Consider the following 112,464-nt stretch of genomic DNA (forward strand, 5'->3'; position numbering starts at 1 on the left):
ACAACGAAGAACTCGGTCTTGGTCGCCATGATGCCATCCATGATGGACGCGGTCAACCCCTTCTTATCAGGATCCCGTTCTATGACAATGATATCATGACGCATTCCGAACTCTCGGGCCTTCTGGACAGTACCGTCCTTGGAATTATCATCGACCACGATAATGGATGCCTTTGGGTAAAGACCCACCAGTGCTTCCAACATAGGAACAATATTGTCCACTTCGTTCAAGGTCGGCAAGATGACCGTGAACGGATTTTCTGAGGCCCATCCGGTTTCCATGTCCCTAGGTCAAGAATTTGCCAAACTATTTATAGCTTTGTCGAAAGGCTGACCATTCAGGACGCCCTCATCATTTGATCCAATTATCTGGTCACATCTGTTCTTGCTTCCGGTCCTGCAAAGAATATAATCCCATCGTGTCATTTGCATAAGGTCTGAACATGAAGGTGTCCGTGGGGATATGCGCCTATAATGAGGCCAGGAACATTGCCAGGTCCATCAGGTCGGTCCTTGGCCAGAACCTTGAGGGAGCAGAACTCATTGAGGTGTTGGTGATCTCGAGCGGAAGCACAGACGGCACTGACGAGATCGTACAACAGATCTCGAAAGAAGATGTCCGGGTGAGGTTGATAAGACAGGAAAGGCGAGAGGGAAAGAACTCGGCCGTCAATGAGTTCATGAGGTCGGCGAAGGGGGATATCTTGGCGCTCGTAAATGCGGATAATATCGTCGAAGAAGGGTCTCTCGATGCGCTGGTCAGACCATTCTCAGATCCAAGCGTAGGGGTCGCAGGGGGGCATCCCATTCCAGTGAACCCAAAGAAAAAGGTGGTAGGGTTCGCCGTTCACATGCTGTGGGACATGCACCATAGGCTCTCCCTGATCTACCCGAAGGTCGGAGAGATGATGGCATTCAGGAATCTGCGTATCCAGATACCAACTGGCATGCAGTCTGATGAAGACCTTATCAGGATGGAGCTAGAGAAGAGAGGGCTCAGGACGGTATATGTCGCGGAGGCCACGGTGATAAATAAAGGCCCTGAGACGGTCCATGATTACCTCAAGCAGCGGACCCGCGTCAACATCGGCGAGAGATATATGAAAAAATGGTACGACTATGACATTCCAACGTGGAACAAGAACTTTCTTTTTTCCGCTATCCAGGGGTTCATCAGGGAGAATCGGAAAGATGTGTGGAAAATGTTCTTTGCAATAGGTCTGGAGCTTTTCGCGAGATATTTTGCGTCCCTCCATGTCGCGCTCGACCGTGGGGACAGACCCGTATGGAACATGGTCGAGACGACGAAACAGGTAGAGAGGTAAGCTCTAATCCTGACCATCAAGGATCTCATCGACCGCCTTCGAGAAACCGTCAGGGCCGTCAACTTTCAGACTTCGGATGTTGAACCTCCTTCCCAGCTCCACATCATGCTCACTATCACCAATGATGAATGATCTCGAAAGATCGATCTGGAAATCATCGATGGCCCGCTCGATCATCCCCGTGGCCGGTTTGCGACAGCCACATCCCTGGTCCGGATGGTGTGGACAATAGTATATCCCATCAAATCTTCCACCGTCCTTGCCCACCTCCTCTACCAGGCGGTCGTGTATCTTATTCAAAGTCTCCTCTGTGAAATATCCTCTTGCGACCCCGGACTGGTTCGTGACCATGATGACCAGATATCCCGCATCGTTCAGGCGTTTTATCGCCTTTCCCACACCCGGAAATAGAACAAGGTCCTCAGGCCTGCTGCAATAGGGGACGTCCTTCACGATAGTATCGTCCCTGTCAATGAACACCGCGCCTCTCGCGAACATCCTTTTTTCGACGAGCCCACATATGATGTGACCAGCGACCATATATCCCTCTTGTATCCTCGGGGTCCTCTTCGAAGGTATCTTCAATGCGATGTCCACCATGTCTCCTATGGTCCCACCCGATCCAGTGAACGCGATCGTCGTGGCCCCCAGCTCCTTTGCCTTCTTCAACGCCTTGATGACGTTCTTTGAGCTCCCAGAGGTACTGATGCCGATGACAACATCACCGCCCTGGACCAACCCTTCAACGTTCCTCACGAACACCTCCTCGAAGTTGTAGTCGTTCCCGATCGCGGTTATAGCTGAAAGGTTGGTGAACGCCATGGCCCTCAGCGGAGGCCGGTCCATTGAGTACTTGCCAGTGAGCTCGGCCGCTAGGTGTTGGGCATCTGCTGCGCTTCCACCGTTACCAAAGAAGAACACCGTTTTCCCGGACCTCAAGGAGGCGACGATCGCATCGACTATCTCTAGGACCTTTTGAACTTCTATCGAAGAGATGACCGATGCAGACTCCTCCAGCTCTCTTGATATCTCACGGCTCATCTCATGAACCTCCAGGTCTGAAGCCCATGCTTATCGAAGTTGAAGTGCGTCATCTCGACACCGAGCTTTGCCAGCTCTTTAGCGACGACGTGCTTTCTCTCATAGTCGCAGATAAAGAACATGAAACCACCGCCGCCCGCCCCTGAGATCTTTCCTCCAAGGGCACCGTTTGCCATGGCGGTCGAGTATATCGCATCTACCCTATCGTTGGTGATCTTCTTTGTGAACCTTTTTTTCTGCTCCCAGGACTCGTTAAGAAGCACGCCTATCCTTTTGATGTCCCCCACCATCAGAGCATCCTTCGTCTCCTTGGCCAGCTTTTTTGCGTTATCGAGGGCCTGGACCACATCCTCTTTTTTATCTATGTAGCCCTTTGTCTGCTCGTCGATGATATTGGCCGAGTCCCTGGTCTTCCCCGTATAGCACAATAGCAAAAGATAATGAAGCTCGTTCAAAACGTCCCCCTTTATCCTGAGAGGCGTGACTATGGTATCGTTCCCTTTGAACTCGATATAGTTGAAACCTCCAAAGACCGCCGCATATTGGTCCTGACGACCTCCCTTGAAACCCAGCTCCTCCCGCTCCAATGAATAGGCCAGCTTGGCCATCTCATACTGCGACATCGGCTCGTTCATCCATTCAGTGATCGCGCCCAATATGGACACTATCACCGTGGAAGAGCCCCCCAGGCCGCTTCCAGGTGGGGCATCGCAATGTAAAAACATATCGAAACCCTGCTTGACGTCAAAATGGTTCAAGACGGCCTTGATGAGGTCCAGATTCCCGTCATAAGTGAACAGGCCATTGGCCGTCCATCTCTCCTCTCGCCCATAGTCAAGCGATCTGATGGAGATCTGCCTGTCATTCCTTGGAACGATGCTGCAATATGCATACATGTCAATGGTGGCAGATAGCACGGCCCCGCCCCTCTCATCACAATATGGCGAAACATCTGTTCCTCCCCCAGCAAAACTGATCCTGAGCGGTGCCTTGCTCCTTATCAGGACTCCTTTATCTGACATCTAGACCACCCTATCGCCTACGGTGGATTTATGAGATTCCCTGACCAGGTTAAAAAAGGCAAGGTTGGATAGGATCCTTAATGGCGTCTGATCAACACATACCCTGCAAGCGAAAGGACCGCAATGGCCCCGATCAACGCCATCCCCCATTCCAACATCCCATGCTCATCTTCCTTAACATATGATGGAACGATCGATATATCATGGGATGAGAAGGAAGGAATGTAGATCAATATCTGGACCACACCATCAGCGTCCGCAAGTGCAGACACGGCATCGTCCTCGGATGCTATTGCAGAAGGGACCACTCCATCGATCGCGACTACCTCGACGTCACTACCATCAACCTTTACTGAGATGTCACCGGTTCCAGAAACAATCTTTTTATCCATATTGACCAGGATGACCCTTCCGCTATGCACGTCCGATGAGACCTCGATCACGACCTTCTCATGCTCGGCCTCTTCGACCTTCACCCTTATTGACGCGTCATAGTTCAGATCCTCATAATCGACACCATCCTCATCAGAGGATATAGAGAGTTCAGCTCCAAGGACCCCGCCCATCAGTCCTTGGAACACAGCATTCTCCATTTCTCCATTCCTCTCCCCTATCATCGGATGGAACCTGATCATCAGGTTGTCGTTGGGGGCGGCGGTCATATTGATATACACACCTTGATCGGTATCCTCAATGTCCACGCTCCCATTTTGATTGATAATTGACCCTCTTATCCCAATCCCAGTGATCAGTATTATTGTCTGGTTACCTTCGTTATCGATTTTGGAAGCGTTTATCCCTTCAGCCAAGAGAATTTTGATCCTCCTCTCTTCTCCTTGGTTTTTTATTTGTACCATCCCAGTGGGGTTATCGTGCATCTTGATCGATAACGCAGCTTTTCCTATTTTTAGAATTGAACCGGTAACCTTGACATCGTTCTTATTGAGCTCATAACCTTCAATGGCCAAAAAATCAAAAAGCTGTATCATCTCAACGTTCGACCTCAACTTAAAATCAGAGATGTTGACATTTTCCTCATCTATCATGAAGGTGACAAACTTCCCTGAAGCAACCCCGTCGTTCAGGTTGAATTTTCCAAAAAGGCCAAGCGCGATGGCTCTCTCGTTCTCCTCTGGATCATCATCTTGAGAATCAATATCCTTTGTGGTTGGTTCTGCGGACATAAAACTTGGCAAGCAACACAATATCAAAGAGGCGCACAAAAGCCATGCTATCGATTTTGGACCGATTCTCAAATTCACCACGTCTTTCATATATCTGTAAAAGTTTGAAGCAATTTTCGGTTCAATCATCGAAGTGATCCTACATCGCTAAGGTTAGTTCATCGGATCATTTACCGACGATCATTGCACATCCTTTAAATGTTCATAGTACAAATTGTTCATCATGTCCCCATTAGAACTGTTCCTGGGAATGGTGTTCGCAGGGATGTCCCTGATGGTCTTATCGATATCGCTCATGGCATTAAGGAGACATAAGGAAATTAAAATGTATCTTGTGTCGCTCGCCTTCGTCCTCTACTCGCTCATGGCGGTATTGAACCTTTTGGCCGACGTCATTGAATGGGGCGTCTGGCATATGAGCATTGAAGTTCTGTCCTTCAATATTGGGATCATATTATCGATCTACATGGCCATCGTCAAAGGTTGATGGGCGATGAAAGATCCATTAGCACTTGAGAATCGAAGGCGGATCTTCGAGCACATCGGTAAAAAGCCGGGGACGCATATCAGGGAAATGGAGAGGGAGCTCGGGCTCTCGATAGGGGTCCTTACGTACCATCTTGACCAGCTTGAGATGTCAGGGCTCATAAGGTCAGAGGGCGAAAATCGTAAGAGCTACTTCCGCACCAAGGACTTCACCAAAGCGGATAGACAATTGATAGCGAACCTCCGTTCCAAGAGGGCAGAGCAGATTGCCCTTGCCCTATTGGAAAAGGATGGGTTGTCCTTCAGGGAGATAAGAGAAAAATTGAGGGTATCAAATTCTACCCTGTCTTATCATATGGGTCGCCTTGAAAGGATGGAGATAGTAACAACATCAAAAGTGGAACGGGAAAAGGTGTACCATCTTAAGGACAGGGAAGCGGTTCATCTTGCCCTCATGACCATCGAAAAGACAGAGGACCCAGTGGCTATCTTTATTCGAATATGGGACGCATTAAGCAAGAAAGAATAGGAGCTTACCCGGAGTCGTTCTCATTGATATATTTTTTGTAATGGTAGGTGTTAGAAAAAGTAAATTTTATGATATCATTTTCTATCTTTCGAATATCGTAAATTTATTGCATATTGCGTATGCATGGCCAGATAGTGGCCAGCATGCGAAAATAGTTTTAAGATAGAGTATCACATAACGCACGAAATATGTCAGAATCTACGGGCATACGGGCAACAGCCCATCGCCACCTTTGAAGAAAAAAGGAATGAAACCTATTATGCTCGTTGCGATCGCCATCGTCCTCATTGTGGCGTTGGTGTCCGTCGTTGTTCTAGGAGGGTTCCTGGACAACGATGATGAGAATGCACTCGAGAGGATCCAGAGAAAGGGCAAGATCGTCGTGGGGACCCAGGTCCCGTATCCGCCGTTCGAGAATCTGAACCTAACCACAAACGAGCTGGAGGGGATCGATATCGAGATCATGTATTACATTGCGGACAAACTTGGCGTCCAGATCGAATGGAAGATGATGGACTTCGACCCGTTGTTCGCAGCGGTCCAGACCGGACAGCTCGATTGCGCAATATCCTCGATCACAATAACCGAAGAACGTGACGAGGTCAACGACTTCACAATACCCTATTACGTGGCCAACCAAGCGGTTCTGGTCAGGGAGGAGAGCACCATCGCGAGTATCGAGGACCTATACGGGAAGAAGATCATCACCCAGCTCGGTACCACAGGTCAGTATTGGGTCGATGCCAACCTCGTTGATACGAACAAGATCGATGCGGATGACCACACCAAGTTTGCCGATGTACCTGCAGCCGTACTAACGGTCGAGAACAATCAACAGGACGCCTTCGTTGTAGACACCCCAGTAGCTTGGAAGTATGCCAACGACACCGCCTACAACCTGAAGGTCGGGTTCATCATCTATACCATGGAGCAATATGGGATTCTTATACCTCAAGGTGAGCCTGAGCTGAAGAAGGCCATGGACGATGCTATCGCCGAAATGATCGCTGATGGCACGCTCGAAGAGATCATGCTGAGATGGCTGATCTAAAAACCCCTTTCACTATAATTTTTTTACATATCTTAATAAAGATCGAGCAGAGGTCTCAATATGGCGGTCGAGATCAGATGGGGAATAATCCCGGAGAACATTGATTCCTTTTTAGATGGCCTAGAGGTAACGCTCAAGATAGCGGTGATATCCGTCCTTCTGGGCTTCATCGGAGGGATAATAATCGGGATGGGGAGGATATCCCGGAATCCTGTGACATATGGGCTCTCGACCGTATATGTTGAGGCCTTCAGAGGTACCCCTTTGCTGATACAGATATTTCTTGTCTATCTAGGTCTTCCTCAACTGGGGATCTACATAGATAGTCCGTTCATCGCCGGACTGATAGCATTGTCATTAAACAGTGCCGCTTATCAAGCCGAGATATTCAGAGGAGGGGTACAATCCATATCAAAAGGTCAGATGGAGGCTGCACGGTCACTGGGCCTAAGCTATAATCAGGCCATGATGAAGGTCATCATCCCACAGGCCATCCGGAACGCCCTCCCTCCATACACGAACGAGTTCATTACCATGATCAAGGACTCATCGCTTGTCATAACAATAGGTGTTATGGAACTTACGATGACCGGAAAACTGATAAGCTCCAGCTCAGGACAGTCGATCCCCGTTCTGCTGTTCGTCGCATTTCTCTATTTCATTCTGACGTTCAGCACTGCCAGGATAATGAGGTTCGTGGAGAAGCGTTTTGCCATCCCAGGGATGATGGGGTGTGAATGAACATGAACGGCCCTATTATCGAGACCGTAGGATTGAGAAAATCGTTCGAGGGCAATGAGGTGCTCAAGGGGATTTCCATGAAGATCATGCCTAACGAGGTCGTGGCGATCATTGGTCCTAGCGGGAGTGGCAAGAGCACCCTCCTCCGTTGCTTGAACCTCCTGAACGAACCTACTGCCGGTAAGATTTTTTTCGAAGGTTATGACATCACAGACAAGAACGTAGACATCAACATCGTACGCTCACAGATGACCATGGTCTTCCAGAATTTCAACCTCTTCATGCATCTGACGGCCAGAAAGAATGTATCGCTGGCGTTGACCAAGGTCAAAAAAATGGATAAAGAAGAGGCTGACAGATTGGCGATGGAGGCCTTACGACAGGTAGGACTTGCAGACAAGGCAGATTCGTATCCAGGCCAGCTCTCAGGTGGTCAACAGCAGCGTGTGGCGATCGCAAGATGCATAGCGATGCAACCAAAGGTCATATTGTTCGATGAGCCGACCTCGGCCCTTGACCCGGAGCTCATCGGAGAAGTGCTGGATGTGATCAAGAAGCTGGCATTGACCACGGGCATGACGATGGTCGTTGTGACCCATGAGATGGGCTTTGCAAGGGAGATAGCCGATAGGGTCGTCTTCATGGACAATGGCATTATTGCCGAGGAGGGACCACCAGAGGAGATATTTGTCAATCCAAAGAACGAAAGGACCAAAGTATTCCTCAGGCGCGTTCTAAAGGAGATAGACGAGCTAGACCCATTGAAGCCAAAATACGACGCCCCGGTCATCACGAACGACAATGGAGGCGTCGAGCAGACATCGGACAATGTCCCGGCCCAAAGCGAAGATGAAAGGAAACGGTGGTTCAATTTCGGTAAGGGCCTGAAAGGGCAGAGGACCAAGGACAAGGACCGAGGTTGGTGGCGTTGAGCACATCTCACAAAAATAGGTCATCAGGGAAGCCAACGCCTAAAAATCAAAACCATGTCAATAAATGACAATCATTAAATAGCCACGTCATAATACAATCGGCCACAATGAGCTTCGCTGCCCTTAGGTCCATAATTATTGTCATGGTCAGCGGAAAGCTTATTGTCTGAAGGAGGAGGTGGCTCGGAGGGCCGTCTCCTTTTTGTTCGAGAAAATGAGGTAGTGGATGCTAATGTTGGTCGAATGGTGCATGTCGATGTGCCTAGTATCGGGCAAGGGGGGAAGAAGACCGAAGAGGGTCATGCAGGACAATGAAGGCTCTTCTCAGTTCCAGTTCGCCTGGAATTCGACCCCCAAGTATCCTAAACATTTGGACAATGGAAGGGATGATGAAGGCTATTATGCCCCGATCAAGAAGTTGCACACGATGAAGAATTATGAGGAGACCAGCAAAGGCAGGAAGAAAAAATAGGCGATCGTGGAGGTGTAAATCATGGAAGTCGTGTCGATGGTCGTAAACGACGAGTTCGGCGTAATGCAGAGGATCGTAGGGGAGTTCACCAGAAGGAAGATCAACATCGAGACGATCGTCGTTGGTAAATGCGAGATCCCAGGAAAGGCGAGGGTCGTGCTGAGCGTCAAGGACAGGGCCCAGGCAGAGTCCGTGGTGAGCGCCCTCAAGCAGAGGGTCCATGATATCATTTCGATAGAGATCGTTGATGCCACAAGACATGAGGCCTATGCGTTGACGAGCAACTCGGGCGGTAAGGCAAGACTGATAGGGTCCACGCAGGAAGTGGACTCGATGATCGAGGCGTCCAGGCCAGACAAGTTCGTCAAGGCGATAAACGCCATCTGAGGTGTTCGCATGGCAAACAGCTCGAAGATCTGGATGGACGGCAGGTTGGTAGATTTTGATAAGGCCCAGGTGCATGTTCTGGCACATGGGCTCCACTACGGAAGCGGCGTCTTTGAGGGCATAAGGATATATCAGACCGAGAAAGGAAGGGCCATCTTCCGTCTAAGGGACCACATGGTACGGTTCCTCAACTCGGCCAAGGTGATCTCGTTGAACATACCTTACACCCTGAATGAGCTTTGCCAGGCATGTAGGGAGGTCATGAGGAGCGCCCCCCCGGAAGGTGATTATTTGAGGCCTTTGGCATTCTATGGGATGAACCCGGCTGGAAACATCGGTCTGAATCCTATGAAGATGCCTACCAACGTCATCATCGCCTGCACGCATATGGGAGCATACGTCGGAGCAGAGCAGTTAGAGCATGGGGCCAAGTTGATAACGTCAAGCTGGGAAAAACCCTCCAACAGGGCGGCGATGTTGAACGCCAAGATCACCGGCAACTATATCAACTCGGTCGTGGCGAGGATCGAGGCCATAAAACGCGGGGCGGACGAGGCGTTGATGCTGAACGCCGATGGGACGGTCGCCGAAGGGACCGGGGAGAACATCTTCATGGTCAAGAACGGCCAACTTTACACCCCGCCGCTCGCATCGGGCATCCTGGAAGGCATAACCAGGGACAGCATAATGACGATCGCAAGGGACCTTGGATACCAAGTGGAGGAGAAGGAGATCACAAGGTCGGAGCTCTATCTTGCGGACGAGGCCTTCATGACCGGGACCGCGGCCGAGGTGACCCCTATAGGCAGCATTGATGATGTCCAGATAGGCGAGGGAAAAGCTGGGAAGGTCACAAAGCATATCCAATCGACCTTCGCTCAGGCCGTCAAGGGAAAGGTCCCCAAGTATACATCCTGGCTCGATATGGCCTGAACGGCCCTCTCATGATCTCAAATGACCGTAAGGTTTATGTTGGCAAGGCTCAAATCTTACGACAGTTGAGAATGGGGTCAGTATTATGAGCAAGACCGTTGAAGATCTAAAGAGCGCCTTCGCTGGCGAGTCGCAGGCCAATAGGAAATATCTCGCATTCGCCGTCAAGGCCGAGGAGGAAGGGTTCCCAGAGGTCGCAAAGCTGTTCAGGGCTGCAGCCGAGTCCGAAACGATACATGCAATGTACCACCTGAGAGCGATGGGCGGCGTGGGCACGACCGCAGATAACCTGAGAGAGGCGATCGGGGGCGAGAACTACGAACATACCACAATGTACCCAGCGATGATACTGCATGCAAAGGCCGAAGGGAACAAGGTCGCCGAGACCGGATTTACTTGGGCCAATACGGTGGAAAAGACGCATGAGGGTCTATATGAAAAGGCGTTGGGGGCGGTCAAGGAAAAGAAAGACCTCCCTAAGAGGAAGCTATGGGTCTGCCAGGTATGCGGGCACGTTCATGAAGGAGATGAACCTCCTGAGAAATGTCCTGTCTGTAACAACCCAAAAAAGAAGTTCAAGGAGGCCGTTTGAAGGCCCCGGTCAAATCATTTCCTGCATATCAGTTCCTACCATCATGATTTTATATTTTCTCCTGGCCTATTCAGAATGGTGTTAATGTGTACGAGGTACGTTTCCATGGGAGGGGCGGGCAGGGGGCCGTGATGGCCGCGCAGACCCTGGCCGAGGCAGCTATATTATTGGGCCATCATGCACAGGCCTTCCCTTATTTCGGGGCTGAACGGAGAGGAGCCCCGGTCAGGGCATTTGCCCGCATCGATGATAAGAGGATATCGATCAAATCACAGATCTACGAGCCCGATATGGTCGTGATCCTTGACGAGTCTCTTCTGGAGATAGACCCGGTCGTGGACGGTCTCACAGAGGAAGGTATGGCGGTCGTGAACACCACCAAGTCCCCAGATGAGCTAGACCTTGGTATATCTGTCAGATGCGCGACGGTCGATGCAAGCTCGATAGCAATGGAGGCCATCAAGGCCCCGGCGGTCAACACCGCGATGTTAGGGGCCGTGGCAAGGATGTCGGACCTGGTCACATTGGAGACGGTCAAGAGGGCGATCGAGGACAGGTTCGGTGAGAAGCTAGGTCCGAGGGCGGCAGAGGCCAACATATTGGCGGCAGAGCTGGCATTCGAAAAGACAAGGACGGGCATCTGCAAAGCTGATAGAACGATCTTTCAAAAGAAGGTCTGGCTCCCGACATGGGAGGAGCTGCCGACCGGAACAACGGTCTATCCTGAGCATATAGATGGCGTGGCCGTGGGCCCAGGCGGTTCGATGCAGAACCTGACCGGTACATGGAGGAACGCGACGCCAAGGTATCTGAAGGACAAATGTATCAGATGCCTTAGATGCTGGTTCTGCTGTCCTGAGGGGTGCATAAAAAGGTCAGAGGACGACCATGTGAGCTGGGATTATAGGTATTGCAAAGGGTGCGGCATCTGTTCCAACGTCTGCCCTGTCAACGCGATCGAGATGACAAGGGGGGTGACAGAGTGGTGATGAAAGTGCTCAGCGCAGACCATGCGGTCGCCTGGGCCGTCAGAAGGGCGAAAGCTGAGGTGATACCAGCTTTCCCGATCACCCCGCAGACCTTGATAATGGAGCTCTTGGCGGAGTTCATCGCTGATGGGGAGATGGATGCCGACCTTATAACCGCGGAGAGCGAGCACAGCGTCATGAGCATCGCGGTAGGGGCCTCGGCGGGAGGAGTAAGGACGTTCACGGCCACGGCATCCCAGGGACTGGCATTGATGCATGAGATGCTCTATGCCGCGCCGCAGAACAGGTTGCCCGTGGTGATGGTCAATGTCAACAGGAGCCTTGGCGCGGCGGCCGGGATATGGGTCGAGCACAACGACTCGATGCCCGAACGAGAGTCAGGGTGGTTGCAGGTCTATGTGGAGGATGGGCAGGAGGCCCTAGATATGGTGCTCCAGGCCTACCGCATCGCTGAGGACGAGAGGGTCCTCCTGCCAATAATGGTCTGTCTTGACGGGTTCATCCTCTCGCACACGGTGGAGAGGGTGGAGGTCCCAGAGCAGGAAGATGTCGACGCATTCCTTCCGAGGTTCAAGCCCGCCTTCGCGTTGGACCCTGAGGACCCTTCGACGATAAACGCGATAGTCCCGCCCGAATATGCTATGGAAATGCGGTATCAGCTGGACCGCACGGTCGAGAGGTCCAAGATGGTCATAAAGGAAGTGGATGAGGAGTTCAAGGAGAGGTTCGGTCGAGGTCACGGAGGTCTGATCGACACCTACAAGATGGATGACGCCGACCACGCCCTGATCTGTCTGGGCACTGCCACCAGCACGGCACGCGCGATCGTGGACGAGCTCAGGTCACAGGGCAGGAAGGCCGGTCTGATCAAGCTGCGCTTCATGAGGCCATTCCCGCATGAAGAGCTTAGGGAGGTGTGCTCGGGATTGAGGGCGGTAGGGGTGTTCGACCGGTCCATCGGCTTCAACAGGTATGGTCCAGTGTTCACCGAGGTCTCGAGCTCGCTCAGCGGCCAGGGCCTGAAGGTCACTGACCACATAGGGGGCCTTGGAGGGAGGGACATCACGCTCCGGGACATGAGGGATATCTATGCGATCATCGGATCTGACGCCGAGGGAAAGGAGGTCAAGCGAGTCAACTGGCATGGGCTGAGGGGGGTGCAGACTTGAGCGAGGATGATATATCGACCATCAAGCAAATGCCCAGGAACGACTACTTCCTGAGCGGGCATGGGGCGTGTCCCGGATGCGGCGTGGCCATCGCCGTGAAGAACATCATGAGGGTCCTCGGGAGCGAAACTACCGTTTACGTACCTGCGTCCTGTCTCATCGTCTTCAGCGCCCTCTATCCCACCTCTGCTTTCAAGGTCCCGTTCTTCTTCACGGCGTTCGAGAACACTGGAGCGGTCATCACGGGCATCAAGGCCGCGCATAGAAGGAGAGGGGTCCAAGGGAACGTGGTAGGGTTTGCCGGTGATGGAGGTACCTTTGACATAGGGCTCCAGGCCCTCTCAGGGGCGGCGGACAGGGGAGAGGACGTCCTATATGTCTGTGTTGACAATGAGGCCTATATGAACACCGGCATCCAAAGGTCCGGGGCCACGCCTTTCGGGGCTTGGACCACCACATCCCCCATTGGAAAAAGGATACAGGGGAACAGACGGATGAAGAAGGACATAATGGATGTGGTGATAGCCCACAACCCATCATATGCTGCCACCTTGTCGATCGCACACTTCAATGACTTCATAAAGAAGGTGGACAAGGCAAAGAAGAAGAAAGGTTTCAGATTTCTTCACGTGCTCACGCCCTGCGTGCCCGGTTGGAAGATCGAATCGTCAAGGACAGTGGAGATAGCGAGATTGGCAGTAGAGACCGGAATGTGGACGCTCTATGAATACGAGGATGGGGAGGCAAGGTCGACCTATAGGCCGCAGGAGATGAGGCCCGTGACAGAATATCTGCAGCTTCAGGGCAGGTTCCGACATATGAACAACGAGGACCTAAACAACCTTCAAAGATATCTGTGCAACAAATGGTACTATCATTACGGGCACGACATCGAGCAGCCGGTCTGCAGGATCTACAAAGGTGAGAAGGAGCTTCATTTCGATGGGGACCCCCTTCACGGGGTATGACAGGCCACCGAGGAAAATTAGACGGAGACCGAACCGTGCAGGAGGTCAATGAGGCAGATGGGCATCTGGACAGACCCTCCGAAGACATCTTGAGAAGCTACAAATCCTTTTATATGACCACTCCTTTGTGTCGTCCTGCTCTTTTGAGCCAATGAATAATGAGGATGTTCAACAACATCGGAAGGAGGTAAAAGAATGGCAAAGCCAATCTTCGTTAAGTTCGAGATGCCGAAGGAACTGCAGGACAAGGCCTACGAGGTCGTCGAGCTAGCTCGCGACTCTGGTAAAATAAAGAAAGGGACCAATGAGGTCACCAAGCTCATCGAGCGCGGCGAGGCCGTGCTTGTCGTCATGGCCGAGGATGTCCAGCCCCCAGAGATCCTGGCCCATATGCCCTTCCTTGCGGACGAGCGGAACGTTCCATATGTCTATGTGCCTAGCAAGGCGGAGCTGGGGAACGCCTGTGGGCTCGAGAAGCCGACCGCTTCAATAGCGGTCCTGGATGCGGGCAAGGGAAAGCCAGTCCTTGACAATCTGGTCGAGCAGGTCAAGAAGCTCAAGAAGTAAGAAAAGGTGTGAGAAATGGCAGAGGAAGAGGGAACGAGCATCCCTTCAGAGGTCGTGGAGATAATCGGGCGCACAGGTATGACCGGCGAGGCGACGCAGGTCAAGGTCCGTGTGCTGGAAGGACGCGACAAGGGCCGTATCATCACCCGCAACATCATGGGTCCAGTCCGCATGGGCGACATCCTGATGCTCCGTGAGACTTCCAGGGAAGCAAGGAAGCTCTCCATCCGTTAATAAAATGGAGGAAGAAAGATGGTCGAGCAAAAGCTATGCTCCTTCTGCGGAGCGAACATCGAGCCCGGGACAGGCAAGATGTACGTCAAGAAGGATGGCACGGTGTACATGTTCTGCACCAACAAGTGCAAGAAGAACATGATAGAGTTGGGCCGAGTCCCGCGCACCACCGAGTGGACCCGCGCATATGCGCAGACCAAGGCGGCCACGAAGGCCGAGAAGCACCTCGGTACGAAGGCCGAAGAGAAGGCGTGAGCGGATGATCGAGCGCACGTTCGTCATGTTAAAGCCAGACGCAGTCCAGCGCGGTCTCATCGGCGAGATCGTCTCCCGGTTCGAGGCCAAGGGCTACAAACCTGTCGCAATGAAGCTCATGCGCATCCCGCGCGAGCTCGCCGAGAGGCACTATGCCGAGCATAAGGGCAAGGGCTTCTTCAACGGTCTGATCGACTACATCACTTCAGGACCCGTCCTGGCGATGGTGTGGGAGGGAGAGAACATCGTGGCCGACATGAGGGTCATGATGGGGAAGACCAATCCGAAGGACGCGGCGCCTGGAACGATACGCGGGGATTTCGCGCAACAGACCGGAAGGAACATAGTGCACGGTTCCGACTCGGTCGAGTCGGCAAAGCGCGAGATAGACCTGTTCTTCAACGACTATGAGCTCCAGTCATGGAGCCGCAGCGTTGACAAATGGCTCTATGAGTGAGGGCTACAAACCCTTTTCATTTTCTCGGCCCATCCATCCCAGCGTCGGAGACGGGCCTATGTTTCTAAGGAAAATACATATAGAGAATGCCTAATCCGACAATTATGAGCATCAGGCAGCCGATAGTGAGCGTTCTGGGCCATGTCGACCACGGCAAGACCAGTCTACTTGACTACATCCGTGGCACGACCGTCTCCTCGAGGGAGGCCGGCTTCATCACGCAGCACATCGGCGCGACCGAGGTGCCATTGGAGCACATAAACAAGGTCTGCGCACAGCTCATGGGGTCCAAGAGGTTCACCGTGCCCGGACTTCTTTTCATCGACACTCCTGGCCACCAGTCCTTTGTTTCTTTGAGGGCCAGGGGAGGTTCCCTCGCTGACATAGCCGTCCTGGTCATCGATGTGAACGAAGGTCTGAAACCTCAGACGATAGAATCTATCAGCATCCTTCGCCGCTTCAAGACCCCGTTCGTCATAGCGATGAACAAGATAGACCTCGTTGATGGATGGATATCGAACCCTAAGATGCCCTTCATATTGTCCGAGAGGAAGCAGCCTGAGGAGGTCAAGGACCGCCTGAACAACAGGATGTACGAGATCATCGGGAGGCTGAGCATGGAAGGGCTCTCCTCTGACCGTTATGATAGGATCGAGGATTTTACAAGGAACATCGCGCTCATCCCTGTATCTGCAAAGACGGGGGAAGGGATACCTGACCTCCTTCTGGTGCTCATCGGTCTGGCCCAAAAGTTCCTCGAGGGGGAGCTGAGGACAGAGGAAGGGCCCGCAAAAGGGACGATCCTTGAGGTCAAGGAAGAGAAAGGACTAGGCCAGACGCTTGACGTAATAATCTATAGCGGCACGCTCAGGAGAGGGGACACCGTGGCATTGGGGACCAAGAGCGGAAGACCCCTGGTGACCAAGGTGAAGGCCGTGCTAAAACCGAAACCTCTTGATGAGATAAGGGACCCGAGGGACAGGTTCGATTCCGTCAGGGAGATATCAGCGGCCGCCGGGGTCAAGGTCAGTTGCCAGACGCTTGAAGGGGTCGTTGCCGGAGCCCCTCTGAGGGTCATAACCGGCACCAACCAGAGAGAGGTGATGGACGAGATCGCCCAAGAGGCCAAGGTCACCATCAAGACCCAGGAGGCAGGCGTCATGATAAAGGCCGATGCGATAGGGTCGTTGGAGGCGCTTGCCTTTGAGGCCGAGAAGGCATCCATACCCATCCGTAAGTATGAGGTCGGTGACATCTCGCGCAGGGACATCATAGAGGTGTCGGCGTACACGGAGCCTTTGCACAAGGTCATCCTAGCGTTCAACGTCTCTCTCCTTCCTGACGCGAAGGACGCCCTGCCCAATTATGATACGAAGGTCTTCATCAACAACGTGGTATATGGCCTGATCGAAGATTATCAGAAATATGTCATCGAGGAACAGCGCAGGGCCGAGGAGGCGAAAAGGGCCCTAACATCCTTCCCTGGTAAGTTCAAGATCCTTCCCAACTGTGTCTTCAGGGTCAGCAAACCGGCCATCGTCGGCGTCAGGGTCCTTGCTGGCCGTATACGTAATGGTCAGAACGTCATCGACAAGGATGGAAAGGAGATCGGTAAGATCAGGTCGATAAGGTCCGGGGAGGAAACGCTGAAAGAGGCGATCGCAGGTCAGGAGGTCGCTGTAGCGATCGAAGGACCGACCGTCGGACGTCAGATCATGGTCGAGGACATACTTTACATCGACATCTATGAATCAGACTTCAAGAACCTCTGGGATTATAATCTCAACTCGGACGAGAAGATGGTCCTGGAGGAGGTCGGTCAGATCAAGCGCAGGCAGGAGCCCTTCTGGGGGATGTGACCGCACTCCTCACATAAGCTAGACGACAATCAATAATATCACCTCTACCAATCGGAACATCATGTGGGGAAGAACAATCTGTCCCCGTTGCAGGAGATATGTATCGAAGGAGCAGCTCTATTGTCCCCATTGTGGCACCAATCTTCACTCGGCCTATAGGCCCACGCTGCAGACGGTGACAGATAAGAGGATGGGGCAGAGCTATGAGGCCAAGGTCTCCCACATCGGCGGGAGCATCGAGGTGCTCGTCAAGTTCATTTTGGCCCTGACGGTGGTCTTCGGCCTGCTCTTCCTGCTTTTCTTCGCTTACCTTTTATACAGCACATCCCCCTGACCCGACAAGCTCATCATCGAACGTCATGACGCTCAACTTGTGCTTCCGCTCAACCTGGAACGATAAATAGAGAGCTCTTACTCACAAAACGAGGTCCAGCAAAACCAAGGTTCATATATCGAGACCCTCTTGTCCAGTCCAACCCCCTAATGAAAAATTATTTAAGGGGAACTACATTAGGGCGGATACTCTTAGGTGATTATATGGTCGAATTCAGAGCTGTCATCAATGATGGGAAATCTGGTAGGTCATACCAGGTCAACGTCACAGGCCACCACGCCAACTCCCTGATCGGAAAGAAGATCGGGGATGTGGTGGATGGCATATTCGTGGGCCTTCCTGGCTACAAGCTACAGGTCACCGGCGGGAGCGACAAGGATGGTTTCCCGATGCGCAAGGACCTCCCAGGCCCCCGAAGGAAGAAGCTGCTCGTGGCCGCAGGCCATGGCTTCAACACGTCCGAGGAAGGCCTCAGGAAGAAGAAGTCCTTCCGTGGCAACACCATCGCGCCCGACACTGTACAGTTGAACATGAAGATCACGGCGGTCGGCGCAAAGCCCATCGAGGACCTCATCAAGAAGGAAGAGGCCCCGAAGCAGTGAGGCAAAAGTGATGAGAACAGTCCGCCAGCCCGAAGTGAATATTGGTATGATCGGTCATGTCGACCATGGAAAGACCACGCTGACCAAGGCGCTCAGCGGCGTCTGGACAGACCGGCACTCAGAGGAGGTCAAGAGAGGGATCTCCATCAGGCTCGGCTATGCGGACGTGACATTCTACAAATGTCCTGACTGCGGTTCCTATACCTCAAAGTCCACCTGCCTGTGCGGTGGGAAGGCAGAGGTGCTCCGCTCCGTGTCATTCGTGGACGCGCCAGGACATGAGACGTTGATGGCAACGATGTTATCTGGAGCAGCGATGATGAACGGCGCGCTGCTGCTTGTCGCGGCCAACGAGAAATGCCCTCAACCTCAGACCAAAGAGCACCTGATGGCGCTCAGCATCATCGGGGTAGAGAAGATAATCATCGTTCAGAACAAGATCGACATAGTCACCAAGGAAGAGGCCCTTGAGAATTACAACCAGATAAAGGCATTTGTCAAGGGGACCATCGCGGAGAACGCCCCTATCATACCGGTCTCCGCCCATCATGATGTTAACATCGACAAGCTCATAGAGGCTATCGAGAAATATATCCCTACCCCGAAACACGATGAGAAGAAGCCAGCAAGGATGTATGTGGCGAGGAGCTTCGACATCAACACGCCAGGCACCGAGCCTAAGGACCTGAAGGGAGGCGTCCTCGGCGGATCCATCACCCAAGGAAGGCTCGAGGTGGGGGATGAGATAGAGGTACAGCCGGGCCGGAAGGTCGATCTGCCTGGGGGCAAGACCTCCTGGGAGAAGATAACCACCAAGATCGTCTCATTGCACGTGGGCGCGACCGAGATACAAAAGGCCAAGCCTGGCGGGCTTATCGCGATCGGCACCCAATTGGACCCTTCATTGACCAAGTCGGACGGCCTCACCGGCCGTGTCGTCGGTAAGCCTGGAACTCTCCCGCCGGTGGTCCAAAGATTGACAATGACCACAAAGCTTTTGGAACGTGTGGTTGGGACCGCAGAGGACCTCGTCGTCGAGAACATCAAGACCAACGAACCGCTGATGCTGAGCGTTGGGACCGCGACAACCGTCGGCGTTGTGACGAGCGCAAGGTCCGAGAGCATCGATGTGCAGCTCAAGCTGCCGGTATGTGCGGAAAAGTCACAGCGCGTTGCGATATCAAGGAAGATATCGAACAAGTGGCGTCTGATCGGATATGGGATCATACAGTGAGGTCGCATGCACCGTGTTGTGCTCGACACCAACGCCCTCCTCATGCCTTTCGAGTTCAACTTCAACTTGGATCTGGGGCTTAGGGAACTGCTGGGAGAATGCGAGGTCTATGTCCCTGGTCCGGTGTTAGGGGAGCTTAAAAGGTCCAAGAACAAGCATGCGAAGGCAGCACTGTCCTTGGCAAGCAAATACAAGGTCTACGAGATGGGGACGCAAGGGGATGCCGGTGTGCTCCAGGCGGCCAAAGAGCTCGGGGCCTATGTGCTGACGAACGATTTCCCTTTGCAGAAAAAACTTAGGAAGGAGGGGATCAAGGTCATCTATCTCCGCTCGAAGAACCATCTTACCATTGATGAAATCTAGACGCATGGCCTCGGCGGGTCCTCTGGACCTTCGACCGGCTGAGCTTTGATCTGTTCCAGCCTCGCCCTCACCAGTTCCTTTCCGATGTCTGTGACAGCATACACAGGGACCTTGTTCCCGACCTTTATCACGTCGTGACGGGCTGCCTCCTCCCTTACCGCCCTGGATGCGCAAGCAGTGACCACGTCACAATGTTCGAAGAGGGACCTGGCATCCTCTCCGGACATCGACGTCGTGTGGACCGCGAAAATGACGGCACTTGGGCCAAGCTCATTTCGTATCCTCTCTGCGTCGAGGGCCGAGGCGACGGTCACCCCTATCCTACGATAGCCCATCGCCTGGGCCTTGAGGGCGCCCAAGAACATGTCGATCTTTCCATTGAGGGGGTCCAAGACCCTTTCCGCCCCGACAGCATTGACGATCTCGGGGATGATGGACGTCTCAACGATCCCCGATATCCTGCCCCCTATCCCCTGGATCATCTCAGGGTCATCAATGATCACAGTCCCTGCTCCATCGCAGGCTATGACCGCGCAGTCCAACATCCCTTGCGATACGGCCATCCCGAGGAGCTCGGAGACCCCGAACGAGAGAAAGTCCCTCATCCTCATCTTGCGATGGGGGGCGCACATCCCAAAGTCCCTGATCCTGAACTCGATGTTGCTGCGCACGACCTCTGGTGTGATCTCCTTGATGCCCCTATGTTTATGGAAGAGCGGGCAATACTTGATCAAAGGCTCCCCGACCTCTACGACCTTCCCGTCGACGATGACGACCCTTGTCTTGCCCATGGCCTCTATCACGTGCCTTCCCATGATATCAGGCTTTTTAAACGCTCAGGAGATAGATAAACATTGTAACCAGCCCATCAACCTGAATGAAGCGGATAAACAATGACGTTCAACGAGAGGTCCAGGCTGTTTGCGGTATTGAACGGCCACGAGGTCGACAGGCCACCATGTGCATCCCCCCTACAGACGGGCACGGTCGAACTGATGCGGTCGGCAGATGCCTATTGGCCGAGGGCGCACAACGACCCCAAGGCCATGGCCAGACTGTCAAAGGCAGCCCATGGATGCGCAGGCATCGAGAGCGTCAGGGTACCTTTTGACGTGACGGTGGACGCATCTGCGTTCGGGGCCGAGATAGGCATGGCGACCGTGGACCGCCAGCCAGCGGTCCTAAATGCTAGATTTCCCATCTTGGAAGGGCTCCTGACCGTTGAGATCCCGTCCCCTAGAGCTTCAGGCAGAGCCCCTGTAATGGCCCGCTCGGTCAGGATATTGGCCTCAGACCGCTCCCTCAAGGACGTCCCTCGGATATGCGGGGTCACCGGTCCTTTCATGTTGGTGTGCCAGCTTCATGGCGTCGAGAAGACCATCATGGAGGTCTTGAAAGATCCAGACGGTCTCCGCAATGCCGTGATGAGGGTGACAGAGTGGACCGAGACGTTCATCGAGGAGCTCGTGTCGTCCGGCGCGGAGATCATCACGCTGATCGATGCTACCACCAGTGGCGACCTCCTATCTCCAGAGCAGTATCGCTCCATCGCAATGGAATGCCACAGGTCCATAGCTCAGAAGACCGGTTCATTGGGGGCATACCCCATCCTGCATGTATGCGGGGATATTTCTGCGAGCCTTGACCTCATGTCCTCATGCGGTTTCAATGGGATCAGCGTGGACCAGTGCATGAGCATATCTTCCGTCAAGAGAATTCTCAGGGGAAGAGCTGCATGTATAGGCAATATAGGGCCTGTATCGCCCCTCCTGATGAACGGGCCGCCCGAGGTCGCAGCAAGAACGATCGAAGCGATCGAGAATGGGACTGATGTGGTCGCACCAGGCTGCGGCTTTGCTCCAAGGACCCCCTTGTCTAACATGCTGGCCATGGTCCATGCCACGATCAGGTCAGCACATCCTTCCTCGCCAATGTGACCAATTAGGCCACCAGGGAAAGGTCAGCAAAGGATTAAATCAGGCCTTTTTTATAGGGCCACCGCTCACTAATAGGTGAGTAAATACCCAATGAGGCGTTACTCATGTCCGATGTCGCGCAGTCAGAGGGCGATGAGAAGTTCATCCTGGCCCTTAGGCGAATAGCGTTGATGGGAGGGATGCATGACTATGTCGTCATATCCTCGAGGGAACTCGGCGAGATGCTCAAGATGAGCCAACAGTCAGCGTCAAAGAGGATATTGGAGCTCCTCGACGCCGGCCTCATAAGCAGGGACCTGGGCGCAAGGCGTCAAAGGATAAAGCTCACCCAGAATGGAGTGGACCTACTGAGGAAGGAATACAGCGAATATCAGCGTATCTTCGAGATGAGGGACGAGATAGCGATAAAGGGGATCGTCATCACAGGCATGGGCGAGGGTCAGTACTATGTCACCCAGCCTGGTTATATCGAGCAGTTCACTGAGAAACTGGGCTTCACGCCCTATGAGGGGACTTTGAACGTCAAGGTCCCCGCCAGCGAACTTCATAAGGTCCAGACCGTGAAAAAGGCGAAGCCAATAATCGTAAAAGGGTTCGAGCGCAACGGCCGTACCTTCGGTGATGTCGAATGCCATAAGGCCACCATACAGAATGTCGAATGTGCGGTCGTCATGCCGTCAAGGTCGCACTACGATGACGTCCTGGAGATACTATGTAAATACCATCTCAGGAGGACGTTGGGCCTCAATGATGGAAGCGAGGTCGAGGTAAGGGTCAGCCTGGTATGATCAACCTCTCTTCTTTATGGCCTCGACCACCGACTCGAAGACCGCCCTGCCGTCACCAGCACCATTAGGGTTCTCTCCGGTCCTCATGAAATCGGGATGGGTGTATCTGAACATGACCCTCTCTGGGTGAGGCATCATGCCCATGACGTTCCCGATAGGGTTGCATATCCCTGCTATGTTCGACAGGGAACCGTTCGGGCACCAAGGATATCCAGCATATCGTCCTTCCTCGTCAACATATCGGAACACGACCTGATCGTTCTCCTCGAGCCTTTCAAGCGACCTCCGCTCTTTCTCTTTGGAGAACATGAGCTTGCCCTCGCCATGTGCGCAAGGGACCATCATAATCTTTCCTTTTCCAATACCGTGACTGAATATGCACTTCCCTCTGTTCTCATGCTTGAGCATGGTAGGCATGCATTCGAACCTTCCAGATGAGTTGGTGTAGAGCGCCGCCTCAGGTCGCTCAGACATCACCCCATCGAACGCCGGAAGGAGCCCCAGTTCGACCAATATCTGGAAGCCGTTGCATACACCTAGTACGGGCCTCTCTTTCTCCACGAACGTCCTGAGCTCATTTGCCAGCTCGCTCTTCATCCTCGCCGCGAAGATAGCCCCGGCACGGACGTAATCGCCAGCGGAGAAGCCGCCCGGAAGGGCCAGCAGATGGTAGTCCTCCAGAGTCCTCCCCATATTACGAGGGCACCTTCCGATGAGCTGTTTCAGGTGGACCTTCTCAGGCGAGGTGCCGAGCTCTTTGAACGCCTGGTACATCTCCTCTTCACAATTGGTCCCCTCGATCCTGAGCACACAGACCTTGATCTCCTCGTTCTTCATCCAGGCACCCCCTATCCTAGAAGCTCCCAGAGAGGGCTGTTCCATCTCTCCCTCAACACGTCGACCCCCTGCTCCAGCACCTCGACCTCGTTGAAGACCCTCAGGCTATTGCCCGATACATGCCCGATCTTCACTGCTGGGATCTTCATCTTGTCAATGAACTCGAGCTCCCGTCCCTTGTCCACCTCGACCACCCACCGGGAGTTAGATTCCGAGAACAGGGAGACGATGTTGGGCAGTTGCATGGCCGATAGGTCTATCTCGGCACCCAGGTCACCCCCGATGCACATCTCGGCCAATGTGACCGCCAGACCTCCATCTGAAACATCGTGACAGGCCCTGACAATCTCTGCGTCCATGGCGGACCTGAGGGATTCCAGCGACGCAGCAAGGACCTTCAGGTCCACGTCAGGCACCTCGCCTCCCTTTCCACCGAAGACACGGAAAAGGGCGGAGCCCCCGAACTGGGGCTTGGTGGTGCCGACCAGATAGAGAGGGTCCCCCTCCTTTTTCAGGTCGGTCGTGACGACCTTCCTGATATCCTCAACGATCCCGACGCCCATGACGGTGACCGTCGGAAGACATGATCCCGTCGATGCCTCGTTATAGAGCGACACATTCCCAGATGGCACGGCCAGGTTCAGCGCTCTGCACGCATCCCCCATCCCTGCGACCGCCTCTCTCAGTTCCCCCAGCCTCTCCGGTTTTTCGGGGTTACCGAAATTCAGACAATTGGTTATCGCATGTGGTCTTCCCCCGACGGCGGCTATGTTGCGGCAGGCCTCGTCGATGGAGGTGGCTCCGCCCCTGTAGGGGTCCAATGATGTGAACCAAGGGTTCACGCCGACCGCTACCGCCAGCCCACGGAACGAATTCGGCAAGGGCTTAAGGACGGTCGCGTCAGAGGGCCCCCTCAGGTTCATCCTTCCAGCCAGGGGCTTGACGATAGTGCTGCCGCGGACCTCGTGGTCGTACTGCCTCACGGCCCACTCCTTGGACGCGATGTTCGGGTCGGACAGCAACCTCAACAAGATATCATCGAACTCGCTTGGCAGTTTGGGGAAGACCTCGCTCCTCTTGGACCGAGGGGATACGACCTTCGACGGCCTGCAATACTCAGGCCCCTTCGTCAAGAATTCGAGGTCGAGATGGAAGACCCGCTCTCCCTTGAACCTGAGCTCGACATGCTTCCCAGGGACCACCCTACCGATAACAGAGGCGTTCACATCCCATAGGTCGAATACCTCGAGGATCCTTTTCACGTTCTCCTTTGGTGCCGCGATCATCATCCTTTCTTGCGACTCGGAAACCCAGATCTCCCATGGGGCTAGCCCCTCTTCCTTGAGCGGAACCTTGTCCAGGTCGACCTCCGCCCCGCATCCGCCCGATAATGCCATCTCACCTACGACGCAGGAAAGCCCTCCCCCGCCGAGGTCCTTCATACCATGTATCAGACCTAAGGAATTCACCTCAAGGCACGCATGTATCAGAGGCTCCTTCGTTATCGGGTCGCCGAGCTGAACCGCCCCGCGCGACTCCTCCTCTGAGCTTGCCTTGAGCTCGGCTGAAGCGAAGGTGACCCCATGGATGCCGTCCCTTCCTGTCCTACCTCCAACCAGGATAAGCACATCACCCGCGCCCTTGACGGCGTTCGTGACGAGCTCTTTCCTCTTGACGATGCCTAAACATCCTACGTTGACGAGGCAGTTGCCTACATAAGACTCGTCGAACCAGATCCCGCCCGCTATTGTCGGTATCCCGATCCTGTTGCCATAGTCCCTTATCCCTGCCACCACCCCTCCTACGAGGTATTTCGGGGACTTCATCCCGTTAGGGACCTTGACGTTCCTGTCGATCGGCCCGAAGAAGAGCGGGTCTACAAGACCTATGGGCTGCGCGCCCATGCAGAGCACGTCCCTGACTATGCCCCCTATCCCAGTCGCTGCACCACCATAGGGCTCAATGGCGGATGGATGGTTGTGCGATTCTATCCTTAAGGCATAGCCATGCTCATCATCGAACACCATGACACCGGCATCGCCCTTAGACAGCACATCATCGTTCGATATGTTGAAAACATGCTCCCTAAGGAAGACCTTCGAGCTCTTGTAACAACAGTGCTCGCTCCATGCCTGGGCGATCGATTGGACCTCGACATCGGTCGGAAGCCTCCCCATCCCGCGGAAGTGCTCCTGGACCCTTTTCATCTCCTCGATGCTCAGGTTGAGGCCCATGCTCATACTGAGCTCCTTGAGCTCATTGTCTGTCGCCGAGAAAAGGTCCACATCGTATAGCTCGAAGGGCACCTTTCTTTTTATGAGAAGATGGTCGATCGTCATGCCGATCACTTGATCTTGACCGAGTACTTCTGTATCACTGGGTTGGCCAGGAGCTTTCTGCACATATCCTCGCAGGCGGTCCTCGCCTCCGAGGCCTCCAGTTCAAGCTCGATCTCGAAGAGCTTGATGGACCTGACGTTCTTGATGCCCTTGAAGCCCAACATCTCAAGCGCCTTCCTTGTGTTCTGACCTTCAGGGTCAGCCACCCCCTGCTTGAGCTCGATCCTGATCTCGGCGATGACCATTTCCAATGCACCGCTTCGAGAATCATCGGCCCACTAAATAACTTGTCGTTCCTACAGGGCCAAAGGCGATACATGCCAGAACTCTTCCACCGCCTGGAAGGACCCTGAGAGGACGAACTCTATGGCGATGGCAGCGAGAAGAAGGCCCATGATCCTCGAAAAAGCGGCTGCACCGCTCTTGCCCATCCTTGCAAAGATCGCGTCCGAGTACTTCAGGAGGAAGTAGCTGATCACCACTGTCAGGAATATCCCTAGGAAGACGGCAAAAATATCGAAGGCGGCGTCAGAGCTGTCCAGCGCATAAGAGATATAGATCATGACCGTCGTGATCGCCCCTGGTCCTGCAAAAAGGGGGATTCCGAGCGGTACTACCCCGACCTCTTCCTTGGAGGCGGCCTCGTCATGCTCTGCAGGTGTGATCTTCGTATTTGACAATTGACCTCTGACCATCGAGTATGATATCGAAAAAAGCAACAGACCCCCTGCTATCTTGAAGGCCGGGATGGTGATGCCATATATGTCGAAGATGTAATTGCCAAGGATGGCGAACACGAAAAGAACACCACCTGAGACGATGCAGACCTTGTTACGCACCCTCCTCTTCTGCTCAGGGGTATAACCTTCAGTGATGGCCACATACACGGGGATGTTCCCGATGGGGTTGAGGATGGCGAATATCGATGCAAAAGCCGTCAATGCGAACTCGAGGCCCATCAGGACGGTTACCGTCAGGGTAGATATTATTCTTTGCCCGAGGCACCCCTACAGGCAAGCCTTCCGAAAGCTAGATAACCTGTATGGCCAAGCATCTCGTAGGAGGGACGCACGCCCATATCATGCACTTCCATCATGCGCTGTATGTTCTCCAATGCCCTAACCTCTACAAAGCCTGAAGACCTCATCTTCTTGACCACGAGCTCCAGTTGGTTCGTGTTCGGTACATATGCGCAGATCCTCCCTCCGCATCTCAGGTAGCGTTTGACATTATCGACGGCCTCCCACGGGTCTGGCATGTCCAGCACGACAGCGTCCGCCTTGATGCCGACATCTATGGTCCTGATGTCGCCGATGACCAGCTCCCAAAGGTCCTTGGCCCCGCTCCTTGTGACATTCTTCCTTCCTTTTTCGCCAAAATCATCTCTTATCTCGACCGACACGACCTTCCCAGAAGGGCTGACAGCGTTCAGGAGCGCCGTGGTCAGGGAACCCGACCCAAGGCCTGCCTCCATCACCACATCCCCGTCCTTGAGGTCAAGTTCGAAAACTATCGTGGCGGCGTCCTTTGGTCCTATGACCTGTGCCCCCCTCTCCACCGAAGCCATCAGATCTGACACGCCTGGTGACAAAAGGATGAACTTCCTTCCAGCAAGGACGACCTCGCCACCGTCCCCCGCATCCAATAGCCTTGCCCCATCTACCACTCCAAGGGACTGCACCTTGATCATACCTCTTTCCAGTCTGACCCAATGCTTTTTCCCCTTATCATCTAGCAGGAATGCGAGGCGACCTTCCTTGATACCATTCATAGGAAGCTCATCTCCAAAGGCTCACTTCAACTTGGCGCCACAGTCACTGCAGACAGCATCAAATGAGGAAACCGCGGCATTGCACCTTGGGCATCTTGGTATCCCCTCGATCCTTTCCCTCTTTACTGGTGCATCCTCTTTCCATTCTGCCCTTGCTTGTACCGGCGGGGGCTCGGGAAGGACCACTTCCTCGTCCTTCTTGTCCTCATCCTTTATAGGCCCAGGTTGTGATGAAGGTGCGTCCAACCTCTTTTCCTCTACAGTATCTGGAACCTTCTCGACCTTCGGTTCTTCCTTGAAAACATATTCAGGTTTACCGTAATCTGGCTTTGGTGGGAGCTCCCTCCCAGTGCTCTGGATCTTGTTCCTGAATACAAGATACAATCCGAGCCCCAGGACGCTCAGGGGTATGCAGAGAAGGGCCCAGGTCCCTTGTACCTTTTTTCGCCGGTCCATGTCCCAGTAGACAAGCATCGATGATGCGATCCCAAGGATCAACCAGACGATCAACATAATTTTCCAATCAAAGCTCATCCCTATCCCAAATACCAGAACGCGGTATGGATATTTAATTTTTTTATTTAATATTCAATATATATTACAACCTTTCAAAATACCAGCGCTTTTATTGCACTCGAATTAGAGCTGTACGGATTATAAATATTACCAGAACCAATGAGATAAACATGCTCGGAAGGCGGGGCCTGATATTCCTTGGAGCAATGGTCTCAGTGTTGATGCTCGCGCTCTCCTCCCTCCCCGCCACTGGGCATTCACCAGCGTTTCCCAGCAGCAACACTTCGATAGAAACGGCCTGGGAGGTTCATGACCCTTCCAAATCATGGGCGATATACACGACCTTGCCGGAAGGAAAAGCGCATTATTACAAGATGGACCTCCAAAAGGGGGACAGGATCCTGATCAACCTGATAATCCCCGTGAAGGAGCACGAAAGGGGGTTTCTTCCGGTGATGACCTTGATAGGTCCAGGCCTCACGGCGGGTCAGGCCCTGCCCTCCCTCATAGAGGTCCCTGATGGTCTCGGTCATGTCTACGTTCCCAGCGACCATGATGGTGACCCTGAGTTCGAACCGTTCTCGCCAGGCACATACGTGAAGGTCTCCTCGTTGGACATGGATGCCCCAGAAGGTGGTACATATTATGTTGCCGTCTGGGAACATCCATCCAGCCCTGGGAAGGGGGGTAATTATGCCTTCCCTGTCGGGTTCAAGGAGTCGTTCACCTTTGAGGAGATCGTGCTCATCCCTTTCTCTCTGCTCAAGGTCTACGTCTGGGAAGGACAGGAGCAATCGCTCACGATGCTCCCCATGGTGGTCATGCTCATCTTAGGTTTCTTTGTGTTCCTTTGGAAAAGATATGAGCTGATTCCGCGGATGCGGATGTTGCATTATTCGGCATACTTCGCAGGTCTTCTCATCGCTGGGAGCGGTCTGGTCACGACCGTGCAGCTCATCAGGTCGGTCATGGAGGTCCCTATTGATGGCATGGTGCTCGTGACCTTGTCGATCATCTTCGTCCAGATCGGCATCGGGGTATATCTGGTCAGGTCTGGTTACACGGGCAAGAAGATGACCACGGCCGCCAGGGCCGTCATGTTCCTTATGGGCATCGTAGCCTTGTTGGCCTGGGCAGGTTACATCATAGGCCCAGCCATGGCGATGATAGGTTCCCTGTTGCCCGCTGAGAGGAGGGGCGGATGAGACCGCGAAATATGACCAGGTGTTCCCTAGCTCATAAGCTATTAATATGCTCTCAACATTTTGCGGCACGATGGTAAAGCTCAAGCTGAACGTCCTGACGATATTCTCCCTATTGCTGATAGTGGCAGCAGTGGTGTTCTACATCCTTTGGGGGATATATTACGAAGGGTGGAACATGTTTGCGAAGGAGTATATCGGCGTCTATGCCATCACCATGGTGCTTCTTCTCTTTGGCATATTCGGGCTTCTGCTCGTCAAGAAAAAAGAGGAGCAGTCCTCAAGCAAGAAATGAGCCATCCCTTATTTCCTGAACATTTTTGAAATTATGGATGAAACGTCGAGGACGACCAATCTTCGGCTCACATCGCCCTGGCAGCATAGGCCACGGTTGACGTTTCCTTGCCACAATGGATGCATCTGCCATGGAACTCCTCCCTGATGTAAGGAGTGCCCAGCAACTTCAGGTCGGTCTTTTCCTCAAAGGCGTGCCCGCATTCCGCGCCTCCACACCATCCGAACCTTACGACCTTGCTGGGTATGGAGTCCATGTTCTCAATGGTCTGGATCCTCGCGAACATCTTCTCCCTTGCGCCGGAGTCCATCTGCTCGCTGATGCCCCCTAGCATCATAAGGACCTGTCCGGCCACATCCTTCCGGTCGAACACCCCCTTCTTACCGTCCAGACGGACAGTGTAAGAGACCTTTCCAGATTCTATGTCCCTCATGCCCAGCTCTAATCTCAAGGGGACCCCTTTGATCTCCCATTTGTAGAATTTGCTGCCGGGCCTTTCATCACTGTCGTCCATGATGACCCTTGCACCGGCCGCTGCGAGCTCCTCTTTGAGCTTCCGGGCCTCGGCCATGACCTCTTCGACCTTGCCCTTTGCAAGGATCGGGACGATCACGACCTGGAACGGCGCTATGTCAGGAGGGAGGACAAGCCCTCTGTCGTCACCATGGACCCCTACGACCGCCCCAAGCAGCCTCTCGCTCATCCCGAAGGTGGTCTGATGACAATATCTCATGCTCCCATCGACCGCCTCGTAATGTATATCATACGGTCTCGAGAAGTTCTCTTTATAATGATGGATGGAACCGAGCTGGAGGCTCTTTCCCTCCGGCATCAGCGTGTCGACCCCGACAGTATAGAACGCCCCAGGGAACTTGTCCCAGTCAGTGCGTTTCAGAAGGAGATATGGTAGACAGAGCCTCCTCATGACGTTCTTCAAGATCAGGAAATCCTCCTCGATCTGACGCTGTGCGTCATCGTAGTCAACGTGGCATGTATGGGATTCGAAGAAGTGGATCTCCCTAACCCTTATGAACGCCCTGGTCATCTTTGTCTCATACCTGAAGGTGTTTACTATCTGGTACACCTTCAAAGGAAGGTCTGAGTGAGAACGTATCCAGAGCGCGAAGATCGGGTACATGGCGGTCTCGGACGTCGGTCTTAGCAAAAGGCGGACATCAAGCTCATTGAGGCCCGCATGGGTGACCCAATAGACCTCGGCATCGAACCCCTTGATATGTTCCTTCTCCTTTTGAAACTCGGTCTCTGGGATAAGAAGTGGGAAATTGACCTCGTCGTGCCCCGTCGCGTCACATTCCTGCCTGATGTAGGTGTCGATATGGCGCATGATCTTCCAGCCATAGGGCGTCCAGACGTTCATGCCTTTGATGGGATATCGCTTGTCTGTCAGGTTCGCCAGGTCAACGATCTCATTGTACCATTCGCTGAAGTCTTCCTCTTTCTTCATCTCGGGCACCTATCGGTCAGGTTCGGAACGGTATTTTCAATTTAAAGGTTTTTAATGACCTCCCCCAGCCATCCCTTCGTGCATGAAAGATTACAACAGATAAGAATTTATGACCAGCTTTTGCAAATGACGGCTCAAAACGAACCGCCATCAGCACCGTCGTGGCACTCAGGCGACCAAGTTTTTCCCAAGGGGGCATACATGGTCTTTTTAACGGTATCCAGTCTCAAATGGCCTTTGCGATCTCAGGCGCAACGGATACGACAGACACCTCGCTCTCCAGGGTATTGGCGCACACTATCACATCGCAATACTTTCTCAGTCTGTCGAGGCCGCCGCCGATGAAGAGACCATGTGTGCACGCAGCGAACACAGACCTCGCGCCCGCCTTCTTCAGTTCCTCTGTGGCGGCAGCGATGGTGCCTCCAGTGGATATGATGTCGTCGACGATCAGGACCTTCTTGTTCTTTGCATCGATGTTCTTAGGGCTCATATGGACCTGGGTGCCGCTCAATCTGGTCTTGATGAGATAGTCCCATTCACATCCCAATACCTCGGCCACCATCCCCGCCCTCTTGAGAGCCCCCTCGTCAGGAGCGAGTACCAGGTCGATCCCCGACTCCTTGAAATAACGGCCGATGGCAGGTGCTGCGTACACATTTGCGACCTCGGCCTCGTCGAACCAGTCCATTATGTTGATGTTGTGGATATCAACGAGGATGACCTTGTCGGAATTCAGCTGGATATGGTCGACCATGACCTTGGCGCTCAACGGTTCTCCCTTGTTGAACCTCTCATCCTGCCGGGCATAGCCGAAGTATGGGATGACGTTTGTGACCTTCTTTGCCCCCAACGATATCGCGGCGTCCTGCAAGAGGAAAAGCTCCACCAGGTTCGTGTCGGGGTAGGAGTTCTGAACGATCACCACCTCATCATCGATGGACTCTTTGTTCAATCGGAGATAGCATTCCCCATCTGGAAAGCGCTTGACCCCGGCCGGGACATACTCAGCGTTCAAAACCTGTGCCAGATCCTGAGCGAGCCTGCTAGATGCAGAGCCACCGATGACCAACATGTCATTCCAGATGACGATTAATACTTTTAATGGATTCGTTCTCGATGCACCCCATCGAGCGAGCACGGATATTCAAGCCGTGCCCGACGTCCTGACCAGGAAACTATTTTATTGTCCCCCATTTATATAGGGCCGGGATCGGGATGCAAACCAATTCGGATTTCATCGGTTCGGGCAGTCGGAGCGAGGACAAGGAACTGGAGGAGGACGCGCTCGTGAACGAGCCGGAGATGGATGATGCAGGGGATGATGACCCCGTCGAGGCCGAGCCAACGGTCCACCCCTCTGAGCTCGCGATGCCCAAGCCCAAGGCCAGGTCCGACCATGTCATTCATGACGAGAAATATGGGGACCTGGAAGGCGTCGGCATCATATATGGCACTGTCGGAACCGCGGATTTCCATTGCCGCCTCATCGGTGACATCGAGAAGATGGAATATGTGATGGTGAAGCATCAACATGATGGATGGACGTTAGGCCAGATAGTCGACATAGAGAGAAAGACAGACCTCACGGTGGAGAAGGCCAAGAAACTGTCCGATGGGTGTGCAGTCGATATCGATGAGATCGTGATCGCAAAGGTGGATGTCGTCGGGTTCAGGGACGACAGGAACATCCTCCAGGTCCCTAGGACACCTTTCAAGGCAGGGGACATGGTGTTCCGTGCAAAGGACCAGCTCATCAAAGAGGTCATAGGGCTCAAGGAGCACACGGAGACCGGCGCCTATCTCGGCCTTCTGTTCGGCCATGATATCCGTGTGGAGGTCGACATCAATTCGATGGTACAGAAGCACGTCTGCATCCTTGCTAAGACGGGGGGAGGCAAGAGCTTCCTCTGCGGGGACCTCATCGAGGAGCTGATGAAGCATGACGTCACAGTGCTGGTCATCGACCCCCATGGTGAATACGGGTCCATGAGGGAGCCTGGGACAAGGCCTAAAGGGGCAAGGGACTTCAAAATAGAGCCGCGCGGTTTCGATGATAAGATAATAGAGTTCGCAACGGACATCACGGCGAACCCTAAGGCAAAGCCTCTGAAGTTCACACTTGCCAATATCGAGGCCAGGGACCTGCTCGCCCTGACCCAGATCAAGAACGGCAAGACCTTCCTTACCGCTCTCAGGAAGGCCATAGACTCGGTCAAATCAGTAAAAAAGGACTATGGCCTGAAGGACATAATAGCAATGCTGGAGGCGGACGAGGACGCCAACAACAATTCGCTCATAGCGGAGCTGGAATATCTCAATGAGGTCAACATCTTCGCACCTCAGGGAACCAGGATAGACGAGCTGGTACAGAAGGGGAAGATGACCATCATCAATCTGAGGGGCACCCCGCCAGACATAGCTGAGCTCATAGTGAACCGCCTCGCCACCGCTCTGTTCGAGCTCCGAAAGCTCGGGAAGGTGCCTCCGATGATGCTCGTGTGCGAGGAGGCCCACAATTGGTGCCCTCAACAGGGGCTGTCGGCCTCCAGCAAGATCCTCAGGACGATAGCCGCGGAGGGCCGCAAGTTCGGGCTTGGCCTCACCATCATCAGCCAAAGGGCGGCCAAGATCGATAAGAACGTTTTAAGCCAGTGCAATACGCAGATGATATTGAAGGTCACGAACCCTAACGACCTGAAGGCGATAACGAACTCGCTCGAGGGGATAGCCGAGGGCATGGACGAGGAGATCCAACGTCTTCCGATCGGGGTCGCATTGATCGTAGGGGGGAATATCCAGAACCCTCTGTTCATAGAGGTCCGTCCGAGGGAGTCAAGACATGGCGGAGAGAGCGTGGAGATAATCCCCACCAAGAGGTAGCATGAAGCGTGACCAGATCACTGAGGAGCATCTTGCGAGGTACCTTGAGATAACGCAAAGGGCATTGGATAAAGTAGTCATCGCCGCCCCCCCGCGCTCCTTCAACCGCCGCCTGGCAGAGAGCTTTCTACAGATGGCCCAAACATACTACAAAGACGCATTGCACTTCAAGGAAGAAGGGGACCTGGTCAATGCCTTCGCCTGCGTCAATTATGCCCACGGATGGCTCGACTGCGGCGCACGGATCGGGATATTCGATGTCGGGCAGGACGACCAGCTGTTCACACTATATGAATGATCAAAGAAGACGGGGGCCCTTTTCGTCAACGCTCGTCCTGAAGACCGGGCCAAGCTTTGCCAGCCTTTCGTACAGGCCGATGAGGTCAGGCCCTGTTGCGAAGACCGAGTTCCCTACCATGCACATCGCGACCCGCTCGTCGTCCTTCACCGAGCTGAACGCCCTCCTGACATTCCCTGTGATGAGCCCAGACCTCTCAGAGAATTCACGGGAGAGCTCGAAGAGCTCCTCTATCCCAGGACCCTTTCCGAAACGTTCGATGCAGTCCGCCCCGGCGATGTTGATCATCCTTGCCTTCTGATCGTCCAAGATGACGTCCGCCGTTTCGATCCTCGGTCCGACCACGCAGAGCAACAGGTCGAAATGACCGTCGAGACGTAGGACCTCCCCATATGGTTGGAGCCCCTCCTTCCTCCTGAACTCCACCCCACCACATCTTATGGCAGCGATGTCGCCAAGCCCTGTGCCGTTGGCGATCTCGGCCTCATGAACGGCCCTGTAGGCGGCATCCTCATCCTTCCCCAACAGCTCTGAAACGGCCAATGCCGCTGATAGCGCGCCGGCGGCGCTCATGCCGAACCCCTGCGAGATCGGAAGAGCAAGGTTCGTCCAGACCTTTGCCGTCATGCCCTCTCCCGCCAGGAGCGAACCGACCGCCTGTTCCGTGACCCTCGCCCTGACCCTTTCCCCATTGATGATGACCTCCGCCCCCTCCCTGCCCTTCTCGATCAAGACCCTGCTCTCCGCCCCGAGCGCGATAGAGAGGCCGGCCCCCCTCGACCCAGTCGACAGAGGGTCCTCATGCCTGAATATCTGAAAGAACCCTGTGATATGGCCGGGGCAGAAGGCCCTCGCAACCCTCATAGCAAACGCCTGGCCAGGTCCAAGATCTGTCTTGCGACCGAAGATTTGGTGCCCTCGATCGGTGTCACGGCCCCATCCTTCTCGACGTACATGACCTTCGTAAACCCTGGACCGACGTCCGAAAGGTCGTTCGCGACCATGGCATCGGCGCCGCTCCTCAAGCAACGGTCCGTGGCTATTTTTGCCAGATCCGCCTCTCCTGCTCCGGACTCGGCCTTGAAGCCGATGACCTTGGTGCCACTTGCACACAGAAGTGGCAGGACCTTGGGAAGGGGCCTCAGCTCAAGTCTCATCGCCCCTTTATCGGAAGGGACTTTCCCCTTCTTCTTCACTGGACCGTAGTCCGAAAGGGCCGCGGGGACAATGACCAGGTCATGGTCCACCTGGTCGACCATCTTCACCAGGTCCTCGACGGTCCTGAACCTCTTGACGTTCAGGAAGCTGGGGAGCGGCACCGAACACCTCCCCATCCAAAGCTCCACGGTGGCACCCTTTTCATAAGCGGCCTTGGCGAGCTCTACCGCCGTCTCGCCGGTCCCTCTGTTGGAGATGAGCCTCATGTCGTCTATCATCTCTTCCGACGAGCCTCCGATTACCAGCACCCTCTTGCCCTTGTATGTATGGTCGCCAAGGACCCTGATCACCGCCTCAACGATGTGCTCTTTGTCGGCGATCTTGGCCTTTCCGCCCTCGAACCTTGGCCCTACGAACCTGATGCCAGCGTCCCTCAGGATGCCGATGTTCTTCTTCACGAACGGGTTGTCGTACATCGAGGCGTGCATTGCTGGCGCGATAAGGACCGGGACCTTGGAGCCTATCGCTACGGTCGCCATCGTTGTGACCGTAGTGTCATCGATGCCGCAAGCGATCTTTGATATGGTGTTCGCAGTGCACGGTGCTATGAGCAATAGGTCCGCCCTGTCGGGCGAATCGCCGAACAGGTCGACATGCTGAACCCTTCCATCGATCTCAGTGACCACCGGCCGTCCCGTGGCGAACTCCATGGACCAGGGGGTGAGGATCTTCAAGGCCTCGGACGTCATCACCGCCTGGACCTCGGCACCATGACGTATGAGCTCCCTCGCCAGCTCGACGCATTCGATGGCAGCTATGGAACCGGTAATACCAAGTACGATCTTTTTTCCCTTTAGCTTCAGGTCCTTTGCCCCATAGATCGCCTGGGAAGGGTGCATGTCTCTCAATCCTTGCCCCTTGACTTAAAGATTCTGCCTCGCGAGGTGCAGAACATCTTTGAAGACCTGATCGACAGGCCTTGAAGCGTCTATGCTCACGAACGAACGGTCAAACGAACCGACCAGGCGATAATTGCGGTCAACCTTCCTTAGGAACTCGAGCTTTTCGAACTTTGACCTACCGGCCCGGAAGGAAAGCCTGTCCAAAGAGACCTCGGCATCTATCTGGAAAAAGAACGTCAGGTCCGGGACAACGATGATCTTCTCGTTGATCGCCCGCAACCATGCCATGGGGTCGCTGATCCGGTCCTTGAGCAGAGCCGTCTGATATGCAAGCGTGGAGGCGTAGTATCTATCGCAAAGGACGACCTTGCCCATCTCTAGCCAGCTTGAGATCTGCCTCGTATGCTCGGCACGGTCGGCCATGAACAAAAGGGCCTCGGCAAGGTCATCGATGCCGCATTCGTTGGCCTTCCTCACAGCATCCCCAAGCCAAGATCTTGTGGGCTCGGCGGTCAGCTCACATTCGATGCCATCGGCGACGAGGGCGTCTCGCAGCATCCCTGCCACGGTGCTCTTGCCGGAGCCATCGATGCCCTCGAAAACGAAGAACCTCCCATTTTTTCGGTCAGAGGTCAGGGTACTTGATCTCGGTAGGGCAACGTTCTGGGCCTTTATGCTCATCGCCGGTGTTAATGCGATATCCGGTCAAATATCCATCGACAGGCCCCAACCGCCTAGCGAAGTGATGGCATTGGTCACGGTGGTTTTATGTGCTCAGAGCGTCGGTGATAGTGTTCGAATATTGATGAAAAACCATTGAAAAAGAGGGCGAGCTGATGTTGAACAGGGAAAAAAGGACGAGCACGCTGCTCCTCACGGCAAGGCAGATAGAAGGTCTCTTGCAGATGAAAGAGGTCATATCCGCCGTGGAGAGCGCCTTCAGATATAAGGGCCTCGGCAAGGTCGACATGCCGCCCAAGTCCTACCTTACGTTCACAGAGCACAATGGCGATCTCAGGACCATGCCGTCGTACATACCTGACCTTGGAGTGGCGGCCGTAAAGGTCGTCAACTCCCATCCGGACAATTTCAAGAGGCACAACATGAGGACGGTCATGGCAACGCTGATCCTTGTGGACCCGGAGACAGGCGCTCCGATCTCATACATGGACGCCACATTGCTGACGGGGATGAGGACGGGAGCGGCGAGCGCCGTCGCATCAAAGTATCTGGCGATAAGGGACCCGAAGGTGCTGGGCGTCATCGGGGCAGGGAACCAGGCCAAGACCCAGATCGAGGCCCTGATGACGTACTACGGTGGCTTCGAGGAGATCAGGGTCAATGACCATTTCTCTGAGAAGGCCAGGGAGCTCGCGTCACATTTCCGCAGGGTCTATGGGGACGAGGACCTCGGGGACATCAGGGCGGTGCCCAGCCCCGAGGATTGCGTGAGGGGGGCGGACATAGTGGTGACGGCCACACCATCGAGGAGGCCGATCGTAAAGGACGAGTGGGTCTCCGAGGGCGTCCATTTCAATTGCATCGGGGCTGACGCTCCAGGCAAGCAGGAGATGGACCCAGCGATATTGCGAAGGGCGATGGTGGTCGTCGATGATTGGGAGCAGGCATCTCATTCTGGAGAGATCAACATCCCCCTAGCGAACGGTCAGATATCCAAGGACCACATCCATGCGGAGATAGGCCAGATAGTGGCGGGCCTCAGTCCAGGTCGGGAGAACAGACGACAGGTGACGGTCTTCTGCTCGACTGGCCTGGCGGTGCAGGACGCGGTCACGGCGAAGCTCATCTACGAGAAGGCGGTCGAGAGGGGCATAGGCACAAGCATACAGATCCTGCCGTGAGCTAGAACTTGTCCCTCTTCCTCTGATATGCCCTCCAGGTCAGGACGAGCTCCTTGGCCGCGAAAAGCTCATCGACCCTGCCCACCGAGGTGTTATGCGGCGCGGCCCTTATCTCGGCAGGGTCGTCGACCGTGGCTATACGGACCATCGCGTCGGCGAAGGCGTCAAGGGATTCCTTGGTCTCTGTCTCCGTAGGCTCGACCATCAGGGCCTCCTCGACCAACGAAGGGAAGTAGATGGTCGGGGCCATGAAGCCTTCGTCGAGAAGCCGCTTCGCGACATCGAGGGCCCGCACGCCTTTCTCCTTGGCAAGCTGCTTGGCGCTAGCCACGAACTCGTGCTTCCTCAGCTCGCCGAACGGGATGTCGTAATGGCCATGGAGCCTCATCCTGAGAAAATTGGAGTTAAGGACCGCTCTCTGCGATACCTCCTTCAGCCCGTCCGAACCGTTACGGAGGATGTAGGCGTAGGCCCTCACCAGGACGGCGAAATTTCCATGATATGAGCGCACCTTGCCTATGCTCTGGGGTCTTTCATAGTCCAGCTCGTACATGTCACCCTTTTTGATTATGCGTGGGACCGGAAGGAACGGCTCCAGGAACTTTTTGACGCCGACCGGGCCTGCCCCGGGCCCCCCGCCTCCATGTGGGGTTGCGAACGTCTTGTGGAGGTTGAAATGGACGATATCGAAGTCCATCTTTCCAGGTGAGGTGTGGCCGAGCACGGCGTTGAGGTTCGCCCCATCGTAATAGAGCAGGGAACCGACGTCATGCACCGCCTTGGCGATCTCCTCGATCCTTGGCTCAAAGAGGCCCAGGGTGTTGGGGTTTGTGATCATGAAGGCGGCGGTCTTTGAAGACAATGTGGCTTTCAAGGCATCGAGGTCGACGCACCCATCTGCCCCTGAAGGTATCTCGATGACGTTGAAGCCCGCCATGGCCGCGCTCGCAGGGTTGGTCCCATGGGCCGAGTCCGGGACGATGACCTCGGTCCTTTGTTCCCCATTGGCCGAGTGATAGGCCCTTGTTATCAGCATCCCTGTGAACTCACCCTGGGCACCAGCTGCCGGCTGCAGCGTCACCGCGTCCATGTCAGAGATGGCACAGAGCGCTCGCTCCAGCTCGTAAAGGAGCCTCAACGACCCTTGGACCGATTCGACCTCCTGGCAAGGATGGACCGAGGCGACGGTCGGAAGGGAGCTCAGGACATCTGCGTACTTTGGGTTGTACTTCATCGTACACGAACCAAGAGGATAGATGCCATTATCGACACCAAAGTTCATCTGGGACAGGTTTATGAAATGTCTGACGACATCTCTTTCCGGAATCTCAGGAAGACATAGCCCCCTCCTCTCCATGCCCTCCGGCACCAGACCTCCCACATCATCTTCAGAGATGAAGCAGAAGTCGCTCTGCCCTGTCCTTTCGAATATGAGCCGATCATCATGGCGCGCCTGGCGGTACATCAAGCGACCTCCTTTAAGACCTTGATTAGGCGCTCATGGTCATCCTCTGAGTGCATCTCCGTCGTGGCGATGAGCATTTCGTCCGCCATGCGGGGCACGTGCCTCGACATGGGCATGCCGCCTATGATCCCGTGCTTCAGAAGTATCTTGCTCAGCTTCTCGGGGCGAACAGGCGTGGTCATGACGAACTCATTGAAATGGTAGGCATGAAAGACAGGAGCGGTGAAACCATCCAGCTCATCGATGCGTTCCGCCAGCGACCTCGCCCTCAAGATGTTGGTCTTGGCGATCCCCCTGAGACCTTTAGGTCCAACGATCGAGAGATATGCCGCGGCTGCGACCGCCAGCAATGCCTCGTTCGAGCATATGTTCGAGGTTGCCTTGGACCTTTTGATGTGCTGTTCCCTTGTCTGCAGCGTCATGCAGTATGCCCTTCTCCCCTGCTTGTCCTTTGTCATACCGATGAGCCGTCCTGGCATTTTACGGACATGCTCCTGCCTGCATGCGAAGATTCCAAGGAGCGGTCCCCCAAAGTTCATCGGCACCCCCAATGGCTGCCCCTCCCCTACGACAATGTCAGCCCCATATTGGCCAGGAGGGACCAGCGCTCCGAGCGATATCGGGTCGACCCCTATCACCAGCACACGGTCCTTGACCTCCTCCTTCAATCTCATCACCAAGGGGTCGATGACGCCGAAAAGATTCGGGACCTCGGCGTAGACGCCGCTGACATCATCGTCAAGCTTAGAGGCCAGGTCCGCCATGTCGATACCCCCTGTATAGGGGTCGTAGGCGTACTCCACCACCTCCATGCCAAGGCCTAGGACATAGTTCCTCAGGACAAGCTTCTTTTCAAAGCTCATCGCCTCGGGCACCAGGAACTTCTTTTTCGAGCGGATCCTGAACGACATGGTCGCCGCCTCGCCCAATGCCGTAGGCGCATCATACATGGACGAGTTGACGACGTCCATGTCGGTGAGCTCAGCGATAAGGCTCTGATATTCGAATATGGCCTGGAGCATCCCTTGGCTTATCTCCGCCTGATAAGGGGTGTAGGACGTCACGAACTCCGAGCGAGAAATAATTGAGCGGACGGCGGACGGAATGAAGTGGTCCCGGACGCCCCCGCCAAGGAAACATGGATGGTCCTCGGAGGTCCTGTTCTTGGAAAGCATGTCACGGACGTACCTTATCACCTCTGGTTCGCTCATCCCTTTTGGAATATGGATACCATCGGTCCTTACGCTGACCGGTATGTCCCTGAAAAGATCCTCGACGTCCTTGATCCCCAGGGCCTTGAGCATTCTCTCGTCCACAGCCATCTAGATCGAATGGGATTGGACGCATCCCGATTAATAGTTTACCTATCTGGGAAGAAATCCGGAACCATCGGCTATGCGCGCCTGGGAAACGAGCCTGGAGAAATAGGATGGCAACGACTCTACATCCTTAATTTCACCTTTGGAGACCTTTGCAAGCCGGGTCCTTGTCTGGTCATCATACGGTACCGAGTTCGCCGACAGCGCGTTTTTGAGAAGACGACACAGCTGACCGCCCTTCCTGTCCCAATCGGTCAGGATTATGGCCCTTTTCCGTTCCTTCGCCAATTGCTCAGCGACCCCGAATATGCCATCCCGGGTCTGTACCATGACCACCTCCCCCTCCACTCCCAGCAGCTTTAAGCCGCCCTTGTCCTTCGCACCCTCGACCAATATGACCTGGTCCTCGTCACGGGAGGCAAGCTCCTCGAGGATTTCAGAAAGGGCCTTGAGCCTGTCCTCCACGTCCCAGGTCGTCATTATCTATCACCTAGCTTGGCCATCACTTCCGAGGGAGGAAGGGGCACAAAGACCGTCTTGGACCTGGCAGTGTGGCCGGAGACGATGGTGGCCTTGGTTTTCAGCATCTCGCTCAGAAGTCCCTCGACCTCCCGGTTGGCCCTTCCGCCTTCTGGCGGCGCAGTTACCTTTATGACCAACCGTTTCCTCCAAGGGTCGACCTCTCCGATCGAGCACTTTTTGGCGTTCGGGGACACCACGACATCGACCTCAGACCCTTGCGCCACCGTCCTGACAGCGTCTGAAATGCCCACACCATCTGTGAGCGCATACCCCCTCGATAATCCTTCGCATCTAGACATCTCACAAATGTCATATACGCTCGAACGAATCTGTCCGATGATGGCACCGTCCACCGAACGCCTCACCTTCAGAGAGGTTTCCCAGATATCGAAGAAGGAGGAGAACTCCTCAGACCTTCAGGAAGTGCGCAGGGACCTCTATCCTGCCATGAGGGAATATATCAGGAAATTGAAGGAGGATTGCGATGAGGAGATCAAGGTCGATCCCCTGTCCATCAAGGCCACTGGTCTGACGAACGAGTACAAGAAGGCGTCCCAGAAGGCGGTCATCATATGTCAGACCAGGCTCAGGAAGATAATGTTGATGGCGGTGAGGGCTGGCTTTGGAGCACGGGTCGACGTTCAAAGGATGACCGAAGAGGAGAAGGAGTTCTTTGAATCGGTCCTTGAAGAGGTCAAGGCGACCAAGGCTTTAGCTATTGAAGGCCAGGTCATCGCTACCAGGCGTACAGTTCCAGTATCTCCGTGCGCGGTCCCGTTGAAGGAGGAGGTGGCATCGAGCTGCCCCGCATCTATCGATAGAGATGCCGATGAAAAGGTCCAGATGGTGCTCATCAGAATGTTGGAGGACATCCCCCCCTTCAAGGGAAATGACAGGACCTACAGGCTCTCAAAGGAGGACGTCGTCCATCTTCCCGCGGTGTTCGGTTGCGCCTTGGTGCGCTCGGGCAAGGCGATAGAGATAGGCCAGAGCAAGATATGATCCCCTTGATGGAACGGCATAAGTCCGTAACCTTTAACTATGAAGATTTTATAAGGGGAGTTCGCGGGGCCCGTAGCTCAGCTAGGTTGAGCGATCGGCTCTTAACCGATAGGCCATGGGTTCGAATCCCATCGGGCCCGCCATTATGCATAACCATTTTTGGAAGGATTATGGACTGATAACGGGTTTGAGCGTTTTTGATTATGCATCTTCCATTCTTCCTCAGCTCCAGGCCCGTGCAGTTTTCCATTATCACCCCGTATATTTCCAAATTGTTACAAGTCATAATTCCATAAATGAGAGCTCGTTACATTTGTTAATAAGATCATCATTTTAATCGTCTCCTGAAAGGAGCAACATAATGCAGAAAAGAATAAATCGTCCCCCGCGTCTATTTTTCATGAAAAATTATTTTTTTTAATAAACACGCCTGGGACATGCTCTAAGAATATGGCACGTCGAACAGATGGGATGAAAGCCTGACATCCGTGATTGTCTCAGGCCATCGATACCGAGGTGCCGTTCATGTCCAGATCCACAGATATGATCAATAACATTCCAGGTCGAAATGGGAAGATTATCATCGACCTATTGCTTGTCCTGATAGCCATCTGCCTTATGTTGCCCTTCTCGGCCCTGGTGTTGACCGGGGGGTCAAGTGCAACCGAACCCACATCCACAGGATGGAACGTCCAGGAATTGCCCGCCATGTCACCAACGTCATATTACTTCACCATGGCGATCAGTTCGACGGACACGCTTCACTTGGGATACGTAGCCTCAATAAATCTTATCAACCCGACCAAGGCTCTGATGCATGCGAACAATTATGGCAACATATGGGACATCGAAGAGGTATACAGAGCACCGGAGATAGACCATCCGAGCTTGGTGCTGGACCAAAGTGACGGCGTCCAAATAGCCTCCATCGTGAACGATTATGATATGTATTATTTCTATAAAGAAGGCTCAACCTGGAAGGATGAGCGCGTCGGGGGATCCTCTTTTACAGAGGGATTCCCATCGGATTTTAACATATGTCCTATCGCCTTCGATCAAATGGGCCGTCCGGTCATAGCATATCATAAACACCATTACGATCTTGATCCCTGGTCCGAAATAGGAGTGGCTGTCCGCGTGGCAGATGGGACATGGGACCTCTCGACAAGAGTAGCACAGTATGGCGTCTCATCCCCACTGGTCTTTGCCATTGACGGCGATGGACGGATGCTCATCGTATATGTGGACCGTCCTTGCCAAGAGACCAGTTATCCCGATATTTATGAAAAGGCGGTCAAGGCAATGTGGATAGGGGAAGGAGAGTACTTTGGCCTCTCTGTGATAGACCTGTTCAATAGGAACCCCTCTTCATTTATTAAAGAGGGGGCGATATTGTTTGATGGTCAAGGCACCGCCCATGTTGCGTATATCGCCTGGGGCGATTTCATTCCAGAGCTCAGATACGCCACGAATGAGGACGATTCCTGGAAGACCGAGGTGATCGATGAGATCCATTACATCGACGACCGCCCTGCAATGGCGATAGATTCGAGAGGCAGGATACACCTCGCCTACGTGAACGACACGGATGGTACCCTGATGCATGCCTTAAGAGATGATCAAGGATGGACCAAGACCGTTATATCAAAATGGATACATCATTCTGAGTGCGTCAGGATGGTGATCGATTCACAGGACCGCCCCATCGTCGGTTTCATCAAGAACAACAAGATCAACATAGCCACCCCAAGCACTTACGCTCCATCTCAGGTAGAGGACTTCAGATTAGAATCCGGAGACGGATATGTGAGATTAAGATGGGCTGCCCCTGCAGACGATGGTGGTTCGGCCATCAGCGGATACCGCATCTATCGCGGCGTTGATGGGAGCAATCTGAACCTCTACGTGTCTGTAAGGCCAGGCGTCCGCTCGCTCACCGACTCGGGCCTGACCAACGGCGTCGAGTATTCATACGTGGTCGTGGCCGTCAATTCGAACGGAGAAGGGGAATGGAGCGATCAGCTGAAGGCCAAGCCATCTGGAGACACGGACCTGACGTTGGCTGCCGTCGCGGGTCTGGCCGGAGCGGGCGGCGCCCTACTGGGAGCGCTGGTGGGAAGGGCCCTATGGCGATGATCTGATAATGGATGCGCCGTCCATAATGTGCGTAGATGATACATCTGGCGTCCGATGACGGACATATCCTAAGGTAGTGACCACGCCCAGTTCGAACCTGGCGATGCGTCAGCAGGCCGGTTAGTCGAAGATATGAAGAGAGCGCATCAAATTGAAAAACAGCTCTACTGAGAGGTCATAATGGCCGGTTGGAAGACCATAAGAAGACCGCCTGGCCATATGTTCCTACGACCATAAAAGCACCGTTCATCTTACCTCTCAGGGTCAGGTGAAAATCAAACCCCTACCTTTCGGAAAGGTAAAAATCATACATCCATCAATAATCTAAACGGGGTGAAGGGCACGGCCGAGTTCGACTTCGATGAAGCGCTGATGTTCTGCAGGCTGGTGAGAAAAGACCTGCAGGAGATGCTCGATGCGGTCAAGGACCGGTCATTCTATGATATCGGATACGAGATCGGCCAGCTGGCCTCGGCCGGCGAGGCCTTCAGATCGATGTTCTCCGAGTTCGATGAGCTGGAGAAACATCTTAAGGCAAAGGACCTGCAGTCCATCGAGAGCATGGACTGGTCATCATGTGGCCTGATCAACCATTATGACGAGCTCTATGACAGGATCATGGCCAGGGGAGAGCATTATAAGAAGGATGTCGAGATCCTTGACAAGCTGAAGCGCTGGCGGAAGAACGCGAGCATACTTGCACAGATAATCTGCCAGATGGACGAGTGATCGGCGCGAGGTCTGAGCGCCTCACAGTATTACTTATTTATCCCTTGCCTATAACACCGTTCATGCAGTTCATATACTTCGTTGGGACGGCGGGCAGCGGCAAGAGCTCACTTGTGTATGCGTTCAAGGAATGGATGACCTTGCAGGGCCTGGACTGCATCACGGTGAACCTTGATCCGGGAGCGGAGGACATCCCTTATGACATCGACGTTGACATAAGGGACTGGGTCCGTGTCGACGAGGTCATGGAGGAGTATCAGCTCGGCCCGAACGGCGCTCAGATAGTCTGTGCCGACCTTATGGCGATGAACGCGAAGGAGCTCGTGGAGGCCATCGACGGTTTTAAGACTAACTATGTGCTGATAGACACGCCTGGGCAGATCGAGCTTTTCGCCTTCAGGAGGTCGAGCGAGGCGATCATCGATGCGCTGGGAAAGGACGATTCGTTCATAGTGTTCCTCTCGGACCCGCATCTTTCCAAGAGCCCCTCAGGTTTTGTATCCTCCCTTATGTTGTGCGCGACAGTACATTTCAGGTTCGACATCCCTTTCCTGAACGTCCTGTCAAAGGCGGACATGCTGAAAGAGGAGGAGTTCGACCAGATCGTTCAGTGGTCCCAGGACCCCGATGCCCTGAACAACGCCCTGACAAATGAGAAGATCGATTCTAGGACCATGTTGAACATCGAGTTCTTCAAGGCCCTCGAGAGCGTCGGGATGTTCAGGGAGATAGTGCCTGTCTCATCGCAGGAGAAGTTCGGCATTGAGGACATCTACGACGCCATACAGGAATCGTTCGCGGGCGGAGAGGACCTTCGGTCAGATTGACCCATCCTTTAATAATCGAAAGGGCGATGAGTAAGGCGATGTGGCCCAAGCGCCGGGATGACACCGCCCCTCAAGAGGTATATGTGGAGACCTGCCCCAAGTGTGGTTCCAGGAGGGTCAGGCACAGGATGGGGCTGACGCCATTCGTCATCATGGGGATCTTTTACGTGTACGAGTGCGCTGACTGTGGGTACAAGGGAGTGAACGTTGACATCAAGAAGGTCGAATGGTCCCCCCCTCCTGGTCAGGAAGAGAAGTGATCCCCCCTCGGACCTTAGGCACAAATTTATCTATCATCGTGGTCAATGGTGTGATCGGGGAAAATTGGAGAGGTCCTTAGCACAGGGGGAGGCTCGGCATTGAACCTTTCCAGCTTAGGGAAATCCCCTAATACCGATATTGCCTGGAGATCTCATCACGATCGGCGGACCCTCTCCCTGAATATGGAAGTGTGAATTCAATGAAGATCAAGACCGTTCTTCTCTGCCCAAACTGCGGCTCGGCCGACCTCTACTATGAGAACGCGATGATTACCGGCGTTGTATATCATTGTAAAAAGTGCGATTATATCGGCCCGGTCGTCATCGAAGAGGACCTTGACGAGGCTGATATAGAGCAGATGAAAAATAGCAAAAAGGTTGTTAAATAAAGGATTTCAGGCGAACATCGCACCTGTCTCGGAGCTCTTGATCTCCTCTGTGTCCAGGACCTTGACCAGGGCTTTCTCGAAATCGGCCATGGTGACAGTGTCACGGTTCTCCCGGATCGCGAACATGCCTGCCTCGGTGCATATGGCACGTATGTCCGCGCCCGACGCGAACTCTGACTTGGCAGCCAGGTCGTTCACGCTGATGCTCTCGTCCACGTTCATCTTCCTCAGGTGGATCTTGAAGATCTCAAGCCTTCCTTCGAAGTTGGGCAATGGGATCTCTATTATACGGTCGAACCGTCCTGGTCTTAGCAGCGCCTCGTCCAATATGTCCGGCCGGTTGGTCGCCCCAATGATCTTCACATCGGCTATCGGGTTGAAACCGTCGAGCTCTGCGAGCAACTGCATGAGCGTCCTCTGTACCTCACGGTCGCCCGAGGTCGCGACATCCAAGCGTTTGGCCCCTATCGAGTCGAGCTCGTCGATGAAGACGATGCTCGGGGCCTTCTCCTTCGCCATCTCGAAAAGCTCCCTTACCAGCCTTGCCCCTTCACCTATGTATTTCTGGACAAGCTCAGACCCCACCATGCGTATGAAAGTGGCGTTCGTCTGATGTGCGACGGCCTTGGCGAGGAGGGTCTTACCAGTGCCAGGAGGTCCCACAAGAAGGACCCCTTTCGGGGGCTCGATCCCGACCTTCTTGTATAGTTCGGGCCTGAGCAACGGGTCCTCAACGGCCTCTCGGACCTCCCGTATCTGTTCTTCGAGGCCTCCTATGTCCGAATAGGAGATGTCAGGCTTTTCAACGATCTCAGCCCCTATCACGATGGGGTCGAGGGACTGTGGGAGCACCGACATGACCGCGAGCGTCTGTTTGTTCAACGCCACCCTCGCTCCAACGACCATGTCCTCGGCAGGGACATATTCCGAGGTCGAGACTATGAAGTCCGGGCCAGTGGAGCTCTTCACGATCACTCGGCCGTCGACGAGCACGTCCTTGATCGAACCGATGATCAGCGGCGGTGCCTTGAGGCGCTCCATCTCCGAGCGCATCCGCTTGATCTCCTTTTGCAGTCTGAAGAGCTCGCTCTCGACGTATCTCTTCTCTCCCTCGACCCGCCGCACCTCCTCTAACAATTCAGCGTTCTGGCGCTCAAGGACATCGATCTTCTGCTTCATCTCTTTCTGCAGGTAATCGTCGAGGTTCTCTTCGGTCATTAACGACACCTTATCGAATTCTCTCTATTAAGGCCACCTCTATTTCATCCTTTCTAGCTCATTCCCCTGAAAAGCGAGAGCAGTCCGACATGGCCTGGGGATTTTTCTACATGGAAACTATCTTTGACAGGAAAGGTCTTCAAAACGCCTCTAGATATTCACAAAAGAATTAAGAAAGAGGTGTCTATTAGATGCGGAGGTGCCCCGATGCCCTGCGAACTATGTGGAAATGAGAAAGGAAAGCTAACGACCGTCCAGATCGAAGGAACGATGCTGAGGGTCTGCGATGAATGCGCCAAATTCGGGGACAATGTGCGAGGGACGAGCAAGGACGCCCCCAACAAGATCATAATCCAATCCAGGCTCGAGAACCGTGAGCGGAGGATGAAGACAAAGGACGTCTATCAGTCAGAGGAGGAGATCATCGAGCTCGCTGATGACTATGGTGAGCGCATCCGCAAGGGAAGGGAGGCAAAGGGCTGGAAACAGGAGGAGATGGCCGCTAAGATCAACGAAAGGGTCAGCCTCATCCAGAACATCGAGAGGGGACACATCAAACCGGATGACAACCTCGTGAAGAAGCTCGAGAAGGCATTGGGCATCGTCTTGATGGAGAAGGTGCCCCTGATAAAGACCGAGAAGAAGGCGGTAGCGAACAAGGGAATGACGCTAGAGGATTTCATCAAGGCGAACAAGAAGTAAGATCATCATCCATGAAGGTTCAATCTATATTGACTATAGATCGATATAGACCTCTCCATCCTCCACATAAGCCACATAAGCCCTTATATCGGTAGCTTTCCCGATCAAAGGTATCCTAGGCTGATGAACGACCTTCCCCGTGGCCAGGTCGAACTCTGACCCGTGCAATGGACATCTGATCACCCCACCGCTCAACTTCCCCTTGGCAAGACGCCCTCCCCTATGGGAGCACAGGCCGTCCACGACCCTGAATGAACCTGAGACATTGGCGACCAAAAAGACCTTTTCACCGACCGTCCTCTCCACCATTCCTCCAGGCGGCACCTCGCTGACCGACGCCAATCTGACCTTCGTCATGGATGTAAAAATCGAAGCCCCTATTATTTACGGGTTGCGTGGTCGGTCATCACTTCTTCAGGACCTCATCCTTCGTTACCGCGATGTATTTTGATATGTCCATGCCATACTCCCTTGCGATGATGAGGGCCGATACCTCAGGCCACACCTTCATCCTCTCCTGCAGCCTGTTGATCTTCGCCACGATATCCTTTTTCTTCTGGCCCGTCTGCTTTGCGATATCCTCGATGATCACGGCGAAGAGGGGGACGTCCAATGGGAGCGGTACGGTCTTATTGGCGGTCGCATTATCCGTCGTTGAGGTCCCAACAACCGATGCGCTCCCTCTGTCTTCCGATCGGGCAAGCTCATCGAGGAGCTCCCGTGAGGGCTGATAGTTGAGCTGGATATCTATCGCCTTGTAATCAAAGACCGGCTTGATGGTCCCTTCATGGACCATGAGCAATCCCTCTTTCAGGCCCGCATCCAAGATCTTCTGGGCATCAGCGGCAGAGATCTTAGGGGATTTGCTTCCAGGGTTTGACCATCTTATTTCGAATAAGAGGGTGTTGATGAACTCCTTTTCAGATAGCATGCTCTTGCCTTTCCTTTTAAAGACAACCGCTATCGCATTCCTTAGTTGGGACACCCTCTTTCCTCCATCCAATGCATTTCCTAAAAGCCATGATGCAATAAGATAGATAAAAAAGGAACCTAGGTCCTTAATTATGCACGTGCTCCGATGAACTTCAGGTCGAACAGTATGCCATGGAACGGGAAAGAAGGCCGCACCAATAAGAACAAAGGGATCTATCGGGTGGTCGTCCTGTATTTTGTAGTATCCGTCATATGGATATTTGGCTCAGACCTGATCTTGAACATGATGGTCGAGGACAAAAGCTCCATCATGGAGCTTTCTTTTATCAAAGGGACGGTGTTCGTGATGTTCACGACCCTGCTCCTTTATTATCTAGTATCAAAGGAGGTCAATAGGGCCAGGGAGGTGGAGATAAAGGAGGCGTTGGTCAAAAAGAAAGAGGAGATCATACGCGCGCTGACGGAGAACCTGCCCAAGGGGTCTGTGCTGAGATATGACAGGGTAGGGGGTTCTTATTGTTTGGACCGTTCGATGGCCAAACACAGCATCGTGCAGGATCCCACAGTGAAATTTCCAGTCGAAAAAATGATGGATGAGATGCTGCCGGAGGCGTTCAAAGGAAAGCATTTCAGGTCCGAGATCGGCGATGGGCGTTCGTATTTCATAATACACGGTCTGCCAGTGAAGGATGACCAAGGAGAGGTCTTCTCCGTTCTGGTCGTTTTTGAGGATGTCACCGAGCTGAAGAGGGCTGAGGAAAGACTTGCCAGCAAGGTCGAGGAGCTTGGGATATTGCTCTCCGTGTCAAGATCGTTACTGTCCTCGAACGACATGGCCAGGATGATGTCGAGAGCGTGTCACGTCGCGGCCGAGGGCTTTGGGCTTGATGGGGTATCGATCTACACCCCCTCTGCGGCAGGCGGGTCTTTTGTCGAGGTCGCAGGGTCGTGGGGAAGAGATTTTTCCGAGGATGGCGGGGCTCGCCTGGCTGACATCGTTCGTGAGGGACCCAACGTACCCGAGCTGAGAGCTATTAAAGAGATGAGGGATGTCGGCATCGAGGACATCAGACCTGGAACTGATGCCTGGACCTTGGAGATGATGAAAAGGAGCATCCGCTCAATGCTAGCACTTCCTCTGTATCAGGATGAGATGGTGATCGGGTCCCTCAATCTCTATTCAAGCAAGCCTGGGCATTTCACGAACGAGGCCATTGACACCTTCCACCATCTAGCGAACATCATCTCCCTTGGCATTCAGAAGGTCCAGTTCATTGAAGAGATCAAAGCGCAGAAGGCAGGGCTGGAAGAAGAGGTGAGAAAGAGGACCCGGGACCTTCAGGAGGCAAATGACCAGTTAGAGTCCTTCGCCCATTCGGTCGCGCATGAGCTTAAGGCCCCGGTGAGGGGGATGAAAGGCTTCGCTGAGGCGGTCATAGAGGACTATGGTGATATATTGCCCAAGAAAGGCAGGGAATATCTGGACAGGATAATCATGGACGCAAAGCAACTGGAAGAGATGGTCGACGACATGCTCGTCTATAGCAGGATAGGACAAAAGGAGAGGTCCACGATGGCCGTCGACCTTCGTCCGATGCTGCACGATGCATTAGAGTTCTTAAGACCTCAGATAGAAGCGACCAAGGCCATGGTGATGCTGGATGTTCAAGATGCCGTCGTCATGATCAACCGGACGGTGTTTCGCCAGATAATGGTCAATCTCATCTCAAACGCCCTTAAGTTCACCAAGAAGGGTCAAAGGCCCGAAGTAAGGATAATATCCAAAACCATGGGCAAGATGGTGAGGATAAGCGTTATCGATAACGGCATCGGGGTCCCCCAGGAAGATAGCGCGAGGATCTTCCGCCTGTTCGAGAGAAGATATGGCCAAGAGGATTATCCAGGCACAGGCATAGGGCTCGCGATCGTGGCCAAAGGGATAGAAAGGTCTGGAGGTGCCTTCGGCGTCATATCGGACGGCGTCTCCGGTAGCGAGTTCTGGGTTGAGATCCCATTGGGCAATGGCGGTCAAAAGGACGATGAACATGCCATGACCACCACCTAGGTCCTTTAGTGATTTTGTAATTTCAACAAAGGTTTATCATTCAAAAGCCTTTCTTATTGTTACTTTATCTCAGGATAGGTGAAGGAACAAATGGCCCATAAGATCCATCTGCTGCTCATTGACGACAACCCGTCAGACCGGATGCTCGAAAGAAGGCTCATAGAAAAGGAGGTGCCGAACGTAGAGATCACCGAGGTCCGGAACCATGAAGAGCTGAACGCACACCTGGATGCGGTCGATTATGACATTGTTGTCACGGATTATCAGCTGATGTGGTCTAACGGGCTTGAGGTCCTGAGGATGATAAAGATGAAAAATCCGGAAAAACCGGTGATCATGGTCACAGGGACCGGTAGCGAGGAGATCGCCGTCGAGGCGATGAAGTCGGGTCTGAACGATTATATTATAAAGAACTCAAGGCACATCAAAAAGCTGCCATTGTCGATCAAGGCAGCCATCTCGCATTCTAAGGTCATGCAGTGTGCGATAGAGACGGAGGCCCGTTTGGAGTACATACTGGGGTCGTTGAACATCGGGGTGTTCAAGACGGACGTTGATGGCAAGGTCTGGTCCGCCAATGAACAGTTCTATCGGATGATCGGAGGCGATGGTGATAATTCCGGGGTGAACATCTTCGAAAGGTTCAGGCTGGATGACGGGGCCCCCCTCCCGAAAGACTGGGTATGCTTCCAATCCCCAAATGGCCATGTGATCATGACCGAATCGGGCGGAACGCGGCGCTGGTTCCGAATGAGGGTCTCACATGTCGGAGCGGATGAAAAAGGATCTGTCCATGGCCTGTTGGAGGAGATTACAGAGGAACGGGAGCTGGAGCGGAAGATGACATATGCGCTAGGGAAGATCGAGGAGAACATCAGACAGTTCAGTTCGTTGTCAGACCGACTCAGGAACCCTCTCAGCGTCATCTCCAGCCTGATGCAGGGGATGGAAGAGAGAAAAGCCCGGATGGCAATGGCCGAAATGGACCGTATCAACGAGGTCCTCAGTTCTTTGGATAAGAGCTGGATAGAGACCCATCGCCTTCTGAAGGAGTGGAAAGAGAAGGAGCGGTGAGAGGCCCGACGCTCTGTCAGGCCAGCAACCATCTTTGCTCTTACATTGATATGTCGATGTTACATTAAGCTTATATAGAAGCTCAAACATTCCGAGCCTGCTAGCAACCAAGCTAGAGCTTGTTAACTTGGATGAATGGGAGGTATGTTGAAATGGCAATGGGTAACACACCGATACTGATCCTTAAAGAGGGAACCAAGCGCGACAGGGGCAAGGACGCCCAGTACAACAACATAATGGCCGCCAGGGCCATTGCTGACGCAGTTAGGAGCACCCTCGGTCCCCGTGGGATGGACAAGATGCTTGTAGACACCATGGGAGACGTCACGATCACGAACGACGGGGTAACGATCCTCAAGGAGATCGAGGTCGAGCACCCAGCAGCAAAGATGCTGGTGGAGGTCGCCAAGACCCAGGATGAGGAATGCGGCGACGGCACCACGACCGCCGTCGTATTGGCCGGAGAGCTCCTGAAAAAGGCGGTCGACCTCATCGACGCCAACGTCCACCCCACCATCATCACCTCCGGATATCGCATGGCGGCGAACAAGGCCATGGAGGTCCTTGATTCTGTGGCGATGGAGGTCGGTCCCGAGGACAGGGACACTTTGATCAAGATCGCGCAGACCTCTATGATGAGCAAGCAGGTGGTCGGCTCGAAGGACCTAATGGGTTCCATCGCGGTCGATGCGGTCACAAGGGTCGCTGAGAAGCAGGGAAAGAAATACACCGTTGACATGGACAACATCCAGATCGTCAAGAAAGAAGGCGGCTCCATGGACGACACCGCCCTCATCGAGGGGATAATCATTGACAAGGAGCCCGTCCACAGCGCCATGCCCCGCCGCATCGAGAACGCGAAACTGGCCCTCATCGACGCGGCCCTTGAGATCAAGAAGACCGAGGTCGACGCCAAGATCGAGATCTCAGACCCGATGCAGATGCAGGCCTTCCTGGATGAGGAAGAGAGGATGCTGAAGGGAATGGTCGAGAAGATCAAGAAGTCCGGTGCCAACGCGGTGTTCTGCCAGAAGGGCATCGACGACCTGGTCCAGCACTTCCTCGCCAAGGAGAAGATCTACGCCGTAAGGCGTGTAAAGAAGAGCGACATGGAGAAGCTCGCAAAGGCGACAGGAGGCCAGATCGTCACCAAGCTCGACGAGCTCGGTCCAGAGGACCTTGGTTCCGCAGGCCTGATCGAGGTAAAGAAGATCCAGGACGAGGAGATGACCTTTGTCACAGGATGCAAGAACCCGAAGGCGGTAAGCGTACTGATACGAGCAGGCACCAAGCACGTCGTGGACGAGATAGAGCGCTCTCTGGACGATGCGATATCTGTGGTATCTGTCGCCATCGAGGAGGGACGTATGCTCACCGGCGGCGGCTCAACCGCGGTCGAGGTCGCCATGAGGCTCCGCGAGTTCTCTGCCTCCGTGGGAGGGCGCGAGCAGATCGCCATCGATGCCTTCGCCTCTGCGCTGGAGGTCATACCTACTGCGCTGGCCGAGAATGCGGGACTTGACCCCATCGATATACTCATCGAGCTCCGCAAGGCGCACAAGACCGGCAAGCCCCATATGGGCCTGAACGTCTATACCGGCAAGGTCGATGACATGCTGAAGCTGAACGTCATCGAGCCATTCTGCGTCGGGAGGCAGGCCATACAGTCCGCCACCGATGCGGCGGTCATGATCCTAAGGATCGATGACGTCATCGCCTCGAAGGGCGGTCCGGGAGCTGGGCTGGGCGGCGACAAATCGTCCCCAGGCGGCATGGGCGACATGGGAGAGGACTAAACGCATTCATAAGGGGGGCACGTCCCCCTCCAAAAACGATTTAAAAAGGGTTTTCCAAATAGAACGCGGTGTCATCAAGGTGGGAGCACATGGAAGAAGGTGCTGAGGGCACGGCGACCCGGCCAGAGGCGGCCAACGAGGCCGAGCAGGTGGATACGTTGCGCAAACAGCTGGAAGAGCTCCGCTCAGCTCTGGAGGCGGAGATGAAGAGGTCGAAGGAGTGCCTAGACATGGCCAGAAGGATCCAGGCGGACTTCGACAATTACAAGAAGAGGGTCGCAAAGGAAAAAGAGGAGACGGTCCGCTGTGCCAATGATAAGCTGGTCTGCGAGCTCTTGACGGTCATGGACGACCTCGAGAGGGCATTGGCGGCCGATGTCTCAGAGGAACAGCTCAGGCTTGGGCTGTCCCAGGTGCATTCAAACTTACGATCATTGCTGAAAGGATACGGTCTTACTGAGATCCCTGTGGACAGGTTCGACCCGAACTATCATGAAGCGTTCGGAGTGGGCGAGGGAGAGGAAGGGCAGATCCTGGAGGTCTATCAGAAGGGCTATTGCCTTGGCCCTAGGGTGATAAGGCATTCAAAGGTCAAAGTAGGAAGGAATCAGGAGAGAGGTGACGACAATGGCTAAGATCATAGGGATAGACTTGGGCACAAGCAACTCGGCGGCGGCTGTAATGGAGGGGGGCAGGCCCACCATCATTCCAAGCGCAGAGGGGACAAGCATAGGAGGGAAGGCATTCCCATCATATGTCGCGATGACCAAGGACGGACAACTGCTCGTCGGTGAGCCAGCGAGACGCCAGGCGGTCTCCAACCCAGAGGGGACGATAGCGGCGATCAAGAGGAAGATGGGGACGGACTACAAGGTCACGGTCTTTGGGAAAGAGTACACACCACAGCAGATCTCGGCCTTCATCCTTCAGAAGATAAAAAGGGACGCCGAGGCGTATCTGGGCGAGCCGGTGACGCAGGCGGTCATAACCGTCCCGGCCTATTTCAATGACAATCAGAGGACCGCGACCAAGGATGCGGGGGCCATAGCGGGCCTCGAGGTCGTGAGGATCATCAACGAGCCCACCGCCGCGGCATTGGCCTATGGTCTGGACAAGGCCAAGCAATCGCAGAAGATCATGGTCTTCGACCTGGGAGGAGGGACACTTGATGTCACCATCATGGACTTCAGTGAAGGGGTCTTCGAGGTCGTCGCCACGAGCGGGGACACCCAGCTAGGCGGTACCGACATGGACGAGGCCCTGATCAAATATGTCACGAACCAGTTCATGAAAGAGAGCGGTATAGACCTCACCAAGGACAAGATGGCGATGTGGCGTGTCCGTGAGGCGTGCGAGAAGGCGAAGATCGAGCTTTCCAGCACGATGCAGACGGAGATCAACCTCCCATTCATCTCGGCCGATGCGACAGGTCCGAAGCACCTGTCGATGAACATCAACCGGGCCACACTGGAAGAGCTGGTAGGACCGATCGTCGAGCGCTGCCGTGGACCTATGATGAACGCGCTCAGGGACGCAAAACTAGAGCCAGACAAGATCGACGCGGTCATCCTGGTGGGCGGGCCGACCCGCATGCCCATCGTGCAGAAGTTCGTCGAGAAGGTCGTCGGCAACAAGATCCAGCGCGGAGTGGACCCGATGGAGTGCGTCGCGATGGGCGCCGCGATTCAGGCAGCTGTTCTGTCAGGGGAGGTCAAGGACGTCCTGCTGCTGGACGTCACGCCCCTTTCTCTGAGCATCGAGACCCTTGGCGGTGTTGCTACGAAGCTGATCGAGAGGAACACCACCATACCGACCAGAAAGTCGCAGATATTCTCGACCGCCGCTGATGGCCAGACAAGCGTCGAGATCCATGTGGTGCAGGGAGAGAGACCGATGGCCGCCGACAACACATCATTAGGAAAGTTCACGCTGAGCGGGATCCCGCCAGCGCCGAGGGGAGTGCCCCAGATAGAAGTGACCTTCGACATCGACGCCAATGGCATAATCAATGTTTCCGCGAAGGACCTGGGGACCAACAAACAGGCATCGATCACGATCACGTCGAGCAACAAGCTCACCAAGGAGCAGATCGAGCAGATGATCAAGAACGCGGAGATGTTCGCCGACGCCGACAGGAAACAAAAAGAGCGCGTGGAGACCGTCAACCAGGCGGACCAGCTGATCTACACCACAGAGAAGGCGCTCCAAGAGCTCGGAGGACAGGCGACCAATGAGGAGAGGGTCAAGATCGAGCAGGCCATAGCGGACCTGAAGGACGTACTGAAGAACAAGGACTCCACCACCCAGATGATCAGGTCAAAGATGGACGCACTGTCGAAGGAGTTCTATTCGATCTCGGCCCGGATATATCAGAACGTCCAGAAACAACAGGCTGACCAGGCCCAGCAACCGAAGCAGCCGGGTCCGGACGGCACCGTCGACGCCGAGTACAAGATCATCGATGACGATGAGAAGAAGTAAAGGGATCTGGACCACATGGCCGACAAGCGAGATTATTACGAGGTCCTCGGAGTCCAGAGGACAGCGTCAGAGGACGACATCAAAAAGGCGTACAGGCAGCTGGCACGCCAATATCACCCTGATGTCACAAAGGACGACCCAAAGGTCGCCGAAGAGAAGTTCAAGGAGATCTCCGAGGCCTATGAAGTGCTCATAGACCCTGAAAAAAGGAAGCTCTACGACAGGTACGGCCATGCTGGTGTCTCGCAGCAGTTCCACGATGGCAACTTCAACTGGGCCGATTTCTCGCACGCGGACGACCTGAGGGACATATTCGGAAGCAGCGGCTTCAGCTTCGGCGGGGACCTGTTCGATATGTTCTTTGGAGGTGGCCATCGGCGCGGGCCTAGGCAAGGTTCGCATCTGAGGTACGATGTCGAGATCTCCCTCGAAGAGGCCGCAAAGGGCCTGGAGAAGGAGATCAAGGTGCCGATGACGACCAGCTGCGAGAGGTGCGACGGCACCGGTTCGAAGAGCAAGAAGCGGTCCCAGTGCGCACAGTGCGGGGGAAGGGGACAGGTCCAACGCGTCGAGCGCAGGGGCATGGTCCAGTCAGTGACAATAGTGACCTGTCCCAAGTGCCATGGATCAGGTATGGACATCTCGGACCCATGCCCTGAATGCGATGGGAGAGGCCAGGTCCGAAGGCCCAGGACGATCAAGATAACGATACCGAAAGGTGTGGACTCGGGAATGACCTTCAGGGTACCAGGGGCAGGCGAGCCAAGCCCGAACGGAGGGCCCCCTGGGGACCTTCTCGTGTTCGTCCGCGTGAAGGAGCACGAGGTGTTCAAGCGCGATGGGCCTAACCTCTACATAGAGGTCCCCATCTCGTTCGTCGATGCCGCCCTAGGTACGGACCTGGAGGTCCCTACCATATCTGGAAAGGCATCGCTCAATATCCCCCCTGGGACCCAGACGGACACCGTCTTCAAGCTCAAAGGACAAGGATTGGACATCATCGGCGGCAGAGGGAAGGGAGACCAGTATGTCCAGGTCAAGGTAAAGGTCCCTAAGAAGCTGAGCAACGAGCAGAGGGAGCTCCTCAGGAGGTTCGCAGAGCTGGAGGAGAACCCGCGCAAAGGCATCTTCGGCAAGTTCAAGGTCTAAAACATCGGATGCTATCTGCTAGCACGATTCTGGAAACAGTTATTAGTATAATACGGGCTCGGGCATTCTCCAAGGAGAGGGCCGGCCGTGCACGTTCCAAGCTTCAGGAGGTCATTCCAAGGGTATGACCGAAGGGTCTGGACGCTGTTCTATGGCAGGATAATGACGGCGACGGGGTTCGCCATGGTCATCCCGTTCCTGTCGATGTACCTCCATAACGACCTGGGGATCAGGATGTCATTGGTGGGGCTCCTTCTCCTTGTCACCTCTTTGGTAGGCTCGATGGGCAACATCATCGGCGGTGAGATAGCTGACAGGTTGGGACGAAAGAACATAATGACGGCCGCGCTCCTATGGAGGGCAGCGGCGTTCGTGCTGATCGCCATCGCCATCGGTACCGAGCAGAGCTACCTGGTCATTGCTGGCCTGGTCACATTGAGCAGTTTTGGAGGGTCTTTGTTCGACCCCGCGTCGAACGCGATGATAGCGGACGTTGTGGCACCGGCGAAGAGGCTGGAGGCATACGGGCTGCTCCGGATAGGTCAGAACATCGGTTGGGCGGCCGGTCCCATGGTCGGAGGGATCTTGAGCATCTGGCTTCCATTTTCCACCCTGTTCATTCTCTCCTCGGCCGCTACGATGGGCGTGGCTGTTTTCATCTATCTGAACATAACCGAGTCACTGGACCGGGGCAAGGTCGGCGGACGGTTCCGGCTCACCGACATCGGGGGGGTCACCCGCGATTCCATGTTCATGGCCTTCTGTCTGGTGTCCATCTCTTTGTTCATGATGTTCGGACAGATGTCCTCCTCCTATGCCGTTTACTCCACAGACAGATTGTCCGTGACGGAATCACAGGTCGCTCTGCTCTGGACATGGAACGGGATACTGGTCATATTCCTGCAGATGCCGTTGGCCAGATGGATAAGCAGGTTCAGGATGTCTTCCATGGTCGCCGCCGGCTCTCTGATGTACGCTGTCGGCTATGGGATGGTCGGCATGGCCCCGATCTTCAGCTCAGGGGAGCTGGCCTTTGGCATGAGCGAGAGATACCTCTATCTGGTCCTGAACATGACCATAGTGACGATGGGGGAGATGTTCGTCTCTCCTGCCTCGATGAACCTTGTGGCGAACATGTCGCCCGAGAATGAGAGGGGGAGGTACATGGGGGTCTTTGGGCTCGCATCCTCCATAGGTTTCTCGCTCGGACCGTTCACAGGGAGCGTCATCCTCGATGTCTTCTACTCTAGCGATGTCCTTGTATGGGCCCTCATCGGAATGTTAGGAGTGGTGGCCGCCGTTGGTTACACCATCTTGGGAAAGAAGCTCGGGGCTGAGCGGGACAGCTCCACGCCGAGGGCATGAGTGATATCTTGGTGGACCTAGGGTTCCGGGGATATGACAGGAGGATATGGGTCCTCTTCTTCTCTATGCTTATAGATGGTGTAGGATACACGATGATAGGTCCCTACATCCTCCTTTTCATGAAACAGGAGCTGGACACATCTCTCGCCGTGGGCGGCCTTGTGCTGACCGTGGCAGGGGTGGTAGGGGCCATCGGCAACGTGTTCGGTGGCCTGATGGCCGACAAATATGGCCGCAGGGGCGTCATGGTCTCCTCGATGATGCTGCGTTGTCTTACGTTCATCATCTTGGCCGTTCAGGTGACCCTCTTTCCCGAGCTGATATCGATAGCGTTCATGCTATCCCTCAGTTACTTCTTTGGAGGGGTGTTCGGGCCGGCCAACAACGCGATGGTCGCCGACATCACCGAGCCGGCGAGGAGGATGGAGGCATATGGCCTCCTGAGGGTCGCATGGAACCTCGGGTTTGCCGTGGGGCCAGTGGTCGGAGGATTCCTCATATTGATCTCGTTCTCGCTGACGTTCACCATATCAGCCATTGTGTCCTTGGGCGCGGCGTTGCTGGTGGCCTTCATGATCACAGAATCCTATAGCCCAAGGCCATCATGCAAAGAGGAAGTGAAGGTAAGCTTATGGAAGGGCATAATGCAGGTAAAACCTATCTTCATCCTCTTCTGCATCTTCTGCATCCCTCTCTTTGTAATGTCAGGGCAGTTCGGCTCTACATATACCGTATATGCCAATGAAAGGATCGGCATCGACACTGGCACGATAGGCCTTGTCTTTGCACTCAACGGAATAATGGTCGTACTGATGCAGATGCCGATCAGCAGATGGCTCACAGAGAAGGACCCTTACATGGGGATGGTCATGGGCTCGGTGGTCTACTCGGCCGGCTTCCTGCTGATAGCGGCGGCATCCGACAGTATCGGACTGGCCATCACGATGGTCATCATCACCATCGGCGAGATGATCGTGGTCCCTGTGTCGAACAGCCTGACCGTGTTCCTTGCGCCAGATGATGAGAGGGGCAAGTATCTGGGCATCTTCGGCCTCATCTCTTCCTTCGGGTGGTTCGGGTCGACGTTCTTCGGCGGCCTTCTCTATGACATGTACCAGAATGGATGGATGCTTTGGGGCATACTCTCGGCATTGGGGATGACAACGGCGGTGGCGATGGTGCCTCTCTGGGCCAAGACACATAAGGTCGATAGGGCAAATGATTAAGTCATGGCTATCGGAATGAAGTGAAGGATGCGGATAGTCGGAGTGATGACCGAGGACTTCCACTTCTTCCATGGGGTGGTGAAAAGGCTCAAGGAGAGGAAGGAACCGTTCGTTTCATTGGGTTTCGATGACCACGTACCTTGGAACGTCTCTGTTGTGATAACCACCAAGGACGAGAGGTCGAAGGTCCCCCATTCCATGGTGGCGGCCAGTGACGATCCTGATGAGGCTATAAACATAGCCCGCTCTTTATTAAGGGGCAGAAAGTATGGGGCGTTGGTCGTCGGCATAGACCCTGGTCGAACCATAGGGATAGTCATAATCGGGAATGGAAGGGTCATCCATTCCGGCACCTTCGAGTGCCCGGAGGACACCGCCGACAAGGTCATAAAAATGACCTCGGGGCTGGAGTTCGACGAGGTCGTGGTCAGGATAGGTCATGGGGACAGGACGATAAGGAACAGGATAATCCGCTCGGTCTGGAGCGTGGCAGACAGGGTCGAGATCGTCGATGAGACGAACACCACCATGAACACAGAGACCCCAGACATAGACGCGGCGATCCTCATATCGAAGACGAAGGGATATGATCTGGAAAGACCACCTGACATCAGGCCAACGGCGGGCGAGCTGAGGGAGATACAGAGGCGGTCGAGGATCGAGAGCGAGGGGGCGATCACCATCGGGAAGGAGCTCGCCGGGTGCGTTGCCCGAGGGGAGATGACGATGAGCGATGCCCTCACTGCCCACAAGGCCGAGGAGAAGAAAAGAAAAAGGGTTTAAGTGCGGTTCAGAACTTCATCTTAGCATAGGACGGCATCTTTGCCAGGACCATGCCCTCGATGATCATCGGTTCCAGCTTCTGGGCCAGAGAGAGGGCGTCCTGAAGTTTCACCTCATTCTCCGAGTAGATCGTGAACAGCTTCTCCCCCTCATCGACCTTCATGCCCACCTTCTTATTGATCACCAGCCCGGCCCCCTTATCACGTGGTGAGCCTGCCGCCCTGGCGATCTTGACTAGGTCCTTGTTCTTTATCTTGTTCAGATATCCTGATTTCCTGGCGAGGACGTCGACCTGGAACCCGCCCACCTCGATATCCTCCGAGCTGATGTCAGGGTCCCCTCCCTGAGCCGCAACGATCTCTCTGAACTTCGCCAACGCCTTGCCCGACTCCAACATGGTCCTGGCCCTCTCCTCCCCCCCGCGACCGTTGACCATGTCAAGGAGCATGCCGCTGAGGGCGACCGTCTTCTCTATGACGCTGTTGGGGTTCTTTGCCCCTTCAAGGATGGAGATGGCCTCCCTTGCCTCAAGGGCGGGCCCTATGGCCCTTCCCACAGGCTGACCGCCGTAGGTTATGGCCGCCTCGACCCTTATCCCGAGCTTGTCGCCCAGCTCGATGAAGTCATGTGCATATTGGCGCGCATTCTCCATGGTCGGGACCTTTGTCCCCTCCCCCATGGGGATGTCTATGAGGAGATAATCAGCATTGACGGCCTTCTTCTTCGACATCACTGATGCCAACAGCTGCGCGTGGGGGTCGATGCCCAGAGGGTATTCCGCCTTGATGATCACATCATCGGCCGGTGCCAGGTTCAATGACCCGCCCCATGCCATGACCCCGTTCGTCTTCTCGGCGATCCTCTTCAAGGACCTGCTGTCAAGGTCGACATTCGCGAACACCTCGACGATGTCGGCGGTCCCGGCGGCGGAGCTGATCGCCCTGGATGATGTTTTAGGTATAAGGTAACCGGCCGCGGCCACTATCGGGACGATGAGCAGGGTGATCTTGTTCCCTGGACACCCTCCTACGCTATGGAAGTCAAGGACAGGGCCCTTATCGAACTTTATCGTCTCGCCGGTCTCGACCATCGCCATCGTCAGGTCCGCCGTCTCCCTGATGTTCATGCCATTTATCTGCATGGAAGTGACATAGGCGGCGAGCTCTATGCTCGATAAGCTCCTTGAGGAGATATCATGGACGAGCGTGAAGATCTCTTCCTTGGTCAGCTCCAGCCCCTCCATCTTCTTCTTGATGTACTCCACGCTCTCCGGTCTCGGGGCCGGTACGACCTCGATCACCTCACCTTCCTCCGGCCCTATCATCTTGAAGGCCGCTCCCATAAGCCCTATCTCGCCCTTCTTCACATAGGAGTCGGTCGTCGACACAATTGCCACGACAGTGTTCCCTTCATGGAATATCTTGACGCGGTCCTTCTCACGGAGACCGAGGTTGGCACAGTCATCATCCTGCAGGAGCGCGGTGATCTCCCCCGTGTCGACGTCTATGTATCTTGCCTTGAGCTTCATGCCGATCCCCACTTCTCTATCGCCTCTCGCAGCTCGACATGGTCCTTGGCATACTCCTCGACAGGGATCCTAAGGAACCCCGCCTCCACGGCCTGCACCATGGCCCGTGCCCCTCCGCGGACGCCTCTGGGGTGACCGGACACGCCTCCGCCCGCCTGGCATTGGACGTCGTTTCCTGCGATCCCTATGAGCTTTGGGATCATTCCGGGCTGTAGCCCACCGGAGGCGACCGGCATGACCGGTCTATAAGGGAGCTCTTTGGTCAGGCATACATCCCTGTTCATAAGGTCCTCGGAAGGGTCCCCCTTCATCTTTCCCACACCGAAGGTGCCTATGTGGAGCGCATCCCCTCCGCACATCCGCACAAGCTCAGCGAAGACCCTCATCGATATCCCATGGTCCTTGTTCCTTGTTATGGCACCATGCATCGTCCTGTGCACGTGTATCGGGACTTTGATCGAAGGGTCCTCTGCCAGTACCTGGACCGCCCCGAAGCCGCAGGTGATGACGTCAACCATTATCTGGGATGCACCCAGCTCTTGTGCCCTTTCAGCGACCTCGAGTATCTGATGCCCGTTGGTAGAGACATTGATGGCATGTACCATTATGTGACCGGTCTCGCTCCTGACACGGTCGAGGGCATCAGCGATAGCGACGACCCTTTCCTCCAGAGGACAGAACCTCTGGTTCACTAGGGTCTCGTCGTCCTTGCCATTCGTTAGCCCTCCCATCCCAGCCTCATAGACGTAGTCAGCCGTCTGCTTGGGGCTCAGACCTATCTTTGGCTTCACTATGGTCCCGACGAGCGGTCTTTCTGGCCTCTTCAATATCTTTCTCAATCCCTCGACCCCGAACTTCGGGCCATTGAACTCCTTCAGCATCGACCTGGGGAATCTGACATCCTCAAGCCGGACGCCTTCAATGGACTCAAGGCCGAAGAGGTTCCCGGCGACGATGCTGAGGATCTGCGGCACCCCTCCTATGTCAAGGCAGAAGTCCTCCTCAGGAAATGCGATGGTGGCGATGTCTTCCTTGATATCGATGACCTTTCCCCCCCTTTTCTGGAAGTTCTCCTCCTCGAGGGTGGTGATCTCGGTCCAGGTACCGGTCGACTGTTCGGTAGCGATGGCCGCCGCGGCCTCTTTCATTGTCATCGTGGAGGTCTTCACCTTGTATGTGCAGATGACATGGCTGTCGACGTCGACCTTCTCTCCCAATCTCAGATATCTCTCTGAATACTTCTGTGGCGTTGGCATTTCTTTCACTCCGTGAATATGGATTCCTGCCCGAACTCCCTGACGATTATCTCGTAGGCGGCATAGGGCGGCACAACCCCGATCTCAGTGATGATCGAGTCGATGTACTCTGGCGGGGTGGCATCGAAGACAGGATTGAATATCTTGGTGCCTGGTGGGACCTCGCCGGGCCTTACGACCTCCCCCTCGTCGCGCTCCTCTATCTCCACAAGCTCTCCATACATCGTTCTTGGAGAGAACTTGAACGTCTCGGCGCATACGTAAAAGGGGACGCGCGCCTCATGGGCGGCCAAGGCGAGCTGCGATGTACCGATCTTGTTGATCAGCACCCCGTTCGAGCATATAGTGTCTGCGCCTACGAATACCGCGTCCACATCTTTCATTACGTGGCGGACCGCCGAGTCGACGATCATGGTCACAGGGACCCCCGCTTTAGAAAGGTCATTCACCGTCAATACCCCCTGGCGCCAAGGTCTGGATTCCGTGGCATATGCCATCTCGACCTTGCCCTGCCTGTATGCCTCCACGATGGCCATCACCGCGGCCTTGCTGTTGCAATGCGTGAGCACCTTCGACCCCTTCTTCAATCTGTTCGCGCCCATACGGCCGATGTTCGTCAGGGCCTCGTGCGACCTCTTGACGAAGATGTCAGCGTTCCTGACGACCGTTGCTTTGGCAGGTCCCAGGTCCTTCTGTCCGTTCAGACCCTTCAGCACGAACTGTACGGCATTCCATAATGAGATGGCCGTGGGCCTAGAGGAAAGCAGCATCTCCTTGGCCTCCTGCAAGGACCTCATGAGGCCTTCCACATCATCACCTGAGTAGGCCAGGGCCTCCTCCTTCAGCGCGAGGGCCGCCTGTCTTGCTATCTCCGCGGCCCCCCGGACCTCCATGCTCTTGATTTTCTCTGTGGCCTCCCTTGCTCTCATCGCGGCTCTATTGGACTAACCCTTTCTAATAATTTCTGCGCTGGTCCTCCATACGTTTCTTTAGAAAATATCGGGCATCGGTCTGGTATTGGCGACCCTGTCCTTGGTGACGAGGCCCCGCCTGGCCGTAGCGACACCATAGAGGATGTTATCAAGATGTGCGACCTTGTGGGAATCGCTGTTGATCACAAGGGTGTTCCCGTTCTCCACGGCGGCCCGGCAGGCCGTTGCACCAAGGTCCAGACGGTCCGGGAAGGAATTGACCTCAAGCCAGACCCCTTTTGCCCTGGCCTCGTCCATGATCCTTTCCATATCAATGGCATAGGCCTCCCTTTGGCCGATCAACCTTCCGGTCGGGTGGGCCAGTATCTTCATTTTATTGTGGCCCATGGCAGTGATCATCCTGCCTGTCATCTCGGCCTCGGTCATCCTGAACCTGGTGTGCACGGCCCCCACCACATAATCCAATTGGTCCAGCACATCGCTGGGGTAATCCAGCTTGCCTCGGTCATCGATCTCCACCTCGGCGCCGATGAACACCTTGAACGGGGCAAGCTCATCCGTAAGACGTTCCGCCACCTTGATGTTCTCCCTGAGCCGTGAAATGTCCAGGCCGTTCGCTATCTTAAGACTTTGTGAGTGATCGGTTATTCCGATGTACTCGTATCCCCGCGCCTTTGCAGCCAGTACCATCCTTTCGATACTATCGGCACCATCAGATGAATCGGTGTGGACATGGAGGTCCCCTTTTATGTCGGACATTTCGACGAGACGAGGAAGTTTATGCTCCTTTGCCATCGCGAGCTCGCCTATGCATTCCCTAATCTCTGGAGGTATCCAATCCAATCCCAGTGCACCATATATCTCCTTCTCGTCCCGGGATGCGATGACCGTTCCATCTTCCTTCTTGAAAAGCCCGTATTCATTGAGCCGATAGCCCTGCCCCATCGCCATCGTCCTCAGTGCGATATTATGCTCCTTTGAGCCAGTGAAATATAGCAGGGCCGCGCCATAGCTCTCGGGGCTTACGACCCTAAGGTCCACCTGCGCTCCGGTCCTTAGCCTGACCGATGAACGGGTATCCCCTCTTGCCACGACATCCTCCACCTCGGGATAATTGATGAAGGTCTCCGTGACCTTGGAGGGTTCATCGCTGCCAGCAAGGATATCGATGTCGCCGACGGTCTCTTTCATCCTTCGAAGGCTGCCAGCATAGTCCACCATGCTCAATCCTCCTTTTTCCTTGAGATAGGCGACCATCCCTACCGCGATAGGGTGTGCATAGCCCAGAAGCATCCTTCCCCGGCTCTTCTCAAGGTACCTGATGCCTTTGAGGATGTTCTCCTCGGTCCTCTCTCCGAACCCTCTCATTTTCCTTATGCGATGTTCCTCTGCGGCCTGGCGAAGGTCGTTGATATTGGTTATCTTCAGCTCTTTGTACAATCTCATGACCGTCTTGGGCCCGATATCCGGGACCTCCAGGACCTGCATCAATCCGGCAGGGAACTCCGCCCTGAGCTCGTCCAGGTATCTCAATCGGCCGGTCTCCACTATCTCCTTGATCTTTCCTTCGATGGCCTCGCCCACTCCTGGAATATCCTTCAGGGCGTTCCTGGCCATTACATCCTTGACATCTTCCTGAAGGGTCTCGATATGATAAGCTGCCCTACGATAGGCCTGGGGCTTGAACCTCTCCTCCTTGAGCTCGAGGAGGTCGGCGATCTCGTATAATATGCCGGCGACCTTCTGGTTCATCATCGGATGAAGACATTCACCTCATGTGGTCATATTAACTATCATTCTCCGAGCGGCACTGTGGACCAAGATCGATGCCTCTGAGGAAGGGGGCCCGTCCTCCTCGGCCCAAATTATTAATAATGATACAGCGCAAAGGGAAAAGACCATCAGGATGGCCGAACCTCAATGAAGATAACCTTTCTAGGCACCAACGGATGGTATGATACTGCTACAGGCAATACCGTCTGCACCCTTCTCAGCACAAAAGAACGTTATATAGTGCTCGATGCTGGCAATGGCATTTGGAAGCTTGATAGATACATGACCTCGGTAAGACCTGTCGACCTCTTCCTAAGCCATTTCCACCTCGACCACACCATCGGGCTCCACACCCTCGTCAAGTTCAGTTTCATCCCTGAGATGAGGATATTCGGGCAGATCGGCACCTCTCAAGCATTGAACACCCTGGTCAACCTACCTTTCACGGTGCCTTTGGACCAGTTGCCGTACAGGGTCGAGGTCAGGGACCTTGAGGAGGGAGAGCACGAGATCGGGTACAAGGTGACCTGCCTGCCGCTGGTCCATGCGTCACCCTGTTATGGATATCGCTACGAGATCGATGGCAAGGTCATCGCGTACACCACGGACACTGGGCCCTGCGATAACATCGAGAGGCTGGCAAGGGACGCTGACGTGCTGATAGCAGAGTGTGCCTTCAGAAAAGGCGAGACAAGCGCGAAATGGCCCCATCTGAACCCCGAGACGGCGATAGACATAGCGATACGGTCGGGCTGCAGGAAGCTGATACTGACGCATTTTGACGCTCATCGTTGGCCAGATCTCCGGGAGAGGCAGAGCATAAAGGATCTCGTGAAGGATTTCAACGGCCTCATCGTCGCCTTCGATGATGAGCAGGTGGAGATCTGATAGAACCTGCGATTGATTTATCTCATCCTGCTCCCAATTGTTATGTCCGGAGGGGCCGAGTTGGGCGAACAGAACCCGTACGAGAACGCGGTCAGGCACGTCGAGCGTGTAGGCAGGATGATAGGTCTCAGCGATTGCATGATAGAGGTGCTGAAAAGGCCACGCAGAGAGCTGACGGTGAATTTCCCTGTGAAGATGGACGATGGGCGATGGAGGAACTTCACGGGCTTCAGGGTACAGCACAATTCGGCCAGGGGCCCGTGCAAGGGTGGCATAAGGTATCATCCGAACGTCTCCCTCGATGAGGTCCGGGCTCTGGCCATGTGGATGACCTGGAAGTGCGCTGTGGTGGGCATCCCATATGGCGGTTCCAAAGGAGGGGTCATCTGCAATCCCAAGGAGATGAGCCGAGGCGAGCTCGAGAGGCTCACGAGGCGCTTCACATCTGAGATCCAGATAATCATAGGGCCGAAGGCCGACATCCCAGCTCCTGACGTTTACACCGATGCGCAGACGATGGCCTGGGTCATGGACACCTACAGCACCAACGTCGGTTATTCCGTGCTGGGGGTCGTGACAGGCAAACCCGTGGAGGTCGGAGGGTCCAAGGGAAGGGAGGATGCCACCTCCCGTGGTATAATGTATGTTGCGCAGAGGGCAGCAAAGGCAAAAGGACTGGACCTCAAAGGCTCGGAGGTCGTGGTACAAGGTTTCGGGAATGTAGGATGGAATACGGCCAGGCTTCTGTCGAAAGAAGCAGGTTGCAAGATAATCGCCGTCTCCGATTCCAACGGGGGCATCCTTGACAGGGATGGCCTGGACCCAGTGAAGGTCATGGAGCACAAGCGGCACAACGGTACGGTCGAGGGATATGGAAGGTCTGATAAGATCACCAATGAAGAGCTACTCGAACTGGACTGCGACCTGTTGGTCCCGGCGGCGCTCGAGAACCAGATCACACGCGCGAACGCGGACAGGATTAAGGCAAGAATGATCGTGGAAGGGGCGAACGGACCGACCACGCCCGATGCCGATGCAATACTTTTTGAAAGAGAGATCATGTTGGTCCCTGATATTCTGGCCAACGCAGGAGGGGTCACAGCAAGTTATTTTGAGTGGGTGCAGGACCTGCAATACCTCTTTTGGACGGTAGAAGAGGTCAATGGCCGATTGAAGCAGATCATGGACGCATCGTTCGACAAGATCCTGGAGCTCTCAAGGCAGAAGAAGGTGGACATGAGGACCGCCGCGAACATCATCGCGATAAAGGACGTCGCGAGGGCCATTGAGCTCAGAGGGCTTTTCCCTTAGAAGGTCATCTCCTCGGTTCGCCACGTTTCACGTCAAAGACGTTCTGAAGCTCGTACTCGATCTGTCTGACCTCAGTAGGCAGCATGCTTCCAGGGTCTGCGGATATGATGAAGACTGACTTATACATATACACCTCGTCCCTGAGCTTCTGTATTGTCTTCAGGACGCCATTGAAATCGTTGTTGGTGACGAGAAAATTGATCCCGTCCATCATCACCACCGAGGCCCTGTCCTTGTTCGACAGGAAGAATTTTTTTATGGTGGTGTAGAGCCCGACAAGGTTGTTCGGCTGTATGGTTATTTCCTTAAGAGGGTCGTCCTGGCAATCAAACTTTGATAACCAGATGAAGTCGCATCCAGGAGGCACCCTGGACCTCAGCTTGTCAGGATGGTCCCTGCTGACGCAGAGCCCCTTCGCCCCCGATTCGACGACCTCGCGGAATATCCTGAAGACCATCGACGGCGTCTGCTCTTTTATGAACAGGCATGAGCCTGGTGCCACCCCCCTTTCGATCTCGACGTTCTCCATGGCCCTTTCGGTGATGAGGTCCACGCCTGTTTCTCTCAGTATCCTGCGCTTCTGTATCAACACCTTATCTGGGACGCAGACCCTCTGGTTCTTGACCACCAACAGCAGCTCAGTGCTGGTATAGCATTTTTTGGTAGCGAGGCTGATCATCGAATCATAGGCCTCTTTCAGCCCCGCCTCGTAGCCAAGGATGAAGCCCTTTGCGAACTGCTCCTCTTCTGACATCCCATCCCGATGTTAAATAGGCACTTTGGAATATTAATGTATCTTACCTTATCATGGCGGTATTGGATTGCAACGATTAATTACCTGACATCCCATCCTTCCCCCGCTATGAGGAAATTCCGTCTCCGCGGCGTCAAGAACACGCCGAAGGTGCTCGAAAAAGGCCTTCTCGAAAACGCAAAAAGGCTGGCGGCCGACCCTACGATGGTCATTCCCAAATGTTCGGGCGAAGAGTGCCGCAGATGTCGTTTTGCGAAGATAGAGAAAAAGATAATGAAGGTGAACAGGCACAAGGACGATTCCGACAAGCTGGTGAAGCTCGCTGGGAAGGGGGATCAGTTCGTCCGGGCCTATGCCGCGGCGATCTCACTGGCGGCGACCGGAAAGGTCCCATATCTCACATCCGCCCAACTTCCGGGCTTCGGTGAGGTTTCCTTTGCGGTCAGGGGGACGGTCGACAAGGAGAAGCTCATCTCTTTACAACATTTCGATGACCCTGACCTTCGCCTATTAGCATATTGGGAGATGGCAAGGAAGTGCGACCTCCACATCTATTCTACGGAAAAGGGGCTGTATTGTTCAAGCAACGGACCAATGGCCCCGCCTGACTATGTGAAAGAGATGACCTCCTCGGTCGAGGAGCTTAGAGAGGACGGGACCTGCGGTCATCCTGGTAACCACATCATCGTCGGATGGCTGTCGGCCAAGATGACGCTGAGGCTCTGTCGGGAATGCGCCGGGGATTCCAACCTTATCGCTGAACTTTCCTCCCGAATCGCCGCACCAGACCACTCTGATGATTTCAGGGCAGATGCTGAGATCGGCCTTAGGTGCAATGTCAAGGATTGTGACAAATGCAGAACAAAGGCTGATATCAGCGAGCTTGCCGAGAGATACCGTAAAGGCGAGCTTAGCGACAAGAGGTTCCTCGAGGAGGCCGAGGCACGATATAAGAAGAAGCTGAAGGAGGTCGGGGGGCTGTTCGTTGCTGGTGACGAATGCTTCGGCAACGATCATGAGGCCTTCTTAAAAGCGATAAAAGGTAGCGACCTCGAGAAGGAGGTGTTGTCCAAGCTCATCGCGTCGAAGAACGTCTCCATCGTTTCTGACAGCAATATCGCAGGCAAGATCATCACAGAGCTGTGGCCGGACCACGGGCCGAGCATGTTGGTCTCCGTCGCATCATCTGAGGTCGTCTTCAAGGTGACCGAGATGAAAGACCTTCAGCCCCCTCAATTGCTCGCTGAGGCCAGAAGGATGGAGCTATCGAAGACCATCGACATGAGCCTGCCGAGCTATACCAAGCTCGGCGACATCGGCAAAGTATCTGATACCCTGGCCAGGACCTATAAGGCCGAGGGAAAGGAGGCGATGATGCGGGCCATGGACAGGTTCAAAGGGAGGGACCACAGGACCAAGTCCGTCTGCTACGCGTTCTCAAGGGCGGTGGGCGACACCTCGCGCTCTTGGCAGTTCACGAGGCAGGAGGCCGATTTCGGAGAGTATCTGGAACAGTTCGCCAAGGCAATGCTCGAGAGCATCGGGTCCGACTATGACCAGGCCCTGAGGAACATGGTGGCGGCCTCAGGCTCCAATGAGACCGTTCAATGATCATTCCAGGACCTTGAAGTCCACAACGAGGTGCACCTTGCAGGGGGCATACGACTTCACCTCCTGTACCGAGACCACCTCGTATCTTCGCCCATCACAAGCCTTCGCGATCGCATCCAACAGTTTCTTTGGCGACTCCTCGATGCCCGCGACATCATGGTAATGGACGATACCATTGGGCCTGACGATCTCCAGGGCCTTTGGCAGATACTCTTCGGTACTGCCAACATACCCCATCACTACCCTGTCGGCGATCGCCTTTCCAGGTAGGTCCCTGTTGTCCCCCAAGAACGGCTCTACGACATCTTCCAATCGGTTCAACCTTATGTTCTCTATCAGATAATGGTAAGAGTCAGGATTTATCTCGCAGGCTATCACCTTCTTCGCTTTTGCCTTCTTCGCGAGGGGCATCGTGAAATATCCTATGCCCGCGAACATGTCGACGACGGTCTCTCCCCTGCAGTCCAGCCTGGCCATCCTGCTCTTCTCCTTCAGGTTCCCAGATGAGAACATGACCTTCATCGGGTCGAGCTTATAGAGCACCCCTCCTTCCTTATGCACGGTCTCGGTATCTTTTCCATATATGAGCTGGACGTTGGGTCTTCTGAAGGGGCCGGCTATCACCCCCACCTCATTGAGCACGGCCTTCGCTCTGAGCTCCTTTGCATAGGCCGCACCGATCCTCGGGGCATCATGCCAGAGCTCCTTTGGAAGCTTTATTATGACAACATCGCCGAGGCGTTCCCATTTATGCGGTAACAACCGTTCCAGGTCCGATGGCAGGGCAAGGGCCTTTTTTATCGCCGGGAACGGCTCCCTGAAGACCGTCCGGCCAGGAGGATGCATGTCCACGACCTCGTATCTCTCTGCGAACCGATCATCATCTGAAGGAGGGTTTTTGATGGGGATGTAGATGAATTGGCCGTCATCGAGCATTTTCTTCTCCTTCACGACGAGCCCCTTTCGGTTCAAGGCATATCTCACTGCCTCGCCCTCCCCCTTCGGCACTTTAAGACATATCATCCCTTCTCCTCCTCGGAAGGAACGAGGTGATAAGGTCCGGCGAGAACCTTATCAGACCTGGTGCGGCCCTGAGCACGCTCTTGGCGATCGCCGTCGGCCTGTCTATATCCCCTTTGGACAAAGCGGCCCTGCATCTCTCAGTGTCAAGGACAGCTCCGACCTCGTTGAGCGTGCCATCGTCCATGCCAACATATGTTTTCCTCACTATCATCCCACGGTCGAGCTCTTTGCCGAAATCCCTCTTCCAGCGGGCCTCGTACTCCCGCAAGGTCTTTGAACTGCAGTCCTCTCCTAAGATGGCCTTTCTTATCACATCCCCGGCGATCGACGCCGCCGTGAGGCCTGTGAATAGGCCCCCCCCGCTCAATGGCTTCGCCTGCCCCGCCGCGTCGCCGACGATGAGCACATTGTCATCGAAGGTCTTTTTCGAATGGCCTATCGGTATGATCCCTGAATAGGACCTGATCCTTTTCGCACCTTCAAGACCGTTCATCTTCAGGAGCGGTAGGAGGTAAGGATAGGGGCTCTCCCCCTTCTTGGAGATGCAAAGCCCGACCCTCATGAAATCCCCGCAGGGGATGGACCATGCAAAGAAACCGGGCGCCACCTTGTTCCCCACCCAAACATCGACAGAGCTGTTGTCCTCAGGTATCTTGGAGATATCGACCTGTATCCCTCGGACGGTCTCCTGCGGCGATGGAAGGCCGACCGCCCTTCCGAACGTCGACCTATAGCCGTCCGCCCCTACGCCGATCATGCAGTCGAAGACCTTGGAGGAGGCCGTTCTCAAGGAAATGCCTTTGTCCGTCCTGCAATACGATGAGAACCTTTCTCCAGTATGTAGCTCGGCCCCGACGGCCAAGGCCATTTCAAGGCATCTCTCGTCGAACCGCCTCCGCTCGACGACGCAGGCCTTGACCTCGTCCCCCAACAGGTCCAACCTACGGCCATCTGGGAAATGTATGTGTGCACCATATATCTTATTGAGCACATGGACGCCGCCCACCATATCCACGACCCTTGGGGATACCAGGCCCGCGCATTGCTCTGGCACTCCGGTCCTTTCATGCTCTTCCAATATCTTTACAGAAAACCCCTTACCGATGGCAGCCGCCGTCATGCAGCCGACGGGCCCCCCGCCCACGATCACGACGTCAGCGCGCATGGACCCAAACCCCCTCTGGGATATCTCAGGATCAAGAGCAGATCCTATTTTTTGGAGACCTTCTCCCAGTCCTTCAGGAACCTCTCTATCCCGATGTCGGTCAAGGGGTGCCTGAACATCTTCTTCAGCACATCGTATGGGATGGTTGCCACATGGGCCCCCATCCTTGCGGACTCTGTCACATGGACCGGGTCCCTGACGCTGGCAACGATGACCTCGGTCGGAAACTCATAATTACCGAATATGTCCAAGATCTCTGCGATCAGGTCCATCCCGTTCTGACCTATATCGTCGAGACGGCCGACGAAAGGGGACACATATGCGGCCCCTGCCTTTGCGGCCAACAACGCCTGGTTGGCGCTGAAGATGAGCGTCACATTTACTTTTATCCCCTCGGAGGAGAGCACCTTCGTGGCCTTTAGGCCCTCCTCGTTCATAGGGACCTTGACCACGATGTTCTTATGGACCTTGGCGAGCTTGCGCCCCTCCTCGACTATGTCCTCTGCCTTCGTGCTGACCGCCTCAACGCTGATCGGTCCGTCAACTATCTCACAGATCTCCTTCACGAGCTTTGAGAAGTCCTTGTTCTCCTTCGCGACGAGCGATGGGTTCGTGGTCACGCCGTCAAGTATGCCCCAGCTGTTGACTTCCTTGATCTGTTCGATGTTGGCCGTATCTATGAAGATCTTCATCTGTCACGCCTCCTAATGGCTTCCTTTGCCGCTTGGACAACGCTCTCCGCGGTCAGTCCATATTTCATCATGAGCTCCTCGCTCTCACCGGACTCGCCGAACATATCGTCCATCCCGACGATGTGGACAGGTACAGATATCTTGTCAGCGAGATATGTGGCGACCGCTGAACCGGCACCGGTGAGCTTGTTGTGCTCCTCTGCCACGACTATCGCCCCGGTCTCCTTCGCTGCCTTTATGAGCATCTCCCCGTCCAAAGGCTTGATCGTGCTCAGGTTGAGCACCCTTGGTGAGACCCCCTCTTTTGCCAGCATATCGGCCGCATCAAGGCAGGCCGCCAGCATCTGGCCGGTACCGATCAATGTTACGTCGTTGCCATCTCTTACGGTCTGGACCTTTCCGATCCTGAACTCCGTCGAGCCCTCCGTCACCACAGGGACCTCAGAGCGCCCCATCCGTACATAGCATGGGCCCTTGAAATCCGCTACCGCCATGACGGCCCTATACGTCTCAGGAGCATCGGCCGGGACCACCACCGTCATGTTCGGTATGGTCCTCATCAGGGCGATGTCCTCCATGGTCTGATGCGATGCCCCGTCCGGACCCACCGAGATCCCTGCATGCGTCGCGACTATCTTGACATTGAGCTTGGGATAGGCGATAGATTGCCTGATCTGGTCAAGACACCTCCCTGTTGCAAACACGGCAAAGCTGGAGGCAAATACCGTCTTTCCCGCTGATGCGAGGCCAGCAGCGGTACCTATCATGTTCTGCTCCGCGATGCCGCAATTGAAGAACCTCTCAGGAAAGGCCTTTGCGAACTTGCTGGTCCTTGTCGACCCAGAAAGGTCCGAATCGAGGACGACGACGTCCTCCCTGATCTTACCAAGGTCGACGAGGGCCCGACCATATTCTTTCCTTTGGGCGATCATCTGACGCTTCAATCTATCTCCCCCAGCTCACGCAGCGCCCTTTCGGTCTCTTCCTTATTGGTGGATTTTCCATGGAATGCCACATTGTTCTCCATGAACGAAACGCCCTTGCCCTTCACGGTCTTGGCTATGATGACAGATGGCCGGCCTTTATGCGCCTTAGCCCTCTCAAGTGCCTCAAGGACCATCCTCATGTTGTTCCCATCGATCTCGATCACATTCCATCCGAAGGCCCGCCATTTGTCGTTCAGAGGCTCCAATGCCATGACCTTTTCGGTCGGGCCGTCGATCTGCAGGCCGTTCCTGTCGACGATGCAGGTGATGTTGTCAATCTTATAATGAGATGCGAACATCGCGGCCTCCCAGATCTGGCCCTCCTGCATCTCGCCGTCCCCGCAGAGGCAGAAGACGTGATATGGGAGCTTATCCAAACGGGCGGCCAGTGCCATCCCGTTCGCGATGCTCAGCCCCTGTCCCAACGACCCTGTGGACATCTCGACCCCGGGGGTCTTGGTCCTGCATGGGTGCCCCTGAAGCCTGCAGGAGACCTTCCTTAGGGTGACGAGCTCATCCACAGGGAAGTATCCGGACTCGGCGAGCGCGGCATAATATACAGGCGCACAGTGCCCTTTTGAGAGGACGAACCTGTCCCTTTCAGGCCAGTCCTTGTTCTTTGGATCGTGGCGCATGAACTTGAAGAAAAGCGCGGTCACGATGTCGGCAGACGACAGCGAGCCACCAGGGTGGCCGGAGCCGGCCTGGAAGGTCATCTTGATGACATGCCGGCGGAGAAGATTGGCTTTGCTCTCCAGCATCTTGATGGTCTCTTCGTCGAAGGAGGACAACAAACAACACCTCTGAGGATGGGGTGAGACAATAATCAGGTTACGATTAAATAGCTTTTGGAGCAACCCTGGCGGTCTCCAGGGATGACTTAAAGAGCACAAAACCCATTGACACTCTTCATGGCCATCTGCGTCGAGCCCACGCACAAGGGCAACGAGCGACTTTGCAAAGTAGTCGACAGGATGAACTCAGACATCGAGATCAGGACCCTCTGGCGGGCGTCAAACATCACAGCGATCGACCGCCTAGGATATAACGACCACGGGCCGACGCACATCCGCATCGTGACGAAGACGGCCCTGAAGATGCTGGACCTTCTCATCGAGGCGGGGATGCAACCGAGCGTAGTCAAGGACTACAAGCTGACGGAGCAGGATGCCGAGGTCATTGTAGTGCTCGCTGCGGCATTGCACGACATCGGTCATGCCGTCCACCGCGACAAACATGAGGAGTACTCGATATCGATGGCGCCTCAGATAATCAGACGTTTGCTCGAAGGCATCTACGATGAGGAGAAGGCGGCGATCATGATGGCCGAGATCCTTCACGCGATAATCGCACACAGGGAGGATGTCCTGCCTTTGACATTGGAGGCAGGCGTGGTCAGAGTGGCCGACGCGCTCGACATGGAGAAGGGAAGGGCGAGGATACCGTTCCAGGCCGGCAAGGTGAACATACACTCAGTCTCGGCGCTGGCCATAGACAAGGTCCGCGTCAAGAAAGGAACGGAGAGGCCGATCCTCGTCGAGATAGAGATGAGCAACTCCGCGGGCATATTCCAGATAGACGAGCTGCTTAGGGACAAGGTCGAAAAATCAGGCATCAGGGACAAGATCACTATCGTGGTCCACGTCCCGAAGGAAGAGAAGAGGATCATCGAGCGTCTGGAGCTTTAATCGTTCTCGATGCGCGGGGCCAGAAGGTATTTCACCTTTCCCTTTCCGCCGGCGATCTCGAAGTCCAGCTTGACCGGTAGGTCATTGCCGAGGTTGATCGAGACGACCGTTCCAAGCGGGATCGCCCTGATCATGTTCGAGAAGTAGTCCATCGGGAACAGGCTGCGTATGGAGTCTTTACAGTCCAGAGAGACAAGAAGGTCCTTTGGCAGCTTAAGGCTGACGAGGTCGGTGTCCCCCTCCGAAATGAGCTCGAACCCGTCGGGGCTGGCATTCAGGGATATGTGGTCGGATATGCTCTCAGCGGCCTTTATGCCTCTCTGTAGCTCTTCGATGTTCACGCTAAGCTTGCCAGGCAGGGTGAGGTTCGGGACCTTCGGGTCCGACATGCCTTCGGTCGATACGAGGTTCATCCTCCTCGTGATGTTGCCGACGGAGATGACCAGGCGGTTGCGCTCCTCATCCTGTCTCATCTCTATCAGATCTCCTGCCTTGGAGAGCCTTAGAACGTCCCTGAGCTTGTCAAGGTCGAGACCCAGCTCGGTGTCGTTGGCGGAGTATTGCTCGAACGCCGCCTTGTCCAGGTGAAGGTCGATCATCGCGACATGCGCGGGGTCGACGGCCTTGAGAGAGACACCGTTCGCGTCGATCATGAACTTGGCCTCATCGATGAGAGTTGAAACAACATCCACGACGCACTTGAGCGTCTCGGACTTGAGCTTTGCTTGGAACATTGGCTCCCCTTTTCCTAGCTGTAATGGTCTAGGATATTATAAGCCTTGCATTGAAAGTAGGCGATCCCAGCGACCGCCCCGCCTCAATATTCGCGCCAGGAGTGTTGGCACTTCACACAGCGATATATCTTCGTCTCAGGCTCATCGGCGGCGCGGGTCTGCCTCAGGACCCAGAACGCCTCATTATGTCCACATTTTGGGCACTCGACCTTGGTCTTTGGAAGTGTGGCCGCGTTGGCCTCGATCACCGTCATCTCTTTATTCGTCTTTGTGATGGTTATGCACTCCTTCTTGTTCTCGTCACAGTCAAGCTTCTGCTCGCACTTGCTGCATGATAGAACGCGCTTCCCCTCGACCTGACGCGGGAACATCAAGGATTTGCACTTGGGACAGAACATCTTTCAATCGCCTTGCGGCTAAAAAAAGGATTTAATATTAATACTCTTCCAACCGACGACACGATGATGACAGATCTCAAAGCCATCTCCAGTCTCCCTTATCCTGCCTGCCTGGCCCGCTCCTTGCTCGGAACGTTCCTCTGGACCTGCTGTTCCTGGAGGCATTTACGTTCCTGTGGGACCGCGTCCTGATATCGGACCTTTCTAGCTGGGCCCTCTCGATGCCTCTTTCCACGGGGTCGGTCACCTCATCATCCTCTGCCACCGGTCTGAGGCTCTCAAAGCTCATGTTGGAGCTCCTAAGGGTCTTGCCCCTGTCCTTTGTCACGGTGAGCCTTGGGGCCTTCCTCGGTCTCCCCCCCATGTTGTGGAATGCAACCGTCATGTTGTTCCCACCATGCCTGGACACATATCCCATCTCGCTCCACGTCTGTGTGGCTATTGCACCTCCTATGTAGGCAAAGGCAATGGTCAGTATGTAGATGTCAAGATGGACCCCTGTGGAGATCTGGATGGCACCGATATAATAATGCATGTACTGGTCAGCAAAATCGAAATACGGTCCGAAGATAGGAGCTATTGTGACCAACCACTCCTTCATCCCATCAGCGGTCCCCTCTTCGCCAGCCACCCCTGAATTGAGGACCATCGAGACGATCGTCACTGAGAGGAGCGCTATCAATGCTGCAAACACCCCTACCCACGCCTTCCCGGCCTTCCGGCCTGTTATATATCCTGCGATCATGGGACCGACGATCGGTAGCCACCAGAGCGCGAATGTCAGCACGAAGGCATATTTGACCGCTCCTAAAATGCTGTAAGGCGACTTATCCATTCTGTCCCGTTTAGGCCTCTTGTGGGATTCGGTTATGGTATAGACTCCGTTATCAAGAAGAGAACTCGTCACCTCGTCTTCATCGGACCTACGTCTAAACCGCAATCCCATCCCTCAAGTCGGACGAATGTCCGACATGAATATGGCGTCATTATTTATTAAGCCTTTCCTGATAAAAGGATAACTATAGCTAATTAGCACATCATTTCGGTACATAGCACCATAGATTATACCTCATCAAGGCATCCCTTGTGTTCTCAGGGGTGATCCTTTTTGGGTGGGTCTGGTGCTCTAATATCTCCTCATAGGGATATCCTATATATTCTGCTAAACGTTTAAGTCGCTCTGCTGGGAATGCCTGGTTGCCTAGGAGGATCTGGAGAACGCTCCAGCCTGGGTGGACCCGCGACCTGTAACCAAGCTCCCTGCCCAATCCGTTCAGGCTCCCAGCTTTTTCAAGGCCCTTGTTGATGAGCATGACCCTGAAGCTGGAATTGAGCCATATCTTTGTCGTCTCCTCTTTCGGGGCGAATGGATTCCGCCTCAATGTACCTAGCTCGGTCACCATATGATTTACCTTATACAGGAATATTTATCATCTTCGCTGGTTGTTTTTAGAAAAATGGACGTTCTTCTAATGATAGGGGGCATGTTCTATACATATATCCAATCGACCCGGACCAGGAAATTCATTTTGGCATAAAGCCCCTGGCCAATGCCATATCGTCATATTAAGGACCACAAATGAAATATATGTTCCTAAAGGTAGCCTGATTGTCAATGTCAACGTTCAGGGATCAGACGGTCATCGTCACCAAACATGAGGGGGATGTCATCAACATCACACCCTGGATGGCGGATAGGATCAAATCATCTGGCCTGAGACAAGGAATTGCCTGCGTGATGGTCAGGCATTCCACGGCAGCGGTGGCGTTGATCGAGGACGAGCCTGGCCTGAAGGGCGACCTGATAAGGTCGCTCGACCGCATGATACCAAAAGATGCACCTTATGCACATAATGCCGCATGGGGCGATGGGAACGGCCATTCCCATATAAGGTCCACTATGCTGGGCCAATCTGTGACCTTTGCATTTGCTGAAGGAAGGCCAGACCTCGGGACATGGCAACAACTGGTGTTGATAGAGCTGGACAACAAAGGCAGGGAAAGGACCATAACGGTCCAGCTTGTAGGTGAATGAATGAACCGTCCTAATCAATAATGAGGTATCCGATATGAAACTACAGTTCCTAGGTGGTGCCGAGGAGGTCGGCAGGTTGGGCCTATTGCTCAAGAACAAAGGCGCCAGTATGATGCTGGAATATGGGTTCAAGATATTGTCTAAGGACCCGAAGAATCCTGCGTTGAAAAAGCCACCGGAGTATCCGATGCCCAGCCCCCCGGTTGATTATGCCCTGCTCACACATTGTCATATAGATCACAGTGGAATGATGCCGTGGTTGAGCGGGAGGTATGGGACCCGCATCTATGCCACGCCCCTCACCATCAACGTGGCGGAGCTGTTGTATTACGACAGCCTAAAGATCGCGGACATGGAAGGTTACGACAGGCCATACCACGAGGATGACATTGAGGCGGCCATGAAGGAGTTCCGCCCCATCAATTTTGGCGAGGTGGTCGACGTCGCGGGTTTTGAGGTCGAGGCCCATAGCGCTGGGCACGTCCCGGGTGCGACCATGTTCGAGCTGAGGGGCGAGAAGACAACCCTTTTCACGGGCGACCTGAACACGTTCAACACAAGATTGGTGTATGGCGCCCATCCTGTCAAATGTGACAACCTCATCATCGAGTCTACCTACGCTGGTCGTCCTCAGAAGGACCGCCAGAAGGAGGAGCACAGGTTCGTGGAGAAGGTGAAGGAGGTCGTGGAGAGAGGAGGGAAGGCGATCATACCATGCTTTGCCGTCGGCAGGACACAGGAGGTCATGCTCATGCTGAAGAACCTCAAGTATGACATGTGGGTCGATGGTATGGGCAAGACGGTCAACAGGATGTACCTCGACATGCCCGAATATCTCAGGAACGATAAGGACCTCAGATATGCCAAGAAGGTGTTCAAGGAGGTAAGGACGGCCTCCACAAGGGAGAGGTCCATGAAGGCAGATGTCATCGTGACCACGAGCGGTATGTTGGACGGTGGACCAGTGCTAAGGTACCTCATGCAGGAGCGTGAGAACAGGAAGAGCGCCGTCCTGATCCCGGGCTATCAGGCCGAAGGGTCAAACGGGCGGATGCTCCTGGACAAAGGTCAGGTCACGGTCGAGAGCGAGGTGATCGGCGAGAGGGACACGATCGACGTGAAATGCGAGGTCGAGCGCTTCGACCTCTCCGCGCACGCAGACCACAACGAGCTCCTCCGGTTCATCAGGGCATGCGGTCCAGAAAAGGTGGTCTTCATGCATGGCGAGAATCGGGAGCTCCTTGCCAGCGAGCTGGAGGACGAGGTCGAGGTATACATGCCTATGAACGGTGAGGAGTTCGAGCTTTGAGGTGGTCGCGTGTGGGCCGACAAAATAGAGGAGTTCATCGCCGAGGATGTGGGTGAAGGCGACATCACATCGGACATCCTCTTGGGCGATGAGCATGGAAAGGCCCACATCACTTCGAACGATGATTGTGTGCTGGCAGGCCTTGAAGAGGCCTCCCGGGTCTTCATGAGTCTCGGTGCCAGGCCCGTCCTCATGGCCAGGGACGGGGATAAGGTCCAGAAGGGACAGGAGGTCCTGATCGTAGAAGGTCGATTGAAGGATATTTTGGCAGGTGAGAGGCTGGCCCTTAATTTCTTGATGAGGATGAGCGGCATAGCGACAGAGACAAGGAAAATCCTAGAGGACTGCAGGAACGTGAACCCAAATGTGAAAATAGCCGCGACGAGGAAGACCACACCGGGGTTCAGGTTCTATGAGAAGAAGGCCGTCCGACTTGGCGGCGGTGACCCGCACAGATATGGATTGTTTGATGGCATTCTGATAAAGGACAATCACCTGAAGGTCGTTGGTGACGTCAGAAGGGCCGTTGAAAGGGCGAGGTCATATTCTTTCTCAAAGAAGGTAGAGGTCGAGGTGGAGGACGTACAGGGAGCGGAGGATGCCGCAAGGGCGGGCGCGGACATAATCATGCTCGACAACATGACCCCAGAACTCGCTGAGAAATGTCACGACATCGTAAAGAATATCGACAGCAGGATCATCATAGAGGTCTCGGGCGGGATCACGCCGGACAACGCCCGCCTCTTCGCTAGGCATGCGGACGTGATCTCTCTTGGTTGGATAACACATTCAGCAAGGTCCGCACAGTTCACCCTTCATGTCCTCTGATCACTGCATGACCTTGACCCTGTGATATCTTAGCCCTAGCCTCTCGGCAGGCGCGGCCATGGCCATGGCGATAAGTTCGGTGATATAAAGAACGGGCAGGCCGCCCTTCTGACGTAGGTCGAACTGGCTGAAACAGAAGGGGCAGGGGGTCAATATGCAGTTCGCGCCCTTGGCCCGGTATATGCCCGCCACCCTTTCCAGCATCCTCGATGACAGCCCCTCGTCCACTGAGGACACACCGCCACCGCAGCATTCAGGCCAAAACTCCTTATTAACGACCTCTGCACCAGACCAGCTTGCTATATCAGCAAGCATCGCAGGGGCGATGGGGTCCTCGGGCAGTCCGATGCCGCTGGGCCGGAGGAAATGACACCCGGTATGAGGAGCGATCTTGAGGCCAGACTGCTCACATGACACCATGGACCTGAGCTTGTCCTCTCCTAAGGAATGGACCTTCTCGAGGATGTGGCGCACCCTGGCACCTGCTTTGTATTCCAATCCGATCTTAGAAAGTACCCCGTTCACCGCATCCCTTTTCTCAACAACCTTGAGCTCGTGGACCGCCTCCAAGAAAGAAAGGTAGCATCCATTGCACAATGTCAGCACGTCCCTGCCCTCCTTTTCTGCGACCGCAAGCATCCTCGCCACGGTCACCAGCCAGGTATCTGACGCTAGGGTCCTTAGACCGATCGGCTCGACGCAACAGGTCGCTCCCGGCAGGTCAAGGATATCAACCCCTAACCTGTCCAGAACATACTTCGAGGAAGCTTCCAGGTAAGGAAGCCTGGTCGGGATAAGGCATCCTTTGAAAAGATAGTACTGCTCAGTCAAGCTTGACCCTCCCAAGCCTCGTGCTCGCTACTATGACGTTGATGTCTTTCATCGCCCGGGCATCCGGCAGGAGCTCATCAAGGCCCATCTCCCTGCGTATCTTTTTGGTCAGGCCAGTGCTAGGGAACGATAACCCAGTCCTCATGAAGAGCCTCGCCTCCTCCTGGAAAGACCTCGGGATGGAACCGATAATGGCCCCTTCCTCTCTGAGCCTCGTTATCAGCTCCGCGGGCCGGACATCTAATTGGCATCTCTCGACGCAAGAATGGCACATCGTACAGAGCCAGAGCACATTATCAGCAGGGTCGGCGAGCCCAGAGGTATATCTCATCATTATCTCGCGAGGATTGATACCTCCCTGCCTTTGACTGGGGCAGACCCCGGAGCATTGGCTGCATTGATGGCACAAAAGGAACCGCTCGTCCTCGAACTTAAGCGGCCATTCCGCCCCCAGGACCGTCCTGCGCACATGACGCGTAATGTCGTGCGGCGATATACTGTTTGCCAAGAAGCGGTCACCAGGGCTTTGACCCTGTTCTCGAGACCTTCTCGTTCCATTCGTTCGCAAGACGATATGCATCAAGTATTTGCCATATCCAGAAGACAAAGAAAACGATCCCGACGACGATCATCAATGTCATCCATCCACTGACATCATCAAACGTAGGGGCATCTCCCAAGCTCAAGAAAAGCATGGTGAAGAGGACGGTTGGGATCAAACTGATCACTAGGATGACAAGCCCCCTGGCTATCCTGCCACAATATATCTGCCCCAGTCCAGACAGGATGAACGAGAACAGTATTGCAAGGAAAGGCTCCTTCTCCTCGACCTTCTCGACGAACCACGGTCCGCCTGGACCATACAGCTGAGCCCCGCAAAACCCGCAGAATTTCGCGCTTTCATTGAAGACGTTCCCGCAATTCCTACACTTGATCATGAGCTGTCATGGGGCATCAGGCATATTCAGACTTTTATGTCTTCGCATCGGGGTCACATGATGACCTTATCAAAAGGCTCATAATCGATCGGTGACGTGACAGTGCTCATGAAGATCGAGGAACATGACTGTCAATTCTGCGGAAAGAAGGCCAAGCAGTTCTGTTTTGCGGCGTTCTGTTGCGAGAGCGAGGAATGCGTGGACAAAGCCAGACTAGAGAGGGGAGGACCAGGCGGCCATATGAAAAAGGAACATGGGCCGATCAGGATCGATGAGGAAAAGTGAAGGTCAATCGTCGTCCAACGCCTCAGAGAAAGCGACGGCGACATCTTTTATCGGTATCCTAGGTCTGTCCTTATAGGTCCCAAAGTCTTTCTGTGCACAGTTGAGGTGTATCATGCATTTTGGACAGCTGGTCAGGAGCATGTCTGCTCCGGTCCTCCTTGCCTCTCCCAGCCTTCCGAGCTGCCACTTTTTAACTATGTGATCGCACTGCACAAAGCATGTGCTCCCGCAGCAGGCGGACATCTCGCTGCTCCTTGGCATCTCGATCAGCTCACCTATGCTGGAGATGGCGGCCCTGGGGGGGTCATATATGCCCATAAATCTGCCAAGCCTACATGGGTCCTGATAAGTGAATTTCAGGCCAAGGCTATCTGGGGCCAGATTGCCCTCATCGATCCCTTTCTTGATGACCTCTGTTATGTGCACTACCTTGTAACGGACATCACCAACGACCTCAGGATAGATACAGGCCAATGTATGTGAACACTCAGGGCAGACAGTGATGATGTTTCTCACATCAGACCTTGATATCGCATCAACATTGGCCTTGGCCAACCTCAGGAACTCGTCCATATCTCCGAGCCAATAGGCATCGTGTCCGCAACACCTTTCACCCTCGATCAATTTGGGCCTGATGCCGGTCTTATTGAGGATTCTCACTGCTGAGCGGAGAGATGCGGTAAGATCGACCTTTAGGTCTCTGAAAACGATATCAAGCAAGGGGATGCAACCTACGAACAGAGCAAATTCAGAACGATCATCGAGCTCTAGGCCTTCCTTGGTCCAATCGTTCCTTTTTCCGATCCCCTTCCCCGTTGCCTGGACCGACCTGATCGAATCGATGATGCTTGCATGCGTCCTCACTGGTATAGTGCTATTCAGGCGGTCCTTCCTGAGGGCTTGCATGAAACCTGGAAAGTCGACCCCCTCGGGACAGACGGTCCTGCATGTGCCGCAAGTCATGCATGACCAAAGGTCAAGCCCGTTGATCCCATGGACCATGAACCTCTCTGCAGTGTCTCTTGGTGAGAACTCCCTCTCGAAATGAGAGGCCGGGCAGGAGAAGGTGCAATGACCACATCCGATACATGAAAAGATATCAGGCCGGTCTTCGCCTTGGCTCAGGGCGACCCCTCCCTGAGCGGTCCGATCTCTTTGATCTTCTCGACGAAGTCCTTGCAGGTCTCAGCAAATAGCGTTCCCTCGGAGGCCGAGATCCATTTGAGCAACAGCCTCTCTTCCGATATCCCCAAGGCCTTTAAAAGGTCCCTTGTCTGTTCCATCCTGGTCTTTGCGTTTTTATTGCCTATCTTGTAATGGCAATCGCCGATATGGCAGCCGAGGACCAGGACACCATCGGCCCCTCCTTCTAAGCATCTAAGGACCATGCTAGGTTCTACCCTTCCTGAGCACATCACCCTTAAAATCTTTATGTTCGATGGATACTGGAGGCGCGTCACCCCTGCAAGGTCAGCACCGGCATAGGCGCACCAGTTGCAGCAGAATGCAATGATCTTCGGCTCCCAGGTCAATCCATCTCACGCTCTCGGCCCTAACATTGAGATCAGGGCCTTAACCCCCCTCACGCCTCGACATGTGATAGTTTTTTCCATTGGGGAGACCAGGTACTTCCGGTCGATCAATGGAAAGGATTATGATTGGGCCATCGCTCTCTCATCCCGATGCCCAAGATAGTAGGTTTTGCAAGGACCTCCCTCCTTGACTGGGATGGAAAGGTCGCAGCAACGGTCTATCTGCAAGGATGCAACCTGAGATGCGGCTTTTGCCACAATCCAGACCTTGTCCCGATGGTCTCAGGGCTCACGGAGGTCCCTTTCGAGGAGATCAGTGGGTATATTGCGTCGAACAATGACTTCCTTGAGGGCGTTGTCATCACAGGAGGGGAGGCCACGATACATAAGGACCTGCCCGAGCTGATATCCAGATTCAAGGATATGGGCATGAAGGTCAAGTTGGATACCAACGGGACCAATCCCTTGGTGTTGAAGGATCTGATCAGGTCAGGGATGTTGGACTTCATAGCCATGGACATCAAGGCCCCCCTGAACCATAAATACTCAGAGATAACATCTTCCAAGATCGACCTCGACGCGATTAAGGGGTCGATATCATTGATCATGGACGAGATGACCGACTATGAGTTCAGGACAACGGTCGTGCCCTTTTACCTCGACACGCCTGACATCGAGGCCATAGCCTCTTTCATCGGTGGCGCGAAGAAATATGCCCTCCATCAGTTCAACAACAAGAATACGCTCGACCCGAGGCTGGCGCTCATGTCACCGTATCCTGACAGCAAGCTCAGGGAAATGGCCGAGGTCGCGAAACAGTACGTCAGGAAGGTGGTTCTCAGAGGTACGACCTGAGGGTTTTTTTTATAAAACCATCGTCAATATTTAATATTTCAATCCCCCATTTTACTCCAGCCATAATAGGAAATGCATGATCTGACTGGGTGGTTCAAGATGACCGAAGGGGGAAGGTTGAAAACATACATCGAAGGATTTGACAGGATAATGGAAGGCGGGATCCCTGAGGGTCACCTGGTTTTGATCTCGGGCACCCCTGGCACCATGAAATCCTCGCTCTCTTATTATTTGCTATATCATCATGCGATAGAGAACGGGACGACGTCCGTCTATGTCACTTTGGAACAGTCCCGGGACAGCCTGCTCAAACAGATGGAAAAGATGGGGATGAGGACCGAGCTGGTCAAGGACAAGCTCCATGTGCTTGACCTTGGCCTCATCAGGAAGAAATTGAAAGAGGTCCAGGGGGGCAGCTCTTGGCTCCACGTGTTCAAATCCTATATGACGAACCTCAAGGAGAACCTCGACTACAAGATACTGGTAATAGATTCTCTAGACGTCCTTGAGACAATGGCAGAGGTCTCCAACAGGAGGACCGAGCTTTTCTACCTATTCGAGTGGATGAGGGACCTTGGGGCGACCGTCCTTCTGATCTCTGAGTCCTCGACGGAAAAGATCCTTGATGGTAAGTACGATGAGGGATACCTGTCTGATGGGATCATAACATTGAAGATGCAGGTCATTAGGGATGTCGAATCACAAAGACGGATCAGGTGCGTCAAGATGAGGGAGACGAACCACGACCCCTCATATTATTCGTTGTTGTATAACAACGGGAGGTTCCAGGTCACCAGGGTCATAAGTGAATGAGCGCGGTGTCATAAATGGCCAGCAAATTTGAGTGCCCCCGATGTGGCAGCGGGATAAAGCCTGGAGACTATCAGTGCGACCGTTGTGGGGAGATCCTTCGAAAAATCGAAAAGAAGGCCCCGCCCCGGCAAGCTGCCCAGGTCGACGAGCCCTCAAGTACCAGGCCACATGCTGACATCAATGTTGACGAACAGAGAAGGCTCGATCTCCTTCAAAAAGAGAGGGACCTGCAGATAAAGGAGAGACAGCTGGCCGAAAAGGAATCCCGGCTGAAGGATATGATGGAATCTCTGGAGAAGGATGCCCAACATCTGGACGATTCGATCGCCCTCGTTGAAAACCAGAAGGCCGTGCTCCAAGAGAAACAGGAATCGATCCTCGAAAGGGAAGAGCTTTTACTGGACCTTATGCAAAGAGTGGAGGCGGGACTTGCTGAGATAGCTGGTTACATCGAGGCATCAAAAAAAGGCGCGATGAACGAGGACGACCTAGGGGCGGTCCTCGAGCTCAAGCGCAGGTTCACCTCCACATATGAGCCTGAAAGAAGGAGGGTGAAGAAAGGAATAATCGACTTCGACGTTCAGGACCTCAGCAGAGTGATCGAGCTGGAGGCGATGCTCCGTGCCGCGGAGGAAAAGGCCAATAAATACCGCTTGCAGCTTGAGGAAAAAACAGAGCTCACTTCCGAGGAGTCAGTCAGCGTAATTCCCGATGAAAAACTGATGGAGGAGATCAGCTCGCAGCTCGATGAACAGATAGGTAAGGGATGCGCTGATACACAGATAGGATTACCGATACAGACAAGGATGGACAAGATGGACAGCATTCTTGGAGGGGGCATCCCCACAGGGCATGTCATACTTGTCACGGGTCCGCCAGGCAGCATGAAGTCGACGTTGGCTTACAGCCTTGTATATAATGCATCGATCGCCCAATCGACGAACTCCTTATACATATCGCTGGAACAGAGCAGCGGCTCGCTTTTAAGGCAGATGGAAAGGCTCAACATGCCGGCCCATAGGATCGGCGACAAGATGATGGTCGTCGACATGGTCGGCCTTCGAAAGACGATGGCAGATGAACAGGGTGATTGGAGGAGCATCCTGCTGAGATACGTCAAGAACATTTATTCTGAATGGAGGTTCAAGTTCTTCGTCCTGGATTCCTTGGGGGCTTTTAAGTCGATAACCTCTCACGAGTACTCGAGGGAAGACCTTCATGAACTTTTTGAATGGTTCAAGGAATTGGGCATTACGGTGTTCCTGATAGCTGAGGCGGGCGCGGGGGACGCGGCCGAGATCATGCAAGAAGCATACCTATCAGATGGCGTCATCGAGATGAGGATGAAAGAGTTCGGTGATTCAAGGGTACAGAGATGGATGAGGGTCGTGAAGATGCGCGGCATGAACATCGATACCAGATTCTATGCCATGCTCCACAACGGTGACCATTTCATATTCACTCTCCCGATGGTCGAAACTAACAGGGGCCCCTGACGCTCACGGCACGAAATATGTTGACAAGCTTTTATAACATCATAAATGATGTAAGCACGGGAAGGATGCCACCGCAGATAGAGCGCATAAAGACATATGTCCAGAATTTCGATGATTACATACAGGGCGGTATACCGAAGGGCCAGGTCGTCCTGATCACAGGAACGCCAGGAACAATGAAGTCATCGCTCTGCTACAGCATCCTATACAATAATGCGCTCTACGAGAAGACAAAGAGCGTCTACATGACCTTGGAGCAATCAAGGAATAATCTGCTCGAACAGATGCAGCTGATGGGAATGGAGAATCCGGCCGTACAAGAGTACGTTCAGGTGGTGGACCTGGGCCTGATCCGCCGGAGCCTGACCGAGCTGAGCTCAAGAGGCTCTTGGCTGCAGGTCTTCAAGATGTATGCTGAGAATCTGAAGAAGACAATAGGTTTCGACATCCTCGTCCTGGACTCCCTGGATGTATTGGAGATGGCAGCCCAGATACGTGATGACAGAAGGACAGAGCTGTTCTATCTCTTCGAGTGGCTGAGGGGCATGGGCATTACATCTTTCCTCATATCGGAGAGGGCGCCTGAGGAGATCTTCTCGCGAAGCTACGACGAAGGATATCTTGCGGATGGGATATTGAGCCTGAAGCTGCAGGAGATCGGCGAGTCCGATGTTCAAAGGCGGATCAGGGCCGTGAAGCTGAGGAGCACGAATCACAAGGCGGGATACTTCTCCTTGCTGTTCAGTGATGGCATGTTCAGGGCCACCCAGGTCATCAGCGAATGAAAATGGCCAGATGGAATACCGTCAAGGTTTAATACGAACAATTGATTTGGTGGTCCCACAGGGCTCATGGTCTAGCGGTCATGACGTTTGCCTCACACGCAGAAGGTCGCCGGTTCGAATCCGGCTGAGCCCACCATTTCATCACCGGTCGCACGGCTTATAATTATTGAAATTTATCAATAGATATTATGGACTAAGAATGTTGTGACATTTGATAGTGGCAATGGTATCGAGCAATAGTCTGGCCGATCGGGAATAACATACACCATTAATTTTTGATCCCACATTATCGTTCGTTTAAAAATTGTTATACATCCTTATCTTTTAAGTTGAGGCCATGTCCACACATCCCGTTTGTAATAGATGGGGTCTAAAGGTCGAGAAGATCATGGCCAGCTAATTAGAAGGTGTTATAACGATCTTATCAGAACAGCAGTTATTGCACAGAATTGACCTCCACGAGCCAGGTCTGTGATAATATCGGGGCCCCATATGACCGACCAAAATTTGACCAGGGCCCTTTTTATGAAACCCCCTCTTTTCATTTCGGTATACCTATAGGTATTATGTCATTGCATACAAACGGTCTTGAGACCGGTCAGAAAATATTCAATGTAGAATCGATGGATGGACCCCATCCCAACGTAGGTCTATCAGATCTGATTAACATTATTTTATTACAACAACTAAATTTAAAAAAAATCGACGATGGCCTTGGGAAATAAACTGTCATCAGCTTGTGCTCGGCAAGCAGATGAAAAGCCCTATGTTGCACAACGAGATGATTGAATAAAAAGTCGACCACTATGTACATGGATGGATTGTCGGTCGGTCTGGTCGAAAATTTTGTCAATTTATTATCGGTAGAAAGTATTTTGCAGATTTCAACCCCATCCACTGCCGACATGCCAGAAGAAAAGAGGAAAGGGAGTCTGATCGGAAAGGTCTTAAGATTAGTACCTACTGAGATCGGAGATGCCCTGTCAAGGACCAGCCTTCGTTCCAAGGGTACGGTTATGGTCATTCTGTTCTGTTCTATCTCTCTTATTGTATGGCTTGCTCAAGGGCCTAGCTCCATTAGCAATATTTTCAGTATCATTGCAAAGACCTCTGCGTTCATTTCCATCACGTTGCTGTCTTTGAACTTCATTCTTGCTACGAGGCTTTCGGTCTTCGAGGCTCTTTTTAATGGCATCGACAGGGTCTACAAGGTGCATAAGGTCGTTGGGAAGTTCTCATTGTTATTCATCTTGGTCCACGTGATGGCCCTCATAGCAAAGGCCCTACCATCGACCGATAAGGTCCTTGACCTTGTTGTTCCAGGGCTTAAGATGCCCATAACCTACGGTATGATCTCCCTACTCCTCTTGTTCACGTTGCTGGTCCTGACCCTGCTGATAGACCTACCTTATGAACGGTGGCATATGACGCACAGGCTTATGATCTTCCCGTTGTTGCTGGCCTCCTGGCATGCCCTTCAGGCAGGCTCGGACATAAGGGATCATCCGGTCCTAGAAGCATGGGTGATCATCATTTCCTTGGCCGGGGTCGTGTCATATCTGTACACCATCGGGCTTTATCGATACCTTGGACCGAGGCATACGATGAGGATAATGGCTGTGAAAGAGATGGGTAACATGACCGAATTGGCCATGGAGGATCTGACCAAAAGATTCAGTTACCGCCCAGGGCAGTTCGTCTTCATTCGGTTCCCTGAGCTTCAGGAGGATTTTGAGATGCACCCTTTCTCGATCTCCAGTTCTCCAGGCGATATGTACATCAGATTGTCCATCAAGAGGACGGGCGACTTCACATCGGACATTGTTCCTAAGGTCAGCGAAGGAGACCTAGCAAAGGTGATGGGGCCATATGGACGCTTTGGCGAGAGGTATCTCTCTCAAAGTAAAGACATGGTCTGGATCGCAGGCGGTGTGGGAATAACACCATTCTTGAGCATGGCAAGGTGGGAATCGAAGAATCCCTCAGGAAGAAGGATCTTCCTAATATGGACCTACAGGAGCGATGATGATGCGGCATATCTTCCTGAGCTGATGGACACGGCATTGTTGAACCCAGACATGACTATCGTGCCTTGGAAGACTGGAGACAAGGGAAGGTTGGACTCGGCCATTATCAGTGAGCTGGTGGGCGGGGTGGAGAGGGTGAGAGAGATGGCGATCTTCATGTGCGGCCCGGTCAAAATGATGGATTCGCTGTCCAGGCAGTTCTTGTCAATGGGAGTAAGTTCACGCAACCTCATCTTCGAGGATTTTGACCTGATGTAAAAGAAATCTGATCTGGTCGATGACGCTTTACCGACTAACATCTGAGAAACAACAATATGCTAAACCCACCATCCATGGTCCGTTCATTCAGGAAGGAGCTCAATGTTTAAGGGGGAAAAATTGGAAGGAGCGGCCCTTAAGGCCCATATCATCAGCGCGTTCCCCATAGTCCTCATGCTATTTCTTGTGGTCTCGGCCATCTACGCCCTGTCCTCGGCAAATGTTTATTGGCTGATGGTAGCGCTCCTTGCATTGACGATCTCGCTCCTTCCTCTTCAAAGGGGGGAGGGCGTGTTTGGAGCATGGAACCTTTGGGTACCGGCATTGGTGTCAGGCCCATATCTCCTCGGGATCGCAGCTGAGATGTTCGGTTTCGAACCATTTGACCTCAAATCACCGATCTTTTGGGTGATCGGAAGCATATCTTTGTTCTCCCTGAGCTTGATGACGATCGACGCCCTGAGATATACAAAGGTGCGGCTCAACACCTCTTTCACCGTGATCTTCACGTTCGTGTTTTATGTCGCCTTATTGGCACTCCAAGGGCCAATGGACTATTACCTTAATGGACGGATAGGACGTTCCTATTTTGAGGACAATATCGTGATGATGTCCTATCTGATAGTCTGCACGACCATTGGGATAGCTCTCATCATCGTGATAAGATCGAGGCTGGGCCTCACCATGCTGCTCAGGATGCCAGAAAAGGGAAGGTGGGAGCTCGTCGATGGTCGGAACCTGAGGGTCACGTTGTTCTTCACGGTATTATTGACATCCCTGATGTTCTTCAGCTATTCCAATGGAAACAGGTATTCGCTGGGCACGGGGGTGGTATCGGTTTTGCTGCTGTGGGTACCCCAAGGTCTGGACATGCGAGGCCTGATAAGGCTCCCAAATGTGGTGATAATCATCATAGGGGTCTCTCTGATCCTGAACTCCTTCGGCGTTGCATCCGGTCTATATGACAACAGCTATTGGTGGGACAAGATAACGCACATTATCTCCGGTTTTGCGGTGGGGATGATAGCTGCGATAGCATTGCTGCTTCTGCAGGGCATGGGCAAGATCTATTTCCCACATTACTGGTTTATCTTCTTCCTTTTCATCATAGTGCTCTTCTTCGAAGGGATCTGGGAGATCATCGAGTTCACTTTGGACCACACCATCGGAACATCGATGCAATATGGCCGGTTGGACACTGTGAACGATCTGATGTCGGATTCCATAGCAGGACTTATAGTGGGGGCGGCGGTCGCCTATTATACAAAAGAATCTCAGAATGATGACTTCATCAGGAAAATGAAGGCCGAGAGGATAACGCAGATATTTGACGATTCGATGTGACCGTTTCACAGAAGGTTGATCCCATAAGAGCGATATGGATGTTCAAGACCTGAGAGCACTAAGATATTGCTCAGGGTCTCACTGGTCATGGTCGAGGAGATAGGATGTCCGTGATTTGTCTTAAGGAGGTCTCGAGGGCGGTCGCCAGGACGAGACGGGCAGCAATCCTCATCCGTCATGCGGAAAGGTACCATATCCACAGCATCAAAGGGAGCATGGGCATCGGTCTGACCGAGAAAGGGCTCAAGGACGCATATGCAATGGGGACCGAACTACCATCAGGTCTTCCCGTGAACTTCTTCCATAGTCCGGCCCTCAGATGTCGACAGACGGTGGAGGAGATGGCAAGGGCGTTTGTTGAGAATAATGGGCGTGTAGGGGCCTTAAAGATGGAGGCCACACTCTGTGGTCCCTATATCAGAGATGAAAGATGTCTTCAAGAGGCAGAAAGGACGAGGGACAAGTTCTTAAGAAGATGGTTCGACGGCGACCTAGACCCCTCTTGGATATATGACAAGGTCGCATCTTCGCTCTTTGTCCTCGGCCCGATAATATCAAGGATGGTCTCGGGCCCCCCTCATCTTGACATCCACGTCTCTCATGATTGGGAGATCGTTCTTCTGAGGGAGACATTGATCGGGCTCAAACATGAGGACCATGGGTGGGTGGATTACCTTGATGGTCTGATCTTTGAACCAAATGGGAATGGGTATAAAGTGACCTTCGGAAAAAGATCCGCGCGTTTCCTGGTCAAGGATGGGAATATGATCATTGGACGAGGCTTTTGCTCTGACGCAGGCATTATGTAACTTATGAACATGGTTGGATGGATAAAATTAATTAATATATTCTACATATATATTTAAAATATAATATTGTCTGGCACCAGGACTTTTCTATCTTAACAGGTAGATATGGATGGATACTCCATCCGTAACAATCTTTAATATTCACATAGACCCCTTCAAATCTACTCGCCATCCTTTTCAGGGCGATGAGGTGGAACAGAATGAGTAAAGAGGAGATTTTAGCTGGATTGGAAAAAGCCGTCGTGGCAGGAAAGAAGGATGACGCCAAGAGATATGCCAGCGAAGGATTGGCCCATGGTGTCAAAGCTCTTGAGGCCATCGACCAGGGATTGATCAAGGGGATGAACATCGTCGGTGACAAGTATGCAGCCCACGAGTATTTCCTTCCGCAGGTGCTCTTGGCCGCGGATGCGATGTACGGTGCGCTCGACATCCTGCTCCCCCACATACCGAAGGACCAGCTTTCAAAGCAGATCAAAGCGGTCATCGGCGTCGTCGAAGGCGATGTCCATGACATAGGCAAGAACATCGTGAAGACGATGATGACAGCAGGCGGGTTCGCCGTTCAGGACCTAGGCCGAGACGTGCCACCAGAGAAGTTCGTCGAGGGTGCGAAGGCGAATGATGGTGGTATCGTGGCGATGAGCACCCTGATGACGCCCACCATGGACGGAATGAAGATGGTCATGGACGGTCTGATCGAGTCCGGGGTCAGGATGAAGGTCAAGGCCATCATAGGTGGTGCGCCGACCTCTCAGGAATTTGCGGACGATATAGGGGCGGATTTCCATGCTGTCAATGCCCAGGAAGGAGTCTCAAAGCTCAAGGCAGCGTTGCTCTGAGCACAGATCAGGGGGAATGAAGATATGGCAGACACAATGAACCACATTGAGAGAGTATTGGCGGCGCTGGGTGACAAGCCGGTCGACCGCCTGACAACCTATCCGATCGCCTGCGGGGTCTGTCGCAGGACCGTCGGCGATGGTAAGATGACCTATAGGGAATGGGCAACCGACCCGAAGAAATATGCACAAGGGTTCATCAGCGGGCAGAAATATTTCGACTTTGACTTCGCGATCGGTCTCATGGACCTATCGGTCATGGCAGGCGACCTTGGTTGCCACGTCCGCATGGACGAGCAGAACACTCCGTTCGTGGACAAGACGATCATCAACAGCCCAGAGGACTATGAGAAGCTGCAGGTCCCTGACATCAGGAAGGGCCGCACTGGCGTCATACTTGAGGGGACAAAGATGTTCGTGGACGCCATCGGAAAGGAGGTCATCACCGCGGGCTTCATCGAGGGGCCGTTGCTCGCTCTGACACAGTCCGCAGGTGCCGAGCGCGTCTTCATGGACATGGTCAACCACAGGTCGGCCGTCCACAAGGCGCTCGAGACCCTCACGGCGTATGATGCCGAGTTCGTCAAAGGGTTCGCCCAGGCAAAACCAGCGGGATTGGTCTGGGACTACCTATGGGGCAACTATTCATGCCTTGGGGACGCTCAGTATGAGGAGTTCGAAGGGCAGCACAAGTATGCGGGATATCTCAACGAGCTGACAGCCAAGGAGGGAATGGCATTCTGCATACACAACTGCGCAGACCTGCCGCACCTTGACACACAGATCAAGAAATTCAAACCGGCGATATACTCCATGGCATACTACCCATTGATCCCTGGAAGCCCCTCTGCAAAGGAGACGATAGCGAAGGGATATGCCGACAACTGCCTGATCGCAGGCCAGATCGACCCGCAGCTCTTTGTCCGTGGGACCGTCGAAAAGATGGAGGCCACGACGATGAAGCTTATCCAAGAGGTCAAGACGGCATTGTGCCAGAAGGGGCTCCACTCCAGATACTGCATAGCATCTGGATGTGAGGTGCCGCCGTCCGTCACGACCAAATTGGAGAACATCAAGGCCTGTGTAGACACCGTCAAGAAGTATGGCCAGGTCCAATGCAACTGAGCATTGCAGACCAAACCCCTTCTTTTTTTAATTTTATAAGATTTAAAGCCCTTGACCTCAAAACCTATTTAATAATGTCATTGCGTTCGAGATGAATTGAGTGAGAACATGAAGATCGCGCAGATAGCTGGCTTCCTGGGGAGCGGAAAAACGACCTTCCTTATCGAGGTTGCGAAGGAACTGGTCAACAGGGGGCACCGCATCGCGATCGTCGTCAATGACGTGGGCGACATCAACGTTGATGCGAAGTTCATCGAGATGTATGGATTGAAGGCGAAGGAGATCTCTGGAGGTTGCATATGCTGTCAGATAGCTGGAAGCTTTGCGACCACGGTCGCAACTTTGTACAATACCTTCAAACCAGACATTATAATCGTAGAACCTTCAGGCGTCGCGATACCATGGGGGTTGAAAAGGGCAGCAGAATACTCGGAGGAGGAGATGGAGGCAAAGATCGAGCACTCTCCCGTTGTGACCCTCGTCGATTCGGTCCGTATAGACGAGCTATTGGAGTCAGTAAGGAGATTGGTAGAGACCCAGATACGCGAGGCAGATGTGGTCTTCATCAACAAGATAGACGCTTCAACTTCCGAAAAGATAAGGCGTTCAGAGGATTTCGTCAGATCCATCAACCCAAGGGCAAAGATCATGCATGGCTCAGGGAAGCAAAATCAGGGGGTCAAGGAGATCGCGAACCTCATCGAGACCGAGCTCTCCCCAAGGTATGATGAGGCGATGGAAAAGGAACTTCTCAGGAAACAGTACGTCGAGGGGCAGCAACAATGAAAGAAATGGACGAGGAACTGCACATCGAGATGCACAGGTTGGTCGACGAGCTTGGGAAGTTCAGCATCCACATGACCATTCGACCGAACAAGGTCATGTCAAAGGAGGCATGTGAGGAGTTCGTCAGGACCCTCTTGGAGCAGATAACCAAAGAATGCTTTAATGACGGAGCGGACCTCGTGGGTCATATAAAGGCGTTCCTCTCGTCGGAACATGGCACGACGCTCGCCGCCTCGTTGATACATCACCAGATGCCGGTCAACATCACCAATGCCCTCGATGCCAGAGGGCTCAGTGTCGGCGACATGACCGTCCACGTTATTGTGCACGGGATCTGGGACGACACAGTGAAACATGCTTCCATGGAGAGCATCGAGAAAGTCCTGCCGACCTATGGGATCCAATATGAGGTCCTGAAGGATTATTATGAGACCGAAAAAGGCATAGCCCATCACAAGTGAGGATGAAGAATATGGTAGAACCTGTAACGGATCCACACGCGCTCGATGGTTATTATATGGCGATGAGGGCAAAGGGGTTCTCATCAAATACTGTCGATTCGGTGAGGAGGCATAAATGCCCCAATTGTAATTTTGAGTTCGCCTTGGTCTATGGCAGGACCACCGCGTGCCGTGGATGCGCAGAGGCGGTCAAGAACTGTCCAAAAGTAAGATGCCCCAAGTGTGATTTTGAATGGTTCATCAGGGACGTCCCTCATATCAACAACAAATATCGCGCAAGGTCGGTGGAGACGCACATCTCTGAGGTCGTCGAAAAATATTACGAGGACAATGGTTGGAAGAAAAATAGATGAACGATTCGCTCCTTCATGATGCCATTTCTATTTAAGAGCGTCCTCCATCAATTTCAAGAATGCCAAGATCTCGTCCTCCTTGATGTCAGGGAAATCCCAATCGCTTGTGAACTGACATGGCCCGATCTTCCTATCTGTCGCATCGTCCAGGACAACGGACCTGGCGACCTTCATTCCAGCCTTCTCAAGGATCCGGTCGCAGCATCTGTTCCTGCATCCGTTGATGGCGATGAGGTCGTTCATGTCGACCCCGCTCATAGATATCATGATAGGGCTGGTCGCGACCGTACAGATGCTGAACTGCAGCATCTTGCCTGTATTCCTTGGGCCGAACTTCTCGATCGCCCGCTCGAGCATGACGCCGCGCTCGCCATTGGCACCGCAGACTATCACGCCTTTCCGCATTTGCTCCTTGCCTCCTGAACTAGTTTAACGATTTTTTCTGACTCCAACTGGACTGCCTTATCAGAGACCATCGCATATTGGTTCAACATCAATTTCCCGACGGGATTTACGCCATACCTCATCAAGGTCTGAAGACCGCAAAAACCTTCACAACCGTCCACCACGACGACGCATCGGCCCGCGAGCGCCCTCATCTCCTCCACGGCCTTAGGGATCTCCGCCAAGGCAGGGGCGACGGTGACCATCCTGATCCTTTCTTTTTTTGAGGCCTCTCTGACAGCTGCTCTCAGCACTCGGGCCCCAGGACTATACCCAGAGCATATTACCACGTCCACCTCTTCGCTCATACCCTTGCCTCGAAGAACAATCTCGGTTTTCCTATCGCCGTCGCTGTCACCTTGGTCTCAAGTCTAATGCCAGTTCCCCAGCTCTTTCCCAGGTGGCCGATCTTGTCGTCCTTCTCGACGATAACCTCTACCTCGTCGGCACCCGCCTGGACCGCCATTTCCTTAGCGGCACCCCTTACCCAGTTCTCTGCATAGGCCACCGCTTCATCCAATGTATCAAAGTCCTTCCTCTCGAGCGGAGAGTGAAGTATGCAGGGAGGATTATCCATTGCCGACACTCCAGGTTTCGGCCTGATCAGAACCTCTACGGTCTCCATGATGCTCCCAGTGATGGCACCTACTGCGTTACCGACCTCTGAGTGCTCAGGGAGCAACAGATGTGTCCCAAACTTCTCGGCGACAGCCGGAAGGTAAGCACCGACAGGTGCGCCGATACCTATTATCTTTTTATGCAGTTTCAGGTTGATGGAGTAGTCCAGACCTGGTTTATGGGTGATCGTCTTATCGAACGTGTCCATACAGACATCACAGGTGGGCATCGAGCCGGTCTCCTCATAGACGAGCTTTTTGATAAGTTCCATCGAGATCTTGTAGATGACCGCCTGGCGGACCTGCCTACAGAACTCTGAAGGTTCGATCTCAAGAATGTTCGATTGTATCTCGACCGCCAGCCTTGACGCCTCCTCGTCATATTCGATGTAGGACCTGTCAGCATGCAGGACGTCGGTCGGGGTAAGGCCGATCCGAAGTATGTAGCCAACCTCCTCCAACCTCCTTATGTTGAAACTGAACGGATGAATACCTGTTTTCTCCGACACCTCGTAGACGGTCATCGGCTCCTGCTTGACAAGGTCCACAAAGGTCTGTTCCTCTTTTGAGAGCTCCATACCGACGACAGCCTTGTTGAAGATGAAGAATTCCGTATTCTGGATAACATTTTCGATGGCCACGTGTCCTGCCTGTGGCCTCGGCTTTTCTTGGCTCGCCTTCACGAGCTTTGGTTTTATGCAATCGAACCTGCATGACGCGATGCAAAGCGGCATGACCCGCAGAGGGTTAAGATAGATCTTCCCATTGGTGACGACTATCCTGCTGTCCCCCCCGCATCCAGAGGTGGAGATGTCCGCTGCCTTTACCCTCGTGCGCCATCCACCTATCATCGCCCCCTCAGGGTCCAATCTGGGCATGCCTTTTCTTAGAACGCCGATATCGGTGGTCGTCCCTCCAACATCGATCATGATCCCGTTCTCTTCTCTCGTAAGATACTTTGCGCCGATCAAACTGGCCGCCGGTCCAGAAAGGACGGTCTCCACCGGTCTCTCGCTCGCGACCTGCTCTCCCATCAACGACCCGTCCCCCTTCACTATCATCAAAGGTGCGACGATACCATAGCTCTTCAGCACCTTCTTCACTGAATCTAAGAGGTCGGCGATTATAGGGATGAGCTTGGCGTTGAGGATCGCAGTGACCGTTCTCTCATAGAACCCAAGCTTTGAAGAGAGCTCGTGACCACAGACCACGGGGTGGGAGCAGATGCCCTGCACCATCCTCTTCAGGGCCATCTCGTGCTCCGGGTTCCTTACACTCAGGTAGCTTGAGATGGCATAGGCATCGACCTTGTCCTTCGTCCTTATAACGAATTCTCTGGCCTTGTCGATCTCCAGGTCAGCCAACTTCTCACCGACAAGATTGTGCCCGCCCTTGATCTCTATGAACTCATCGATCGGCACCATCTGCCGGTACTCCCCACCAGCCAGGATGAGACCTACCCTGCACCCCTTCCCTTCAACAACGGAGTTGGTTGCCAAAGTGGACGAGACAGATACGAGCCTGATGTCAGAATGTCTCACGTTCTCAAGCTTGCCGATAGAGTTCGATATCCCTTCTGAAAGGTCGTGCCTTGTCGTCAAGGCCTTGGCCTTGCTCAGGACCTTTCCCTTCTCAAGATCGATGATCACAGAGTCAGTATATGTTCCACCAGTGTCGATTCCAAGACCCAGATGCATCATTTCCACCTTTAGGACCCAATAGGATAGTAAAGTAAGAACTCCAACCCTCTTTATAAAGAATGACGATGGGCTGAACAACAGTTCTGTTCCATCTACTAATTGACACATTAACGCATGTAAATATTTCGCCACGGAGTAATTTATGAAAAAAAATTACAATGCCAGAGCGATAGTTTTATCAATATCCTCTTTCACATTCAGCTTATATCCGATGCGGCCTCGCACGAACGATATTTTGACGACCTATGGGCGATCTCATTGACCTTATCATCTGTGACCCTCTGCACCACAGGGATATCCTCCCCGAATGCCCTTCTGAACTCTCTTAAAATGTACTCGTGTACCAGCCCTGATCTTTTCATTGATTCATAGCTCCAATTGTCGGCAAGATCAAGGATGGCCTCTTTTCCATAGCGATAGAACGCATCAGCGAGCATGGAGTTGACGATCGTGTTGTCCGATATCACAGCGATGTCCGCCTCTCTCACCGCTTGGGCGCACCCGTTAAAGGATATGGCCAGTCCACCGCCCTTTCTCACGATCCCTAATGAACGGGGGTCGCTCACGGCCCCTCCGATGTATATGCAGTCCTCAAGAGAGACCCCCATCCGCTTGCATATCTCCACAACCGCGGACGCCTTCTCTGAATCCCCTATGATGGGCGTCTCCATGATCAGGTGATAGCTCGATAGATCCGTCATATCATTCCAGAACATCTGATCCAGACGTTGGATCGTCCTTCTGTCCTCCGGCCTCAGATCCTTAAGCCTGTTGCCGAAAGAACAATGGATAGGGGGCATCGAGGCGATCTCTTGCGCCATATCTCTCAAGGTCTGTGCTTCCCAGTCATCGATCTTGACGGAGTCAAGGCTGAACCTGATACAAAAGGTGTTCTCGAAGGGGAATCCGACGTTCTCGCAGACCGCCGTGACATGATGTTCATATAATGATGTGACCAAGAAAGGGGACATTATCTCTTGAACAAACCTCATGGTCTTGCCAGAACCGGGCACTAACCGCAGGGCCCCCTTAAAATGTTCCACCAGGGAATGGTCCGTCACCCCATATGCCTTGAGGAACGGGAGGACCATCTTTGCCCTATCCCCTTCCCTATGTCCGTCCTTCCTCACGACATTGGCAAGGACCTCGTCGTAGCTCGATATGACCTTTAGGAACCGGTGCCCTTCCGGAATGAACTTGATGCAGGCCTCATGGACCGGATTGTTCCTCGACACGGCGCCATCGCACTCGCTGATGAACACCTTTCCATCGTATGGCATCAGGTCGTCAAGGCCATCGAACTCCATCTTATTCCCTTCTCCTTACATCGTCGAGCTATCGTCTCTAAGCATATGCTCCTATGGTCAGTGGACGAATGTCTTCATAAATATTCCCATCTGAAGGAGTTGGGCAGCTAGGTCGAGGGCCTCCTTCTTCGATGGTCTGACCGATTTAAAAAAATAAATGTAAGTTGCTGGCATTGATGATGTCTATCACAATAACCATCAGGGATGCAAAGGATGAGGACCTGGAGGCCATCAACGATATCTATAACTTCTACGTCCCTAGGTCCGATTGCACGATGGATATCGGACCGATCCCGATGGAAGAACGCAGGCTTTGGTTCAATGAACATGGTCCTGAGCATCCCATCATAGTCGCCGAGCACGAAGGGGATTTGCTCGGGTGGGCGTCCCTTTCAAAATATCGCGTGAGAGCCGCATATAGACCAACCGTTGAGGATGCGATATACGTCAGGGACGACATGAAGAGGATGGGGATCGGCGGAGCGCTCCTCGATGAGCTCATCGCCCGGGCCAGGTGGAATGGGTTCAGGAGCATAATCTCCGTCATCAACGCGGAACACACACCATCATTGGCCTTGCACAAGAAGAAGGGTTTTATTGAGGTAGGACATCTGCATCAGGTCGGTTATAAGTTAGGGCACTGGGTCGACATTAAGATGCTCCAGCTCCTACTCTGACCAATAAATTCAGATGTCAAACAATACCTGCACGGAGGGCTCTTTTTCATCTATCTTCATCATATGGTAGGTGACCGCCTTGATCTCTCTTTTTGCCCTGTGTCGCTCGACATCGATCTCCTCCCCCCATGCCGTGCATGTCAGGGCAACCCCTTCGATCCTGACATCGAACCTGCAGAAGACCAGTCTTGTGGTATCATGTATGTACAGGAACTCCGAGAGGAAGTTCATGAGAAGGGACTCCAGGTCAAAACCTTCAACGTTGAAGGAATATTCCCTGCGCTCTTCCACCTTTTCGACATCAACGATCTGGTCGAAAAGGGCATAAGCAGCGTTCGCGAAGCACTCCGCCAGTGACCTGCCCTTTGCTCTGATCATGACATCCGCGGTGTGCTCCAGCAGCTCGTATCTCATCGCCAACTCCTAACACCCGACCTTGATTAATCCTTTTCTAGACCACATGCTGAACAAAGAAACACATGATGTAACGACCTATCGGTCGCAATAACCCACCCCCATGCTGTGTCCTTAAAAACAACCCCTTTCCTGATCATAAAGCCAAATAGATCAGGCCAAGAACATCCTTATTTTTCCAGGGGGGTAAAGTGCCCCATGATGTTCCTCCAGGACCGCATCATCGATGTCGCTATCGTTAAATCCAACCTCGTAGTTCCTAAAGGTCATGAGGCTACTCATCATAGGGTGCGGGGCGATAGGGCAGACCTTGGCCAAGGTCATCGACACCATGGAGGAGGTCGACCTCTTCTATATGACGGACAAGAACGAGGACCGTGCCCAGCAGCTCGTTAGCGAATACAGAAAGGCGAAGTTCATCGCCAACACAGATGAGAGCATCAGAGCGCACCTGAAGCACCTCGACCTGGTGGTGGAGGCCGCAAGCCAGGACGCGGTCGCCCATTATGTGCCCTTCATTTTAGGTTTTGGCAAGGATGTCCTGGTCATGAGCGTCGGTGCCTTTGCGGATGACGCCCTCAGACAGAAATGTTTCAATCTGGCGAAGAAGAAAGGTGGTCGGCTCTATGTCCCTTCTGGTGCTGTCTGCGGGACGGACGGCCTTCACTCAGCTTCGGTGGACAAGATAGACAGCGTGGAGCTCATAAGCATCAAGGGCCCGAAGAGCTTCAAGGACAACCCCTATCTGAAGACCAAGGGCATCGATGTTGACAAGCTGAAGGAAAGGACGGTGATCTATGAAGGCCCTGCGAGAGAGGCGATCATCCATTTTCCAAAGAACGTCAACGTCTCGGCCACGATATCCTTGCTCGGCCTTGGCCTTGACAAGACCAAGGTCCAGCTAATATGCGACCCCTTCAGCGATTGCAACACGCACAAATTGATCGTCAAAGGGGTCTTTGGCGAGATAACCGCCGAGACCGAGAACGTCCCCTTCCCTTCGAACCCCGCTACCAGCTATCTTGCCGCACTTTCTGCGATAGCTGCCATAAAACGCATAGCTGGTAATGTCTGGATAGGGATATGAGACCCTTCATAAAGGCCGCCGAGGGGCGGCGAACCTATTTTTACCATATACTTTGATTCTGGCCGAGTGGGTCGAATGGATGCAAGGGCCAAACGTATCTTTGAGCTTGTAAGAGATGAGGTCGATGTGGTCATTTTCACTAATGAGGAAGAACCCAATATCGACACCATGTTCACATATGTGAGCGGCACTACTTCCGGGCTCTTCGAGAACTGCCTAGCTGCTGCCTGGCCAGATGGAATGGTCGATATCATAACGAACCCGTTGGAAGAGACCAGTGCAAGAGGCAGCAGGGCCAGGGTCACCGTTTTCAGGGACAAGGATGAAAAGGCCCGGACGGTCAAGGAGATGTTCGGGAAGGTAAAACGCATCGGGGTGAATGGGAAGGGCCTGTCCTACAACCATTTCATGGAGCTACGGACCTGGCTGCCACGCGCCAGGTTCATCGACGTCGGACCCGCCCTCGTGAAGGCCAAGCTTGTGAAAGATAAGGAAGAGGTGGAAAGGCTCAGGGAGGCCTGCTCCATAGTGTCAAAGGTCGCAGAGGAGATACCGGACCTCATCACCTCTGGTATGACAGAGTATGAGGCGGCGGCCGAGATAAATTACAGGATGATGAGATATGGCGCGACGGCCCCCTCGTTCACCACCATAGCATCTTTTGGAGCGAACTCGGCCGAACCTCATCACGAGCCAGATAAGACAAGATTAAGAAAGAACGACACCGCTCTTTTTGACTATGGGGGCCTTGTCCGCAGGTACGGCTCGGACATCACAAGGACCTTCTTCGTCGGGAGGGCGACATCCGTGCAGAAGAGAATGTACGCAACGGTGCTGGAGGCCCAGATGGCCGCATTGGCCGAGATAAGGCCCGGTATGAACGGGAAGGACATCGATGCCGTTGCAAGAAGAATCATCGATTCCTCTGAGTTCAAAGGACTTTTCATCCATTCGCTTGGCCACAGCATAGGCCTCAGCGTACATGATGGGGGCAGGTTAGGACCGAACATCGATCTCATCCTTGAAGAAGGGATGGTCCTGACGGTCGAGCCGGGGATCTACTTGCCGGGGAAGTTCGGTGTGAGGATCGAGGACGACATCGTCGTCACCAAGAAAGGATGCGAGATATTGACAAAGGCACCGAAGGACATGGTGGTGGTCTGATGAGGGACGACCTCGTGAAGGCGGTAGAGGTCATGAGAGATGAGGGCGCCGATTTCTGCGATGCGAGGCACCAGACGATCGAGAGGGTCGGCATATTGGTGGTGGACGCTGGGGTCAGGACCATAACGGAGGACAAGGTATCCGGGGTCTGCCTTAGGGCCAGGGTCAAGGGGTCATGGGGCTCGACCACGCTCATAGAGGTCAACCGAGAGGCCATGATAGAGGCCGCCTCCAAGGCGGTCAGATGTGCAAGGGTCGGCACCGCCGAGGGCGTCAAGATAGCGGACAGGAGGTCGAGGAAGGGAACGTTCAAGGCAGATGTGAAGGTCCACCCCTCAACGGTCCCCATCGAGGAGAAATTGGCAGCGGCGATGGACCTGGACAGGGCCCAAAGGATAGGACCGAAGGTGGTCAACACGAACTCGATATACCGGGAGGAGGTCAGGAAGAACTCATTGGCCAACTCCTTCGGGGATGAGCTGGAATGGGAGGAGGTAAGAACGAGGCTTTTCGTGCAGACCGTGGCCTCAGAAGGCGGGACCACCGAGATGTTCTATAGCAGCATGGGCAGGACCGAAGGGTTCGAGGCCGTCCGGGGCAGGGACATCGAGGCGATGGGCAGGGAGACAGCGGAGGAGGCGGTCAAGATGCTCAAGGCCAAGAAGGCACCCTCCGGTATGATGACATGCATAAGCGACCCCGTGATATCGGGCCTGCTGGCCCATGAGGTCATGGGGCATGCATCAGAGGCCGACGAGACAGTCAAAAGAAGATCGTTCCTGACAGATGCGGTGGGAAAGAAGGTCGCCTCCGAGAAGATAACGATGATCGATGACGGTTCCTGGAGAGGCCATCATGGCCATATCCCCTTTGATGATGAGGGAACCCCGAGCTCGAGAACGGTCATAATCGAGAACGGCGTCTACAAAGGATATATGCAGAGCCTGGAAACTGCTTCGCAGATGGGGGCTGTGCCGACAGGAAACGGAAGGGCCCAGGACTTTGGGAGAAAGGTCTTTGTGAGGATGACGAACACCTTCTTTGATAAGGGAGACATGGACCTTGAGGAGATGATCGAGGATGTCAAGTTCGGTGTTATGACCGACAAGATGATCAACGGAATGGAGGACCCAGTAGGAGGCGGGTTCGAGGCAAAGACTGCCAGGGGCTTCCTGATCGAGAACGGGGAGGTGACCGATATGCTGAGGTCCTTCACCCTCACCGGTAACGCGCTCGAGATACTCAAGACCGTCGACGCCGTAGGAAAGGAAGTGAGGCTTGGCCCTGGGACCTGTGGAAAGGGCATAGAGGACTGGGTCCCGGTATCTTCCGGAGGGCCTTATTGCAGGTCCAAGATAGTCCTCGGGGGTGGCTGATTGAGCATGGAACCATTCATGAGGAAGGCCATAAAAGTGGCCTTGGGGGAAGGTGCTTCGGAGGTGGAGGTATTCTCGATAAGGTCGAGGACGGCATCCGTATATATCGACGACGGGAAGATCAAGAACGTCGAAGAGAAGCAGGACCAAGGGATGGCCATCAGGGTCATCAGGTCCAAAAAGGTCGGACAATCATGCGCCACGGTCAACAGCATGCGGGACGCAGAGTGGTGCGCAAGGACGGCCGTGGGCCTCGCCAACGTCAGCGGCCCCGACCCGGTCTTCAAGAGCTTTCCGAAGGGGCACAAGGGGGCCGATGTACCGAACAGCTACGACAAGGGCCTGGCGGGGACGTCTGTCAACGACCTGGCCGACCTCGCGGGAGAGCTGGTCATCTCAGCAACGCGAAATGGCGGGGTCAAGGTCCCCAATGGGGTGATCAGGGCATCCCTGATGCAGTTCATGGTGATGAACACCAACGGGGCGGAGACAGACCAAAGGAGCACCATGCTGTACGCCCATGTCACGTCCATGACCGAAGGAAACGACCCTGGCGAGGGCGTGGTATCGATCTTCACACCGCACCTTTCCAGGTTCGATCCCATTGCGACGGGCGAGATCTTGGCCAGAAGGGCGGTCAACGCTCATAGGGCCGTCCCCTATAAAGGAAAGGAGAGGCTCACGGTGATATTGCCGCCGGACGAGCTGAGCGGGATGTTGCTGTCGACGGCGGCGTTTGCGCTGTCCGCGGAGAACGTGCATAAGAAGAGGAGCCCCTGGGCGGGGAAGGTGGGGGAGGTCGTCGCATCCCCGAAGGTCACTATCACGGACGACCCTTTCGATGAGAGGGGGATGTGCTCCTGTGCCTATGACGATGAAGGCTCGAGGACGATGACCAGACAGCTCGTTGGAAGGGGCGTTCTCAAAGGGTACATGTATGACCATTACAACGCCCTCTTGGCCGGTGTCGAGAGCACGGGCAACGCCCTTAGAAGGGAGCCTAACGATGCCCAGGGCATCTACAGAATGGGGTTGGGGATATCTCCGATAAACATGGTGGTGGAGCCAGGACCGAAAAGCCTGGAGCAGGTCATCTCCGAGGTGGACAAAGGCATCATGGTAGAAAAGCTCGCATCCAGTGATGCCAATCCCATCACGGGGGCGTTCGCTTTTGAGGTCAGATGCGCGCACGTCATCGAAAAAGGCGAGGTCAAGGGGACCATCGACCATGCACTGCTCACAGGAAATATGTATGATGCTCTTAGGTCGGTAAGGGACGTCGCGAACGATGCCACGGTCTCAAGGTACTGCATCCTGCCATCTATTTCGTTCGACGGGTTCGAGCTGGTCGGGCAGTAAGAGCGCGCAAGTGCGCCTTTATCTACGCTCTCGTCAATAGATGAGCGGTGAAAGATTGAGGGCTGAGATGCTGCCGCTCGGCGAGGGGAAGGTGCTGCACCTGCTACCGAAAGGAACGACGACGAGGACGGCCCAGGCCTTGGCCTCTTCCATCAATATGGTCAGGGCGATAGGCGTCAAAGCTCCATTCGTTCATGCAGTGATGAACAGAGAGGACAGGACCGGGCTTGTGCTGGACATGCCGGAAGGGGTACTTTATTCCGAATGGCTCAGGTCCAGCCCGAGCCATTGGGACCGGATGGTCTCCCTGTTCGCGCACGAGGCCCACGAGATGCATCTTTACATGGCACCTGAGCTGAGGAACGTCAAGGACCTTTTGAGGATGCCTTCGGCCCCCTCTGGTCTTACGGATGATGAGATCGAAAGATTGAAGGGACTGGTCCGGTCCCTACCAGATGGAGAGAGCGTGTGCAATTGGAACTACATACCACAGAACGTTGTGGTCAGTTATGACGGGCCAATGACCATGGTCTGGGACAAGGTCAGGTGCGGGCCATATCTTGCTGATGTGGCGAGGACCATTGTCCTGCTAAAGATGGGCGGCGAGGATGTGCTCGCAGACTCCTTCAGGAAGGAGTACATGAAGATATGCGGACGTCCCGATGAAGAGCTGGATTCTTGGGTGGCCATAGTGGCCGCGGACATGATGGCCGATGCCAATGGACCGGAAATGGTGCTTCTTGGCAGGACGGTCCGAAGGTATCTTGACGGTCTTTAGGACCTGTCCAGTGTGATCTCGGTCTTATCTGCGATCCCCTCAAGCCTCTCAATGTTCGAAATGACCTTCCCTATCGGGGTGACCGGGCCATACGCCTCTGGGGCCTCTCCCCTGCTGAAAGGCGTCCTACCGAAGAAGATACAGAAAGCGTTCCCCTCAGGCCAGAACGCCACCTCTCCTACGTCCATGACCTTCTTTCCATTCTCCAGGGGGTGGTCGACCGGGACCGGGAAATAGATCTCACCTCCCCAGACATTGACCTCCCTTGTCAATGGCAATGACAGGTAGACAGCATTGGCGGTGTCGGTCTCATTGAGCTCGATATCAAATCTTTCGTACCTCGTCCGCATCACGATCCTCGTCAAGGCATCATCTCCAGGGTTAAATGTATCAAGGGATTGATAACCATGCTTCATCAATAATGGTCGGTCTCCCTGTCGAACCTGCGGCCTATCGACCTGACGAAAGCGTCGTTGTCAGAGGTGTCGAATAATATCCTGGTCATCCTCCTTTTCTTGCCAGTGGTCGAAGAGGTTCCCTTGAGCTCCAGCAATATAAGGTCCTTGGTCCTGCCATTGACATATATGGTGTTGTTGCCTATGAAGTGCAGGCCGTAGCTCCAGGGACCGTTCTTTACCCTCGTCATTGAAATTATATCGCTCAGGTCTATCCTGTTCCTGTAATACCATCCCTGTCTCAGCACGATGTAGGTCTCATGGACCTCATGTGATGTCAGCAAGGGAGAGAGGCCGAAAACCACAGTGATCGGCACAAGTATCGAGAATATTATTAAAAAAGCCTCCAACAGCTCCTCCTGCGGCACGAGAAGGAACATGAGACACCCCACGAGGACATTCATAAGGATGAGGAACAAAAATATCGATCTTATTGCCTTTTTTTCATAAGGGAACCTCTGCCTTATCATGTGGAGGACCTTCTCAGGAAAGGAAAACAAGATCATTGACCAGAAGGTCACTTCTTCGCTGATGTCCTTTTTCTGGTCTTGGCGGCCGACCTCTTTGTCCCAGGCTTTTTCACCGGCTTTTTCTTAGGGGCGGCCTCGGCGGCCTTCTTTTCAGCGGGCGGCTGGAACTCGAACAGGGAGCGTATGTTCTTGCCAACGACCTCGATCTCGCTCTCGGCCTCCTCCTTCTCAAGCTTCTGGAGCTTCTTCATCCCGGACTTCGCGTCCTTCATCCACTCCTTGGCGAACTTACCTTCCTGTATCTCTTTGAGCATCAGGGCCATCTCCTTTCGGGTCTCATCTGTGATCAGCCTTGACCTCCTGGAAAGCCCTCCGTACTCCGCTGTGTTGGACACATTGGTCCACATGTGCATCATACCGCCCCTCTGGAAGAGGTCAACGATGAGCTTCAGCTCGTGAAGGCACTCGAAATATGCGATCTCGGGCTGGTAGCCGTTCTTGACCAACGTCTCAAAGCCCGCCTCGACCAGCGCAGTGACCCCTCCGCAAAGCACTGCCTGTTCGCCGAAAAGGTCCGACGTCGCCTCTTCGGTAAAGGTCGTCTCGATCACTCCCGCCTTGGTCGCACCGATCCCCTTGGCGAGCGCCAACGCGATCTCCTTCGCCTTCCCAGTATGGTCATGCTCTACCGCTATCAGTGCTGGGACGCCGAACCCTTCGACAAATGTCTGCCTCACCATGGGGCCTGGCGATTTCGGTGCCATCATTATTACATCCACGTTCTTTGGGGGCTTGATCTCTTTAAAGACGATGCTGAAGCCGTGTGCGAAATCGAGCGCGGCGCCTGGCTTGAGGTTCGGGGCGATCTCGGTCTTATAGACCTCTCCCTGTACCTCATCTGGTAGAAGGATCATCACTACGTCCGCATCCTTCACGGCATCGGCCACCGCAGCGACCTTCATGCCGTTCTTCTTAGCCTCATCCCATGACCTGCCGCCCTTGCGGAGACCGACGACAACATCCAGGCCAGAATCCTTAAGGCACATCGATTGCGCCTTTCCCTGGCTTCCGAAACCGATTACTGCGATCTTCTTGCCTTTCAGGACCTTAAGGTCAGCGTCAGAATCGTGGTATATCTTTGCCATTTTTTCACCTATAGGAAGTATATGACATGGACCGACATGCTATCATGATCCCGATATTTACCGTTGTAGGTCTTGTACGCCCTCAAGCCCCGGCGATCTCCATGGTGATGTCCTTGTCCAATAGTTTTTCATGAGGCCTGCCGAACCGGCATCTTTTTCCATGTATGACCTCTTTGGACGACCTTCCTCCAGGAAGCATCGGCAGGATGTCCTCCTCGACATCCACAACGATGTCCAGCAGGAATGGCACATCGGACCTTAACGCCTTCTCGAACGCCTCCGCCAGCTCCGATGGCCTCTCCACCCTCAGGGCGTCTGCCCCATACGACCGGGCGAGCTTGACGAAGTCTGGGTTCCTTTCAAGATTGGTCCCAGAATATCGGCCGTCGTTCAACAGCTTCTGCCACTGTCTCACCATGCCGAGCCAGCTGTTATTGAGAAGACATATCACCACAGGAAGGTCCTCGGACATCGCCGTCGCGAACTCCTTTGAGACCATTTGGAGCGACCCGTCGCCGGCTATGTCGACCACCTGCTTATCACGGTGGGCGTACTTTACGCCCAGAGATGCTGGGAACCCGAAGCCCATGGTCCCCATCCCTCCAGATGAGATGAAATGCCCAGGCGTCCTCATCCTCAGGAAGTGAGCTGCCCACATCTGGTTCTGCCCCACCTCCGTGCAGACATATGCATCGTCCGAAAGCGCCTTCCTGAGCTCCAGCATCACCTTCTGTGGTTTGATGGGCATCTCGTCTATGTCCATCTCACAATCGCAGATCTGGCGAAGGTGGACCATCCTTTTGCACCACTCGCTGCCCGCCTTTGCCCTCGAGAGTCCTTTTATCAGGAGCTGGAGGGCCTTCCGCGCATCGCCCACGATCCGCACCTTCGTTCTCTTGTTCTTGCCCGCCTCCATAGGGTCGATGTCGATATGGATTATCTTGGTCGATTCGGGAAGGTCGGTCGGAAGTCCTGTGGACCTGTCGCTGAACCGCGACCCGACCACGAGCATGACGTCGCAGCTCTCATATGCTCTCCTCGCCACCTCTCTGCCGTGCATGCCCAACATCCCCATGGCCAATGGGTGGTCCTCTGGGATGATGCCCTTGCCCATCATCGTGGTCGCCACCGGGGCCATGAGCATCTCGGCCAGTTTGCGGACCTCTTCGCCGGCATGAGACCAGATGGCCCCCCCTCCGACGAGCATCATGGGCCGCTCCGCATCCCGTAGCAGTTTCACCGCTTCCAACACCCTCGACATATCCTCGACGGGACAAGGGGCGTGGAACTCCTCATAAAGGGCCTCATCGGCGATCTGTTTCCATAGCACGTCCACAGGCAGATCGATGTGCACTGGGCCCATGCGACCGGTCGTAGCGATACCCCATCCTTTCTTGATGGCCTCCGGTATCCTGTTGGGATCAAGCACCCTGAAACTGTGTTTTGTTATGGGCATCATCAGGGAGAAGATGTCCGCTTCTTGGAACGCGTTCTCGCCCAGCATCTGTGTGGAGACCTGACCAGTGATGACCATCATCGGCGAGGAATCCGCATAGGCGGTGGCCACGCCTGTAACAAGGTTCGTCGCACCAGGTCCTGAT

General features: G+C 54.0%; 122 protein-coding genes, 2 tRNA genes and 2 pseudogenes (2 of these 126 cut by a window edge). 73 read left to right on the top strand and 53 right to left on the bottom strand.

What is annotated here, in order from left to right; genetic code table 11:
• A protein-coding gene (locus tag HPY73_05990; protein ID QLH75033.1) for a glycosyltransferase crosses the window boundary here: on the bottom strand, positions 1–281 show its 5' portion. 823 nt of this gene lie to the left of the window's left edge; 281 of the gene's 1,104 nt are visible here — the first part of the coding sequence; its start codon is at positions 279–281; the stop codon falls past the left edge of the window.
• Positions 282–442: 161 nt separating this feature from the next.
• Here HPY73_05990 and HPY73_05995 point away from each other — a divergent pair, with 161 nt between their 5' ends.
• Positions 443–1,324 carry a glycosyltransferase gene (locus HPY73_05995; protein ID QLH75034.1) on the top strand — a complete coding sequence of 294 codons (882 nt, stop codon included), beginning with the start codon at positions 443–445 and terminating at the stop codon, positions 1,322–1,324.
• 3 nt (positions 1,325–1,327) lie between these two features.
• On the opposite strand, the gene HPY73_06000 is transcribed toward HPY73_05995, so the two are convergent.
• The 4 genes and pseudogenes from HPY73_06000 to HPY73_06015 all read right to left on the bottom strand — a co-directional run bounded on the left by HPY73_06000 (position 1,328) and on the right by HPY73_06015 (position 4,571).
• Positions 1,328–1,822, bottom strand: coding sequence for an HAD family hydrolase (locus HPY73_06000; GenBank protein QLH75698.1), 495 nt, complete (start codon positions 1,820–1,822; stop codon positions 1,328–1,330).
• Positions 1,817–2,365: pseudogene (locus tag HPY73_06005) on the bottom strand (SIS domain-containing protein). The gene HPY73_06000 and the pseudogene HPY73_06005 overlap by 6 nt, the downstream one beginning before the upstream one ends.
• Positions 2,362–3,387, bottom strand: a complete 1,026-nt coding sequence (locus tag HPY73_06010) for a hypothetical protein (protein ID QLH75035.1) — start codon at positions 3,385–3,387, stop codon at positions 2,362–2,364. The pseudogene HPY73_06005 and the gene HPY73_06010 overlap by 4 nt, the downstream one beginning before the upstream one ends.
• A gap of 77 nt (positions 3,388–3,464) precedes the next feature.
• Positions 3,465–4,571 carry a hypothetical protein gene (locus HPY73_06015; protein QLH75036.1) on the bottom strand — a complete coding sequence of 369 codons (1,107 nt, stop codon included), beginning with the start codon at positions 4,569–4,571 and terminating at the stop codon, positions 3,465–3,467.
• A 223-nt stretch (positions 4,572–4,794) separates the two neighbouring features.
• Here HPY73_06015 and HPY73_06020 point away from each other — a divergent pair, with 223 nt between their 5' ends.
• The 21 genes from HPY73_06020 to HPY73_06120 all read left to right on the top strand — a co-directional run bounded on the left by HPY73_06020 (position 4,795) and on the right by HPY73_06120 (position 19,725).
• Positions 4,795–5,058 carry a hypothetical protein gene (locus tag HPY73_06020; protein QLH75037.1) on the top strand — a complete coding sequence of 88 codons (264 nt, stop codon included), beginning with the start codon at positions 4,795–4,797 and terminating at the stop codon, positions 5,056–5,058.
• 6 nt (positions 5,059–5,064) lie between these two features.
• The gene (locus HPY73_06025; GenBank protein ID QLH75038.1) at positions 5,065–5,586 is read left to right on the top strand and encodes a winged helix-turn-helix transcriptional regulator; all 522 of its coding nucleotides are present in this window, start codon (positions 5,065–5,067) and stop codon (positions 5,584–5,586) included.
• A gap of 232 nt (positions 5,587–5,818) precedes the next feature.
• Positions 5,819–6,637 carry an amino acid ABC transporter substrate-binding protein gene (locus HPY73_06030; protein QLH75039.1) on the top strand — a complete coding sequence of 273 codons (819 nt, stop codon included), beginning with the start codon at positions 5,819–5,821 and terminating at the stop codon, positions 6,635–6,637.
• Between the two features lie 60 nt (positions 6,638–6,697).
• Positions 6,698–7,378, top strand: coding sequence for an amino acid ABC transporter permease (locus HPY73_06035; GenBank protein ID QLH75040.1), 681 nt, complete (start codon positions 6,698–6,700; stop codon positions 7,376–7,378).
• A gap of 14 nt (positions 7,379–7,392) precedes the next feature.
• Positions 7,393–8,310 carry an amino acid ABC transporter ATP-binding protein gene (locus HPY73_06040; protein QLH75699.1) on the top strand — a complete coding sequence of 306 codons (918 nt, stop codon included), beginning with the start codon at positions 7,393–7,395 and terminating at the stop codon, positions 8,308–8,310.
• Positions 8,311–8,566: 256 nt separating this feature from the next.
• Entirely contained in the window at positions 8,567–8,782 is a 216-nt protein-coding gene (locus tag HPY73_06045; protein QLH75041.1) for a hypothetical protein, read from the top strand.
• A gap of 21 nt (positions 8,783–8,803) precedes the next feature.
• The gene (locus tag HPY73_06050) at positions 8,804–9,169 is read left to right on the top strand and encodes an ACT domain-containing protein (protein ID QLH75042.1); all 366 of its coding nucleotides are present in this window, start codon (positions 8,804–8,806) and stop codon (positions 9,167–9,169) included.
• Positions 9,170–9,178: 9 nt separating this feature from the next.
• Positions 9,179–10,102: a branched-chain amino acid transaminase gene (locus HPY73_06055; GenBank protein ID QLH75043.1), complete on the top strand. Its 924-nt coding sequence runs from the start codon at positions 9,179–9,181 to the stop codon at positions 10,100–10,102.
• An 85-nt stretch (positions 10,103–10,187) separates the two neighbouring features.
• Entirely contained in the window at positions 10,188–10,694 is a 507-nt protein-coding gene (locus HPY73_06060; protein ID QLH75044.1) for a rubrerythrin family protein, read from the top strand.
• Between the two features lie 86 nt (positions 10,695–10,780).
• Positions 10,781–11,683, top strand: a complete 903-nt coding sequence (locus HPY73_06065; protein QLH75045.1) for a 2-oxoacid:acceptor oxidoreductase family protein — start codon at positions 10,781–10,783, stop codon at positions 11,681–11,683.
• On the top strand, positions 11,677–12,852 hold the full coding sequence (gene porA / locus HPY73_06070) for a pyruvate ferredoxin oxidoreductase (protein QLH75046.1): 1,176 nt from the start codon (positions 11,677–11,679) through the stop codon (positions 12,850–12,852). Before HPY73_06065 ends, porA begins: the two co-directional genes overlap by 7 nt.
• Positions 12,853–12,881: 29 nt before the next feature.
• A complete protein-coding gene (locus tag HPY73_06075) occupies positions 12,882–13,820 on the top strand; it encodes a pyruvate synthase subunit beta (GenBank protein ID QLH75700.1) in 939 nt (312 codons plus the stop codon).
• A gap of 195 nt (positions 13,821–14,015) precedes the next feature.
• Entirely contained in the window at positions 14,016–14,387 is a 372-nt protein-coding gene (locus HPY73_06080; GenBank protein ID QLH75047.1) for a 50S ribosomal protein L7ae, read from the top strand.
• Positions 14,388–14,402: 15 nt separating this feature from the next.
• Complete coding sequence (locus tag HPY73_06085) at positions 14,403–14,621, top strand: 30S ribosomal protein S28e (protein ID QLH75048.1); 219 nt, start codon at positions 14,403–14,405, stop codon at positions 14,619–14,621.
• An 18-nt stretch (positions 14,622–14,639) separates the two neighbouring features.
• Positions 14,640–14,876: a 50S ribosomal protein L24e gene (locus HPY73_06090; GenBank protein QLH75049.1), complete on the top strand. Its 237-nt coding sequence runs from the start codon at positions 14,640–14,642 to the stop codon at positions 14,874–14,876.
• A gap of 4 nt (positions 14,877–14,880) precedes the next feature.
• Positions 14,881–15,333 (top strand): nucleoside-diphosphate kinase, encoded by a 453-nt coding sequence (gene ndk, locus HPY73_06095; protein QLH75050.1) that lies wholly within the window; start codon positions 14,881–14,883, stop codon positions 15,331–15,333.
• A gap of 104 nt (positions 15,334–15,437) precedes the next feature.
• On the top strand, positions 15,438–17,192 hold the full coding sequence (infB, locus tag HPY73_06100) for a translation initiation factor IF-2 (GenBank protein QLH75051.1): 1,755 nt from the start codon (positions 15,438–15,440) through the stop codon (positions 17,190–17,192).
• A 61-nt stretch (positions 17,193–17,253) separates the two neighbouring features.
• Positions 17,254–17,526, top strand: coding sequence for a hypothetical protein (locus HPY73_06105; protein QLH75052.1), 273 nt, complete (start codon positions 17,254–17,256; stop codon positions 17,524–17,526).
• A 203-nt stretch (positions 17,527–17,729) separates the two neighbouring features.
• Positions 17,730–18,128: a 30S ribosomal protein S6e gene (locus tag HPY73_06110; GenBank protein ID QLH75053.1), complete on the top strand. Its 399-nt coding sequence runs from the start codon at positions 17,730–17,732 to the stop codon at positions 18,126–18,128.
• Positions 18,129–18,138: 10 nt separating this feature from the next.
• Complete coding sequence (locus tag HPY73_06115; protein ID QLH75054.1) at positions 18,139–19,362, top strand: translation initiation factor IF-2 subunit gamma; 1,224 nt, start codon at positions 18,139–18,141, stop codon at positions 19,360–19,362.
• Positions 19,363–19,368: 6 nt separating this feature from the next.
• Positions 19,369–19,725 carry a twitching motility protein PilT gene (locus HPY73_06120; GenBank protein ID QLH75055.1) on the top strand — a complete coding sequence of 119 codons (357 nt, stop codon included), beginning with the start codon at positions 19,369–19,371 and terminating at the stop codon, positions 19,723–19,725.
• Here HPY73_06120 and HPY73_06125 read toward each other — a convergent pair.
• Positions 19,722–20,540: a DUF2099 family protein gene (locus HPY73_06125; GenBank protein ID QLH75056.1), complete on the bottom strand. Its 819-nt coding sequence runs from the start codon at positions 20,538–20,540 to the stop codon at positions 19,722–19,724. The genes HPY73_06120 and HPY73_06125 overlap by 4 nt on opposite strands.
• 78 nt (positions 20,541–20,618) lie before the next feature.
• Between HPY73_06125 and HPY73_06130 the strand changes: the two genes are divergently transcribed.
• Both HPY73_06130 and HPY73_06135 read left to right on the top strand, forming a co-directional pair.
• Positions 20,619–21,662 (top strand): MtaA/CmuA family methyltransferase, encoded by a 1,044-nt coding sequence (locus tag HPY73_06130; protein QLH75057.1) that lies wholly within the window; start codon positions 20,619–20,621, stop codon positions 21,660–21,662.
• Positions 21,663–21,766: 104 nt separating this feature from the next.
• Positions 21,767–22,450 (top strand): DUF120 domain-containing protein, encoded by a 684-nt coding sequence (locus HPY73_06135; protein QLH75058.1) that lies wholly within the window; start codon positions 21,767–21,769, stop codon positions 22,448–22,450.
• Here the strand turns inward: HPY73_06135 and purQ are convergent, their stop codons facing one another.
• The 6 genes from purQ to HPY73_06165 are packed head-to-tail and all read right to left on the bottom strand — an operon-like array spanning position 22,451 to position 27,931.
• On the bottom strand, positions 22,451–23,287 hold the full coding sequence (gene purQ, locus HPY73_06140; protein ID QLH75059.1) for a phosphoribosylformylglycinamidine synthase subunit PurQ: 837 nt from the start codon (positions 23,285–23,287) through the stop codon (positions 22,451–22,453).
• A gap of 11 nt (positions 23,288–23,298) precedes the next feature.
• The gene (gene purL, locus HPY73_06145; GenBank protein QLH75060.1) at positions 23,299–25,626 is read right to left on the bottom strand and encodes a phosphoribosylformylglycinamidine synthase subunit PurL; all 2,328 of its coding nucleotides are present in this window, start codon (positions 25,624–25,626) and stop codon (positions 23,299–23,301) included.
• A gap of 5 nt (positions 25,627–25,631) precedes the next feature.
• Positions 25,632–25,871, bottom strand: coding sequence for a phosphoribosylformylglycinamidine synthase subunit PurS (purS, locus tag HPY73_06150; protein QLH75061.1), 240 nt, complete (start codon positions 25,869–25,871; stop codon positions 25,632–25,634).
• A 51-nt stretch (positions 25,872–25,922) separates the two neighbouring features.
• Positions 25,923–26,585: an NAAT family transporter gene (locus HPY73_06155; protein ID QLH75062.1), complete on the bottom strand. Its 663-nt coding sequence runs from the start codon at positions 26,583–26,585 to the stop codon at positions 25,923–25,925.
• Positions 26,586–26,611: 26 nt separating this feature from the next.
• Positions 26,612–27,397: a tRNA (adenine-N1)-methyltransferase gene (locus tag HPY73_06160; GenBank protein ID QLH75063.1), complete on the bottom strand. Its 786-nt coding sequence runs from the start codon at positions 27,395–27,397 to the stop codon at positions 26,612–26,614.
• Between the two features lie 21 nt (positions 27,398–27,418).
• Positions 27,419–27,931 (bottom strand): hypothetical protein, encoded by a 513-nt coding sequence (locus HPY73_06165; GenBank protein QLH75064.1) that lies wholly within the window; start codon positions 27,929–27,931, stop codon positions 27,419–27,421.
• 152 nt (positions 27,932–28,083) lie between these two features.
• Between HPY73_06165 and HPY73_06170 the strand changes: the two genes are divergently transcribed.
• Entirely contained in the window at positions 28,084–29,118 is a 1,035-nt protein-coding gene (locus tag HPY73_06170) for a hypothetical protein (protein ID QLH75065.1), read from the top strand.
• 70 nt (positions 29,119–29,188) lie between these two features.
• A complete protein-coding gene (locus tag HPY73_06175; GenBank protein QLH75066.1) occupies positions 29,189–29,410 on the top strand; it encodes a hypothetical protein in 222 nt (73 codons plus the stop codon).
• A 67-nt stretch (positions 29,411–29,477) separates the two neighbouring features.
• Here the strand turns inward: HPY73_06175 and HPY73_06180 are convergent, their stop codons facing one another.
• Both HPY73_06180 and HPY73_06185 read right to left on the bottom strand, forming a co-directional pair.
• A complete protein-coding gene (locus HPY73_06180; GenBank protein ID QLH75067.1) occupies positions 29,478–30,875 on the bottom strand; it encodes a proline--tRNA ligase in 1,398 nt (465 codons plus the stop codon).
• A 226-nt stretch (positions 30,876–31,101) separates the two neighbouring features.
• Positions 31,102–31,950 (bottom strand): ribose-phosphate diphosphokinase, encoded by an 849-nt coding sequence (locus HPY73_06185; protein ID QLH75068.1) that lies wholly within the window; start codon positions 31,948–31,950, stop codon positions 31,102–31,104.
• A 296-nt stretch (positions 31,951–32,246) separates the two neighbouring features.
• Between HPY73_06185 and HPY73_06190 the strand changes: the two genes are divergently transcribed.
• Both HPY73_06190 and HPY73_06195 read left to right on the top strand, forming a co-directional pair.
• Entirely contained in the window at positions 32,247–33,758 is a 1,512-nt protein-coding gene (locus tag HPY73_06190) for an ATP-binding protein (protein ID QLH75701.1), read from the top strand.
• Position 33,759: 1 nt separating this feature from the next.
• A complete protein-coding gene (locus HPY73_06195) occupies positions 33,760–34,056 on the top strand; it encodes a DUF357 domain-containing protein (protein ID QLH75069.1) in 297 nt (98 codons plus the stop codon).
• Here the strand turns inward: HPY73_06195 and HPY73_06200 are convergent, their stop codons facing one another.
• From HPY73_06200 to tmk, 3 genes are read right to left on the bottom strand one after another with little or no spacing between them, the layout of a single operon-like run.
• Positions 34,057–34,920, bottom strand: a complete 864-nt coding sequence (locus HPY73_06200; GenBank protein ID QLH75070.1) for a hypothetical protein — start codon at positions 34,918–34,920, stop codon at positions 34,057–34,059.
• Entirely contained in the window at positions 34,917–36,113 is a 1,197-nt protein-coding gene (coaBC, locus tag HPY73_06205) for a bifunctional phosphopantothenoylcysteine decarboxylase/phosphopantothenate--cysteine ligase CoaBC (GenBank protein QLH75702.1), read from the bottom strand. The genes HPY73_06200 and coaBC overlap by 4 nt, the downstream gene beginning before the upstream one ends.
• 24 nt (positions 36,114–36,137) lie before the next feature.
• Positions 36,138–36,797: a dTMP kinase gene (tmk, locus tag HPY73_06210; GenBank protein ID QLH75071.1), complete on the bottom strand. Its 660-nt coding sequence runs from the start codon at positions 36,795–36,797 to the stop codon at positions 36,138–36,140.
• A 155-nt stretch (positions 36,798–36,952) separates the two neighbouring features.
• Between tmk and ala the strand changes: the two genes are divergently transcribed.
• A complete protein-coding gene (gene ala, locus HPY73_06215) occupies positions 36,953–37,978 on the top strand; it encodes an alanine dehydrogenase (protein ID QLH75072.1) in 1,026 nt (341 codons plus the stop codon).
• Position 37,979: 1 nt separating this feature from the next.
• On the opposite strand, the gene gcvPB is transcribed toward ala, so the two are convergent.
• From gcvPB to HPY73_06235, 4 genes are read right to left on the bottom strand one after another with little or no spacing between them, the layout of a single operon-like run.
• Positions 37,980–39,443, bottom strand: coding sequence for an aminomethyl-transferring glycine dehydrogenase subunit GcvPB (gene gcvPB / locus HPY73_06220; protein ID QLH75073.1), 1,464 nt, complete (start codon positions 39,441–39,443; stop codon positions 37,980–37,982).
• Positions 39,443–40,765, bottom strand: a complete 1,323-nt coding sequence (gcvPA, locus tag HPY73_06225) for an aminomethyl-transferring glycine dehydrogenase subunit GcvPA (GenBank protein QLH75074.1) — start codon at positions 40,763–40,765, stop codon at positions 39,443–39,445. The genes gcvPB and gcvPA overlap by 1 nt, the downstream gene beginning before the upstream one ends.
• A 42-nt stretch (positions 40,766–40,807) precedes the next feature.
• Positions 40,808–41,242, bottom strand: coding sequence for a hypothetical protein (locus tag HPY73_06230; GenBank protein ID QLH75075.1), 435 nt, complete (start codon positions 41,240–41,242; stop codon positions 40,808–40,810).
• Positions 41,242–41,583, bottom strand: coding sequence for a YggU family protein (locus tag HPY73_06235; protein QLH75076.1), 342 nt, complete (start codon positions 41,581–41,583; stop codon positions 41,242–41,244). Before HPY73_06235 ends, HPY73_06230 begins: the two co-directional genes overlap by 1 nt.
• 37 nt (positions 41,584–41,620) lie before the next feature.
• Here HPY73_06235 and HPY73_06240 point away from each other — a divergent pair, with 37 nt between their 5' ends.
• From HPY73_06240 to HPY73_06270, 7 genes are all read left to right on the top strand, one after another.
• Entirely contained in the window at positions 41,621–42,286 is a 666-nt protein-coding gene (locus HPY73_06240) for a DNA replication complex GINS family protein (GenBank protein QLH75077.1), read from the top strand.
• Between the two features lie 66 nt (positions 42,287–42,352).
• Positions 42,353–42,429: transfer RNA gene (locus HPY73_06245), tRNA-Lys, on the top strand.
• 382 nt (positions 42,430–42,811) lie between these two features.
• A complete protein-coding gene (locus tag HPY73_06250; GenBank protein QLH75078.1) occupies positions 42,812–44,422 on the top strand; it encodes a fibronectin type III domain-containing protein in 1,611 nt (536 codons plus the stop codon).
• 333 nt (positions 44,423–44,755) lie between these two features.
• The gene (locus tag HPY73_06255; protein ID QLH75079.1) at positions 44,756–45,151 is read left to right on the top strand and encodes a hypothetical protein; all 396 of its coding nucleotides are present in this window, start codon (positions 44,756–44,758) and stop codon (positions 45,149–45,151) included.
• Positions 45,152–45,213: 62 nt separating this feature from the next.
• Entirely contained in the window at positions 45,214–45,978 is a 765-nt protein-coding gene (locus tag HPY73_06260; protein QLH75080.1) for an ATP/GTP-binding protein, read from the top strand.
• A 38-nt stretch (positions 45,979–46,016) separates the two neighbouring features.
• The gene (locus HPY73_06265) at positions 46,017–46,238 is read left to right on the top strand and encodes a hypothetical protein (GenBank protein QLH75081.1); all 222 of its coding nucleotides are present in this window, start codon (positions 46,017–46,019) and stop codon (positions 46,236–46,238) included.
• Between the two features lie 200 nt (positions 46,239–46,438).
• On the top strand, positions 46,439–46,627 hold the full coding sequence (locus tag HPY73_06270; protein QLH73990.1) for a hypothetical protein: 189 nt from the start codon (positions 46,439–46,441) through the stop codon (positions 46,625–46,627).
• Positions 46,628–46,633: 6 nt separating this feature from the next.
• Here HPY73_06270 and HPY73_06275 read toward each other — a convergent pair whose 3' ends face one another.
• On the bottom strand, positions 46,634–47,845 hold the full coding sequence (locus HPY73_06275) for a proteasome-activating nucleotidase (protein QLH75082.1): 1,212 nt from the start codon (positions 47,843–47,845) through the stop codon (positions 46,634–46,636).
• 207 nt (positions 47,846–48,052) lie between these two features.
• Here HPY73_06275 and HPY73_06280 point away from each other — a divergent pair, with 207 nt between their 5' ends.
• Complete coding sequence (locus tag HPY73_06280; GenBank protein QLH75083.1) at positions 48,053–48,547, top strand: TIGR00270 family protein; 495 nt, start codon at positions 48,053–48,055, stop codon at positions 48,545–48,547.
• 33 nt (positions 48,548–48,580) lie between these two features.
• On the opposite strand, the gene HPY73_06285 is transcribed toward HPY73_06280, so the two are convergent.
• A complete protein-coding gene (locus HPY73_06285; protein QLH75084.1) occupies positions 48,581–48,904 on the bottom strand; it encodes a Rieske 2Fe-2S domain-containing protein in 324 nt (107 codons plus the stop codon).
• Positions 48,905–48,953: 49 nt separating this feature from the next.
• A complete protein-coding gene (locus HPY73_06290; GenBank protein QLH75085.1) occupies positions 48,954–49,550 on the bottom strand; it encodes a DUF2240 family protein in 597 nt (198 codons plus the stop codon).
• Positions 49,551–49,625: 75 nt separating this feature from the next.
• On the opposite strand from HPY73_06290, the gene HPY73_06295 reads away from it, so the two are divergent.
• From HPY73_06295 to HPY73_06335, 9 genes are all read left to right on the top strand, one after another.
• Positions 49,626–51,545 carry a GAF domain-containing sensor histidine kinase gene (locus HPY73_06295; protein QLH75086.1) on the top strand — a complete coding sequence of 640 codons (1,920 nt, stop codon included), beginning with the start codon at positions 49,626–49,628 and terminating at the stop codon, positions 51,543–51,545.
• 78 nt (positions 51,546–51,623) lie between these two features.
• On the top strand, positions 51,624–52,619 hold the full coding sequence (locus HPY73_06300; GenBank protein QLH75087.1) for a response regulator: 996 nt from the start codon (positions 51,624–51,626) through the stop codon (positions 52,617–52,619).
• Positions 52,620–52,777: 158 nt separating this feature from the next.
• Entirely contained in the window at positions 52,778–54,415 is a 1,638-nt protein-coding gene (locus HPY73_06305) for a TCP-1/cpn60 chaperonin family protein (GenBank protein QLH75703.1), read from the top strand.
• Positions 54,416–54,504: 89 nt separating this feature from the next.
• The gene (locus HPY73_06310) at positions 54,505–55,050 is read left to right on the top strand and encodes a nucleotide exchange factor GrpE (protein ID QLH75088.1); all 546 of its coding nucleotides are present in this window, start codon (positions 54,505–54,507) and stop codon (positions 55,048–55,050) included.
• The gene (dnaK, locus tag HPY73_06315) at positions 55,043–56,896 is read left to right on the top strand and encodes a molecular chaperone DnaK (protein QLH75089.1); all 1,854 of its coding nucleotides are present in this window, start codon (positions 55,043–55,045) and stop codon (positions 56,894–56,896) included. The genes HPY73_06310 and dnaK overlap by 8 nt, the downstream gene beginning before the upstream one ends.
• A 15-nt stretch (positions 56,897–56,911) precedes the next feature.
• Entirely contained in the window at positions 56,912–58,045 is a 1,134-nt protein-coding gene (gene dnaJ, locus HPY73_06320; protein ID QLH75090.1) for a molecular chaperone DnaJ, read from the top strand.
• Between the two features lie 87 nt (positions 58,046–58,132).
• Entirely contained in the window at positions 58,133–59,410 is a 1,278-nt protein-coding gene (locus tag HPY73_06325; GenBank protein QLH75091.1) for an MFS transporter, read from the top strand.
• Positions 59,407–60,636 carry an MFS transporter gene (locus tag HPY73_06330; GenBank protein QLH75092.1) on the top strand — a complete coding sequence of 410 codons (1,230 nt, stop codon included), beginning with the start codon at positions 59,407–59,409 and terminating at the stop codon, positions 60,634–60,636. The genes HPY73_06325 and HPY73_06330 overlap by 4 nt, the downstream gene beginning before the upstream one ends.
• A gap of 27 nt (positions 60,637–60,663) precedes the next feature.
• Positions 60,664–61,419, top strand: a complete 756-nt coding sequence (locus HPY73_06335; protein ID QLH75093.1) for a hypothetical protein — start codon at positions 60,664–60,666, stop codon at positions 61,417–61,419.
• A gap of 7 nt (positions 61,420–61,426) precedes the next feature.
• On the opposite strand, the gene HPY73_06340 is transcribed toward HPY73_06335, so the two are convergent.
• From HPY73_06340 to polX, 4 genes are read right to left on the bottom strand one after another with little or no spacing between them, the layout of a single operon-like run.
• Positions 61,427–62,947 carry an AMP phosphorylase gene (locus HPY73_06340; GenBank protein QLH75094.1) on the bottom strand — a complete coding sequence of 507 codons (1,521 nt, stop codon included), beginning with the start codon at positions 62,945–62,947 and terminating at the stop codon, positions 61,427–61,429.
• Positions 62,944–64,203 (bottom strand): ribulose 1,5-bisphosphate carboxylase large subunit, encoded by a 1,260-nt coding sequence (locus HPY73_06345; GenBank protein ID QLH75095.1) that lies wholly within the window; start codon positions 64,201–64,203, stop codon positions 62,944–62,946. The genes HPY73_06340 and HPY73_06345 overlap by 4 nt, the downstream gene beginning before the upstream one ends.
• 5 nt (positions 64,204–64,208) lie before the next feature.
• Positions 64,209–65,132 (bottom strand): ribose 1,5-bisphosphate isomerase, encoded by a 924-nt coding sequence (locus HPY73_06350; GenBank protein QLH75096.1) that lies wholly within the window; start codon positions 65,130–65,132, stop codon positions 64,209–64,211.
• Positions 65,133–65,192: 60 nt separating this feature from the next.
• Positions 65,193–66,890 (bottom strand): DNA polymerase/3'-5' exonuclease PolX, encoded by a 1,698-nt coding sequence (gene polX / locus HPY73_06355; GenBank protein QLH75097.1) that lies wholly within the window; start codon positions 66,888–66,890, stop codon positions 65,193–65,195.
• A 165-nt stretch (positions 66,891–67,055) separates the two neighbouring features.
• Here polX and HPY73_06360 point away from each other — a divergent pair, with 165 nt between their 5' ends.
• Complete coding sequence (locus HPY73_06360) at positions 67,056–67,796, top strand: ribonuclease Z (protein QLH75098.1); 741 nt, start codon at positions 67,056–67,058, stop codon at positions 67,794–67,796.
• A gap of 117 nt (positions 67,797–67,913) precedes the next feature.
• Positions 67,914–69,107 carry a Glu/Leu/Phe/Val dehydrogenase gene (locus HPY73_06365; GenBank protein ID QLH75704.1) on the top strand — a complete coding sequence of 398 codons (1,194 nt, stop codon included), beginning with the start codon at positions 67,914–67,916 and terminating at the stop codon, positions 69,105–69,107.
• A 4-nt stretch (positions 69,108–69,111) separates the two neighbouring features.
• Here the strand turns inward: HPY73_06365 and HPY73_06370 are convergent, their stop codons facing one another.
• Positions 69,112–69,861 carry a DUF835 domain-containing protein gene (locus tag HPY73_06370; GenBank protein QLH75099.1) on the bottom strand — a complete coding sequence of 250 codons (750 nt, stop codon included), beginning with the start codon at positions 69,859–69,861 and terminating at the stop codon, positions 69,112–69,114.
• Between the two features lie 108 nt (positions 69,862–69,969).
• Here HPY73_06370 and HPY73_06375 point away from each other — a divergent pair, with 108 nt between their 5' ends.
• A complete protein-coding gene (locus tag HPY73_06375; GenBank protein QLH75100.1) occupies positions 69,970–71,472 on the top strand; it encodes a hypothetical protein in 1,503 nt (500 codons plus the stop codon).
• On the opposite strand, the gene HPY73_06380 is transcribed toward HPY73_06375, so the two are convergent.
• From HPY73_06380 to HPY73_06400, 5 genes are read right to left on the bottom strand one after another with little or no spacing between them, the layout of a single operon-like run.
• Positions 71,473–72,495, bottom strand: coding sequence for a class I SAM-dependent methyltransferase family protein (locus HPY73_06380; GenBank protein ID QLH75101.1), 1,023 nt, complete (start codon positions 72,493–72,495; stop codon positions 71,473–71,475). It lies immediately after the preceding gene.
• On the bottom strand, positions 72,482–73,660 hold the full coding sequence (locus tag HPY73_06385) for an NAD(P)/FAD-dependent oxidoreductase (GenBank protein QLH75102.1): 1,179 nt from the start codon (positions 73,658–73,660) through the stop codon (positions 72,482–72,484). Before HPY73_06385 ends, HPY73_06380 begins: the two co-directional genes overlap by 14 nt.
• Before the next feature lie 44 nt (positions 73,661–73,704).
• Entirely contained in the window at positions 73,705–74,352 is a 648-nt protein-coding gene (fsa, locus tag HPY73_06390; GenBank protein ID QLH75103.1) for a fructose-6-phosphate aldolase, read from the bottom strand.
• Complete coding sequence (locus tag HPY73_06395; protein QLH75705.1) at positions 74,349–75,284, bottom strand: transketolase family protein; 936 nt, start codon at positions 75,282–75,284, stop codon at positions 74,349–74,351. Before HPY73_06395 ends, fsa begins: the two co-directional genes overlap by 4 nt.
• Positions 75,285–75,292: 8 nt before the next feature.
• Positions 75,293–76,099 (bottom strand): transketolase, encoded by an 807-nt coding sequence (locus HPY73_06400; protein QLH75706.1) that lies wholly within the window; start codon positions 76,097–76,099, stop codon positions 75,293–75,295.
• A 150-nt stretch (positions 76,100–76,249) separates the two neighbouring features.
• Here HPY73_06400 and HPY73_06405 point away from each other — a divergent pair, with 150 nt between their 5' ends.
• Complete coding sequence (locus tag HPY73_06405; GenBank protein ID QLH75104.1) at positions 76,250–77,026, top strand: HD domain-containing protein; 777 nt, start codon at positions 76,250–76,252, stop codon at positions 77,024–77,026.
• Here HPY73_06405 and pcn read toward each other — a convergent pair.
• From pcn to HPY73_06425, 4 genes are all read right to left on the bottom strand, one after another.
• Positions 77,023–77,760, bottom strand: a complete 738-nt coding sequence (gene pcn / locus HPY73_06410) for a proliferating cell nuclear antigen (pcna) (GenBank protein QLH75105.1) — start codon at positions 77,758–77,760, stop codon at positions 77,023–77,025. The genes HPY73_06405 and pcn overlap by 4 nt on opposite strands.
• An 83-nt stretch (positions 77,761–77,843) precedes the next feature.
• The gene (locus HPY73_06415; protein QLH75106.1) at positions 77,844–78,158 is read right to left on the bottom strand and encodes a transcription factor S; all 315 of its coding nucleotides are present in this window, start codon (positions 78,156–78,158) and stop codon (positions 77,844–77,846) included.
• A gap of 76 nt (positions 78,159–78,234) precedes the next feature.
• Positions 78,235–78,993 carry a hypothetical protein gene (locus HPY73_06420; protein ID QLH75107.1) on the bottom strand — a complete coding sequence of 253 codons (759 nt, stop codon included), beginning with the start codon at positions 78,991–78,993 and terminating at the stop codon, positions 78,235–78,237.
• Between the two features lie 202 nt (positions 78,994–79,195).
• A complete protein-coding gene (locus HPY73_06425) occupies positions 79,196–79,561 on the bottom strand; it encodes a hypothetical protein (GenBank protein ID QLH75108.1) in 366 nt (121 codons plus the stop codon).
• A gap of 212 nt (positions 79,562–79,773) precedes the next feature.
• Here HPY73_06425 and HPY73_06430 point away from each other — a divergent pair, with 212 nt between their 5' ends.
• The 3 genes from HPY73_06430 to nadC are packed head-to-tail and all read left to right on the top strand — an operon-like array spanning position 79,774 to position 82,330.
• A complete protein-coding gene (locus tag HPY73_06430; GenBank protein QLH75109.1) occupies positions 79,774–80,193 on the top strand; it encodes a YjbQ family protein in 420 nt (139 codons plus the stop codon).
• A gap of 34 nt (positions 80,194–80,227) precedes the next feature.
• Entirely contained in the window at positions 80,228–81,502 is a 1,275-nt protein-coding gene (locus HPY73_06435) for an MBL fold metallo-hydrolase (protein ID QLH75110.1), read from the top strand.
• 9 nt (positions 81,503–81,511) lie between these two features.
• Positions 81,512–82,330: a carboxylating nicotinate-nucleotide diphosphorylase gene (gene nadC, locus HPY73_06440; protein QLH75111.1), complete on the top strand. Its 819-nt coding sequence runs from the start codon at positions 81,512–81,514 to the stop codon at positions 82,328–82,330.
• Here nadC and HPY73_06445 read toward each other — a convergent pair whose 3' ends face one another.
• From HPY73_06445 to HPY73_06455, 3 genes are read right to left on the bottom strand one after another with little or no spacing between them, the layout of a single operon-like run.
• Positions 82,331–83,161, bottom strand: coding sequence for a hypothetical protein (locus HPY73_06445; GenBank protein QLH75112.1), 831 nt, complete (start codon positions 83,159–83,161; stop codon positions 82,331–82,333). It abuts the gene before it with no gap.
• On the bottom strand, positions 83,154–83,669 hold the full coding sequence (locus HPY73_06450) for a 4Fe-4S dicluster domain-containing protein (GenBank protein ID QLH75113.1): 516 nt from the start codon (positions 83,667–83,669) through the stop codon (positions 83,154–83,156). The genes HPY73_06445 and HPY73_06450 overlap by 8 nt, the downstream gene beginning before the upstream one ends.
• 7 nt (positions 83,670–83,676) lie before the next feature.
• Positions 83,677–84,099: a zinc ribbon domain-containing protein gene (locus HPY73_06455; protein ID QLH75114.1), complete on the bottom strand. Its 423-nt coding sequence runs from the start codon at positions 84,097–84,099 to the stop codon at positions 83,677–83,679.
• 96 nt (positions 84,100–84,195) lie between these two features.
• Between HPY73_06455 and HPY73_06460 the strand changes: the two genes are divergently transcribed.
• The gene (locus HPY73_06460) at positions 84,196–84,384 is read left to right on the top strand and encodes a hypothetical protein (GenBank protein ID QLH75115.1); all 189 of its coding nucleotides are present in this window, start codon (positions 84,196–84,198) and stop codon (positions 84,382–84,384) included.
• 3 nt (positions 84,385–84,387) lie between these two features.
• Here the strand turns inward: HPY73_06460 and HPY73_06465 are convergent, their stop codons facing one another.
• The 3 genes and pseudogenes from HPY73_06465 to HPY73_06475 form a co-directional block, all read right to left on the bottom strand.
• Entirely contained in the window at positions 84,388–85,386 is a 999-nt protein-coding gene (locus HPY73_06465) for a (Fe-S)-binding protein (GenBank protein ID QLH75116.1), read from the bottom strand.
• Positions 85,303–85,566 (bottom strand): annotated as a pseudogene (locus tag HPY73_06470) (4Fe-4S dicluster domain-containing protein). The gene HPY73_06465 and the pseudogene HPY73_06470 overlap by 84 nt, the downstream one beginning before the upstream one ends.
• Positions 85,506–85,916 (bottom strand): hydrogenase iron-sulfur subunit, encoded by a 411-nt coding sequence (locus HPY73_06475; GenBank protein QLH75117.1) that lies wholly within the window; start codon positions 85,914–85,916, stop codon positions 85,506–85,508. Before HPY73_06475 ends, HPY73_06470 begins: the two are co-directional and overlap by 61 nt.
• A 150-nt stretch (positions 85,917–86,066) precedes the next feature.
• Here HPY73_06475 and HPY73_06480 point away from each other — a divergent pair, with 150 nt between their 5' ends.
• The 13 genes from HPY73_06480 (at position 86,067) to HPY73_06540 (ending at position 97,870) form a co-directional block, all read left to right on the top strand.
• A complete protein-coding gene (locus HPY73_06480; protein QLH75118.1) occupies positions 86,067–86,771 on the top strand; it encodes an anaerobic ribonucleoside-triphosphate reductase activating protein in 705 nt (234 codons plus the stop codon).
• Positions 86,772–86,843: 72 nt separating this feature from the next.
• On the top strand, positions 86,844–87,584 hold the full coding sequence (locus tag HPY73_06485; protein QLH75119.1) for an AAA family ATPase: 741 nt from the start codon (positions 86,844–86,846) through the stop codon (positions 87,582–87,584).
• Between the two features lie 14 nt (positions 87,585–87,598).
• Positions 87,599–89,080: an AAA family ATPase gene (locus tag HPY73_06490; protein QLH75120.1), complete on the top strand. Its 1,482-nt coding sequence runs from the start codon at positions 87,599–87,601 to the stop codon at positions 89,078–89,080.
• Positions 89,081–89,145: 65 nt separating this feature from the next.
• Positions 89,146–89,865, top strand: a complete 720-nt coding sequence (locus HPY73_06495; protein QLH75121.1) for an AAA family ATPase — start codon at positions 89,146–89,148, stop codon at positions 89,863–89,865.
• Positions 89,866–89,925: 60 nt separating this feature from the next.
• A tRNA-Val gene (locus HPY73_06500) sits at positions 89,926–90,001 on the top strand.
• 769 nt (positions 90,002–90,770) lie between these two features.
• Positions 90,771–92,150, top strand: a complete 1,380-nt coding sequence (locus HPY73_06505) for a ferric reductase-like transmembrane domain-containing protein (GenBank protein ID QLH75122.1) — start codon at positions 90,771–90,773, stop codon at positions 92,148–92,150.
• Positions 92,151–92,270: 120 nt separating this feature from the next.
• Positions 92,271–93,494, top strand: coding sequence for a hypothetical protein (locus HPY73_06510; GenBank protein ID QLH75123.1), 1,224 nt, complete (start codon positions 92,271–92,273; stop codon positions 93,492–93,494).
• 104 nt (positions 93,495–93,598) lie between these two features.
• Entirely contained in the window at positions 93,599–94,303 is a 705-nt protein-coding gene (locus HPY73_06515) for a histidine phosphatase family protein (GenBank protein ID QLH75124.1), read from the top strand.
• A 200-nt stretch (positions 94,304–94,503) separates the two neighbouring features.
• Entirely contained in the window at positions 94,504–95,145 is a 642-nt protein-coding gene (locus HPY73_06520; GenBank protein QLH75125.1) for a corrinoid protein, read from the top strand.
• Between the two features lie 24 nt (positions 95,146–95,169).
• Entirely contained in the window at positions 95,170–96,270 is a 1,101-nt protein-coding gene (locus tag HPY73_06525) for a uroporphyrinogen decarboxylase family protein (GenBank protein QLH75126.1), read from the top strand.
• Positions 96,271–96,366: 96 nt separating this feature from the next.
• Entirely contained in the window at positions 96,367–97,056 is a 690-nt protein-coding gene (locus HPY73_06530) for a hypothetical protein (GenBank protein ID QLH75127.1), read from the top strand.
• Positions 97,053–97,517: a hypothetical protein gene (locus HPY73_06535; GenBank protein QLH75128.1), complete on the top strand. Its 465-nt coding sequence runs from the start codon at positions 97,053–97,055 to the stop codon at positions 97,515–97,517. The genes HPY73_06530 and HPY73_06535 overlap by 4 nt, the downstream gene beginning before the upstream one ends.
• 2 nt (positions 97,518–97,519) lie before the next feature.
• Positions 97,520–97,870, top strand: coding sequence for a hypothetical protein (locus HPY73_06540; protein QLH75707.1), 351 nt, complete (start codon positions 97,520–97,522; stop codon positions 97,868–97,870).
• Positions 97,871–97,897: 27 nt separating this feature from the next.
• Here HPY73_06540 and HPY73_06545 read toward each other — a convergent pair whose 3' ends face one another.
• From HPY73_06545 to HPY73_06560, 4 genes are all read right to left on the bottom strand, one after another.
• A complete protein-coding gene (locus tag HPY73_06545) occupies positions 97,898–98,275 on the bottom strand; it encodes a hypothetical protein (GenBank protein ID QLH75129.1) in 378 nt (125 codons plus the stop codon).
• The gene (locus HPY73_06550) at positions 98,260–98,622 is read right to left on the bottom strand and encodes a hypothetical protein (protein ID QLH75130.1); all 363 of its coding nucleotides are present in this window, start codon (positions 98,620–98,622) and stop codon (positions 98,260–98,262) included. The genes HPY73_06545 and HPY73_06550 overlap by 16 nt, the downstream gene beginning before the upstream one ends.
• Positions 98,619–100,628 (bottom strand): hydantoinase/oxoprolinase family protein, encoded by a 2,010-nt coding sequence (locus HPY73_06555; protein ID QLH75708.1) that lies wholly within the window; start codon positions 100,626–100,628, stop codon positions 98,619–98,621. Before HPY73_06555 ends, HPY73_06550 begins: the two co-directional genes overlap by 4 nt.
• A 200-nt stretch (positions 100,629–100,828) precedes the next feature.
• Positions 100,829–101,938, bottom strand: coding sequence for a hypothetical protein (locus HPY73_06560; GenBank protein ID QLH75131.1), 1,110 nt, complete (start codon positions 101,936–101,938; stop codon positions 100,829–100,831).
• A gap of 176 nt (positions 101,939–102,114) precedes the next feature.
• Here HPY73_06560 and HPY73_06565 point away from each other — a divergent pair, with 176 nt between their 5' ends.
• Positions 102,115–102,615, top strand: a complete 501-nt coding sequence (locus tag HPY73_06565) for an N-acetyltransferase family protein (GenBank protein ID QLH75132.1) — start codon at positions 102,115–102,117, stop codon at positions 102,613–102,615.
• A 9-nt stretch (positions 102,616–102,624) separates the two neighbouring features.
• On the opposite strand, the gene HPY73_06570 is transcribed toward HPY73_06565, so the two are convergent.
• Positions 102,625–103,029: an archease gene (locus HPY73_06570; protein QLH75709.1), complete on the bottom strand. Its 405-nt coding sequence runs from the start codon at positions 103,027–103,029 to the stop codon at positions 102,625–102,627.
• A gap of 268 nt (positions 103,030–103,297) precedes the next feature.
• On the opposite strand from HPY73_06570, the gene HPY73_06575 reads away from it, so the two are divergent.
• The 5 genes from HPY73_06575 (at position 103,298) to HPY73_06595 (ending at position 108,793) form a co-directional block, all read left to right on the top strand.
• A complete protein-coding gene (locus tag HPY73_06575) occupies positions 103,298–104,116 on the top strand; it encodes an aspartate dehydrogenase (GenBank protein ID QLH75133.1) in 819 nt (272 codons plus the stop codon).
• A 75-nt stretch (positions 104,117–104,191) separates the two neighbouring features.
• Entirely contained in the window at positions 104,192–105,280 is a 1,089-nt protein-coding gene (locus HPY73_06580; GenBank protein ID QLH75134.1) for an aminopeptidase P family protein, read from the top strand.
• Positions 105,280–106,656, top strand: coding sequence for a TldD/PmbA family protein (locus HPY73_06585; GenBank protein ID QLH75135.1), 1,377 nt, complete (start codon positions 105,280–105,282; stop codon positions 106,654–106,656). Before HPY73_06580 ends, HPY73_06585 begins: the two co-directional genes overlap by 1 nt.
• Positions 106,657–108,015 (top strand): TldD/PmbA family protein, encoded by a 1,359-nt coding sequence (locus HPY73_06590; protein ID QLH75136.1) that lies wholly within the window; start codon positions 106,657–106,659, stop codon positions 108,013–108,015.
• 40 nt (positions 108,016–108,055) lie between these two features.
• Positions 108,056–108,793, top strand: a complete 738-nt coding sequence (locus HPY73_06595; GenBank protein ID QLH75137.1) for a hypothetical protein — start codon at positions 108,056–108,058, stop codon at positions 108,791–108,793.
• On the opposite strand, the gene HPY73_06600 is transcribed toward HPY73_06595, so the two are convergent.
• The 4 genes from HPY73_06600 to ilvB all read right to left on the bottom strand — a co-directional run.
• Positions 108,790–109,158, bottom strand: coding sequence for a hypothetical protein (locus HPY73_06600; protein ID QLH75138.1), 369 nt, complete (start codon positions 109,156–109,158; stop codon positions 108,790–108,792). The two genes, HPY73_06595 and HPY73_06600, sit on opposite strands and share 4 nt — an antisense overlap.
• Before the next feature lie 50 nt (positions 109,159–109,208).
• The gene (locus tag HPY73_06605; protein QLH75139.1) at positions 109,209–109,718 is read right to left on the bottom strand and encodes a hypothetical protein; all 510 of its coding nucleotides are present in this window, start codon (positions 109,716–109,718) and stop codon (positions 109,209–109,211) included.
• 47 nt (positions 109,719–109,765) lie between these two features.
• Complete coding sequence (ilvC, locus tag HPY73_06610) at positions 109,766–110,863, bottom strand: ketol-acid reductoisomerase (protein ID QLH75140.1); 1,098 nt, start codon at positions 110,861–110,863, stop codon at positions 109,766–109,768.
• Positions 110,864–110,945: 82 nt separating this feature from the next.
• Positions 110,946–112,464: the 3' portion of a biosynthetic-type acetolactate synthase large subunit gene (gene ilvB / locus HPY73_06615; protein ID QLH75141.1), read on the bottom strand. The gene runs 209 nt beyond the window's last position; only the last 1,519 of its 1,728 coding nucleotides appear in the window; the start codon falls outside the window, past its right edge; it ends in the stop codon at positions 110,946–110,948.

This window comes from Methanomassiliicoccales archaeon (assembly GCA_013415865.1).
Classification (GTDB): domain Archaea; phylum Thermoplasmatota; class Thermoplasmata; order Methanomassiliicoccales; family UBA472; genus MVRC01.

What these genes read in the sequence shown, in the direction of transcription:
- HPY73_05995 (QLH75034.1), top strand. Translation starts at nt 443, where the DNA reads ATGAAGGTGTCCGTGGGGATATGCGCCTATAATGAGGCCAGGAACATT.
- HPY73_06000 (QLH75698.1), bottom strand. Translation starts at nt 1,822, where the DNA reads ATGTTCGCGAGAGGCGCGGTGTTCATTGACAGGGACGATACTATCGTG.
- HPY73_06010 (QLH75035.1), bottom strand. Translation starts at nt 3,387, where the DNA reads ATGTCAGATAAAGGAGTCCTGATAAGGAGCAAGGCACCGCTCAGGATC.
- HPY73_06015 (QLH75036.1), bottom strand. Translation starts at nt 4,571, where the DNA reads ATGTCCGCAGAACCAACCACAAAGGATATTGATTCTCAAGATGATGAT.
- HPY73_06020 (QLH75037.1), top strand. Translation starts at nt 4,795, where the DNA reads ATGTCCCCATTAGAACTGTTCCTGGGAATGGTGTTCGCAGGGATGTCC.
- HPY73_06025 (QLH75038.1), top strand. Translation starts at nt 5,065, where the DNA reads ATGAAAGATCCATTAGCACTTGAGAATCGAAGGCGGATCTTCGAGCAC.
- HPY73_06035 (QLH75040.1), top strand. Translation starts at nt 6,698, where the DNA reads ATGGCGGTCGAGATCAGATGGGGAATAATCCCGGAGAACATTGATTCC.
- HPY73_06045 (QLH75041.1), top strand. Translation starts at nt 8,567, where the DNA reads ATGTGCCTAGTATCGGGCAAGGGGGGAAGAAGACCGAAGAGGGTCATG.
- HPY73_06050 (QLH75042.1), top strand. Translation starts at nt 8,804, where the DNA reads ATGGAAGTCGTGTCGATGGTCGTAAACGACGAGTTCGGCGTAATGCAG.
- HPY73_06055 (QLH75043.1), top strand. Translation starts at nt 9,179, where the DNA reads ATGGCAAACAGCTCGAAGATCTGGATGGACGGCAGGTTGGTAGATTTT.
- HPY73_06060 (QLH75044.1), top strand. Translation starts at nt 10,188, where the DNA reads ATGAGCAAGACCGTTGAAGATCTAAAGAGCGCCTTCGCTGGCGAGTCG.
- HPY73_06075 (QLH75700.1), top strand. Translation starts at nt 12,882, where the DNA reads ATGCCCAGGAACGACTACTTCCTGAGCGGGCATGGGGCGTGTCCCGGA.
- HPY73_06080 (QLH75047.1), top strand. Translation starts at nt 14,016, where the DNA reads ATGGCAAAGCCAATCTTCGTTAAGTTCGAGATGCCGAAGGAACTGCAG.
- HPY73_06085 (QLH75048.1), top strand. Translation starts at nt 14,403, where the DNA reads ATGGCAGAGGAAGAGGGAACGAGCATCCCTTCAGAGGTCGTGGAGATA.
- HPY73_06090 (QLH75049.1), top strand. Translation starts at nt 14,640, where the DNA reads ATGGTCGAGCAAAAGCTATGCTCCTTCTGCGGAGCGAACATCGAGCCC.
- ndk (QLH75050.1), top strand. Translation starts at nt 14,881, where the DNA reads ATGATCGAGCGCACGTTCGTCATGTTAAAGCCAGACGCAGTCCAGCGC.
- infB (QLH75051.1), top strand. Translation starts at nt 15,438, where the DNA reads ATGAGCATCAGGCAGCCGATAGTGAGCGTTCTGGGCCATGTCGACCAC.
- HPY73_06105 (QLH75052.1), top strand. Translation starts at nt 17,254, where the DNA reads ATGTGGGGAAGAACAATCTGTCCCCGTTGCAGGAGATATGTATCGAAG.
- HPY73_06110 (QLH75053.1), top strand. Translation starts at nt 17,730, where the DNA reads ATGGTCGAATTCAGAGCTGTCATCAATGATGGGAAATCTGGTAGGTCA.
- HPY73_06115 (QLH75054.1), top strand. Translation starts at nt 18,139, where the DNA reads ATGAGAACAGTCCGCCAGCCCGAAGTGAATATTGGTATGATCGGTCAT.
- HPY73_06120 (QLH75055.1), top strand. Translation starts at nt 19,369, where the DNA reads ATGCACCGTGTTGTGCTCGACACCAACGCCCTCCTCATGCCTTTCGAG.
- HPY73_06125 (QLH75056.1), bottom strand. Translation starts at nt 20,540, where the DNA reads ATGGGAAGGCACGTGATAGAGGCCATGGGCAAGACAAGGGTCGTCATC.
- HPY73_06130 (QLH75057.1), top strand. Translation starts at nt 20,619, where the DNA reads ATGACGTTCAACGAGAGGTCCAGGCTGTTTGCGGTATTGAACGGCCAC.
- HPY73_06135 (QLH75058.1), top strand. Translation starts at nt 21,767, where the DNA reads ATGTCCGATGTCGCGCAGTCAGAGGGCGATGAGAAGTTCATCCTGGCC.
- purQ (QLH75059.1), bottom strand. Translation starts at nt 23,287, where the DNA reads ATGAAGAACGAGGAGATCAAGGTCTGTGTGCTCAGGATCGAGGGGACC.
- purL (QLH75060.1), bottom strand. Translation starts at nt 25,626, where the DNA reads ATGACGATCGACCATCTTCTCATAAAAAGAAAGGTGCCCTTCGAGCTA.
- purS (QLH75061.1), bottom strand. Translation starts at nt 25,871, where the DNA reads ATGGTCATCGCCGAGATCAGGATCGAGCTCAAGCAGGGGGTGGCTGAC.
- HPY73_06155 (QLH75062.1), bottom strand. Translation starts at nt 26,585, where the DNA reads ATGGGCCTCGAGTTCGCATTGACGGCTTTTGCATCGATATTCGCCATC.
- HPY73_06160 (QLH75063.1), bottom strand. Translation starts at nt 27,397, where the DNA reads ATGAATGGTATCAAGGAAGGTCGCCTCGCATTCCTGCTAGATGATAAG.
- HPY73_06165 (QLH75064.1), bottom strand. Translation starts at nt 27,931, where the DNA reads ATGAGCTTTGATTGGAAAATTATGTTGATCGTCTGGTTGATCCTTGGG.
- HPY73_06170 (QLH75065.1), top strand. Translation starts at nt 28,084, where the DNA reads ATGCTCGGAAGGCGGGGCCTGATATTCCTTGGAGCAATGGTCTCAGTG.
- HPY73_06175 (QLH75066.1), top strand. Translation starts at nt 29,189, where the DNA reads ATGGTAAAGCTCAAGCTGAACGTCCTGACGATATTCTCCCTATTGCTG.
- HPY73_06180 (QLH75067.1), bottom strand. Translation starts at nt 30,875, where the DNA reads ATGAAGAAAGAGGAAGACTTCAGCGAATGGTACAATGAGATCGTTGAC.
- HPY73_06185 (QLH75068.1), bottom strand. Translation starts at nt 31,950, where the DNA reads ATGTTGGTCATCGGTGGCTCTGCATCTAGCAGGCTCGCTCAGGATCTG.
- HPY73_06190 (QLH75701.1), top strand. Translation starts at nt 32,247, where the DNA reads ATGCCCAAGCCCAAGGCCAGGTCCGACCATGTCATTCATGACGAGAAA.
- HPY73_06195 (QLH75069.1), top strand. Translation starts at nt 33,760, where the DNA reads ATGAAGCGTGACCAGATCACTGAGGAGCATCTTGCGAGGTACCTTGAG.
- HPY73_06200 (QLH75070.1), bottom strand. Translation starts at nt 34,920, where the DNA reads ATGAGGGTTGCGAGGGCCTTCTGCCCCGGCCATATCACAGGGTTCTTT.
- coaBC (QLH75702.1), bottom strand. Translation starts at nt 36,113, where the DNA reads ATGCACCCTTCCCAGGCGATCTATGGGGCAAAGGACCTGAAGCTAAAG.
- tmk (QLH75071.1), bottom strand. Translation starts at nt 36,797, where the DNA reads ATGAGCATAAAGGCCCAGAACGTTGCCCTACCGAGATCAAGTACCCTG.
- ala (QLH75072.1), top strand. Translation starts at nt 36,953, where the DNA reads ATGTTGAACAGGGAAAAAAGGACGAGCACGCTGCTCCTCACGGCAAGG.
- gcvPB (QLH75073.1), bottom strand. Translation starts at nt 39,443, where the DNA reads ATGTACCGCCAGGCGCGCCATGATGATCGGCTCATATTCGAAAGGACA.
- gcvPA (QLH75074.1), bottom strand. Translation starts at nt 40,765, where the DNA reads ATGGCTGTGGACGAGAGAATGCTCAAGGCCCTGGGGATCAAGGACGTC.
- HPY73_06230 (QLH75075.1), bottom strand. Translation starts at nt 41,242, where the DNA reads ATGACGACCTGGGACGTGGAGGACAGGCTCAAGGCCCTTTCTGAAATC.
- HPY73_06235 (QLH75076.1), bottom strand. Translation starts at nt 41,583, where the DNA reads ATGTCTAGATGCGAAGGATTATCGAGGGGGTATGCGCTCACAGATGGT.
- HPY73_06240 (QLH75077.1), top strand. Translation starts at nt 41,621, where the DNA reads ATGATGGCACCGTCCACCGAACGCCTCACCTTCAGAGAGGTTTCCCAG.
- HPY73_06250 (QLH75078.1), top strand. Translation starts at nt 42,812, where the DNA reads ATGTCCAGATCCACAGATATGATCAATAACATTCCAGGTCGAAATGGG.
- HPY73_06260 (QLH75080.1), top strand. Translation starts at nt 45,214, where the DNA reads ATGCAGTTCATATACTTCGTTGGGACGGCGGGCAGCGGCAAGAGCTCA.
- HPY73_06265 (QLH75081.1), top strand. Translation starts at nt 46,017, where the DNA reads ATGTGGCCCAAGCGCCGGGATGACACCGCCCCTCAAGAGGTATATGTG.
- HPY73_06270 (QLH73990.1), top strand. Translation starts at nt 46,439, where the DNA reads ATGAAGATCAAGACCGTTCTTCTCTGCCCAAACTGCGGCTCGGCCGAC.
- HPY73_06275 (QLH75082.1), bottom strand. Translation starts at nt 47,845, where the DNA reads ATGACCGAAGAGAACCTCGACGATTACCTGCAGAAAGAGATGAAGCAG.
- HPY73_06280 (QLH75083.1), top strand. Translation starts at nt 48,053, where the DNA reads ATGCCCTGCGAACTATGTGGAAATGAGAAAGGAAAGCTAACGACCGTC.
- HPY73_06285 (QLH75084.1), bottom strand. Translation starts at nt 48,904, where the DNA reads ATGACGAAGGTCAGATTGGCGTCGGTCAGCGAGGTGCCGCCTGGAGGA.
- HPY73_06295 (QLH75086.1), top strand. Translation starts at nt 49,626, where the DNA reads ATGAACTTCAGGTCGAACAGTATGCCATGGAACGGGAAAGAAGGCCGC.
- HPY73_06305 (QLH75703.1), top strand. Translation starts at nt 52,778, where the DNA reads ATGGGTAACACACCGATACTGATCCTTAAAGAGGGAACCAAGCGCGAC.
- HPY73_06310 (QLH75088.1), top strand. Translation starts at nt 54,505, where the DNA reads ATGGAAGAAGGTGCTGAGGGCACGGCGACCCGGCCAGAGGCGGCCAAC.
- dnaK (QLH75089.1), top strand. Translation starts at nt 55,043, where the DNA reads ATGGCTAAGATCATAGGGATAGACTTGGGCACAAGCAACTCGGCGGCG.
- dnaJ (QLH75090.1), top strand. Translation starts at nt 56,912, where the DNA reads ATGGCCGACAAGCGAGATTATTACGAGGTCCTCGGAGTCCAGAGGACA.
- HPY73_06330 (QLH75092.1), top strand. Translation starts at nt 59,407, where the DNA reads ATGAGTGATATCTTGGTGGACCTAGGGTTCCGGGGATATGACAGGAGG.
- HPY73_06335 (QLH75093.1), top strand. Translation starts at nt 60,664, where the DNA reads ATGCGGATAGTCGGAGTGATGACCGAGGACTTCCACTTCTTCCATGGG.
- HPY73_06340 (QLH75094.1), bottom strand. Translation starts at nt 62,947, where the DNA reads ATGAAGCTCAAGGCAAGATACATAGACGTCGACACGGGGGAGATCACC.
- HPY73_06345 (QLH75095.1), bottom strand. Translation starts at nt 64,203, where the DNA reads ATGCCAACGCCACAGAAGTATTCAGAGAGATATCTGAGATTGGGAGAG.
- HPY73_06350 (QLH75096.1), bottom strand. Translation starts at nt 65,132, where the DNA reads ATGAGAGCAAGGGAGGCCACAGAGAAAATCAAGAGCATGGAGGTCCGG.
- polX (QLH75097.1), bottom strand. Translation starts at nt 66,890, where the DNA reads ATGATGAACCAGAAGGTCGCCGGCATATTATACGAGATCGCCGACCTC.
- HPY73_06360 (QLH75098.1), top strand. Translation starts at nt 67,056, where the DNA reads ATGAAGATAACCTTTCTAGGCACCAACGGATGGTATGATACTGCTACA.
- HPY73_06365 (QLH75704.1), top strand. Translation starts at nt 67,914, where the DNA reads ATGATAGGTCTCAGCGATTGCATGATAGAGGTGCTGAAAAGGCCACGC.
- HPY73_06370 (QLH75099.1), bottom strand. Translation starts at nt 69,861, where the DNA reads ATGTCAGAAGAGGAGCAGTTCGCAAAGGGCTTCATCCTTGGCTACGAG.
- HPY73_06375 (QLH75100.1), top strand. Translation starts at nt 69,970, where the DNA reads ATGAGGAAATTCCGTCTCCGCGGCGTCAAGAACACGCCGAAGGTGCTC.
- HPY73_06380 (QLH75101.1), bottom strand. Translation starts at nt 72,495, where the DNA reads ATGATATGTCTTAAAGTGCCGAAGGGGGAGGGCGAGGCAGTGAGATAT.
- HPY73_06385 (QLH75102.1), bottom strand. Translation starts at nt 73,660, where the DNA reads ATGCGCGCTGACGTCGTGATCGTGGGCGGGGGGCCCGTCGGCTGCATG.
- fsa (QLH75103.1), bottom strand. Translation starts at nt 74,352, where the DNA reads ATGAAGATCTTCATAGATACGGCCAACATCGAACAGATCAAGGAAGTC.
- HPY73_06395 (QLH75705.1), bottom strand. Translation starts at nt 75,284, where the DNA reads ATGATCGCCCAAAGGAAAGAATATGGTCGGGCCCTCGTCGACCTTGGT.
- HPY73_06400 (QLH75706.1), bottom strand. Translation starts at nt 76,099, where the DNA reads ATGCTGGAGAGCAAAGCCAATCTTCTCCGCCGGCATGTCATCAAGATG.
- HPY73_06405 (QLH75104.1), top strand. Translation starts at nt 76,250, where the DNA reads ATGGCCATCTGCGTCGAGCCCACGCACAAGGGCAACGAGCGACTTTGC.
- pcn (QLH75105.1), bottom strand. Translation starts at nt 77,760, where the DNA reads ATGTTCCAAGCAAAGCTCAAGTCCGAGACGCTCAAGTGCGTCGTGGAT.
- HPY73_06415 (QLH75106.1), bottom strand. Translation starts at nt 78,158, where the DNA reads ATGTTCTGTCCCAAGTGCAAATCCTTGATGTTCCCGCGTCAGGTCGAG.
- HPY73_06420 (QLH75107.1), bottom strand. Translation starts at nt 78,993, where the DNA reads ATGGATAAGTCGCCTTACAGCATTTTAGGAGCGGTCAAATATGCCTTC.
- HPY73_06425 (QLH75108.1), bottom strand. Translation starts at nt 79,561, where the DNA reads ATGGTGACCGAGCTAGGTACATTGAGGCGGAATCCATTCGCCCCGAAA.
- HPY73_06430 (QLH75109.1), top strand. Translation starts at nt 79,774, where the DNA reads ATGTCAACGTTCAGGGATCAGACGGTCATCGTCACCAAACATGAGGGG.
- HPY73_06435 (QLH75110.1), top strand. Translation starts at nt 80,228, where the DNA reads ATGAAACTACAGTTCCTAGGTGGTGCCGAGGAGGTCGGCAGGTTGGGC.
- HPY73_06455 (QLH75114.1), bottom strand. Translation starts at nt 84,099, where the DNA reads ATGATCAAGTGTAGGAATTGCGGGAACGTCTTCAATGAAAGCGCGAAA.
- HPY73_06465 (QLH75116.1), bottom strand. Translation starts at nt 85,386, where the DNA reads ATGGTCCATGGGATCAACGGGCTTGACCTTTGGTCATGCATGACTTGC.
- HPY73_06480 (QLH75118.1), top strand. Translation starts at nt 86,067, where the DNA reads ATGCCCAAGATAGTAGGTTTTGCAAGGACCTCCCTCCTTGACTGGGAT.
- HPY73_06485 (QLH75119.1), top strand. Translation starts at nt 86,844, where the DNA reads ATGCATGATCTGACTGGGTGGTTCAAGATGACCGAAGGGGGAAGGTTG.
- HPY73_06490 (QLH75120.1), top strand. Translation starts at nt 87,599, where the DNA reads ATGGCCAGCAAATTTGAGTGCCCCCGATGTGGCAGCGGGATAAAGCCT.
- HPY73_06495 (QLH75121.1), top strand. Translation starts at nt 89,146, where the DNA reads ATGCCACCGCAGATAGAGCGCATAAAGACATATGTCCAGAATTTCGAT.
- HPY73_06505 (QLH75122.1), top strand. Translation starts at nt 90,771, where the DNA reads ATGCCAGAAGAAAAGAGGAAAGGGAGTCTGATCGGAAAGGTCTTAAGA.
- HPY73_06515 (QLH75124.1), top strand. Translation starts at nt 93,599, where the DNA reads ATGTCCGTGATTTGTCTTAAGGAGGTCTCGAGGGCGGTCGCCAGGACG.
- HPY73_06520 (QLH75125.1), top strand. Translation starts at nt 94,504, where the DNA reads ATGAGTAAAGAGGAGATTTTAGCTGGATTGGAAAAAGCCGTCGTGGCA.
- HPY73_06525 (QLH75126.1), top strand. Translation starts at nt 95,170, where the DNA reads ATGGCAGACACAATGAACCACATTGAGAGAGTATTGGCGGCGCTGGGT.
- HPY73_06535 (QLH75128.1), top strand. Translation starts at nt 97,053, where the DNA reads ATGAAAGAAATGGACGAGGAACTGCACATCGAGATGCACAGGTTGGTC.
- HPY73_06540 (QLH75707.1), top strand. Translation starts at nt 97,520, where the DNA reads ATGAAGAATATGGTAGAACCTGTAACGGATCCACACGCGCTCGATGGT.
- HPY73_06545 (QLH75129.1), bottom strand. Translation starts at nt 98,275, where the DNA reads ATGCGGAAAGGCGTGATAGTCTGCGGTGCCAATGGCGAGCGCGGCGTC.
- HPY73_06550 (QLH75130.1), bottom strand. Translation starts at nt 98,622, where the DNA reads ATGAGCGAAGAGGTGGACGTGGTAATATGCTCTGGGTATAGTCCTGGG.
- HPY73_06555 (QLH75708.1), bottom strand. Translation starts at nt 100,628, where the DNA reads ATGCATCTGGGTCTTGGAATCGACACTGGTGGAACATATACTGACTCT.
- HPY73_06560 (QLH75131.1), bottom strand. Translation starts at nt 101,938, where the DNA reads ATGGAGTTCGATGGCCTTGACGACCTGATGCCATACGATGGAAAGGTG.
- HPY73_06565 (QLH75132.1), top strand. Translation starts at nt 102,115, where the DNA reads ATGATGTCTATCACAATAACCATCAGGGATGCAAAGGATGAGGACCTG.
- HPY73_06570 (QLH75709.1), bottom strand. Translation starts at nt 103,029, where the DNA reads ATGAGATACGAGCTGCTGGAGCACACCGCGGATGTCATGATCAGAGCA.
- HPY73_06575 (QLH75133.1), top strand. Translation starts at nt 103,298, where the DNA reads ATGAGGCTACTCATCATAGGGTGCGGGGCGATAGGGCAGACCTTGGCC.
- HPY73_06580 (QLH75134.1), top strand. Translation starts at nt 104,192, where the DNA reads ATGGATGCAAGGGCCAAACGTATCTTTGAGCTTGTAAGAGATGAGGTC.
- HPY73_06585 (QLH75135.1), top strand. Translation starts at nt 105,280, where the DNA reads ATGAGGGACGACCTCGTGAAGGCGGTAGAGGTCATGAGAGATGAGGGC.
- HPY73_06595 (QLH75137.1), top strand. Translation starts at nt 108,056, where the DNA reads ATGAGCGGTGAAAGATTGAGGGCTGAGATGCTGCCGCTCGGCGAGGGG.
- HPY73_06605 (QLH75139.1), bottom strand. Translation starts at nt 109,718, where the DNA reads ATGATAAGGCAGAGGTTCCCTTATGAAAAAAAGGCAATAAGATCGATA.
- ilvC (QLH75140.1), bottom strand. Translation starts at nt 110,863, where the DNA reads ATGGCAAAGATATACCACGATTCTGACGCTGACCTTAAGGTCCTGAAA.